109 protein-coding genes, 2 tRNA genes, 2 pseudogenes and 1 riboswitch (1 of these 114 cut by a window edge) are annotated in these 108,682 nt (G+C 68.7%); of the genes and pseudogenes, 45 read left to right on the top strand and 68 right to left on the bottom strand.

All coding sequences use genetic code 11. From position 1 onward, the window contains the following. Positions 1 to 268, bottom strand: a pseudogene (locus AVJ23_RS00005) (hypothetical protein); the annotation flags it as partial. Between the two features lie 783 nt (positions 269 to 1,051). Between AVJ23_RS00005 and AVJ23_RS00010 the strand changes: the two are divergent. After that, positions 1,052 to 2,437: a calcium-binding protein gene (locus AVJ23_RS00010; protein WP_058860111.1), complete on the top strand. Its 1,386-nt coding sequence runs from the start codon at positions 1,052 to 1,054 to the stop codon at positions 2,435 to 2,437. 160 nt (positions 2,438 to 2,597) lie between these two features. Beyond that, positions 2,598 to 3,617: a phosphotransferase family protein gene (locus tag AVJ23_RS00015; protein ID WP_058860112.1), complete on the top strand. Its 1,020-nt coding sequence runs from the start codon at positions 2,598 to 2,600 to the stop codon at positions 3,615 to 3,617. A gap of 634 nt (positions 3,618 to 4,251) precedes the next feature. Here AVJ23_RS00015 and AVJ23_RS00020 read toward each other — a convergent pair. From AVJ23_RS00020 to AVJ23_RS00060, 10 genes and pseudogenes are all read right to left on the bottom strand, one after another. Then, positions 4,252 to 4,341: transfer RNA gene (locus AVJ23_RS00020), tRNA-Ser, on the bottom strand. Between the two features lie 776 nt (positions 4,342 to 5,117). Then, positions 5,118 to 5,360 (bottom strand): annotated as a pseudogene (locus AVJ23_RS23625) (transposase); the annotation flags it as partial. A 234-nt stretch (positions 5,361 to 5,594) separates the two neighbouring features. After that, positions 5,595 to 5,852, bottom strand: a complete 258-nt coding sequence (locus tag AVJ23_RS23535) for a transposase (RefSeq protein ID WP_084794162.1) — start codon at positions 5,850 to 5,852, stop codon at positions 5,595 to 5,597. Positions 5,853 to 6,105: 253 nt separating this feature from the next. Further along, positions 6,106 to 6,180 (bottom strand) — tRNA-Gln (locus tag AVJ23_RS00030). Between the two features lie 63 nt (positions 6,181 to 6,243). After that, a complete protein-coding gene (locus tag AVJ23_RS00035; protein ID WP_058860114.1) occupies positions 6,244 to 7,251 on the bottom strand; it encodes a GGDEF domain-containing protein in 1,008 nt (335 codons plus the stop codon). Then, positions 7,248 to 7,847, bottom strand: coding sequence for a heme NO-binding domain-containing protein (locus tag AVJ23_RS00040; protein ID WP_058860115.1), 600 nt, complete (start codon positions 7,845 to 7,847; stop codon positions 7,248 to 7,250). Before AVJ23_RS00040 ends, AVJ23_RS00035 begins: the two co-directional genes overlap by 4 nt. Positions 7,848 to 7,911: 64 nt before the next feature. Continuing rightward, entirely contained in the window at positions 7,912 to 9,642 is a 1,731-nt protein-coding gene (locus AVJ23_RS00045; RefSeq protein ID WP_058860116.1) for a DUF4153 domain-containing protein, read from the bottom strand. Positions 9,643 to 9,717: 75 nt separating this feature from the next. Further along, positions 9,718 to 11,289: a trimethylamine methyltransferase family protein gene (locus tag AVJ23_RS00050; protein WP_058860117.1), complete on the bottom strand. Its 1,572-nt coding sequence runs from the start codon at positions 11,287 to 11,289 to the stop codon at positions 9,718 to 9,720. 75 nt (positions 11,290 to 11,364) lie between these two features. Then, entirely contained in the window at positions 11,365 to 12,078 is a 714-nt protein-coding gene (locus AVJ23_RS00055; RefSeq protein ID WP_058860118.1) for an HAD family hydrolase, read from the bottom strand. Beyond that, positions 12,075 to 12,359, bottom strand: a complete 285-nt coding sequence (locus AVJ23_RS00060; protein WP_058860119.1) for a DUF3572 domain-containing protein — start codon at positions 12,357 to 12,359, stop codon at positions 12,075 to 12,077. The genes AVJ23_RS00055 and AVJ23_RS00060 overlap by 4 nt, the downstream gene beginning before the upstream one ends. Before the next feature lie 121 nt (positions 12,360 to 12,480). Between AVJ23_RS00060 and AVJ23_RS00065 the strand changes: the two genes are divergently transcribed. Continuing rightward, positions 12,481 to 13,929: a diguanylate cyclase gene (locus AVJ23_RS00065; protein WP_084794164.1), complete on the top strand. Its 1,449-nt coding sequence runs from the start codon at positions 12,481 to 12,483 to the stop codon at positions 13,927 to 13,929. Positions 13,930 to 13,936: 7 nt separating this feature from the next. On the opposite strand, the gene AVJ23_RS00070 is transcribed toward AVJ23_RS00065, so the two are convergent. From AVJ23_RS00070 to AVJ23_RS00085, 4 genes are all read right to left on the bottom strand, one after another. Continuing rightward, positions 13,937 to 14,443, bottom strand: a complete 507-nt coding sequence (locus AVJ23_RS00070; protein ID WP_058860120.1) for a periplasmic heavy metal sensor — start codon at positions 14,441 to 14,443, stop codon at positions 13,937 to 13,939. 3 nt (positions 14,444 to 14,446) lie between these two features. Further along, positions 14,447 to 14,794 carry a hypothetical protein gene (locus AVJ23_RS00075; RefSeq protein ID WP_058860121.1) on the bottom strand — a complete coding sequence of 116 codons (348 nt, stop codon included), beginning with the start codon at positions 14,792 to 14,794 and terminating at the stop codon, positions 14,447 to 14,449. Further along, the gene (locus AVJ23_RS00080; RefSeq protein WP_205626822.1) at positions 14,787 to 15,377 is read right to left on the bottom strand and encodes an RNA polymerase sigma factor; all 591 of its coding nucleotides are present in this window, start codon (positions 15,375 to 15,377) and stop codon (positions 14,787 to 14,789) included. Before AVJ23_RS00080 ends, AVJ23_RS00075 begins: the two co-directional genes overlap by 8 nt. Positions 15,378 to 15,465: 88 nt before the next feature. Next, positions 15,466 to 16,029 (bottom strand): EF-hand domain-containing protein, encoded by a 564-nt coding sequence (locus AVJ23_RS00085; RefSeq protein WP_058860123.1) that lies wholly within the window; start codon positions 16,027 to 16,029, stop codon positions 15,466 to 15,468. A 218-nt stretch (positions 16,030 to 16,247) separates the two neighbouring features. Between AVJ23_RS00085 and AVJ23_RS00090 the strand changes: the two genes are divergently transcribed. Both AVJ23_RS00090 and AVJ23_RS00095 read left to right on the top strand, forming a co-directional pair. Next, entirely contained in the window at positions 16,248 to 16,637 is a 390-nt protein-coding gene (locus tag AVJ23_RS00090; protein WP_058860124.1) for a DUF983 domain-containing protein, read from the top strand. A 26-nt stretch (positions 16,638 to 16,663) separates the two neighbouring features. Further along, positions 16,664 to 17,383: an NUDIX hydrolase gene (locus tag AVJ23_RS00095; RefSeq protein ID WP_058860125.1), complete on the top strand. Its 720-nt coding sequence runs from the start codon at positions 16,664 to 16,666 to the stop codon at positions 17,381 to 17,383. A 6-nt stretch (positions 17,384 to 17,389) separates the two neighbouring features. Here the strand turns inward: AVJ23_RS00095 and AVJ23_RS23435 are convergent, their stop codons facing one another. Beyond that, complete coding sequence (locus tag AVJ23_RS23435; RefSeq protein ID WP_157772582.1) at positions 17,390 to 17,764, bottom strand: hypothetical protein; 375 nt, start codon at positions 17,762 to 17,764, stop codon at positions 17,390 to 17,392. 113 nt (positions 17,765 to 17,877) lie between these two features. On the opposite strand from AVJ23_RS23435, the gene AVJ23_RS00105 reads away from it, so the two are divergent. Further along, entirely contained in the window at positions 17,878 to 18,651 is a 774-nt protein-coding gene (locus AVJ23_RS00105) for an alpha/beta fold hydrolase (protein ID WP_058860127.1), read from the top strand. 138 nt (positions 18,652 to 18,789) lie between these two features. On the opposite strand, the gene AVJ23_RS00110 is transcribed toward AVJ23_RS00105, so the two are convergent. After that, positions 18,790 to 19,755, bottom strand: a complete 966-nt coding sequence (locus AVJ23_RS00110) for a LysR family transcriptional regulator (protein ID WP_058860128.1) — start codon at positions 19,753 to 19,755, stop codon at positions 18,790 to 18,792. 83 nt (positions 19,756 to 19,838) lie between these two features. On the opposite strand from AVJ23_RS00110, the gene hisD reads away from it, so the two are divergent. Genes hisD through cuyB form a run of 3 tightly spaced genes read left to right on the top strand, consistent with a single transcriptional unit; the run spans position 19,839 to position 22,826 of the window. Continuing rightward, complete coding sequence (gene hisD / locus AVJ23_RS00115) at positions 19,839 to 21,143, top strand: histidinol dehydrogenase (RefSeq protein ID WP_058860129.1); 1,305 nt, start codon at positions 19,839 to 19,841, stop codon at positions 21,141 to 21,143. Position 21,144: 1 nt separating this feature from the next. Further along, the gene (cuyA, locus tag AVJ23_RS00120) at positions 21,145 to 22,155 is read left to right on the top strand and encodes a D-cysteate sulfo-lyase (protein WP_058860130.1); all 1,011 of its coding nucleotides are present in this window, start codon (positions 21,145 to 21,147) and stop codon (positions 22,153 to 22,155) included. Between the two features lie 5 nt (positions 22,156 to 22,160). Beyond that, positions 22,161 to 22,826: a cysteate racemase gene (cuyB, locus tag AVJ23_RS00125; protein ID WP_058860131.1), complete on the top strand. Its 666-nt coding sequence runs from the start codon at positions 22,161 to 22,163 to the stop codon at positions 22,824 to 22,826. Here the strand turns inward: cuyB and AVJ23_RS00130 are convergent. From AVJ23_RS00130 to AVJ23_RS22680, 3 genes are all read right to left on the bottom strand, one after another. Further along, complete coding sequence (locus AVJ23_RS00130) at positions 22,820 to 23,137, bottom strand: arginine transporter (RefSeq protein WP_240484468.1); 318 nt, start codon at positions 23,135 to 23,137, stop codon at positions 22,820 to 22,822. The two genes, cuyB and AVJ23_RS00130, sit on opposite strands and share 7 nt — an antisense overlap. Positions 23,138 to 23,263: 126 nt before the next feature. Beyond that, positions 23,264 to 25,045: a tetratricopeptide repeat-containing sulfotransferase family protein gene (locus AVJ23_RS00135; protein ID WP_058860133.1), complete on the bottom strand. Its 1,782-nt coding sequence runs from the start codon at positions 25,043 to 25,045 to the stop codon at positions 23,264 to 23,266. 64 nt (positions 25,046 to 25,109) lie between these two features. Beyond that, entirely contained in the window at positions 25,110 to 25,274 is a 165-nt protein-coding gene (locus tag AVJ23_RS22680) for a hypothetical protein (protein WP_157772583.1), read from the bottom strand. A gap of 121 nt (positions 25,275 to 25,395) precedes the next feature. Here AVJ23_RS22680 and lepA point away from each other — a divergent pair, with 121 nt between their 5' ends. Beyond that, positions 25,396 to 27,201, top strand: coding sequence for a translation elongation factor 4 (lepA, locus tag AVJ23_RS00140; protein ID WP_058860134.1), 1,806 nt, complete (start codon positions 25,396 to 25,398; stop codon positions 27,199 to 27,201). A 37-nt stretch (positions 27,202 to 27,238) separates the two neighbouring features. Here lepA and AVJ23_RS00145 read toward each other — a convergent pair whose 3' ends face one another. Together AVJ23_RS00145 and AVJ23_RS00150 are read right to left on the bottom strand one after the other, a co-directional pair. Beyond that, positions 27,239 to 27,520, bottom strand: a complete 282-nt coding sequence (locus AVJ23_RS00145) for a hypothetical protein (RefSeq protein ID WP_058860135.1) — start codon at positions 27,518 to 27,520, stop codon at positions 27,239 to 27,241. Between the two features lie 94 nt (positions 27,521 to 27,614). Continuing rightward, positions 27,615 to 28,610, bottom strand: a complete 996-nt coding sequence (locus tag AVJ23_RS00150; RefSeq protein ID WP_058860136.1) for a DUF1353 domain-containing protein — start codon at positions 28,608 to 28,610, stop codon at positions 27,615 to 27,617. A 166-nt stretch (positions 28,611 to 28,776) separates the two neighbouring features. Here AVJ23_RS00150 and AVJ23_RS00155 point away from each other — a divergent pair, with 166 nt between their 5' ends. Then, a complete protein-coding gene (locus tag AVJ23_RS00155) occupies positions 28,777 to 28,956 on the top strand; it encodes a hypothetical protein (RefSeq protein WP_058860768.1) in 180 nt (59 codons plus the stop codon). On the opposite strand, the gene AVJ23_RS00160 is transcribed toward AVJ23_RS00155, so the two are convergent. Then, entirely contained in the window at positions 28,947 to 29,396 is a 450-nt protein-coding gene (locus AVJ23_RS00160; protein ID WP_058860137.1) for a low molecular weight protein-tyrosine-phosphatase, read from the bottom strand. The genes AVJ23_RS00155 and AVJ23_RS00160 overlap by 10 nt on opposite strands. Before the next feature lie 45 nt (positions 29,397 to 29,441). Here AVJ23_RS00160 and AVJ23_RS00165 point away from each other — a divergent pair, with 45 nt between their 5' ends. Beyond that, a complete protein-coding gene (locus AVJ23_RS00165; RefSeq protein WP_058860138.1) occupies positions 29,442 to 30,143 on the top strand; it encodes an NAD-dependent deacylase in 702 nt (233 codons plus the stop codon). Between the two features lie 40 nt (positions 30,144 to 30,183). Here AVJ23_RS00165 and AVJ23_RS00170 read toward each other — a convergent pair whose 3' ends face one another. The 4 genes from AVJ23_RS00170 to meaB form a co-directional block, all read right to left on the bottom strand. Continuing rightward, entirely contained in the window at positions 30,184 to 30,645 is a 462-nt protein-coding gene (locus tag AVJ23_RS00170) for a copper chaperone PCu(A)C (RefSeq protein WP_058860139.1), read from the bottom strand. 32 nt (positions 30,646 to 30,677) lie between these two features. Then, positions 30,678 to 31,034: a hypothetical protein gene (locus tag AVJ23_RS00175; protein WP_058860140.1), complete on the bottom strand. Its 357-nt coding sequence runs from the start codon at positions 31,032 to 31,034 to the stop codon at positions 30,678 to 30,680. 101 nt (positions 31,035 to 31,135) lie between these two features. Next, positions 31,136 to 31,423, bottom strand: a complete 288-nt coding sequence (gene rpmB, locus AVJ23_RS00180; protein WP_058860141.1) for a 50S ribosomal protein L28 — start codon at positions 31,421 to 31,423, stop codon at positions 31,136 to 31,138. Positions 31,424 to 31,701: 278 nt separating this feature from the next. Then, positions 31,702 to 32,682, bottom strand: a complete 981-nt coding sequence (gene meaB / locus AVJ23_RS00185; protein ID WP_058860142.1) for a methylmalonyl Co-A mutase-associated GTPase MeaB — start codon at positions 32,680 to 32,682, stop codon at positions 31,702 to 31,704. 153 nt (positions 32,683 to 32,835) lie between these two features. Between meaB and hrpB the strand changes: the two genes are divergently transcribed. Beyond that, positions 32,836 to 35,277 (top strand): ATP-dependent helicase HrpB, encoded by a 2,442-nt coding sequence (gene hrpB, locus AVJ23_RS00190; RefSeq protein WP_058860143.1) that lies wholly within the window; start codon positions 32,836 to 32,838, stop codon positions 35,275 to 35,277. Positions 35,278 to 35,280: 3 nt separating this feature from the next. Here hrpB and argF read toward each other — a convergent pair whose 3' ends face one another. Both argF and AVJ23_RS00200 read right to left on the bottom strand, forming a co-directional pair. Further along, entirely contained in the window at positions 35,281 to 36,207 is a 927-nt protein-coding gene (argF, locus tag AVJ23_RS00195; protein ID WP_058860144.1) for an ornithine carbamoyltransferase, read from the bottom strand. A gap of 75 nt (positions 36,208 to 36,282) precedes the next feature. Beyond that, positions 36,283 to 37,464: an aspartate aminotransferase family protein gene (locus AVJ23_RS00200; RefSeq protein WP_058860145.1), complete on the bottom strand. Its 1,182-nt coding sequence runs from the start codon at positions 37,462 to 37,464 to the stop codon at positions 36,283 to 36,285. Between the two features lie 230 nt (positions 37,465 to 37,694). Here AVJ23_RS00200 and AVJ23_RS00205 point away from each other — a divergent pair, with 230 nt between their 5' ends. Next, entirely contained in the window at positions 37,695 to 38,657 is a 963-nt protein-coding gene (locus tag AVJ23_RS00205; RefSeq protein ID WP_058860146.1) for a membrane dipeptidase, read from the top strand. 24 nt (positions 38,658 to 38,681) lie between these two features. Here AVJ23_RS00205 and AVJ23_RS00210 read toward each other — a convergent pair whose 3' ends face one another. Further along, positions 38,682 to 39,485, bottom strand: a complete 804-nt coding sequence (locus AVJ23_RS00210; protein ID WP_058860147.1) for a methyltransferase domain-containing protein — start codon at positions 39,483 to 39,485, stop codon at positions 38,682 to 38,684. A gap of 122 nt (positions 39,486 to 39,607) precedes the next feature. On the opposite strand from AVJ23_RS00210, the gene AVJ23_RS00215 reads away from it, so the two are divergent. Beyond that, positions 39,608 to 41,260, top strand: a complete 1,653-nt coding sequence (locus tag AVJ23_RS00215; protein WP_058860769.1) for a hypothetical protein — start codon at positions 39,608 to 39,610, stop codon at positions 41,258 to 41,260. Next, positions 41,257 to 41,778: a hypothetical protein gene (locus tag AVJ23_RS00220; RefSeq protein ID WP_058860148.1), complete on the top strand. Its 522-nt coding sequence runs from the start codon at positions 41,257 to 41,259 to the stop codon at positions 41,776 to 41,778. The genes AVJ23_RS00215 and AVJ23_RS00220 overlap by 4 nt, the downstream gene beginning before the upstream one ends. A gap of 6 nt (positions 41,779 to 41,784) precedes the next feature. Here the strand turns inward: AVJ23_RS00220 and truA are convergent, their stop codons facing one another. Beyond that, positions 41,785 to 42,558, bottom strand: a complete 774-nt coding sequence (truA, locus tag AVJ23_RS00225; RefSeq protein WP_058860149.1) for a tRNA pseudouridine(38-40) synthase TruA — start codon at positions 42,556 to 42,558, stop codon at positions 41,785 to 41,787. Between the two features lie 206 nt (positions 42,559 to 42,764). Between truA and AVJ23_RS00230 the strand changes: the two genes are divergently transcribed. The 6 genes from AVJ23_RS00230 to AVJ23_RS00255 all read left to right on the top strand — a co-directional run bounded on the left by AVJ23_RS00230 (position 42,765) and on the right by AVJ23_RS00255 (position 49,935). Next, positions 42,765 to 44,192, top strand: a complete 1,428-nt coding sequence (locus AVJ23_RS00230; RefSeq protein WP_058860150.1) for a YcjX family GTP-binding protein — start codon at positions 42,765 to 42,767, stop codon at positions 44,190 to 44,192. Next, entirely contained in the window at positions 44,189 to 44,803 is a 615-nt protein-coding gene (locus AVJ23_RS23540; protein ID WP_367576911.1) for a GNAT family N-acetyltransferase, read from the top strand. Before AVJ23_RS00230 ends, AVJ23_RS23540 begins: the two co-directional genes overlap by 4 nt. Beyond that, positions 44,800 to 45,810, top strand: a complete 1,011-nt coding sequence (locus AVJ23_RS00240) for a YcjF family protein (RefSeq protein WP_058860151.1) — start codon at positions 44,800 to 44,802, stop codon at positions 45,808 to 45,810. Before AVJ23_RS23540 ends, AVJ23_RS00240 begins: the two co-directional genes overlap by 4 nt. A gap of 195 nt (positions 45,811 to 46,005) precedes the next feature. Next, a complete protein-coding gene (locus AVJ23_RS00245; protein WP_058860152.1) occupies positions 46,006 to 48,717 on the top strand; it encodes a DUF2339 domain-containing protein in 2,712 nt (903 codons plus the stop codon). A gap of 58 nt (positions 48,718 to 48,775) precedes the next feature. Next, complete coding sequence (locus AVJ23_RS00250) at positions 48,776 to 49,495, top strand: VIT1/CCC1 transporter family protein (RefSeq protein WP_058860153.1); 720 nt, start codon at positions 48,776 to 48,778, stop codon at positions 49,493 to 49,495. A gap of 95 nt (positions 49,496 to 49,590) precedes the next feature. After that, complete coding sequence (locus tag AVJ23_RS00255) at positions 49,591 to 49,935, top strand: CBU_0592 family membrane protein (protein ID WP_058860154.1); 345 nt, start codon at positions 49,591 to 49,593, stop codon at positions 49,933 to 49,935. Here the strand turns inward: AVJ23_RS00255 and AVJ23_RS00260 are convergent. Further along, on the bottom strand, positions 49,883 to 51,064 hold the full coding sequence (locus AVJ23_RS00260) for an FAD-dependent oxidoreductase (protein WP_058860155.1): 1,182 nt from the start codon (positions 51,062 to 51,064) through the stop codon (positions 49,883 to 49,885). The genes AVJ23_RS00255 and AVJ23_RS00260 overlap by 53 nt on opposite strands. A 147-nt stretch (positions 51,065 to 51,211) precedes the next feature. Next, the gene (locus AVJ23_RS00265) at positions 51,212 to 51,619 is read right to left on the bottom strand and encodes a hypothetical protein (protein WP_058860156.1); all 408 of its coding nucleotides are present in this window, start codon (positions 51,617 to 51,619) and stop codon (positions 51,212 to 51,214) included. A gap of 432 nt (positions 51,620 to 52,051) precedes the next feature. On the opposite strand from AVJ23_RS00265, the gene ileS reads away from it, so the two are divergent. Continuing rightward, on the top strand, positions 52,052 to 55,021 hold the full coding sequence (ileS, locus tag AVJ23_RS00270) for an isoleucine--tRNA ligase (RefSeq protein ID WP_058860157.1): 2,970 nt from the start codon (positions 52,052 to 52,054) through the stop codon (positions 55,019 to 55,021). A 247-nt stretch (positions 55,022 to 55,268) separates the two neighbouring features. Beyond that, entirely contained in the window at positions 55,269 to 55,757 is a 489-nt protein-coding gene (locus tag AVJ23_RS00275; RefSeq protein WP_058860158.1) for a histidine phosphatase family protein, read from the top strand. Between the two features lie 12 nt (positions 55,758 to 55,769). Here the strand turns inward: AVJ23_RS00275 and AVJ23_RS00280 are convergent, their stop codons facing one another. From AVJ23_RS00280 to metZ, 4 genes are all read right to left on the bottom strand, one after another. Next, positions 55,770 to 56,675 (bottom strand): AEC family transporter, encoded by a 906-nt coding sequence (locus AVJ23_RS00280; RefSeq protein ID WP_058860159.1) that lies wholly within the window; start codon positions 56,673 to 56,675, stop codon positions 55,770 to 55,772. Between the two features lie 88 nt (positions 56,676 to 56,763). Then, positions 56,764 to 56,991 carry a hypothetical protein gene (locus AVJ23_RS00285; protein ID WP_058860160.1) on the bottom strand — a complete coding sequence of 76 codons (228 nt, stop codon included), beginning with the start codon at positions 56,989 to 56,991 and terminating at the stop codon, positions 56,764 to 56,766. Between the two features lie 172 nt (positions 56,992 to 57,163). Then, positions 57,164 to 58,264 (bottom strand): GTP cyclohydrolase FolE2, encoded by a 1,101-nt coding sequence (gene folE2, locus AVJ23_RS00290; RefSeq protein WP_058860161.1) that lies wholly within the window; start codon positions 58,262 to 58,264, stop codon positions 57,164 to 57,166. Positions 58,265 to 58,393: 129 nt separating this feature from the next. Beyond that, positions 58,394 to 59,584 (bottom strand): O-succinylhomoserine sulfhydrylase, encoded by a 1,191-nt coding sequence (gene metZ, locus AVJ23_RS00295; protein WP_058860162.1) that lies wholly within the window; start codon positions 59,582 to 59,584, stop codon positions 58,394 to 58,396. Between the two features lie 48 nt (positions 59,585 to 59,632). Continuing rightward, positions 59,633 to 59,711: riboswitch (SAM riboswitch) on the bottom strand. Between the two features lie 113 nt (positions 59,712 to 59,824). Here metZ and AVJ23_RS00300 point away from each other — a divergent pair. Both AVJ23_RS00300 and AVJ23_RS00305 read left to right on the top strand, forming a co-directional pair. Then, positions 59,825 to 60,751 (top strand): alpha/beta fold hydrolase, encoded by a 927-nt coding sequence (locus AVJ23_RS00300; protein ID WP_058860163.1) that lies wholly within the window; start codon positions 59,825 to 59,827, stop codon positions 60,749 to 60,751. Positions 60,752 to 60,871: 120 nt separating this feature from the next. Beyond that, positions 60,872 to 62,749: a cation:proton antiporter domain-containing protein gene (locus AVJ23_RS00305; protein ID WP_058860164.1), complete on the top strand. Its 1,878-nt coding sequence runs from the start codon at positions 60,872 to 60,874 to the stop codon at positions 62,747 to 62,749. Positions 62,750 to 62,839: 90 nt separating this feature from the next. Here the strand turns inward: AVJ23_RS00305 and AVJ23_RS00310 are convergent, their stop codons facing one another. The 5 genes from AVJ23_RS00310 to AVJ23_RS00330 form a co-directional block, all read right to left on the bottom strand. Continuing rightward, positions 62,840 to 63,346, bottom strand: a complete 507-nt coding sequence (locus AVJ23_RS00310) for a CarD family transcriptional regulator (RefSeq protein WP_058860165.1) — start codon at positions 63,344 to 63,346, stop codon at positions 62,840 to 62,842. Between the two features lie 273 nt (positions 63,347 to 63,619). Next, positions 63,620 to 63,958, bottom strand: coding sequence for a ferredoxin FdxA (gene fdxA / locus AVJ23_RS00315; RefSeq protein ID WP_058860166.1), 339 nt, complete (start codon positions 63,956 to 63,958; stop codon positions 63,620 to 63,622). A gap of 46 nt (positions 63,959 to 64,004) precedes the next feature. Continuing rightward, positions 64,005 to 64,391 (bottom strand): RNA-binding S4 domain-containing protein, encoded by a 387-nt coding sequence (locus tag AVJ23_RS00320; protein WP_058860167.1) that lies wholly within the window; start codon positions 64,389 to 64,391, stop codon positions 64,005 to 64,007. Beyond that, complete coding sequence (locus tag AVJ23_RS00325) at positions 64,392 to 67,346, bottom strand: helicase-related protein (RefSeq protein ID WP_058860168.1); 2,955 nt, start codon at positions 67,344 to 67,346, stop codon at positions 64,392 to 64,394. Positions 67,347 to 67,374: 28 nt separating this feature from the next. Beyond that, positions 67,375 to 67,884 carry a tetratricopeptide repeat protein gene (locus tag AVJ23_RS00330; RefSeq protein ID WP_058860770.1) on the bottom strand — a complete coding sequence of 170 codons (510 nt, stop codon included), beginning with the start codon at positions 67,882 to 67,884 and terminating at the stop codon, positions 67,375 to 67,377. 141 nt (positions 67,885 to 68,025) lie between these two features. Between AVJ23_RS00330 and AVJ23_RS00335 the strand changes: the two genes are divergently transcribed. From AVJ23_RS00335 to AVJ23_RS22690, 10 genes are all read left to right on the top strand, one after another. Continuing rightward, a complete protein-coding gene (locus AVJ23_RS00335) occupies positions 68,026 to 68,316 on the top strand; it encodes an SCP2 sterol-binding domain-containing protein (protein WP_058860169.1) in 291 nt (96 codons plus the stop codon). Further along, positions 68,316 to 69,287 (top strand): alpha/beta hydrolase, encoded by a 972-nt coding sequence (locus tag AVJ23_RS00340; protein WP_058860170.1) that lies wholly within the window; start codon positions 68,316 to 68,318, stop codon positions 69,285 to 69,287. The genes AVJ23_RS00335 and AVJ23_RS00340 overlap by 1 nt, the downstream gene beginning before the upstream one ends. A gap of 102 nt (positions 69,288 to 69,389) precedes the next feature. Beyond that, positions 69,390 to 69,899, top strand: a complete 510-nt coding sequence (locus AVJ23_RS00345) for a methanogen output domain 1-containing protein (protein WP_058860171.1) — start codon at positions 69,390 to 69,392, stop codon at positions 69,897 to 69,899. Continuing rightward, positions 69,877 to 71,016 (top strand): sensor histidine kinase, encoded by a 1,140-nt coding sequence (locus AVJ23_RS00350; protein ID WP_058860172.1) that lies wholly within the window; start codon positions 69,877 to 69,879, stop codon positions 71,014 to 71,016. Before AVJ23_RS00345 ends, AVJ23_RS00350 begins: the two co-directional genes overlap by 23 nt. 41 nt (positions 71,017 to 71,057) lie before the next feature. Next, positions 71,058 to 72,074 carry a ligase-associated DNA damage response exonuclease gene (locus AVJ23_RS00355; RefSeq protein ID WP_205626823.1) on the top strand — a complete coding sequence of 339 codons (1,017 nt, stop codon included), beginning with the start codon at positions 71,058 to 71,060 and terminating at the stop codon, positions 72,072 to 72,074. Further along, positions 72,071 to 73,663, top strand: coding sequence for an ATP-dependent DNA ligase (locus AVJ23_RS00360; RefSeq protein ID WP_058860174.1), 1,593 nt, complete (start codon positions 72,071 to 72,073; stop codon positions 73,661 to 73,663). Before AVJ23_RS00355 ends, AVJ23_RS00360 begins: the two co-directional genes overlap by 4 nt. Before the next feature lie 87 nt (positions 73,664 to 73,750). Further along, entirely contained in the window at positions 73,751 to 74,623 is an 873-nt protein-coding gene (locus AVJ23_RS00365) for a hypothetical protein (protein WP_058860175.1), read from the top strand. A 72-nt stretch (positions 74,624 to 74,695) separates the two neighbouring features. Next, positions 74,696 to 76,510 (top strand): M3 family oligoendopeptidase, encoded by a 1,815-nt coding sequence (locus AVJ23_RS00370; protein WP_058860176.1) that lies wholly within the window; start codon positions 74,696 to 74,698, stop codon positions 76,508 to 76,510. Between the two features lie 427 nt (positions 76,511 to 76,937). After that, positions 76,938 to 77,348: a hypothetical protein gene (locus AVJ23_RS22685; protein ID WP_169795918.1), complete on the top strand. Its 411-nt coding sequence runs from the start codon at positions 76,938 to 76,940 to the stop codon at positions 77,346 to 77,348. Continuing rightward, positions 77,329 to 77,664 (top strand): hypothetical protein, encoded by a 336-nt coding sequence (locus AVJ23_RS22690; RefSeq protein ID WP_157772585.1) that lies wholly within the window; start codon positions 77,329 to 77,331, stop codon positions 77,662 to 77,664. The genes AVJ23_RS22685 and AVJ23_RS22690 overlap by 20 nt, the downstream gene beginning before the upstream one ends. Positions 77,665 to 77,769: 105 nt before the next feature. On the opposite strand, the gene AVJ23_RS00375 is transcribed toward AVJ23_RS22690, so the two are convergent. Then, positions 77,770 to 78,039: a DksA/TraR family C4-type zinc finger protein gene (locus AVJ23_RS00375; RefSeq protein ID WP_058860177.1), complete on the bottom strand. Its 270-nt coding sequence runs from the start codon at positions 78,037 to 78,039 to the stop codon at positions 77,770 to 77,772. Positions 78,040 to 78,059: 20 nt separating this feature from the next. Continuing rightward, on the bottom strand, positions 78,060 to 78,362 hold the full coding sequence (locus AVJ23_RS00380; RefSeq protein ID WP_058860178.1) for a DUF4389 domain-containing protein: 303 nt from the start codon (positions 78,360 to 78,362) through the stop codon (positions 78,060 to 78,062). A gap of 114 nt (positions 78,363 to 78,476) precedes the next feature. Between AVJ23_RS00380 and AVJ23_RS00385 the strand changes: the two genes are divergently transcribed. Then, a complete protein-coding gene (locus AVJ23_RS00385; protein ID WP_058860179.1) occupies positions 78,477 to 78,989 on the top strand; it encodes a glutathione peroxidase in 513 nt (170 codons plus the stop codon). Positions 78,990 to 79,028: 39 nt separating this feature from the next. On the opposite strand, the gene AVJ23_RS00390 is transcribed toward AVJ23_RS00385, so the two are convergent. The 8 genes from AVJ23_RS00390 to AVJ23_RS00425 all read right to left on the bottom strand — a co-directional run bounded on the left by AVJ23_RS00390 (position 79,029) and on the right by AVJ23_RS00425 (position 86,157). Then, entirely contained in the window at positions 79,029 to 79,265 is a 237-nt protein-coding gene (locus tag AVJ23_RS00390) for an HP1242/YdcH family protein (protein ID WP_058860180.1), read from the bottom strand. 117 nt (positions 79,266 to 79,382) lie between these two features. Then, positions 79,383 to 80,063, bottom strand: coding sequence for a thermonuclease family protein (locus tag AVJ23_RS00395; protein ID WP_058860181.1), 681 nt, complete (start codon positions 80,061 to 80,063; stop codon positions 79,383 to 79,385). A gap of 67 nt (positions 80,064 to 80,130) precedes the next feature. Then, positions 80,131 to 81,783: a choline dehydrogenase gene (betA, locus tag AVJ23_RS00400; RefSeq protein WP_058860182.1), complete on the bottom strand. Its 1,653-nt coding sequence runs from the start codon at positions 81,781 to 81,783 to the stop codon at positions 80,131 to 80,133. 19 nt (positions 81,784 to 81,802) lie between these two features. Then, the gene (gene betC, locus AVJ23_RS00405) at positions 81,803 to 83,308 is read right to left on the bottom strand and encodes a choline-sulfatase (protein WP_058860183.1); all 1,506 of its coding nucleotides are present in this window, start codon (positions 83,306 to 83,308) and stop codon (positions 81,803 to 81,805) included. After that, positions 83,305 to 83,874 (bottom strand): choline-binding transcriptional repressor BetI, encoded by a 570-nt coding sequence (gene betI / locus AVJ23_RS00410; protein WP_058860184.1) that lies wholly within the window; start codon positions 83,872 to 83,874, stop codon positions 83,305 to 83,307. The genes betC and betI overlap by 4 nt, the downstream gene beginning before the upstream one ends. Positions 83,875 to 84,284: 410 nt before the next feature. Continuing rightward, positions 84,285 to 84,452 (bottom strand): hypothetical protein, encoded by a 168-nt coding sequence (locus tag AVJ23_RS00415; RefSeq protein ID WP_437176742.1) that lies wholly within the window; start codon positions 84,450 to 84,452, stop codon positions 84,285 to 84,287. Positions 84,453 to 84,595: 143 nt separating this feature from the next. Next, positions 84,596 to 85,498, bottom strand: a complete 903-nt coding sequence (locus tag AVJ23_RS00420) for a DMT family transporter (protein ID WP_058860186.1) — start codon at positions 85,496 to 85,498, stop codon at positions 84,596 to 84,598. 50 nt (positions 85,499 to 85,548) lie between these two features. Then, complete coding sequence (locus tag AVJ23_RS00425; RefSeq protein ID WP_058860187.1) at positions 85,549 to 86,157, bottom strand: LysE/ArgO family amino acid transporter; 609 nt, start codon at positions 86,155 to 86,157, stop codon at positions 85,549 to 85,551. 177 nt (positions 86,158 to 86,334) lie between these two features. On the opposite strand from AVJ23_RS00425, the gene AVJ23_RS00430 reads away from it, so the two are divergent. Then, positions 86,335 to 87,801, top strand: coding sequence for an alanine/glycine:cation symporter family protein (locus AVJ23_RS00430; RefSeq protein ID WP_058860188.1), 1,467 nt, complete (start codon positions 86,335 to 86,337; stop codon positions 87,799 to 87,801). A gap of 69 nt (positions 87,802 to 87,870) precedes the next feature. On the opposite strand, the gene AVJ23_RS00435 is transcribed toward AVJ23_RS00430, so the two are convergent. Continuing rightward, complete coding sequence (locus AVJ23_RS00435) at positions 87,871 to 88,620, bottom strand: YebC/PmpR family DNA-binding transcriptional regulator (RefSeq protein WP_058860189.1); 750 nt, start codon at positions 88,618 to 88,620, stop codon at positions 87,871 to 87,873. A gap of 122 nt (positions 88,621 to 88,742) precedes the next feature. Between AVJ23_RS00435 and AVJ23_RS00440 the strand changes: the two genes are divergently transcribed. Next, on the top strand, positions 88,743 to 89,477 hold the full coding sequence (locus AVJ23_RS00440) for a glutamine amidotransferase (protein WP_058860190.1): 735 nt from the start codon (positions 88,743 to 88,745) through the stop codon (positions 89,475 to 89,477). Positions 89,478 to 89,708: 231 nt separating this feature from the next. On the opposite strand, the gene AVJ23_RS00445 is transcribed toward AVJ23_RS00440, so the two are convergent. The 5 genes from AVJ23_RS00445 to AVJ23_RS00465 all read right to left on the bottom strand — a co-directional run bounded on the left by AVJ23_RS00445 (position 89,709) and on the right by AVJ23_RS00465 (position 94,537). Next, complete coding sequence (locus AVJ23_RS00445) at positions 89,709 to 91,487, bottom strand: SLC13 family permease (protein ID WP_058860191.1); 1,779 nt, start codon at positions 91,485 to 91,487, stop codon at positions 89,709 to 89,711. A gap of 127 nt (positions 91,488 to 91,614) precedes the next feature. Then, positions 91,615 to 92,526 (bottom strand): DMT family transporter, encoded by a 912-nt coding sequence (locus AVJ23_RS00450; RefSeq protein WP_058860192.1) that lies wholly within the window; start codon positions 92,524 to 92,526, stop codon positions 91,615 to 91,617. Further along, complete coding sequence (locus AVJ23_RS00455; RefSeq protein WP_058860193.1) at positions 92,523 to 93,329, bottom strand: TIGR00282 family metallophosphoesterase; 807 nt, start codon at positions 93,327 to 93,329, stop codon at positions 92,523 to 92,525. Before AVJ23_RS00455 ends, AVJ23_RS00450 begins: the two co-directional genes overlap by 4 nt. Positions 93,330 to 93,440: 111 nt before the next feature. Beyond that, on the bottom strand, positions 93,441 to 94,163 hold the full coding sequence (locus tag AVJ23_RS00460; RefSeq protein WP_058860771.1) for an FG-GAP repeat domain-containing protein: 723 nt from the start codon (positions 94,161 to 94,163) through the stop codon (positions 93,441 to 93,443). 50 nt (positions 94,164 to 94,213) lie between these two features. Then, positions 94,214 to 94,537, bottom strand: a complete 324-nt coding sequence (locus AVJ23_RS00465; RefSeq protein ID WP_058860194.1) for a 2Fe-2S iron-sulfur cluster-binding protein — start codon at positions 94,535 to 94,537, stop codon at positions 94,214 to 94,216. Positions 94,538 to 94,680: 143 nt separating this feature from the next. Here AVJ23_RS00465 and AVJ23_RS00470 point away from each other — a divergent pair, with 143 nt between their 5' ends. The 3 genes from AVJ23_RS00470 (at position 94,681) to AVJ23_RS00480 (ending at position 96,495) form a co-directional block, all read left to right on the top strand. Continuing rightward, positions 94,681 to 95,028: an OB-fold nucleic acid binding domain-containing protein gene (locus AVJ23_RS00470; RefSeq protein WP_058860195.1), complete on the top strand. Its 348-nt coding sequence runs from the start codon at positions 94,681 to 94,683 to the stop codon at positions 95,026 to 95,028. Between the two features lie 107 nt (positions 95,029 to 95,135). Then, positions 95,136 to 95,666, top strand: a complete 531-nt coding sequence (locus tag AVJ23_RS00475; RefSeq protein WP_058860196.1) for a peptidoglycan-binding domain-containing protein — start codon at positions 95,136 to 95,138, stop codon at positions 95,664 to 95,666. A gap of 25 nt (positions 95,667 to 95,691) precedes the next feature. Continuing rightward, the gene (locus AVJ23_RS00480; RefSeq protein WP_058860197.1) at positions 95,692 to 96,495 is read left to right on the top strand and encodes a pyrroline-5-carboxylate reductase family protein; all 804 of its coding nucleotides are present in this window, start codon (positions 95,692 to 95,694) and stop codon (positions 96,493 to 96,495) included. 82 nt (positions 96,496 to 96,577) lie between these two features. On the opposite strand, the gene AVJ23_RS00485 is transcribed toward AVJ23_RS00480, so the two are convergent. From AVJ23_RS00485 to AVJ23_RS00525, 9 genes are all read right to left on the bottom strand, one after another. Further along, positions 96,578 to 97,969: a DegQ family serine endoprotease gene (locus AVJ23_RS00485; protein ID WP_437176743.1), complete on the bottom strand. Its 1,392-nt coding sequence runs from the start codon at positions 97,967 to 97,969 to the stop codon at positions 96,578 to 96,580. Positions 97,970 to 98,396: 427 nt separating this feature from the next. Next, positions 98,397 to 98,588 carry a DUF2065 domain-containing protein gene (locus tag AVJ23_RS00490; RefSeq protein WP_058860198.1) on the bottom strand — a complete coding sequence of 64 codons (192 nt, stop codon included), beginning with the start codon at positions 98,586 to 98,588 and terminating at the stop codon, positions 98,397 to 98,399. Then, a complete protein-coding gene (hflC, locus tag AVJ23_RS00495) occupies positions 98,585 to 99,682 on the bottom strand; it encodes a protease modulator HflC (RefSeq protein ID WP_058860199.1) in 1,098 nt (365 codons plus the stop codon). The genes AVJ23_RS00490 and hflC overlap by 4 nt, the downstream gene beginning before the upstream one ends. 1 nt (position 99,683) lies before the next feature. Then, positions 99,684 to 100,835, bottom strand: coding sequence for an FtsH protease activity modulator HflK (hflK, locus tag AVJ23_RS00500; protein WP_058860200.1), 1,152 nt, complete (start codon positions 100,833 to 100,835; stop codon positions 99,684 to 99,686). A 71-nt stretch (positions 100,836 to 100,906) separates the two neighbouring features. Beyond that, positions 100,907 to 102,352, bottom strand: coding sequence for an FAD-dependent oxidoreductase (locus tag AVJ23_RS00505; protein ID WP_058860201.1), 1,446 nt, complete (start codon positions 102,350 to 102,352; stop codon positions 100,907 to 100,909). A 98-nt stretch (positions 102,353 to 102,450) separates the two neighbouring features. Next, on the bottom strand, positions 102,451 to 103,086 hold the full coding sequence (locus tag AVJ23_RS00510) for a M15 family metallopeptidase (RefSeq protein ID WP_058860202.1): 636 nt from the start codon (positions 103,084 to 103,086) through the stop codon (positions 102,451 to 102,453). Between the two features lie 92 nt (positions 103,087 to 103,178). After that, positions 103,179 to 103,961, bottom strand: coding sequence for a ribose-5-phosphate isomerase RpiA (gene rpiA, locus AVJ23_RS00515; protein WP_058860203.1), 783 nt, complete (start codon positions 103,959 to 103,961; stop codon positions 103,179 to 103,181). Between the two features lie 205 nt (positions 103,962 to 104,166). Then, on the bottom strand, positions 104,167 to 104,862 hold the full coding sequence (locus tag AVJ23_RS00520) for an anti-sigma factor (RefSeq protein ID WP_058860204.1): 696 nt from the start codon (positions 104,860 to 104,862) through the stop codon (positions 104,167 to 104,169). After that, positions 104,859 to 105,410 (bottom strand): sigma-70 family RNA polymerase sigma factor, encoded by a 552-nt coding sequence (locus AVJ23_RS00525; RefSeq protein WP_058860205.1) that lies wholly within the window; start codon positions 105,408 to 105,410, stop codon positions 104,859 to 104,861. The genes AVJ23_RS00520 and AVJ23_RS00525 overlap by 4 nt, the downstream gene beginning before the upstream one ends. A gap of 93 nt (positions 105,411 to 105,503) precedes the next feature. Here AVJ23_RS00525 and cobS point away from each other — a divergent pair, with 93 nt between their 5' ends. Next, positions 105,504 to 106,490: a cobaltochelatase subunit CobS gene (gene cobS, locus AVJ23_RS00530; protein ID WP_058860206.1), complete on the top strand. Its 987-nt coding sequence runs from the start codon at positions 105,504 to 105,506 to the stop codon at positions 106,488 to 106,490. Positions 106,491 to 106,702: 212 nt separating this feature from the next. Continuing rightward, entirely contained in the window at positions 106,703 to 107,107 is a 405-nt protein-coding gene (locus AVJ23_RS00535) for a hypothetical protein (protein ID WP_058860207.1), read from the top strand. Positions 107,108 to 107,110: 3 nt separating this feature from the next. On the opposite strand, the gene AVJ23_RS00540 is transcribed toward AVJ23_RS00535, so the two are convergent. Further along, positions 107,111 to 108,166 carry a hypothetical protein gene (locus AVJ23_RS00540; RefSeq protein WP_058860208.1) on the bottom strand — a complete coding sequence of 352 codons (1,056 nt, stop codon included), beginning with the start codon at positions 108,164 to 108,166 and terminating at the stop codon, positions 107,111 to 107,113. Between the two features lie 116 nt (positions 108,167 to 108,282). Between AVJ23_RS00540 and cobT the strand changes: the two genes are divergently transcribed. Then, a protein-coding gene (gene cobT, locus AVJ23_RS00545) for a cobaltochelatase subunit CobT (protein WP_058860209.1) crosses the window boundary here: on the top strand, positions 108,283 to 108,682 show its beginning. It continues 1,478 nt past the right edge of the window; the window shows 400 of its 1,878 coding nt (coding positions 1–400); the start codon lies at positions 108,283 to 108,285; its stop codon lies beyond the right edge, outside the window.

Consider the following 108,682-nt stretch of genomic DNA (forward strand, 5'->3'; position numbering starts at 1 on the left):
TGCCCGCGCCGCCGCCGCCGAAGCCCGACAGCTGCAGCGCCTGGTTGGCGTTCTCGTTGACGATCTCGTCCGTGCCGTCGCCGCCGTCGAGCGTGTCCTGAAGAAGTTCGTTCTTCTGGCCTTCAACGACGTCATTCCCGTCGCCCGCATCTACGGTGTCCACGCCGCCCTTGGGCCGGATGATGTCGTCGCCGCTTGTGGTGGTGAAATCGCCGCCGCCAGTCGTGTCGAAAGTTTCGTTCGCGTTGGTTCCATTCAGCACAGCCATGGTCCGTCCCCCAAGTAAAATATCGCGCGGAACGGAGGGAATGACTTTGCTCAGGCCAGGCACAAACGGTAAACCATCACACCGGCGTCACAAAATTGCCGGAATCACCCCTCCAATCTATGGTTCATTCTCCCGAATCGTGCCTTTTTGTCAATATTGGGGCGCCCTGAGGAAGTCTTGATAAAATGGTATTGCAAAGAGAAATACAGCTTTGGGTAGTAAATTTGGGTGTCGGGGATAAAGGCGACAGGAGGCATTTTTTCACCGTCTTCGGGCAGCATGCCCCACTTTTTCGGGTAAGTCATTGAAATTGAAAAGACTCGGCGCATAGAGTGCGTATGGGGTTTTCCGACTGGGCTTCGACAAAGATATCCTGAACGCAGAATGGGTATTAAAGTTGACGTAACGTAAAGTAAATCAGGAAATTCCACCGAAGGGCCCGCCGCAGTGTCGATGGCGTTACGCGAGGCGTTCAAGTATGCCGCGACGAATTGAAAAAACCATACTGCGAATCGCCAAGCCTGAACAACTGTCATCCGCGGCAGAACAGTGGCCCGAGACGACAAGGATTGTACGAAAGATTTGGTCTAGTCTTTTCAAATTGCGCTGCGTTACCTTTTGGGTTGCGACACACGCTGGAGCGGAGGCACCATAAATCTACCATGTCGTGACGACAGCCCAGGGCAATGGGGGACTACGTCTGTAGATACGCGTTGGCCATCGCACCCGTCGCTTCCGTGTCGGAACTGCTTGTAGTAAATTGAAGTGGGATAGGAGGGGGCCATGGCCAAACTCAAGGGAGATCGGTTCGACAATGTGATCGACGGCACACTGTTCGATGACATCATCAAGGGGAAAGCCGGCAACGACATTTTAAGCGGACTAGCTGGCAACGATATTATCAACGGCGGCAAAGACGATGATCGTCTCTTCGGAAATGACGGCGACGATTTCCTCATCGGCAAGAAGGGCAAGGATTATCTCGACGGCGGTGCCGGCAAAGATGTGCTCGATGGCGGCAGGGGCGAGGACGAGCTTCGCGGCGGAAGCGAGGACGACGTCCTGATCGGGGGTGCAGCCGGCGATACCCTGTTTGGCGACGATGGAAACGACATTCTGATAGGTGACAAGGGCCTGGTTACGGCGAGCGGAGCGATCAAGCACTTAGGCGGCGGCTCTGACGAGTCCGGCGGGTCGGGTTTCGGTCTGTCCGGTGGCTCGCGAGGTTCTGACGGATCCGATGGCTCTGGTGGCTCTGGTGCATCCGGAGAGCATGGCGGATCCGACTACCTGAACGGCGGGATCGGCGATGACATTCTGATTGGCGGCGCCGCCGGCGACGCGTTGATGGGCGGCGAAGGCGCCGACATTCTCATCGGTGATAATGGTGAGGTCACCTCTGCCGGCGCAGTCTTGGCCGATCCTTTTGTCGGAAAGAAGTCGGACAACGACGTTCTCGACGGCGGCGAGGGTGACGACCTGATCTTTGGCCAGAACGGCGACGACACCATTCTCGGCGGCACCGATGACGGTTCGATTGAGGTTGGCGGGCTGTATTACCCGGCCGGCTTCAACAACGATCCGGTCGATCTGGCCGATATCGCGAACCCGGGCGACTTTGCGTCAGTCGAAGTGATCTCCGGCAACGACCGGATTGGCAAACTCACGACGCTCGGTGATCTGCCCGACGGCGACAACGTGTTCCGGATCGACAATTTCGGCCCCAACAGCGTCGAGACGACATACATCGTCGATCTCGTTGGCGGCGGCGAATTCGAAATCACCGTTCCGGCCAATTCGCGTACCGTCATCAATACCGGCAGCGCCAATCTCACTGTGCGGCTGCTCGACGAGGATCGGAACCTGCTTCAGACAAAGGCGGCGAATGACAATCCGATCAGCTTCGATCCGGTCATCACGATCGAGGTCGGCGACGTCCTGACCGGCGGCGACGGGGCCGACGAGTTCGTCTACAATGTGGGCGATGGCGTCGACGAGATCACCGACTTCGAACTAGGCATCGACAACATCACGCTTGCGGGCCGGACGGCGGCCGACGTGTCGATCAGCGTAGAGGATGGAAACTCGCTGATCACCTTCTCGGACGATCCAAATGGCGCAATCCTGGTCGACAACGTCGCCCTGACCGTCGACGACCTCAGCTTCTGAGGCCCGCGCGAATGGCCGGATGACCGCATCGTCGGGCGCTCGGCCCCACAAAAAGGCGATCTGCCGCCCCGCGCCAGGGGCGGCAGGCACCGGCGGTGGACCGCCGGACGTGTGCGGCAGGCCGATGCCCTGCACGTGATGAAAAGGCGCCTGCCACCGGATGCGCACGGATCGAGTTCAGGAAATCGTCGAAGCCGTACGGACGGCGAGCGAACGGTTGCTCGGTGCGGCGCCCGATCGCATATTCGCGCCCGGCGGATCGCTGCGGGATTCGATACGGATCCAGATCGGGGACCGCGACGTCATCCTGACCCGTCGCGCGTCGCCGGGGCGGGCACGGCTCGAGGCCGAATGCCTTACCCGTCTACACGCCGCCGGCGCGCCCGTGCCGGCTGTCCTGGCGTTCGACGGCACGTGGCTCGCCCAGGCCTATGTCGCCGGAACACGGCTGAGCCGCGCGCTCGCCCACGGCACGGAAGCCGAACGTAGGCGGGTCTCGGCGAGGGCCGTGCAAAGCCTGTTGGCGATCCACGATGCAGCGCAAGGCACCGGCTTGCGCGACATCGCCCCGAAGATCGGGCACGCGCATGACTGGATCGAACGCGTCGCCAGGCGGCCATGGCGGCTGTCCGAGCGGCTCGACCTCGCGCCGCCGACGTGCGCCGTCGAGCGGATTTGCGAAGAACTCGCGGTCCGCCAGACCCGTTTTGTGAAATGGGACGCTCGGCCCGGGAACGCCATCATGACGCCCGCGGGCAAGGTCTGCTGGATCGACTGGGAGCATGCCGGCTGCCGGGAAGGCTTTGAGGATTTCACATGGCTCTCCGCCGACGAGTACTTCTTTGCCGGGGTCCAGCCGGTCGTCGACGCGGTGCGCGAAAGATATGCCACCGGACCGGGTTTTGGCCCCCCCTTGGTTGCGATGGCCACGTTCGCCTGCCTGCACGCAACGGTCCGTCTGGAACTCATCCTGAATGCCATTCAGGAGAAAGGATGGGGGAAACTCGACGATCTGTCCCGCCGGGACGCCATCGGCACAAGTGCCGAGAATCTTTGCCAGCTCCTCGAGAACGGACAGGTCTGGGCCGGGCAGACCGAGTTCACGACACCGTTCGCGGACTGGTTCTCGTCGGTCCAGGCAGCCTTGCCTATGAGGGCCCTGCCGGAGCCGCCCGCGTAAGGGTCCGGGTAGGTTTGGGACGTTCTGTCCGCGCTTGCGTCAGGGGCTTGTCTTCGCAGTATCGCCGGTAGGTCTTACCCGGACTGCCTCGCCTTTGGGTCGAGGCATCAGCCCTTTTCAACGCCATGAATGCCGTGGATCCGGCGAACGACGGCAAGACAAGGGGATATGTGAGCGTCAGCCGTTGACCCGACCGAGGAGCAGGCTGCGGAGCCAAGTCGTCTCCAACATATCTGTCTTTGCGTCAATCTTGATCTGACTGGCGGAAGCCCAGCTCATACGCGAGCACCCCGATGCCGGATTGGCTTGATGGCAGCTTCGTCCGCAACTCGGTCATCGGGACGGGCCGAAGCGAACGGCCGCAATGGCGAACGTTCGATTTCTGTTCCATCGTTGAGCGCGACCGGCGTCAAAGTGTTCAAGTCGATGCCGAAGAAAACCGCTGCACACCAATAGCTTACAAGCTATTCACCAAAATGGCGCAGTCATGAGGTCCGGAGAATATCGACCCTGAGAGACCGCTTCCGGGCCTTGTGGCGGCTGGCCCAGTGCTCAGCCCCACCCACATAACCCTCGAAAACAACGCAAAAATCCGGCCGCGGCCGGATCGGGAGAACGCTTTCGCAAGGGCAAGTGGCGGAGACGAAGGGATTCGAACCCTCGAGACGGTTTCCCGCCTACTCCCTTAGCAGGGGAGCGCCTTCGACCACTCGGCCACGTCTCCGTTGACGCGTATAGCCAAGGAAACAAAGGGATTACAAGGCGAAACTGCCCTCATCGTCAAAAAACTCCCTTCCGTCAATAACCGCTTCAAGTGGCACTGAGAGGCACCGAGTTTGGGCAAGATCTGGTCAATTTCCCTCACAGCGAAAGCGCCCTCGAACGCGTCAAGCGTTTTGTGAGGCCGCGCAGGCCGAACGCGCCCTTGAATCTGCCAAGGTCGTTTCCGGCCGGGTCTGCACGATCCGATCTCCTTTCCAGAAGGAGGTTGGGACATGAAGACCAACGGCAAGGACCCGGTTCGGCGAGCGCCGAAGAGCTCGCTACGTATTGGAGACTGCCCTCGGCCAGGGCTGCCCGGGAGCTCGCGCGAGCGGTCGGCGTTCGTCATGTCGGCGGCCGCTATCCGTGGTCTTCCATTTGGGCAGCCGAGGGGCTCGCGCCGCCTCCGCGATCACGCTGGGACGAACTGAAGCTGCCACACTGCACGTTGGACGACATCGCAGGCATCCTGGGGGAGTCGCCCCGTTCCGCCCGGCGGCGCGGCTTGGCGAAGCCCGATGCGAGTTTTCCAGACCCAATCCCGCTAAGGAAAAAGCCGATGCTCTGGCGAAGGGCGCAGCTACGCGCCTGGCAGGCAGGGTTGCCGGTTCCTCACTATAAGCGCGCCGCGACGACAGCACCGTGCTCGCTGAAAACCCCTAAGCCCCGTCAGCAGAAACCTGTTTGCAACTCATTTGATCCTTGGGCTGCTGCACGATCTGCGGCCACCGAGAACGATTAAATTACACCCCCGACGAAGAACGGAAAAGACGACAACCACCCGGCAAGATTGTTGCTGTGGTTCACTGAAAGGTGGGCATAATCTATCCCGAGGCCCTTGTAGGAGAGATGTTCGTCGGTCATGACGATTTGACCGGCGTTCACATTCTTGCGCTTCACGGCCTGCACGGTACGGGCCGTCGTGACTTTGACGACCTCAGCACGAAGCTCGCCATCGCGCTTCAAGACCCAGGACACGACAGCCTTGCTTGCGCCACCCTGAGAACCGGGAATGCGCTTGTCGGCGTGTTTGTTCTTCACCCCTGCCGCCCACAAAGTTTTCGTCGGTGTCCACGGGACCGTCCAGAGTGGCGTTAAACGACTGAGTGCGGGCGGCATGGCGGAGGCGGTGCAGCACATGCCATGCGCTTTTCTGCGTGATGCGCAGATCGCGCGCCAACGTGGTCGAAGCGACCCCCTTCTTGTGGTTGGTGATCAGCCTGATCGCCATGAACCACTTGCGCAGCGGTAGTATTGTGTCGTGGGAAATCGTTCCGACCTTGAGAGAGAACAGCTTCCGGCAGTCACCACACTTGAAGGTCTTGCCGTCTGAGTAGTGATAGATGCGCTGCCGTCACAATGGGGGCAAAACTCGCCGTCGCGCCAGCGGATCGCGCGCAGGTGGTCGAGGCACGACTGCTCATCCGGGAAGGCTTCAAACAGATCGTAGAGGCTTTCAAACTTACCGAGCATGGCGTCACTCCTTCTATGACACCAAAATAGTCTCAGGTCAGCTTTTGGTTAAGCAGGCATATCGGTCCCTAAAACTTCGGCCGATTCGCCAAACGACCCAGTGCGTCGGGCCATCAAGTGCGCTCACAGCACTACCGCCAGCCGAAAAGGCTCTCTACCGTCGATCTGCTCCACATGGGACACCCACAAAACTGCTACACAAAGGTGCCACACAGACCCGCGCAAGTCATTGAATTCAAAGGGAGATTTAAACTGGCTGGGGTGGCAGGATTCGAACCTGCGGTACGCGGTACCAAAAACCGTTGCCTTACCACTTGGCTACACCCCAACCGTGGCGGCGTATCTACGACGGAGGTTCGGGGGGTTCAAGAGGTTCTTTTCAAAAAATGCATCACGCCCGGGCCGCGGGCAGCGCGGGAGTGTCGGAGGTCTCCAGCATGTCGGGCGAGAAGAAGCGGAACCGGGCGCGGCCGGCCCGTTTGGCGGCGTAGAGCGCGATATCGGCGGTCTCGAGCATCTGGGCCGCGTCCGGTTGTTCGCTCTCGCTGATGGCGATTCCGATGCTGGCGGAGATCCGGCAGCTGCGGTCGTCATGGGCCACCGGCTCCTCGATTCGGGCGATCATGCGGGCGGCGAGGTCGCGCAGGCGGGTGCGACTGGTCAGGGCGTCGAACACGATGACGAACTCGTCGCCCCCCACCCGGGCGGCGATGTCATCCTTGCGGGTTTCTTCGGCCATGATGCGCGCCGCGGTGCGCAGCACCTGGTCGCCCGCGGCATGGCCCATCGTGTCATTGACCTGCTTGAAGAAATCGAGGTCGATATGCATCAGCGCGAAAGGTTGACCGGCGCGGCACAGCCGGTCGAGCGCCACGTCCAGCGCACGGCGATTGCGCAGGCCGGTCAGCGTGTCGGTATAGGCGCGTTCCTCGGCGGCGACCATGGCGCCCTGGAGCCGGGTGTTCAGGCTGCGCGAGGCATCCATGGCGGCGGATTTCGCCTCGACAAGGTAGAGCATTTCCACCGCGAGGTCGGTGGGGGCGAAATCGGTGCTGGTCAGGGCATAGTCGCGCACGGCATCGACGACGGCGATGCCGAAGGATAGGTTGATGACTGCCCCGCCCTGCCCGTCCGAGACGAGGATGCCCTTGAGCGGTGTGCGGATCCCGCCGCGCAGGCGCAGGTGCAGCTTGCGCCCCTCGGTCTGGAGGAGCTGGGCCATGCTGTCCACGGCGCGCGGGCGGTAGACGTCGAAGATCTCGAGGAAGCGCGCACCCGCAAGCGGGGTCGGCGCGATCTTGTGCAGGGTCGGTCCGGCCTGTCGGATATGGCCGGTCGGGGTCAGCACCGCGTGCATCGGGCAGATCTGGTGCAGCATCCGGTCGGGAAAACAGCTCATGCCTGCCCCCCGGCCGGGGCGGCGGCAAGCTCGAAATCGCGCCCCTCGGCATAGGCGGCCTCGACGATGGTGATCTCGATCACCTGCCCGTCGCGCCCGGCCTCCTGCAGGTCGAGCAGCGCGAGCGCGCCGTAATCATCGGCCATGGCCTGAAGCAATCCGACCAGCGCAAAGCCGAAGCCCGGCAGCTGCCCCGTGATTCGCAGGTGAAAGCGGTTCTGCGCGAGGTCGCGCAGTTCGAGATCGGGCAGCACCAGATCGGCCACGACCAGTCGCGCTCGGTCGGGCAGGTCGTCCAGCGAATGCAGGAACTCGATGAAATCCACACCGCCGAAGCGCAGCAGGCGGCGCAGCCCCTCGCTGTTGGGATGGGAGACCAGATAGGTTCCCACATCCTCCAGAATGGCCTCGCGCGGCTTGTTCAGCACGGCGCCGGCCGCGTCGAGCACGCGAAAGAACACCTCTTCCGGATAGTTCAGCATCGCCTCGAACCCCGGCGCCGTCAGGTCGGCCGCCGCCGCGATGCGGGCCCAGATCTCGGTCCCGTATGTGTCCTGAAGGAAGACCTGAAGCGTCTTCAGGATCAGTCCGTGCATGGCGCCATCCCTCGTGTCATCGGGGCGAGGATGGCGCGCGGATCTTAAATTTCGCGTAATGATTTCAATTGTGTGCAAAAAGGCTGCGGTCGCCCAGCCGCAACACCTGCAGCTCGCGCGGCTCCAGCACGGCCTCGCCGCGGTGCAATGCTGCCAGATGGGCGTCCCGAAGCCGCCAGGCCGGGCCCGGCTCGCCACCCAGCCCCGCCACGGTACCGCCCGACAACAGCCGGCCGTTGCGCAGCGTCACGGCGCCGACCTCGACCTGGTCGGGGGCGACGCGCCGGAAGACAAGGCCGCGCGCCTGCGGGTCGCCGGGCAGGAAGCGCGCGAAGTAGAGGGCGCAGCCCGGCCCCTCGGACAGGCGATTGTCGCAGGCGCGCAGCAGGTTGGCGATCTGCACGTCGCCCAACTCGCGCAGCGCGTCACCGCCCAGTGTCATGTCGCCGGGATAGACCGGCAGGATGGCCAGCAGGCGGGCGCGCTGAGAAGATGACGGGGCGGGCGCGGCGCTGCCGCGGGCCAGGCGGCGCGTCTCGGGATCGGCCAGCTCGGGCCGGGCCGCGGCGATGCGCTCCTGCGCCGCCTGTCCCGCAAGGCCCCAGTCGCCGGCAAGCTCGTCCAGCGCCAGCGCGCGCGCGGGCAGGCCCGCCAGCGCGCGCTGCGCCTGGTCCTCGGCCGAGATGCGCTCGGGCACGAAAAGCGGGGTCAGCCAGATCACGCAAACCGCCAGCGTGGCCAGCGCCATCCAGATATTGACCTCGCGGATGCGCGCCATCCAGCCCGCGCGCAGGACCAGCGCGGCGACATAGCCGATGCCGTAGACCACCAGCACTGCCGCCACGGTGAAGGCCATCAGCCGCGCCGGGGTCCAGCCATAGGCGCTCACGCGCATCCAGATCGCCCAGACCGCCAGCGCGGCCAGCACCAGCACCAGCGCCGCCAGCCCCACGGTCGCCCAGCGCATCAGCGGCGCCTGTACGGCCTCTTGCCGATTGCGGTCCACCGCCACGGTGACCAGCACCACCGCCGCGATGCCGAAGGCCATCAACGTCGCTGCCGGAGAGAAGCCGCGCACCAGCCCGTCCCAACCCTGCACCGGCAGCGCCACGAGAAAGACCGCGACGACCAGCAGCACGACCGGCACGAAAAGTCGCAAGAGCCGCAGCACGAGATCGGGTGCGAGATAGGCGGCCATCTCGTGCACCGCGGCGAGGGCCAGGCCGAACACCGCTCCGGTCAGCGCCCAGGTCACCGGCGGGTGCCGCGTCACCATCTCCATCAGGGGCAGGCCCACGATCTGCAGCAGCGCATCTGACAGCGACAGCAGCCCCCAGAACAGTGCCGTGAACAGCGCACCGGCTAAAAAGCGCACGGCGATCTGCCAGCTTTGCGCAAAAAGCACCGGGTAGCTGCGCCAGCCCTCGGGATCGCTCAGCAGCGACAGAAGAAAGGGCGTGACGATCACCAGCGCCATGCCGAAACAGAGCAGCGGGTAGCCGAGATCGAGGAAATCCGAGACATCCGCGTGGCGCCCCGCGGCCCACCACAGAAGCCCCGCCAGCACCACACCGCAGCCCAGCGCCGGCAACGCCACGCGGCGCAGGCGCAGAGGGCCGGTCAGGGCAAGGCCGATGCCGAAGGATGCCGCGGCAAAGCCCGTCAGGAAGAGCATGCGCCGTTCGCCCAGCACCCCGTCGCGCCAGCCCTCGCCGAGCGCCCAACCGCTCAGCCCGGCGAGCGCGCCAAGCACGACGAGGGTCAGGGCAAGCTTGCCGGGGGAGCGGGCGGTCATCGGCACGGTCCTTTCCCGCCCAGTCTTGCCCCCCGCCCGGCACTGGCGCAAGCCGCGTCTGGGCGGCCTGCCGGCTCAGAAATCGGTGGGCGCGCCCCCTTCCCGCTTGCGGCGCTCCACGAAGGCGGCCAGTTCCTCGCGAATGGCCGGGTCCATGGGCGGGGCCTCGAACTCGTTCACGATCAGCTTGAACTGGGCATGGGCGCGCTCGGCCGTCCAGACCGCGCCGGCGGATTGCCAGGCCTCGAAATTCTTCCAGTCCGACAGGAAGGGCTGGTAGAAGGCGGTCTCGTAGCGGGCCTGCGTGTGATCGGTGCCGAAGAAATGCCCGCGCGGGCCGACCTCGGCGATCACGTCCAGCGCCAGCGCCGCGTCCGAGGTGTCGCAGATCTCGGGCTCCATGTAGCGCTGCAACTGCTGGAGCACCTCGCAATCCATGATGAACTTCTCGGGGCAAGCGATCAGCCCGCCTTCCAGCCAGCCGGCCGCGTGATAGACGATGTTGGTGCCCGACTGGATCGCGGCCCAGAGGCTGTGCTCGGTCTCCCACATGGCCTGACCGTCCGGCACGTTCGAGGTGCACACCCCCGAGGCCCGCATGGGCAGCCCGTAGAACCGCGCCATCTGCCCGGTCATCTGCGTGGCGCGCATGTATTCGGGCGTGCCGAAGGCGGGCGCGCCGGTCTTCATGTCCACGTTCGAGGTGAAAGTGCCGATCACGCAAGGCGCGCCCGGGCTGATGATCTGCGCCAGCACGACCGCGGCCAGCGCCTCGGCCAGGCTCTGCACCACCGCGCCGGTCATGGTCACCGGCGCCATGGCACCTGCCAGCGTGAAGGGCGTGACCACCAGCGCCTGCCGCCGCCGGGCCAGCCGCATCCAGCCATCCAGCATGGCCCAGTCATGTTTCAGCGGCGAGGTGGAGTTGATGTTGGTATAGAGCCGCGGCGTCTGCGCGAACTCCTCGTGGCTGTGGCCGCCCGCGATGCGCACCATCTCGACCACGTCCTCGACCCGCTCGGGGCCCAGGCTGTAGGCATGCACCACCTTGTCGGTCAGGGTCAGCTTGTCGAAGAGCACGTCGAGATGCCGGGTCGAGGCATGCAGGTCGACAGGCTCCACCGGGTAGCCATTGGCCATGTGGATACAGTTGAAATACTGCGCCAGCTTGATGAGGTTGCGGCATTGCGCGCGGGTGCCGGGCACCTTGTGGCCGATCTCGAGATCCATGTAGTTGGGCGGCGAGGCGACATTGCCGAACAGGATATGCCCGTCCCCGACCGTGATCTGCCGGTCGGGGTTGCGTGGGGTCAGGGTGAAGCTGGCCGGCGCCTGTGCGATGACCTCCATCACTATGTCGCGGCCCATGCGCACGTTCTCGCCCGCGACGGTGCAACCCGCCTTGCGCAGGATCTCCAGCGCCTCGGGGTGCAGGAACTCGATCCCGATCTCTTCCAGCACGCGCATCACCGCGTCATGCACCCGTGCCACCTGTTCAGGGCCCAGCGGCTCGGTCGGGCGGTCGATATTGCGCGGCAGGCGCCACGGGGTCTGCTTGATGACCGGGCCGCTGCGGCGGGTGTTGCCGGCGCGGCCGCCATGGCGGCGGCGTTTCGCGGCGATCGCGGGCTGGGCAGTGTCGGGCATGGCGTCCTCCGAAGCGCGGGATGCCCTTCATGACACACCCGGCCGGGGCCGCTTTCGTGTCGGATCGCGACGGAATCAGTCGTTTTCGACAGGCGCGCCCTGCAGCCAGGCCGGCAGGTGGCCGATATGGGGCAGCACCACGTCGGCGAAGGGGGACAGCGCCTCGGCCGTGGCCAGCCCGGTCAGCACCCCCACGCACCACATGCCAGCGGCGCGCCCGGCGCGCAGGTCATGCGTGCTGTCGCCCACCATGACCACCCGGTCGGGCGCGTGCCCGGTCGCCCGCGCGAAGGCCCAGAGCGGCTCGGGCGCGGGTTTGGCGCCATAGCCGCTGTCGGCGCCGGCGATGAAATCGAAGACCCGCAGGATGCCGGCGGTCGTCAGATGGGCGCGCGCCACCGATTCGCTGTCATTGGTCACCACACCCAGGCTCAGGTCCATCGCGGCCAGCTCGGCCAATAGCGGCACCAGCGGTACCGGCTCGGCCAGGGGCGCATCGGCGGCTGCCTCGACGAGGAACTGCTCGATCTCCTCGACACGCCAGCCCGGCAGCTCGGTGGCGAGACAGGCCGCCGCCTCGGCATTGGTGCCGGCGATGACCGGGCTGTCGGGAAAATAGCGCCCGGCGGCAAGATCGTAGCGCGCCGCCGCCGCCAGACGCGCCGCCAGCCCGTGATCGCCGCCCGACAGCGCCGCCACCACTTGGCCCGCCCAGACATTCCACGTGGCCTCGAAGTCGAACAGGGTGCCGTCCTTGTCGAACAGCACGGCGTCGACCCGGGGCCTCATGTCCAGTGCACCTGCTCGCCTCCGGGCAGCGCGGCGCGCGCCTGCGCCGGCGTCTCGGGCGACAGCCCGGCAGAGAGGCAGAACTCCTGCACCCAGGCATCGTCCATCAGGATGAAATCCAGCACCGAGCCCTGGAAGCCGGGATCCTCGAGGCCTGAGCGGAAATCCGCCTCCGACGCCCCGGTGGATCCGGTAAACACCTGCAACAACTCGTCATTCGCCGCCAGCCAGGCCACCGCCTGAAGCCCGACCGTCTCGGCCTTGTCCCGTGATAGCGCCACTTCGCCTCAATCCCGAAAGGGTTTCTTAACCAATCTTCACCAAATTCCACCTCGAGGACAAATGCAAGCAGTTGGCCGGACCGAACCGGGAACGGCAGGGTCGATGGCATGAGGATGAGCAATGGCAGGTCGGATACTTGTGGTCGATGCGGTGCCGACGAACCGCATCGTGCTGCGCGTCAAGCTGTCGGCGGCCTTCTACGAGGTCGTGCAGGCGGGCTCGGGGCGCGCCGCGCTGGAGCTGATGCGCAAGATGCGGCCCGACCTCGTGATCGCCGCGGCCGAGCTGCCGGACATGACCGGCCGCGCGCTCTGTGCCGAACTGCGCCGCGGCGCGGGCGAGCGGCGCCTGCCGGTGGTCATCATGCATGGCGAGGATGATCCCGGCGAGCGGCTGGCCACACTGGCGGCGGGCGCCGATGACGTTCTGGCCCGGCCGATCGACGACCTGGTGATGCTGGCACGGCTGCGGTCCTTGCTGCGGGCCTGCGATGCCGAGGCCGAGCTGCAGCTGCGCGACGACACGCGCCGCGCGCTGGGGCTGGCCGAACAGGGCGCTTCCTATGCGCCGCCGGCGCTGGTGGCGCTGGTCCCCACCGGGCGCGACGCAGTGCCGCCCGCGCTGGTCGAGGGCTTGCGCGCCCGGATCGAGGACCGGGTCACCGTGATCGAGCCCGACAGCGCCCTGCGCGAGAGCGGCGCGGTGCCGGATGTCTTTGTCATCGCCGAGGGCCCGGGCGGCCAGGGCGAGGGGCTGGCCCTGCTGCCGCAGCTGCGTGCCAGCCGGCGCACGCGCCATGCCGCGCTGATCTACGTGGCCCGGCCGCACCAGCGCCGTGCCGCGGCCGCCGCGCTGGACATGGGCGCCAGCGACCTGCTCGCCGCCGGGCCCGACCCCGAGGAGCTGGCGATCCGGCTGCGCACCCAGATCGACCGGAAGCGCACCGCCGACCGGCTGCGCGCCAACATGCGCGACGGGCTGCGCGCCGCGGTCTGCGACCCGCTGACCGGGCTCTACAACCGCCGGTACGCGCTGCCGCACCTGTCACGGCTGGCCGAACGCGCCGGCCAGCAGCGCCGCCCCTACGCGCTGCTGCTGGCCGATCTCGACCATTTCAAGGCGGTGAACGATGTCTATGGCCATGCCGCCGGCGACGCGGTGCTGACCGTGCTGGCGCAGCGGCTGCGCGACAACCTGCGCGCCGCCGACCTGATTTCGCGCTGGGGCGGCGAGGAGTTCCTTGTCGCCATGCCCGATACGGACCGCGGCGCGGCGCAACGCACGGCGGACCGGCTCTGCCGCGTCATGGCCGAGGCGCCGGTGCCACTGCCCGACGGGCGCTTGCTGACCGTGACGCTGAGCATCGGGGTGGCCTGCGGGCCGGCCGGGGGCGATGCCCAGCCGCTGGAGCTGATCGACAGCGCGGACCAGGCGCTCTATGCCGCCAAGGACACGGGCCGCAACACGGTGGTCATGGCCGACACGGTGACCACCCTGCCCCGCCGCCCGGCCGCGCCCGAACTGCCGGCCGCGGCGGCCGCGCCCCGGCGCGAGGCGCGGCGCAGCTGAGCCCGGCTCAGTCGCGCGGTCGCTTGTCGCGGCGGCGCGCGTCCAGCCGGGCCAGGTGATCCTCCAGCCGGTCGGCATAGGCGCGCCGGTCCTCGGGGCTCATCCCTTCGAGCATCGCGAGAAAGACCTCCTGCCCGCGCAGACGGCGCGCTTCGGCCCGCGCGACCTGCGCTTCGACCAGCGCCTGCATGGCCTGCGCATCGAAGGGCTCGGCGCGCAGGACCTCAAGCGCCGCGCGGTAATCGTCCAGCAGATCGCGGCGCACCCCGTCCCAGTCCTCGCGGAAGGCCTGCCGCAGGTTGTCGCGCAGCGCGCGGCCCTGCGCCTCGTCAAAGGCGCGCGTGTAGGGAAAGATCGCGTCACCCGGTTTGTGCCGCCCGTCAGGCGGGCGCGGGCCACCGCTCAGCAGCATCCCCGCGACCAGCCCCGCCACGGCGAGGTTCAGCGCCAGCGAGGCAAAAAGCACGATGCGCAGCCAGGGTTTCGGCGCGCCGCGCCGCGGCAGTTCGGCCATGGCCTATCCTTCCATCATCGCAAGGTCGAAACCGCTCAGCGGATCGACACCCAGCGTGTCGATCGCGGCTTCCTGCAGGGGCCAGACGGTGCTCAGCCCCTCGGGCGGGCTGACACCCAGCCAGATCCCCGCCGCGCAGGCCGTGGCCAGCCCCGCCACGCCCGGCCAGCCCCCGATCGCGGCACGCAGCTGGCGCCACAGCGCCAGTGGCCCGCCCGTTGCCGGGCGCGGCCGTTCGGCCAGCGCCTCGGCCTCCAGCCGCGCCATGAAATCGCCCGAGGGCTGCGGGTCGGTCTCGCGGGCGGCGGCGAAGAATGCCTCCAGCCCCGTCTCGTCCTTGCGCTCAGTCATCGTCCCGGTACCCCAATTCATCCCGGCGCCCCAGCAGGCGCGCCTCCAATGCCCGTTTGCCGCGCGCTGTCAGACTTTCCACGGCGCGCGGGCCGATGTCCATGATCTGCGCGATCTCGGGATTCGACAGCCCCTCGATATGGCGCAGGATGACGGCCTGGCGCTGGCGGTCGGGCAGATCGTCCAGCGCCGCCTGCAATGCCTCGGCCCGCGCCGCCTGCTGCATCTCCGCTGCTGCCGAGGGCCTGTCATCCTCGGGCTCGGGGATCGCGTCCAGCGCCGGGCCGGCCCGGCGCAGCCCGCGCATCCGGTCGATGCACAGGTTCGCCGTCACCCGGTAGAGCCAGGTGGTCACCTTCGCCTCGCCATGTCGCCAGCCGGGCGCCGCGCGCCAGAGCCGCAACAGCGCCTCCTGCGCCACGTCCTCGGCCTCGGCCCGGTCGCCGCCCAGCATGCGCATGGCATGGGCGAAGACGCGCGGCCCCAGCCGCCCGGTCAGCGCCCGCGCCGCGGCGGCATCGCCCTCGGCATAGGCGGCCAGAAGCTCTTCGTCCTCGCAGTCGTTCATCGCGTCATACGGCATCCCGATCCCGTCCCTGCGCTAGCGGCACCCGCGCCCGGGCGCAACGCCGGCCTGGGGGCCGGGCCTGGGGCCCGACCCCGCCCGCGCATCAGTGGCGCTGCATCCAGCGCGGCATGCCGCCGCCGCGGTGCTCGTGATCGCCGCGGTCGTGGAACCGCCCGCCCCGGTCGCGCCGGTCGTGCATCTGCGCCTGCGCGGTCTCGATCTCCTCGCGCGAGATGGCGCCGTCCTCATCGGCATCAAGCCGTTGCAGCATGCGGTCGAAGCCGGTCGCCGCGGGTCCGCGCTTGGCGGCCTCTTGCGGGCTCAGCTTGCCGTCGCCATCGGTGTCCAGCCGCTCCAGCATCGCCTCGGCCCGGGCCGCGCGGCGCTTCTCCATGCGCTCGGCGCGCCGCTGCTCGGCCTGGGCCGCGACCTCGTCGGCCGAGAGGAACCCGTCCCCATCCGTATCGGCCGCGGCAAACCGCTGGGCCCCGGCTTCCTCGATCTCGGCCGCGGTCACCTTGCCGTCGCCATCGAGGTCGAAGCTTTCGAACATGGCGTCGATGCGCGCACCGCGCCCCTCGCCGCCCTTGCCCTGTGCCATTGCCATGCCGGTCGTGGCCATCAGGAGCACCAATGCGCCGCTCATCCAGTATGCCTGCTTTTTCATGTGCAAGGTCCTTCCTCTTGCTCGTGTCTGTCTGTTCGAGCGCCCTTCCCGGGGCGTCTCTGCAGGCTTTCACGGGCCGGCCGGCGGCTTCCGTCGCAGAAAATGCGGCCCGCCCATCACGCCCGCGTGAGATGTGACATGCCGCCGCAAGGACACCATGCGCCCTTCCGAAGCGCCGCGCCGCCCCCCATCCTCTGCGCGGAACGAGCGAGGACATCATGAGTGAGACCAAGGACGACCCGTCTGAACGCGACCTGTGGATGACGCTGTGGAAGGGCTGGCGCCGGCGCTGCCCGCAATGCGGCTCCGGCCCGATGCTCACGGGCTACCTGAAGGTGCGCGATCATTGCCCGGTCTGCCGCGAGGAACTGCATCACCACCGCGCCGATGACGGGCCGGCCTACCTGACGATCCTGATCGTGGGCCATGTCATGGCGCCGCTGCTGCTGGTCGTGTTCACCACCTGGCGGCCCGAGCCGCTGACCCTGTTCACGATCTTTGCGGTTGGCTGCGTCGCGCTGTCGCTTTACCTTCTGCCCCGGCTGAAGGGGGTGATCGTGGCTTTCCAGTGGATTCGCGGAATGCACGGGTTCACGCGCCCCGGCTGAGACAGGCATTTGGGGCAGAGCGCTGCATGACGACGACATCCCGGCCACCGATCGACAAGACCGCGATCCGCCACGCCGCCACGGTCATCGCCGTGCGCGACCGTCATGCGCGGCCGCGCGTGTTGATGGGCCAGCGCGGTGCCAAGGCAGCCTTCTTTCCCAACAAGTTCGTCTTTCCCGGCGGCGCGGTGGACGAGACCGACGCCAAGGTGCCGCTGGCCCGGCCGCTGCCGCCGCTCTGCGCCGCGCGGCTGGCCGAGGACAGCCCCCCCGGCCTGCCCCGCGCGCTGGCCACCGCCGCCGTGCGCGAGCTCTGGGAAGAGACCGGCCAGATCCTCGGCGTGCCCGCGCCCTGGCCCGGGGGCGTGCCGGATGACTGGCTGGGCTTTGCCGGCACCGGCCATCGCCCCGCGGCGGACGCCCTGCAATTCGTGTTCCGCGCGATCACGCCGCCGGGCCGGCCCCGGCGCTTCGATGCGCGGTTCTTCCTGCTCGATGCCGAGGCGCTGATGTCGGATCCCGACGATTTCTCGGCCGCCTCGGACGAGCTGTCGCACCTGCAATGGATCGCGCTGGACGAGGTGCGGAATTTCGACCTGCCCTTCATCACCGAGGTGGTGCTGGCCGAGGTCGCGGCACGGGTGCAGGATGACAGCCCGCCCGACTCGGTGCCCTTCTTCCGCAATGACGATGAAGAGAGCCTGTTCTTGCGCCTGCGCGGGGCCCAGCCCGCCGACCAGACGTAAAGCGCTCTAGAGAAACCCCCGCCAGAGCAGCAGCCCCGCAACACCGGCCGCCACCAGCGCAAGCCGGCCCAGAAGCGCGCCAAGCGCGCGGCTGTGCAGGATGCGACGGCGCTCGCGCGGGCCGGGCCCGGTCAAATGCGCCACGGCGCGGTCATGGGCGCGGCGCACGGCGCGGCGGTCGATCTGCGGCGCGATCCTGGGATGCCCGGCCAGATGCGCGGCTTCTGCCACGTCCAACAGGTCGCGCCGCACCTCTGCCGGCAGCAGGCGGCGCGCCTGCTCGGCCCGCTCGGCCAGATGGCCCCGGGTCAGGCCCAGCCGCCGGGCCATCAGCCGCTCCAGCCGGTCCACCCGGCGTGCCAGTTCGCGATCAACCCCCATGGGGTCACGCTAGGCCGGGCGACCCCGGCGGCTCAAGCACCAAGCCGTGGCCTCTGCGTTGCGGGGCGCGAAACAATCTGGCATCGGCGCGGCGGGCGGGCTATCACGCGGCCATGCTGAACACATTGACCCATGGCCAACCCGGCGACGCGCCGCCGCTTCTCATCGTTCACGGGCTCTATGGCTCGGGGCGCAACTGGGGCGTGATCGGCAAGCGGCTCTCGGCGGACCGCTTCGTGCTGACCCCCGACATGCGCAACCACGGCGACAGCCCCTGGTTCGACAGCCACGGCTACGAGGACATGGCCGAGGACCTGGCCGAGCTGGTCGCGGCGCATGGCGGACAGGCCGATATCGTGGGCCATTCCATGGGCGGCAAGGCGGCGATGATGCTGGCCCTGACCCGGCCACAGATGGTCCGCTCGCTGCTGGTGGCCGATATCGCGCCGGTCCCCTACAGCCACAGCCAGATCCAGTTCATCGAGGCGATGCGCGCCGTCGACCTGTCGCAGGTCGAGAAGCGCAGCGATGCCAGCGCGCAGCTGGCCACCCATGTCGCGGACAAGACGCTGCAATCCTTCTTCACGCAATCGCTGGACGTGGCCGGCAAGCGGTGGAAGCTGAACCTCGACACGCTGGCGCGCGAGATGCCGCGCATCCTGGGCTTTCCCGAGACCGAGGGGCGCTTCGAGGGGCCGACCCTGTTCCTGTCGGGTGGCGCGTCGGATTACGTGCTGCCCGAGCATCGGACGCGGATCCGCGCGCTGTTTCCCAATGCGCGTTTCGCCAAGCTGCCCGGCGCCGGCCACTGGCTGCATGCCGAGAAGCCGCGCGAGTTCGAAGCCTCGATCCGCGCCTTCCTGGGGCTGGGGGGCTCGGCCGGCTGAACCACCCGCAGTTTCGGGATTTCCGAAACTGTGCCCTCCTCTTTGCAAATGCGCCGCAGCGGGCTTTCGACGGGCTGCGAAGCCGCCCATTCTGCGCGCATGCGAGCACAGCCACATCACGTCGACGGGCCCGACCGGTCAGCCGTCCAGCACGCGCAGATCGTCCCGCAGCCAGGGCAGTTTCTGCAGCGCCTGCGCGATGACCATCTCGCTCACCAGCATGCGCATGGTGCGCGCCACGTCGCGCGGCACGCGGTCGGCCCAGTCCGTCCCGGCAAAGAGCGAGATGGTGCGCGAGAAGGGCTTGAACGGCAGCGGGTGCGCCTCCATCCGGTCGTGAAACCGGCCCGCCCGCATGAAGCCCAGCGGCGTGGTGATCGCCCAGCCCATGCCGCGCGCCACCAGCGTCATCAGCGACAGGTGTGCGCCGATCTCGAACCGCTCGGCAAAGTCCAGCTTGAGCCGCGCCAGATGCGCCTCGATCTGCCGCCCGATCAGCTGGTCGCGGTCATAGCGAAGGATAGGCAGGGCCTGCATCAGCGGCTCGATCCCGCCGGCCTCGGCCACCGCGCCCTTGGCGCAGACAAAGATATAGGGGTCGCGCACAAGGGGATATTCGACCACGCCCTCGATCACCTCGCCGCTGGAGGCGGCAATCGCCAGGTGCAACCGGCGGGCCTGCATCTCGGCCGAGATCTCGTGGCTGGGCGCGGTGATCAGCTTGAACCGGCAGCGCGTCATGCTCTCGGCCAGGATGGTCACCAGCCGCGGCGTCAGGTCATTGTCGAAATCGTCGATCACGCCCAGGTTCAGCGTGCTGAGATGGGTCAGGTCCATCACCGTCAACTCGTTCTGGGCCAGCCGCAACTGCCCCAGCACCGTCTTGGCGCGCACCAGGAAGGACCGCCCCGCCGGCGTCAGCATCATCGGCCGGCGTCCGTGGTCGATCAGGTCGGTGCCCAGCGCGGTTTCCAGGTTGCGCATCTGCTGGCTGACCGCGGGCTGGCTGAGCCCGGTGATCCGCGCCGCGCCTGCCACCGTGCCCTCGGCGGCCAGTGCTTCGAACACCTCGAGACCGCGCAGCGTCACGCCCTTCATCAACATCCGCCGTCCCTTTCGTCCCGCGCCAGTTTCAGCTTTTGCGAAACTGCCCCGCCCCGGTCAAGAAAAACCGAAGAGGTCCCGCCATGCCCGTCCGCCCCGTGAAGACCGCCCCCGGCCTGGCGCCCGACAGCGCCGCCGACATCCGCGACACCGTGCAGATCATGCTGGCGCGGCTGCGGGCCGAGGGGGCGCCGGCGGCGCTGGACTATGCCGCGCGGCTGGATCGCTGGACCGCGCCGGTGGTGGTCCCGCCCGAGGCGGTGGCACGCGCCGCCGCCACCGTGCCCGAGGATCTGAAGGCCGCGCTGGACTATGCGCATGACAATATCCGCGCCTTCGCCACCGCCCAGCGCGCCAGCCTGCAGGACATGGAGGTGGAGTTGCGCCCCGGCCTGCTGGCCGGGCAGCGCTGCCTGCCGGTGCAGGCGGCGGGCTGCTACGTGCCGGGCGGGCGTTACGCGCATATCGCCTCGGCGCTGATGACCATCGCCACCGCCCGCGCCGCCGGCGTGGACCATGTCACCGCCTGCGCCCCGCCGCGCGACGCGGGTGGCATCCACCCGGCGACGCTCTATGCCATGCAGCTGGCCGGTGCCGACACGATCCTGTGCCTCGGCGGCGTGCAGGGCGTGGCCGCGATGGCCTTCGGCCTCTTCCACACGCCGCCGGCGGATGTGCTGGCCGGGCCCGGCAATGCCTATGTGGCCGAGGCCAAGCGGCAGCTCTTCGGGCCGCTCGGCATCGACATGTTCGCCGGCCCCACCGACGTGCTGATCCTCGCCGATGCTTCGGCCGATCCCGAACTGGTGTCGCTGGACCTCGTGGGCCAGGCCGAGCATGGCGCGAACTCGCCCTGCTGGCTGGTCACCGATCATGCCCCCCTGGCCGAGGCCGTGGCCCGCCGCGTGCCCGAGCTGGCCGCCACCCTGCCGGCCGAGAACGCCGCCGCCGCCCGCGCCGCCTGGGACGCGCTGGGCGAGATCCTGCTCTGCGACACGCGCGACGAGATGCGCGCCACCGCCGACCGCTACGCGCCCGAGCACCTGCAGGTCATGTGCCGCGATCTCGACTGGTGGCGCGACAGCCTGTGCAATTACGGCTCGCTGTTCCTCGGGCCGCAGACGACGGTGGCCTTCGGCGACAAGGCCTCGGGGCCCAACCACGTGCTTCCCACCTCGGGCGCGGCACGCTACACGGGGGGCCTGTCGGTGCACAAGTTTCTCAAGACCGTGACCTGGCAGCGGGCAAGTGACGCCGCCCTGCCCGAGCTGGCGCAGGCCAGCGCCGTGATCTCGCGGGCAGAGGGCATGGTCGGCCATGCGCTGACCGCCGAAGCCCGCCTGTTCCAGGCGACTCCGCGCGCGCGCGCGGCCAATGACAGGAGCTGACATGAACCTTGCCCGTTTCCCCCGCGTGCGCCTTGCGCATCTGCCCACGCCGATCGAGCCGCTGCCGCGCCTCTCCGAGGCGCTGGGGGGCCCCGAGATCTGGATCAAGCGCGACGATTGCACGGGGCTGTCCACCGGCGGCAACAAGACCCGCAAGCTGGAGTTCCTGATGGCCGAGGCGGTGGACCAGGGCGCCGAGGTGGTGCTGACCCAGGGCGCGACTCAGTCCAACCACGCCCGCCAGACCGCGGCCGCCGCGGCGAAACTGGGCATGGAGTGCCACATCCTGCTCGAGGACCGCACCGGCTACGAACACGAGAATTATCGCTACAACGGCAACGTGCTGCTGGACGTGCTGCACGGCGCCACGATCGAGCATCGCGGCCCCGGGCTCGACATGAATGCCGAGATGGAGGCCGTGGCCGAGGCGATGCGCGCCAAGGGCCGCAAGGCCTATGCCATCCCGGGCGGCGGCTCGAACGCGACCGGCGCGCTGGGCTACGTGAACTGCGCGCTCGAGACGCTGGCGCAGCTGACCGAGATGGGGCTGCGCGTCGATCACATGGTGCATGCAACGGGCTCGGCCGGGACGCAGGCGGGGCTGGTCACCGGCTTTCAGGCGCTGAACGCGCAGATCCCCGTGCTGGGCATCGGCGTGCGCGCGCCCAAGGACAAGCAGGAGGCCAATGTTTTCGCGCTGGCCGAGAAGACCGCCGACAAGCTGGGCTGTCCCGGGGTCGTCGCGCGCGGCGACGTGGTGGCCAATACCGATTACGTGGGCGAGGGCTATGGCCTGCCCGCCGAGAGCACGCTGGAGGCGATCGACCTGTTCGCCCGGCTCGAGGCGATCCTGCTCGACCCGGTCTACTCGGCCAAGGGCGCGGCGGGGCTGATCGACCTCGTCCGCAAGGGCCATTTCGACAGCAGCGACCGGGTGCTTTTCCTGCACACCGGCGGCGCGATAGGTCTGACCGGCTACACGCATGTGTTCGACGTGGCCGGCCGGGCGTGACGGTCATGCGGCCCGTGGGCATCCTGGGCGGCATGGGGCCGCAGGCCACCGTGCTGCTGATGCAGAAACTGATCGACGCGGTGCCCGCGCGCGACGATGCCGACCACGTGCCGCTGATCGTGCACCAGAACCCGGCCGTGCCCTCGCGCATCGCGGCGCTGATCGAGGGCACGGGGCCCAGCCCGCTGCCCGCGCTGGTCACCATGGCCGGAGAGCTGGAGCGCGCCGGTGCGACGGCGCTTGCCATGCCCTGCAACACCGCGCATCACTATGCGCCCGAGCTTGCGGCGGCGACGCCGCTGCCCTTGCTCGACATGCTGGAGGCGACGGCGCGGGCGCTGGCGGGCAAGGGGCGCATCGGCATCCTCGCCTCGCCGGCGACCCGGCTGACCGGCGTGTTCGACCGCTACCTGACCGATCACGTGGCGCCGGACGACGATGCGCCGCTGCTGGAGATGATTCGCGCGGTGAAGGCCGGCACGCCGGCCGACCGCATCGCCGCGCCCCTGGCCGAGACGGCCCACGCCCTGCTGCGCGAGAGCGATCACATCCTGATCGCCTGCACCGAGCTGTCTCTGGCCGCGCCGCTCCTGCCCGGGCATCTCGCCTGGACCGACAGTCTCGACTGTCTCACCGGCGCGATCCTGGCCCATGCGAGGGCGGCTCAGTAGCCGCGGCACACACGCTCGGCATTGGCGGCGAAGGCTTTGTATTTCCGCCAGAATACCTCGTGCCCGGGGTTGTCCGACTGGCGGATTTCCTGCGCGCGATGCGGATCGGCAAAGAAACTGGCCGCCATGCGCTGTTCGGAGCCGTCGAAGGCGCGGTTCGCCACGCCTTGCACGCAATTGCAAAGCCGCCCGCTGGCCGCCTTGCGCCCCGCCCTCAGGCAGGCCTTGGAGATCGGCCCCGAGGCGAAGCTGACCGCCATCGCCCCCTGTGCCCGGTCCACGCGGTTGCCACCACCGCAGGCCGCTAGCATCAGTGCGGCCACTAGACAAAATCCGGCTGTCCTCATTCCACCTGTCTCTTGTCACGCCGCCGCGGGTTGTCCCGTCTGTGGCGGCCACTGCCCTCGGACGCATCATGCGCGATCCGGGCGGCAGGATCAAGAAACTCCACCCCCGGGCAGCGCATCGAAGGCGAACCCGATGAGGCTCGCATAGCGCTGCCAGTCGCGCGAGCTGCCGGCATAGACCGGCTTGCGCACCTGCGCCATCGAGGCGGTCAGCACATGGCGGGCATTGTCCTGCGGCGCCAGGCAGGCCGGATGCCAGCCCAGGCCCAGATGGGTCAGCAGGGCGCGGGTCTGTGTCTCGGGCGCGCGGGTCAGCGCCTCGTAATCCACGCGATGCGCGCAGCCCGGGTCGCGCGCCTGCCAGTCCGCCATCAGCGCGCGGTAGAGCGCGTGATAGGACACGAGGTCGTCCAGGTCATTGGCATAGCCCAGCCCGGCGCCCGAGAAGAAGGTGCGGAACTGCGACCAGCAACAGGCGCGCGGGTCGCGGACCACGTGCAAGATCCGCGCCTCGGGCAGGGCCGCGCGGATCAGCGGGATGTAGCGGAAGTTCTGCGGCATCTTGTCGGTGACGAAGGGCGCCCCGTCCGAAAGACCGCGCAGCTGGTCGAGATAGGCGTCCCGCAGCGCGCCATGCGATTGTGCCGTTGGTTTTTTCGCCCCCGACAGGAACGGCGCCACCAGCCGGTTCATCACCTCCAGCTCACCGCCGGCGGCCACGTCGGGATGGCAGGTCAGGATCTGCTCGACCAGCGTGGTGCCCGAGCGCGGCAACCCCAGGATGAAGATCGGCACGGGTGCGTCCCGGGCCGGCGGCGCCAAAGCGGATGGCAGCGCCGCCGCCAGGGCGCGCAGACTGTCGAACAGCGCCACGTCCTGCCCGATCTCGTAGCCCAGCTGCGCCTTGCGCAGCGCATTGCCCTCGACCCAGAGCGGAAAGGCCCGCGCGACCTCCCCCCGCCGGTCATGCTGCCCGGCAAGGCCAAAGCACAGGTGGCTGCGCTGTTCCGGCGTGGTGGCCGGGTCGGTGCGCAGCTGCGCCATCCGGTCCATCACCTGCGGATCGGTGGGGCCGGGACATTCGGCAAGATTGCGCCACGCCTCGGCATAGCGCGGGGCGGCGGCCACGGCCCGCGCGAAAAGGCCCCGTGCCTCGTCCGACCGCCCCAGCGCCTGCTGCACCACGCCGAAGTTGTTGAGCGCGACCGGCGCCCCGGGCGACAGGCTCAGCGCGCGGTCAAGCAAGGCCATCGCCTCCTCGAGCGCGCCATCCAGCATCCGCAGATAGGCAAGCCCGATCAGCGCCTCGACCTGCTCGGGCGCGCGGTCCAGCGCGGCGCGAAAGCTCTCCTCGGCTTCGACCAGCCGCCCCTGCCGCTGCCGCAGCGTGCCCAGATGCGCCAGCACCAGCGGATCGCCGGGGGCGAGGTCGCGCGCATGGTCCAGCGCCGTTTCGGCCGCCGCCAGCGCGCCACCGGCCAGCAGGGCAACACCATGGTTGCGCGCGGCCTCTGGCAGGTCGGGGCGCAACCGGGCGGCCTGGCCCAGTGCGCGCGAAGCCTCGGACACCCGGTCCACCGCCATCAGCGCGCCACCAAGGATCTGCCAGAGCACGAAATTCTCGGGGTAGACCTCGAGCAGGCGGGCGGCCTCCTCGGTCGCGACGGCGCTGTCACCCCGGCCATGCAGCGCGACAAGCTGGTCCAGCAGGTGCTGCGGCGGACCGACCTCCATCCCGGCCAGCAGCTGTCCGGCGCGCCGGTTGCGCGGAAAGCGCATCAGAACGTCGCGGCAAAGCGCACGGGCTTCGGCCAGCCGCCCCTGCCGTTGATGCGCCCGTGCGCGGGCCAGCGCCGTGTCGATTCCCGCCATCGCGTCCCTCCGATGCGGGAACGCTATGCCGGGCCGCGTTAAGATGCGGTTGCCACTCGGCGGATCAGCGCAGCGGGCCGGCGGTCACGGTCTTGCCCGTGCCGGAGGCGCCGTGGAACGAGTCGATCTGGGCGGTCAGCCCCTGCCCGGTCGGGCGTCCCACCCCGTCGGCCAGAACGGCCTGGGCCAGCGTGATGCAGGTGGCGGCGGTCAGTACGATGCGGATCATGGTCAAACTCCCGTGGCACACCCCGTTCCTGCCACCGATCGCGCCCCGGCCACAGTCAGGAATACCCCAAGGCGCACGCGCCACCTTGACCAGCCTTGCGTTCCGCAGCATATCGCGGTCCATGAGCACACCCTTGTCCCGCATCCGCAATTTCTCGATCGTCGCCCATATCGACCACGGGAAATCCACTCTCGCCGACCGGCTGATCCAGCTCACCGGTACCGTCGCCGAACGTGACATGAAAGAGCAGCTGCTCGACGCGATGGATATCGAGCGCGAGCGCGGGATCACCATCAAGGCCAACACCGTGCGCATCGACTACCCGGCGCAGGATGGCCAGACCTACGTGCTCAACCTGATCGACACGCCCGGCCACGTGGACTTTGCCTACGAGGTCAGCCGCTCGATGCGCGCGGTCGAGGGCTCGCTGCTGGTGGTGGACGCCACCCAGGGGGTCGAGGCGCAGACGCTGGCCAATGTCTATACCGCCATCGAGGCCGATCACGAGATCGTCCCGGTGCTGAACAAGGTCGACCTGCCCGCGGCCGAGCCCGAGCGCGTGGCCGAGCAGATCGAGGACGTGATCGGCATCGACGCCAGCGATGCCTGCCTGATCTCGGCCAAGACCGGCGTCGGCATTCCCGACGTGCTGGAGGCCATCGTCCAGCGCCTGCCCGCCCCCCGGGGCGGCGACCCGGACGCGCCGCTCAAGGCGATGCTGGTGGACAGCAAGTACGACCAGTATCTCGGCGTGATCTGTATCGTGCGGATCGTCGACGGCACGCTGAAAAAGGGCGACCGCATCCGCATGATGAAGACCGGCGGCACCTATGACGTGGACGATGTGGGCGTCTACCGCCCCGCCATGACCGCGGTCGACCGGCTGGGCCCGGGCGAGATCGGCTATCTCAACGCCTCGATCAAGCAGGTCCGCGACACGCGCGTGGGCGACACGATCACCCATGAGAAGAAGCAATGCGCCGAGCCGCTGCCCGGCTTCAAACCCTCGGTCCCGGTGGTGTTCTGCGGCCTCTTCCCGGTCGACACCTCGGAATTCGAGGATCTGCGCGACGCGATCGAGAAGCTGGCGCTGAACGACGCCTCCTTCTCCTTCGAGATGGAGACCTCGGCCGCTCTGGGGTTCGGCTTCCGCTGCGGTTTCCTCGGGCTGCTGCATCTCGAGGTGATCCGCGACCGGATCGAGCGCGAGTACAATATCGAGCTGATCACCACCGCGCCCAGCGTGATCTACCACATCTTCATGAAGGACGGCGAGCGCATCGACCTGCACAACCCCGCCGACATGCCCGATCCTTCCAAGATCGGCCACGTGGAAGAGCCGCGCATCAAGGCGACGATCCTCGTGCCCGATGACTACCTCGGCGACGTGCTCAAGCTCTGCCAGGATCGCCGCGGCATCCAGTTGGACCTGACCTATGCCGGCTCACGCGCCATGGCGGTCTATGACCTGCCGTTGAACGAGGTGGTGTTCGACTTCTACGACCGGCTGAAATCGGTCACCAAGGGCTATGCCAGCTTCGATTACGAGATGATCGGCTACCGCGAGGACAACCTCGTCAAGATGCAGGTGCTGGTGAACGACGAACCGGTGGACGCGCTGGCCATGATGGTGCATCGCGACCGCGCCGAGATGCGCGGCCGGGCGATGTGCGAAAAGCTCAAGGACCTGATCCCGCGCCACATGTTCAAGATCCCGATCCAGGCGGCCATCGGCGGCAAGGTGATCGCGCGCGAGACCCTGTCGGCGCTGCGCAAGGACGTGACCGCCAAGTGCTATGGCGGCGACGCCTCGCGCAAGAAGAAGCTCTTGGAAAAGCAGAAGGCCGGCAAGAAGAAGATGCGCCAGTTCGGCCGCGTCGAGATCCCGCAGGAAGCCTTCATCTCAGCGCTGAAGATGGACGAGTAGAGCCGTCGACGCCCCTTTCCCGGACAGCCGGCCCCGCCTAGCTGGGGCTGGCGCCGCGAACAGCCTCGGGGTGCTGGCCCAGGAAATGGTGCAGCACCTTGTAGAGCTCTTTCGCGTGGCGCACGTCATCGGCATGCAGCGCCTCGCGGATATCCTCGCAGATCATCTGCTGGACCCGCGCGGGCCCGTGATGCTGATGCATCAGGTAGTCGCCCAGTAGCGCCGCGTCGTAATCCGACAGGTGGTCATGCTCCGCCACCGCGGCCACTTCCTCTTCCGACAGGCAGGTCATGCCCACGACGTCATCGACCGAGATCATGCTGTGTCCTCCTCCTTGACGGAGGAAGACTAGCATCGGAGGGGGCCTTGCCGCGTTGATCTCGGTCAGGCGGCCCCGGCCTTGGCGCCCTGCCCTAGCCGGGGACGGCCAGTGTCTCGACGCCGATGGTGGGCGTGCCCGGCCCGTCCGGCCCGGGCGAGACGGGTTCGGTCACGTCGGGCTCCGTCACCACCGGCTCGGTCACCTCCGGTTCCGTCACCTCGGGCTCTGTCACCTCGGGTTCATAGGGTTCCTCGGGATATTCGGGCTCGTAGGGCTCTTCCTTGTAGGGCTCCTCGCGCACTTCCGGATAGGGTTCGTGCGGCGAGACGGGGAAGCGTTCCAGCAGGATGTCCTCCTGCATCCGCAGGAAGGCCAGCAGCTGCGGCAGCGTCGGGCGACTGGTCTCGATATAGCGCTTGGTGCTGCGCATGGCGTTCTGCAGCTCGCCCACCGGCACATGATCCAGACGGCGCACATAGCTGCCGCCGCCGCCGATCGGATAGGCCTCGCGCTGCCCCTGGGTCGAGACGACCATGTCCTGGTCGGAATAGGCCCAGCGCGGCCCGCCCAGCCAGACCGCGGCGAACATCAGCTTGGCCACGAACTCGTTCGTGCCGCCCTCGATCAGCCCGTCATAGAACATGATGTGCACATGTTCCCAGCGCGCCTTCTGGAAATTCGGCGCCTCCTCGTTGCCGATGCCGCAATAGGCGTCATGCACCGCGGCGGCCGAGATGAATTCCGGCGAGGTCGGATCGCCCACGATCGACACGAAGATCCGCGGGATCGAGGCCCCGTCCGTCAGCGTGCCCGCCGGGGCCACCCATGTCCGGCCGCGCGAATCGCTGAAGGTCAGCGGCTGCGCGGTGGGAAAGAACTTGTAGGGCCGGCGCGGGATGATGACCTCACGCGGGACCACCCGCACCGGGGCCTGGTCGAAATAGCATCCCGGCTGGGTCAGGCAGGAGATCTCGGGCTCGTCCACGGCATCGGTGCCGCGCAAGATGGCCACGGGATCGCAGGCCGCAAGGGCCATGAGGCTGACGGAGAGAAAGGCGAAATGACGCATGATTTGGCTTTCGGTCATAATGAATTGCGCCGATCTTCCGGCATTCCGCCGCGCCGATCAAGCCATGCACCGCATCGCGCGCGCCCTTCCGTGCGCGCCGCGCCACAGCCACATCTGACGCAGATCAAGGCCCAGACATGCGGGAATCGCTATGTGATTCGCGACACCAGACCAGGAGGACATGATGCTGCGCCTTGCCGGAATTCTCTATTCGCTCATCTCGACCACGCTGGCCGGCACGGCGATCATTGCCGTGCTGGTGGCCGGCTACGGCACGCTGACGCCGATCCTGCTGGCCGCCGCGGCGGGGTTCGTCCTCGCCCTGCCGGTCGCCTGGCTGGTCGCGCGCGAGCTCTACAGCTGATCCAGCAGCCCTTCGGCGCAGCGTTCGATCAGCGCCAGCGCCGCGGCGTATTCGCCGGTATGGTAGGGATCGGGCACATGGGTCGCCCCGGTCCCGGGCGCGTAATCGGTGAAAAGCCGCAGCTCCGCCCCGCCTTGTGCCGGACGCAGCGCCTGCAGATCGCGCAGGTTCTGCGCATCCATCGCCACGATCAGGTCGAACCGGTCGAAATCGGCAACCGAAACCTGCCGCGCGCACAGCGCCGACAGGTCGTACCCTTCCCGGGCCGCCGCGCGCTGCATCGGCCCGTGCGGCGGCGCGCCGATATGCCAGTCACCGGTGCCCGCGCTGTCCAGCTTCAGATCCAGCCCGCGCGCCTGCGCCTTGGCCCGCGTCACCGCCTCGGCCGAGGGGGAGCGGCAGATATTGCCGAGACAGACAAAGAGGATACGATGTGTCATGCCCGTGGCCTAGCGCCCGGGACCTGAAACGGCAAGGGGCAGCGCATGACCGAGAAGATCGTGATCCTGACCGGCGCGGGCCTGTCGGCCGAAAGCGGGTTGTCGACCTTTCGCGATGCGGGCGGGCTCTGGGCTCAGCACCGGATCGAGGATGTCGCCACGCCCGAGGCCTTCGCCCGCGACCCGGCCCGGGTGCAGGCCTTCTACAACATGCGCCGCGCGCAGGCCGCCGAGGCGCATCCCAACGCCGCCCATCTGGCGCTGGCACGGTTGCAGACCACGTTGAAGGGGCGTGTCATCCTCATCACCCAGAACGTGGACTGGCTGCATGAAAAGGCCGGCGGCATCGCCCTGCACATGCACGGGGTGCTGTCACAGGCGCTCTGCGCCGCCTGCGGGCATCGCTGGTACGTGCCGGACGAGATGACCCCGGACGAGCCCTGCCCCGCCTGCGGCGCGCCACGCGGGCGCCCGGACGTGGTCTGGTTCGGCGAGATGCCCTATCACCTCGACCTGATCGACAGCCACCTGTCCAGTTGCACCCTCTTCGCGGCGATCGGCACCTCGGGCCAGGTCTTCCCGGCCGCAGGCTTCGTGCGCGAGGCGCAGTTGAACGGCGCCGAGACGGTGGAGCTCAACCTCGAACGGACCGAGATCTCGGGCCAGTTCCAGCGCAACATCTTCGGCCCCGCGACCGAGACGGTGCCGCGCTGGGTCGACTCGCTTCTGGAAGACAGCCTGTACTGAGTGGCACGCCCCGAACGGGACGCGCCGGCCGTCACAAGGCTCAGCTGCCCGAGCCGTGGCCCATGCCATGCATCGGCTTGCGTTCGAGATCGACGGGGATCTCCAGCGCGACCTCGCCAGCCTGTTCGAAGACCAGCGTCACGCTGACCGTGTCGCCCTGCGCCATGGGCTGTTTCAGCCCCATGAACATGACGTGATCGCCGCCGCGGGCCAGCGCGTGGCTGCCGCCGGCCGGGATCACGAAGCCCTCCTCGACATGGGTCATGCGCATCACGCCGTCGCCCATGTCTTGGTGGGTGTGCAACTCGACCCGGTGCGCGATCTCCGAGCGCGCCTCGACCAGCCGGTCATCGGTCTCGCCGGTATTCTCGATCATCATGAAGGCGGCGCCCGCCTTGGTGTTGGCAGCACGCGCATAGGCGTCGCTGACGGTGATATCGGCAAGGGCGGGCATGGCAAGGCCAAGGGCGACGGCCCCGGCCACGAAAAAGCTGCGTGTCATCTGTAAGCTCCAGTGGTTCGAGAGAAAATCTGTCAGGTCTCGAACCGGCCGGGCGGGCCCCGCGCCACGGCCTGCGGACGCGTGCGCCCGGTGGCCAGCGTCCCGTCCGGCGCATGCAGCACCGCGCCCAGGGCGGCGGCCGGCACCGGCAGCGCCGCATTCTGCGCCACCGCCATCATCAGCGACAGCGCGCAATCGGGGCAGATATGCGCCGGCCCCGTCGGGTTGCCCTCGGCATCGACGGGCACGCTCACCGCGAAGCCGCCCGAGCAGATCACCATCTCGCCCACCGGCGCCGCCTGCCCGCGTGCCGCGGACAGGGTCAGGCTGGTGACCACCAGCATCAGGGCCAGCGCAAGGCCGGCCAGGGGGCGCAGAACCGCGGTCATGGGCGTGTCATACAGGCGAGTGCGGCAAGGGAAAGGCGACAAATGGAAACAGCCCCGCACCTGAAAAGGCCGGGGCTGTTCCCAAAGCAATGTGGCAAGGATCAGGCTTCGGCCTGGGCCTTCACGATCTCTTTCTTGACCTTCAGCGCCCGCTCGCTCAGCTCGGCATCTTTCGCCTTGGCCAGGAACTTGTCCAGCCCGCCGCGGTGATCGACCGAGCGCAGCGCCGAGGCCGAGATGCGCAGCTTGATGCCACGGCCCAGCGCTTCGGACTGCAGCGTCACGTCGTTCAGGTTCGGCAGGTAGCGCCGCTTGGTCTTGTTGTTGGCATGGCTGACATTGTTGCCAACCATCGGGCCTTTTCCGGTCAGTTCGCAAACACGCGACATGGATTCGTCCTCGTTGTCTCGGGGCCGGGCCAAACCCCACCCGCCAATATCAAAGGGCGCCGCCCGAGTTGGATATGCGGGGGGCGCCCGGAATCTGGTCTGCCGGTCTTTAGGCGCAAGCGCCCGGAGCGTCAAGACCCTGTCACGCAACAACTGCACTGCCCGGCCCCGCGACGCTGCCCCTTGCCAGTCGAGGCCATGATCCCTCGCGAAAACACGCCCCGAAGGTCGCACAATTCGCCCGTTCCGCCCTCAGCACGGCAAAGCCGAATCGCCCCTCAGGACATCATCAGATGCGTGCTCAGCAGCTCCTCCGCCGCGGCAGACGGCGTGAGTTCGCCATCCTCCACCTGCCCCGCCAGCGCGCGCATCGCGCCCTTCACCGGCTCGCGCGACAGCCGCGCCAGCAGCCGCTCGCGCACCTCGGCTTCGAACCAGAACCGCGCCTGCGCGGCGCGGCGGGCGTCGAAATGACCTTCCGCGCGCCGCCAGTCGGTCAGCCCGCACATCTCGTCCCAGACATTGGCCAGCCCTGCCTCCTCCAGCGCCGAGACGGTCAGCGCCTTGGGAAAGCCCTGCGGATCCTGCGGCCGCTTGCGCAGCAGGCGCAGGGCCCCCGCGTAATCGGCACAGGTGCGCACCGCCGTCGCCTTGAGATCACCATCGGCCTTGTTGACCAGCAGGATGTCGGCCATCTCCATGATGCCACGCTTGACCCCCTGCAGCTCGTCGCCGCCCGCCGGCGCCAGCAGCAGCACGAAAAGATCCGACATCTCGGCCACCATGGTCTCGGACTGCCCAACCCCCACGGTCTCGATCAGGATCACGTCGAACCCCGCCGCCTCGCACAAATCGATCGCCTCGCGCGTGCGCCGCGCCACCCCGCCCAGCTGCGATTGCGAGGGCGAGGGCCGGATGAAGGCCCCCGGATCCCGCGACAGCCGTTCCATCCGCGTCTTGTCGCCCAGGATCGAGCCCCCCGACCGGGCCGAGCTGGGATCCACCGCCAGTACCGCCACGCGCAGCCCGCGCCCCGTCAGCATGCAGCCGAAAGCCTCGATGAAGGTCGACTTGCCCACCCCCGGCGTGCCCGACAGTCCGACGCGCAGCGCCTGCCGGCCATGGCCCTTCACCGCCTCCAGCAGGGCCAGCGCCTGCGCCCGGTGATCGACCCGGCCGCTTTCGACCAGCGTGATGGCCCGCGCCAGCGCGCGACGCTCGCCGGCCAGGATCCGGGTTTTAAGATCGTCGATATCCATGGCGATGTCTTCCCGCGCCACGCGGCAAAAGTCCAGCCCGGCGACAGGCTTCTTCTCTTGCCAAATACTCCAGGGGGGGCTCCGCAGGAGCGGGGGACAGCGTCCCCCTCCGCCACTGGCCAAACCGCGCCGCAGCGGGCTATAGCGGCCCGCATGACCCGCCTGCCCATCGACGACGTCCTGCCCGAGCTGATCGAGACCCTGCGCCGCCAAGGCCGCGCCGTGCTGCAGGCCCCGCCCGGCGCGGGCAAGACCACCCGCGTGCCGCTGGCGCTGCTGGAGGCCGGGCTGCCCCCCGGGCGCATCGTCATGCTCGAGCCGCGCCGGCTGGCCGCGCGCGCCGCCGCCGCCCGGCTGGCCGAGCAGCTGGGCGAGGCGCCGGGCCGCACCGTGGGCTACCGCATGCGCGGCGAGACGAAGGTCTCGCGCGAGACGCGCATCGAGGTGGTGACCGAGGGCATCCTGACCCGGATGATCCAGTCCGATCCGGGGCTCGACGGCATCGGCGCGGTGCTGTTCGACGAGTTCCACGAACGCTCGCTCAATGCCGATCTCGGCCTCGCGCTCTGCCTCGAGATCGCGGGCGCGCTGCGCGACGACCTGATCCTGCTGCCCATGTCGGCCACGCTCGACGCCGGGCCCGTGGCCACGCTGTTGGACGCGCCCGTCGTCACCTCCGAGGGGCGTGCCTTTCCGGTCGACATCCGCTGGCGCGCCGCACCCCTGCCCAAGGGCACGCGGCTGGAACAGGCCATGGCCGCGCAGATCGAGACTGCGCTGGCCGAGACCGAGGGCGGCCTTTTGGCCTTCCTGCCCGGCGAGGGCGAGATCCGCCGCACCGAGGCGCTGCTGCGCCCGCGGCTCGGCCCTGACATCCAGCTGCGCCCGCTCTTCGGGGCGATGGAGCTTTCCGCCCAGCGCGCCGCGATCCGCCCCGAAAGCACGGGCCGCAAGCTGGTCCTGGCCACCGCCATTGCCGAAACCTCGCTGACGATCGAGGATATCCGCGTCGTCGTCGATGGCGGGCGCGCGCGCCGGGCGCGGTTCGATCCCGGCTCGGGCATGTCGCGGCTGGTGACCGAGCGTGTGACCCGCGCCGAGGCCACCCAGCGCGCCGGCCGCGCCGGCCGTGTCGCGCCGGGCACCGCCTACCGGATCTGGACCAGGGGAGAGGAAGGGGCGCTCAGCCCCTTCCCGCCGGCCGAGATCGAGGCCGCCGACCTCGCGTCGCTGGCGCTCGATCTCGCGCTCTGGGGCGCCGAGCCCGACCAGCTGCCCTTCCTGACGCCGCCGCCCGCCGGCGCCTTTGCCGAGGCGCGCGCGCTGTTGCGGATGCTGGGCGCGCTGGATGCGCAGGGCCGCATCACCGCGCATGGGCGCGCGCTGGCGGCGCTGCCGCTGCATCCACGGCTCGCCCACATGCTGCACGTGGCCGGCCCCCCGGCCGCGGGGCTCGCCGCGCTGCTCGCCGAACGAGACATCCTGGCCGAGCGCACGACCGACCTGTCGCTGCGGCTGGCCGCCCTGCGCGACCCTGCGCGCTTTGCCCGCGAACGCGGTAATGCGCTGAACCGCGCCGCGCTTGACCGCGTGAAAAAAGAGGCGCAACGGCTTGGCAAGGCCGTGAAAACACCCGACAGCGGCAAGTCCCCCGCCGAGATGGCCGCGCTGGCCTATCCCGACCGGATCGGCCTGCGCCGCAAGGGCGATGCGCCGCGCTTCCAGCTTTCGGGCGGCAAGGGCGCGGTGATGGACGCGGGTGACCCGCTGGCGGGCAGCCGGCTGATCGTGGTCACCGATACCGACGGCAACCCGCGCGAAGCGCGGATCCGGCAGGCCATCGCGATCCCCGAAAGCGCGCTGCGATCGCTTTTTTCCGAGCAGATCGAATGGGTTGAAAGCTGTTCTTGGAGCAGGCGCGAGCGCAGGGTCGTGGCGCGCCGGCAGGAACTTCTTGGCGCCATCGCGCTGGATGACCGGGCCTGGAAAGACGCGCCGGCCGAGGCGCTCTCGCGCGCCATGCTGGAGGGCGTGCGCGAGCTGGGCCTGCCGCTGTCGGATGCGGCGCGACGCTTCTGCGCGCGCGTGGCGCTGGGGCGGGAGGCCGGGCTGGACCTGCCCGACATGTCCGAAGCCGCGCTGATGGAGACGCTGGAGGACTGGCTGCTGCCCTTCCTTGACGGGGTGCGCAGCGCCGAGGAGTGGAAGCGTTTCGACCTGCTGCCCGCGCTGCGCGCACGGCTCGACTGGGGACAGATGCAGGCGCTGGACGACGCGGTGCCGGCGCATTTCACCACGCCGCTGGGCCACCGGATCCCGATCGACTATTCAGGCGACGCGCCCGAGATTTCCCTGCGCCTGCAAGAGCTTTTCGGCCAGAGCTCACACCCGACGGTGGGCAACACGCCGCTGAAGGTCACGCTGCTGAGCCCGGCCCGGCGCCCGGTGCAGACCACGATGGACCTGCCGGGCTTCTGGGCCGGCTCCTACGCCGATGTGCGCAAGGACATGCGCGCGCAATATCCCAAGCACCCCTGGCCCGAGGATCCGACCACGGCCGACCCGACGCTGCGGGCCAAGCCGCGCAAGCGCTGAGCCTCAGCCCTCGAGGCACCAGCGCATGATGGCCTTCTGCGCGTGCAGGCGGTTCTCGGCCTCGTCCCAGATCACCGATTGGGGGCCGTCCATGACCTCGGAGGTCACCTCCTCGCCACGATGGGCGGGCAGGCAATGCATGAAGAGCGCGTCCTTGCCCGCGGCCTGCATCAGGCGGTCGTTCACCTGGTAGGGGCGCAGCATGTTGTGGCGCCGCTCCTTGGCCGATTGGGCGTCATGCATCGACACCCAGGTATCGGCCACCACCAGGTCGGCCCCCTCGACCGCCTTGAACGGGTCTCGCTCGATCGTGACGGTGCGCCCGGCATTGCGCGCGAAGCCCACGAATTCCATCTCGGGGTCCAGCTGCACCGGGCCGGTGAAGGTCAGGTCGAAGCCGAACTGCCCGGCAGCATGCAGGAAGGAGGCGCAGACATTGTTGCCGTCGCCACACCAGACCACCTTGCGGTCGGCAATGGCGCCGCGATGTTCCTCGAAGGTCAGCACGTCGGCCATGATCTGGCAGGGATGCGAGCGGTCGGTCAGCCCGTTGATCACCGGCACGGTGGCGTGCTCGGACATCTCTTCCAGCACGGCCTCGTCGAAGGTGCGGATCATGATCATGTCGACATAGCGCGACAGCACGCGGGCGGTGTCGGCGATGGTCTCGCCATGGCCAAGCTGCATGTCCGAGCCCGAGAGCACCATGGTCTGCCCGCCCATCTGGCGCACGCCCACGTCGAAGGAAACGCGGGTCCGGGTCGAGGGTTTCTCGAAGATCAGCGCGACCATGCGGTCCTTGAGCGGCAACTCGTCGTCGGGCGCCGCCTTGGGACGGCCTGCGCGCGCGGTCTTGATCGCCTTGGCGTCGTCGATGATGCCCCGCAGGGCGGATTTGTCGGTCTTGTGGATGTCGAGAAAATGGTTCATCGGGTCCGTCTTTGATCGGCGGGACTCCCGGGGGCCAGCCCCCGGACCCCCGGAGTATTTGTGGAAAGATGAAAGTCAGGCGGGTTCCGGCGCGAGCGTGGCGGCGGCGGCGTCGAGCCGGCGCAGCGCCTCGTCGGCCTCGGCCGCGCTCAGGGTCAGGGGCGGCAGCAGGCGCACGATATTGTCGGCCGCGGGCACCGTGATCAGCCCCTGGTCATAGCCGGCGCGCACCATGTCGGCGGGGGCGCAGCGCGTGCGGATGCCCAGCATCAGGCCCAGGCCGCGCACGCTGTCGAAGACATGCGGGTGGGCGGTGACCAGCGCCTGCAGCCCGTCGCGCAGCTGCGCGCCGCGCGCCGTCACGTTGTCGAGGAAACTCGGGTCGGCCACGTGGTCGAGCACCGCCAGCCCCACGGCGCAGCCCAGCGGGTTGCCGCCATAGGTGGAGCCATGGGTGCCCGCGACCATGCCGCTGGCGGCGGCCTCGGTGGCCAGAACCGCACCCAGCGGGAAGCCGCCGCCGATGCCCTTGGCCACCATCATGATGTCCGGGGTCACGCCGGCCCGTTCATGGGCGAAGAGCCGGCCGGTCCGGCCCATGCCGCATTGCACCTCGTCAAGGATCAGCAGGATCCCCTTCTCGTCGCAGAGCGCGCGCAGGCCCTTCAGGCATTGCTCCGGCAGGACGCGGATCCCGCCCTCGCCCTGGACGGGTTCGATCAGGATGGCGGCGGTCGTGTCGGTGATGGCGGCATGCAGCGCGTCATGGTCGCCCCAGGGCAGATGGGTGAAGCCGGGCAGCACCGGGCCGAACCCGTCCACCATCTTGGGCGCGCCGGAGGCGGCGATGGCGGCCGAGGAGCGGCCGTGGAAGCAGCCGTCGAAGGTCAGGATCTCGGTCTTCTGCGGCTGGCCGGCATCGTGCCAGCGCTTGCGCGCCATCTTGACGGCCAGTTCGCAGGATTCGGTGCCCGAATTTGTGAAGAAGACCGTGTCGGCAAAGGTCGTCTCGACCAGCCTTGCGGCCAGCGCCTCCTGCTGGGGGATCTCGTAGAGGTTGGAAACATGCCAGAGCCGGCCCGCCTGTTCGGTCAGCGCCGCAACCAGATCGGGATGGGCATGGCCCAGCGCGTTCACCGCGATGCCTGATCCCATGTCGAGAAAGCGTCGACCATCCGCCTCGATCAGCCAGCTGCCTTCGCCCTTGACGAAATGCAGGGGCGCGCGTGCATAGGTGGGCAGGACGGGAGCGATCATCGCTTTCTCCTCGGGAATGTGAGGCCTTGATTGGTGGCAAGCCACCGCGGCCAAGTCAAGCTGTACGGGGGAAGGGACACGAGGGGCGGGCCCGCCGAGGCGGGAGAGCATTCAGGCTCGTCGGATACCGGTCGCATGTGTCATGCAGCTCGCTTAGGCAGGCCGTCTTCGAAAAGCAAGCGTGAATTTCCGCGTTGCCTGCGCAGCACGCGCTGTTCTAGCCTTGGGCCATGCAGGCGCCCGTGATCGACAATCTGCAATATTGCAACTTCTCGGAGCGGATCTTCCGCCATCTGCGCGAGGGCGGCGTGGACGCGATCCATGTCACCGTGGCCTATCACGAGGATTTCCGCGAGACGGTCGCCAATCTCGCCCGGTGGAACCGGCTGTTCGAGCGCCACCCCGGGCTGATCCTGCGCGGCACCGAGGCGGCCCACGTGGCGCAGGCGCAGGCCAGCGGGCGCACCGCGGTGTTCTTCGGGCTGCAGACGCCGCATCCGCTGGGCGACGATATCGGCATGGTCGAGATCCTGCACCAGCTGGGGATCCGCTTCATGCAGCTGAGCTACAACACCCAGTCGCTGCTGGCGGCGGGGTATCTCGAGGACGAGGATACGGGCCTGACCCGGATGGGCCGCGAGGTGGTGGCCGAGATGAACCGCGTCGGGCTGGTCGTGGACATGAGCCATTCGGGCGAACGCTCGACGCTGGAGGCGATCGAGGCCGCGACCCGCCCTATCGCCATCACCCATGCCAATCCCGACTGGTGGCACCCGGTGGCGCGCAACAAGTCCGACACGGTGCTCAAGGAGCTGACCAATGCGGGCGGGATGCTGGGCCTCTCGCTCTACCCCCACCACCTGAAGGACGGGCCGGACTGCACGCTGGCGGCGTTCTGCGAGATGGTGGCCGAGGCGGCCGAGCGCTACGGCGCGGACAATCTCGGGATCGGCAGCGATCTCTGCCAGGACCAGCCCGACAGCGTGGTGCGCTGGATGCGCGCCGGGCGCTGGACGCGGGCGCAGGATGACAGCGCGCGCTTTCCGCCACAGCCCGAATGGTTCCGCGACAACCGCGACTGGGACACGCTGCGCGACGGGTTGCGCGGCGTGGGCTTCTCGCGCGGCGAGGCGGACGGCATCCTGGGCGCGAACTGGCTGCGCTTCTACGAGACGAGCTTCGGCCCGGCCTGAAACCCGGCCTGAACGGGGCCCGGCTCAGCCGGGTTTGCGCGCGGTCAGGCAGAGGAACAGGATCGCGCCGTAGAACCGCCCCGCCGCGATGCGGTCGCGGCATTCGGCGACGAAGCCCTCGGCCAGCGCCGGGCCCATCTCGCCGGCGCGCCGCGCGGCGTCGACGCCGCGCCCGATCAGGGTCTCCAGATAGGTGGCCGGCGCGGTCTGGACATAGCCGAAGGGCTCGGTCGTCACGGAAGTGAAGCCCTGCGCCATGGCCGCCTGCGGCAGGGCGCGCATGACATAGGGCGCGTGGATCAGGTTGCGCATCACCGCCTGCATGGCGGCCTGCAGCGGATCGCCCTCGAACAGCGCCACGGTGTTGGTGGCGTAATCCCCGTCGAACACGGCCAGCGTGCCGCCCGGGCGCAGGACGCGCCACGCCTCGGTCAGCGCGGCCCCGGTGTCGGGGATGTGGGAATAGACCGTATGCGCCACGACCACGTCGACGCTGGCCGCTGGCAGCGCGCTTTGCGTGACATCGCCGGTGCGGAAGCTGACCGGGCCGCCCTCGTCGAAACGCGCCCGCGCGCGCGCCAGCAGCGCGGCCGAGGGGTCCACGCCCACCAGCCGCGAAGGCGCCATGTGCCGGGCCAGCTGCGCCGTGCTGGCGCCATTGCCGCAGCCCAGTTCCAGCACCTCGGCCCCCGGTCCGGGCAGGCCGCCCATGTAGCGCGCGCAGATGGCCTGCATCTGCGGCTCGGCCGCGCGCGCATCCATGGAGGCGGCGATGGCGTCGATCACGCCCTCGGGCTGGTCGGCGATCTGCAGGTAGATGTCCGGCATGCGCGTTCCCCCGGCGGCATGGCCTTCAGTGTGACGCAAGGGCAGGCAAAAGGCAAAACCCGTCTGCGTCTGGCGCCCTGCAGGCTTTTCAGACGGGGGCCGCCATGGCACTCTGCCATCTCATGAAGGACCTACTGGACCCGCCGCCGCCCCAGACGGACCTGCGCCATCCCGCGCAGGTCATGCGGCCGGAGCGGCTGGGCGCGATGATGCCGACGCGGCTCTCCTTCCTGCGGGTGCTGACCCGCCAGCTGTCGGCCGAGGGCGCGCGCCTGACCCGCCCGGTCTGGCAGATCGACGCGCAGGGACATGGCCACGCGGTCTACACGATCCCGCTGGGCGGGCGACCCTACAGCCTCGTGGCCGTGTCTTGCCACCTGCCCGACGCGATGCGCACCGACCGGGTGATCGCCACTGCATGGGATGCGGGGTTCGTGCTCTATGACGGGGTGCCGGATGCGGCCGAGATCGCGCGCCTCTGCGCCGCCGCGCCCCGGCAGGAGGCCGCCCGCTTCACCGAGCGTGACCTCGTGCTGTCGCGCGCCAACAAGTCGGTGCGGCTCTTCACCCATGTGGTCGACCGCCTGCGCGCCGGGGCGCAGCCCGATCCCGCCCGCATCGCCGAGGTCGGCTACCTGATGCGCACCACCGCGGTCTATGGAAATGGCAAGTTCGGCATCGCCGATCGCGGCGTGATCGCCGGGCGGCCCGGCATCGGCGGGGCCTTCGCGGCCGAGATGCTGACCGTCTGGCTGATCCGCTGCTTCACACATGACCTTGTCGAGCATCTGGGCGGCGCGGCGCTGGAGCCCGCGCTCAAGCGGCATCTCGGCATCGGCAATGCCACGGGGCTGGGCATGGCGCCCTTCCTCGTCTCGCACCCGGTGCTGCTCAACAACTGGATGCTGGCGCGCGAGACGGCGCTGGCCCGGGTGCGCGCCATCGGCAGCCTGTCAGAGACCGAGCGCGACCGCCTGCGCGCGCTGGCACGGCGCGCGGCGCAGCACCTGGAGGCCTGGCAGGTGCCCGACCCGGACGCCGCCGCGCGCATCGCCCGGCTGCGCGCCGACTGGCCGCAGGTGCTGGACTGGCTGGACGCCCTGCCCGAGCGCCGCCCGCTCGACACGTTGGTCCGGCGCGGCGAACACCACTCGCCCGACCTGCAGGAGCTGCTGGTCGCGCTGGTCCTGGAACCCTTCGGCGCGCTGGTCGACCCGCTGGCCGCGCAGATGGTCGAGCCACCCGGCGCGCAACCGGCCCTGTTCGGCGATGCGGTCGAGCTGCGCCAGGCCATTGCCGAGCAGTTCGGCTGGGCGGTCGAGATCGATTTCGACGCGCCCGGGGCGCAGCAGCTCTTCTGGTACGTCTCCGAGGAAAAGCGCGAACCCCGGCTGGGCCTGCGCGATACCGAGCCGGGGGCCGAGCGCGAAAGCCCGCTGGACATCGCCCGCCGGGTCAAGGCGCTCTGGCAGGCGCTGGACGGGGTGCAGGATCTGGCGGCGTTCCGGCAGGCCCACCCGCACCACGAACTGGCGATCCGGCGCGTGCAGATGGCGGTGTTCCACCCTTTCTCCGAGATCCGCGGCAACCTGATCGGCGCCGGCTGCCGCCCCGTCGACATGCTGCGCTGCAAGCTGGCCCTGTTCGGCGCCACCGGCTTCGATCCCAAGTCCGACCGCTGGACCCGCGTGACCCTGGCCCAGGGCGCGCCCCTGCCCGAAGAGCTGGGCAGCCCGCGCGCCGATGACTGGTGGCTGGAGGTGCTGCAGGCGTGACCCGCTCGGCCAGCGAAATCGCGGCGCTGGCCCGGGAGGCGGCCCGCGGCGCCGGCTTCCCCCCCGCGCAGGCCGACAGTTTCGGGCGCGCCGCCGTGCTGCACCTGGCCCGCGGCGGAGACGAGGCCACCCTGCGCGCCGCGCTGGCCGATCCCGCCGACAGCCCCATCCTGCGCCTGCCGCTCCTGGCCGAGGACATCCTGCGCGCCCTGACGCTGGCCGGGCCCCAGGTCGAGATGACGCTGCATCCCGGCGACGCGGCATTGGCCCCGGCCTATATCGCGCTGCTCGACATCGCGATCGAGACGCTGGAAATCGTGCCCGGATCCGACGGGGCGCAGCGCCTGCGTGTGCACGCCGACGCCGAGCGCGTCGCGGCAACCGCCCTGCCCGCCCGGCTGGCAGTGAGCGAGAGCCTGGCGGCCGAGCTGGGCGCGCTGGCCGACCGCACGCTCGTGCCCGCCTCCGAGCAGTCGCGCAGCGCGGGCGCCGGGGCGGGCGATATCGACAATGACTGAGCGCGCTCAGGCGGGCGCGAAGGGATCCTGCGGATAGCCGACGCCCGCGAGGTAGAGCCCGTGCGGCGGGCAGACCGGCCCGCAGGCCGCGCGGTCGCGCGCCTCCAGCGCCGCGCGCACATCCTCGGGCGCCCAGGCCCCGGACCCGACCCGCTCCAGCGTGCCCACGATCGAGCGGACCTGGTTGTGCAGGAAGGAGCGTGCGCGCAGCCGGAACTGCAGCTCGGGTCCCGCCGGCCCCTCCAGCGCGTCGATCTCCAGCGAATCCAGCGTCTTGACCGGTGATTTCGCCTGGCAGATGGTTGAGCGGAAGGTGGTGAAATCGTGCTGCCCCACCAGCAGCGCGGCCGCCGCGCGCATGGGGCCGACCTCCAGCTCGTGCTTGACCTGCCAGACCTGCCCGGCCTCCAGCGTCGCCGGCGCGCGGCGCATCAGCAGCCGGAACAGGTAGCGCCGCTCGATGGCCGAAAAGCGCGCATGCCAGTCCTCCGCCACGCGCGCGACCTGCCGGATCGCCACCGGCGCGGGCTTGAGATGGAAGTTCAGCGCCTCGCCCAGCCGGAACGGCGCCCAGTCCCGCGCCATGTCGCACTGCGCCACCTGCCCGCGCGCATGCACCCCCGCATCGGTGCGCCCGGCCGCGGCGATGGTATGGGCGCGCGGCTCGAGCTGGGCCAGGGCCGCCTCGATGGCGCCCTGGACCGAGGGCTGGTCCGCCTGCCGCTGCCAGCCCGCGAAGGGCCGTCCGTCATATTCCACCAAAAGCGCATATCTGGGCATGGCGCGCCTCTTACCCCGCCACCGCGCCGACCGCAAACCGGCCGGGCCCGCCCGTACCACGCGCCGCGGCGGCGGGCGGGGGTGGGCGGGCGGGACGCCTGCCGCCGCGGCGCCCTGCCCGCCTGCGCGCGATTTCCGCCGCGCGCCCACTGGCCCCGCATCGCATCAGCCCTTAAGTTGCGGGCGAACAGCCCGAAAGGCGCACCATGGTCATAGGCACGATCGCCGACACGCTCACCCGCGGGATGGAGAACATCACCGGCACGGTCTCGGAAACCTTCCTGGAACCCACCATCCGGCTGGGGGTGACCGGGCTGGCGCGGGCCGGCAAGACTGTCTTCATCACCTCGCTGGTCGCCAACATGATGGACCGCGCCCGCATGACCGGGCTGGTGGCGCAATCCGAGGGGCGGATCCTGTCGGCTTTCCTGCAGCCCCAGCCCGACGACACGCTGCCGCGCTTCGACTACGAGGATCACCTCGCCGCGCTCACCGCGCGCACCCCGCGCTGGCCGGACAGCACCCGCTCGGTCTCGGAGCTGCGCCTGTCGCTGCGGATCCGGCCCAACGGGCTGCTGGCCGGGCTGCAGGGGCCGCGCACGCTGCATCTCGACATCGTGGACTATCCCGGTGAATGGCTGCTCGATCTCGGCCTGCTCGACCGCTCCTACGCCGAATGGTCCGAGACCATGCTGGCGCGCATGGAAAACCGCCCAGGCGGCGACGCCTTCCTGCAGATGGCCACGACCGAGGCCGCGGCGCAGAAACTCGACGAGACCGCCGCCCGCCGGCTCTCGGATGCCTACACGCAGGCGCTGCGCAGCGCGCGGGAGGCCGGGTTCTCGGATTGCTCGCCGGGCCGTTTCCTGCTGCCGGGCGAACTCGAGGGCTCGCCGGTGCTGACCTTCGCGCCGCTGCCGCCGCAGGACCGGCCCGACCGCCGCAGCCTCTGGCGCGAGTTCGAGCGCCGCTACGACGCCTACAAGGCGCGCGTGGTCAAACCCTTCTTCCGCGACCATTTCAGCCGCATCGACCGGCAGATCGTGCTGGTCGACGCGCTGGGGGCGATCCATGCCGGCCCGCGCGCCATGGAGGACCTGCGCCAGACGCTGGCCGACATCCTGACCGCCTTCCGCCCCGGCGCCAATGCCTTCCTCAGCCAGCTGCTGTTGGGCAAGCGGGTCGAGAAGATCCTCTTTGCCGCGACCAAGGCCGACCACCTGCACCACACCCAGCATGCCCAGCTGACCGCCATCATGGAGGCGTTGACCCGCGAGGCCCGCGACCGCGCCCGCTTTGCCGGGGCCGAGACGCAGGCCCTGTCGCTGGCCGCGCTGCGCGCCACGACCGAGCAGATGGTGCCGCATGACGGGCGCGAGCTGCCCTGCGTGCGCGGCACGCTGCTGGAGCCCGATGGCAGACGCGGCCGCCACGCCGCCTTCTATCCCGGCGCCCTGCCCGAGGATCCCGGCGCCCTGCTGGGGCCGGCGCGTTCGGGCGCCGAGGCCTGGCTCGACGCGGATTACCAGGTCATGAGCTTTGCGCCGGCGTCGCTCACCCTGAAACCGGGCGAGGGCCCGCCGCATATCCGGCTCGACCGGGCCACGCAGTTCCTGATCGGAGACCGGCTGTGATCGCCCTGCGCCCCGCCCGCAGCACCGATGCCGGCAAGCTGGGCGAGATGATCACCCGCGCCGTGGCGGCGCATGACTGGAAGCCCGTGCTGCATACCGGGGCCGAGGACATCGCCCATGCCGGCCGGCTGATCGATCGCGGCTGGGTGACCGTGGCGGTGGACGCCGATGACCGCGTGGCCGGCTTCCTTGCCCGCGAAGGCGGCTATATCCACGCGCTCTTCGTCGCCCCGCAGGCCCAGGGCAAGGGGGCGGGAACGGCGCTGATCGCGCAGGCCAAGCGCGACTGCGACCGGCTCGAGCTCTGGACCTTCCAGGCCAATCGCGGCGCGCGCCGCTTCTACGAGCGCGAGGGCTTTGCCGAGGCCGAGCGCAGCGACGGCGCCCGGAACGAGGAAGGCCTGCCCGATATCCGCTTCACATGGGCGGCCGGACAGGACGCGGTGCGGGACACGGCGCCCGGGGAAGCGGGGGCTGGCAACGCCGCGGCCGGGCCGGACGCGGCGCCCTCCGACCCCGCTGGAGATCCGGCCGACCGCGCGCCGACACCCGCAGCCTCAAGCGCAACCGCCCCGTCCGGACCGGCCGGCGCCACGGAGACACCAGAATGACCGACCGCCAGGGCCCCGTATTGATCGAACTCGACGGTGACACCGCGGCGCCCGGCCCGGCCGAGGCGCCGCCCGTGCCCGAACCCGACGCCCCGGTGCCGCCGCGCGGGCAGGCCATGGCCACGGTCGCGGCGCTCTCGTCGCGCCCGCCCTCGCGGCTGGCGCGCTGGTTCTGGCGGCTGCTGGCGGTGCTGGTGACCACGCTGGTCTCGATCGCGGCCTGGTCGCTGGCCACCTCGCTCATCGCGTCGAACCCGCTGCTGGGCTGGGCCGTGGCCGCGCTGATGGCCGCCTTCGTGCTGGTCTGCGTGCTGATCGCGATCAAGGAGATCGCGGCCTTCTCGCGCCTGTCGCGGATCGACGCGCTGCACCATGCCGCCGAGACGGTGCTGGCCGATGACGACCTGGCGGGGGCGCGCAAGCTGGTGGTGCAGCTCGACGCGCTCTATGCCGGGCGCGAGGACACGCGCTGGGGCCGCGAGAAACTGGCCGAGCGGCGCGACGAGATCTTCGATGCGGCGGGGCTTCTGGGCCATGCCGAGACGGCGCTGCTGGCGCCGCTCGACCGCGCCGCGCAGGCCGAAGTCGAAGCCGCCGCCCGGCAGGTCGCCACGGTGACCGCGCTGGTGCCGCTGGCGCTGGCCGACGTGGCCGCGGCCTTCAGCGCCAACCTGCGCATGATCCGCCGGATTGCCGAGATCTATGGCGGGCGCTCCGGCACGCTGGGCAACTGGCGGCTGACGCGGGCGGTGATGTCGCACCTGGTGGCCACCGGCGCGGTGGCGGTGGGTGACGACATGCTGGAGCCCGTGCTGGGCGGCGGCATCCTGGCCAAGCTGTCGCGCCGCTTCGGCGAGGGGATGGTGAACGGCGCGCTGACCGCGCGGGTCGGGGTCGCGGCCATGGAGGTCTGCCGCCCGCTGCCCTTCGGCACCAAGAAGCGTCCCTCGGTGCGGGCGATCATCCGCAGCGCGCTCAGCGGGCTTGTCCTCTCCGACCGCGACTGACGGCGGGAACGCCCTTCGAAGGGCGTTCCGTCAACGCGTTTGCAAACGCGTTGGGACGCGGTTTCGAAACCGCGTAGGCAAGCCGCTTCGAAGCGGCTTCCCCCGGCCCGGGCGGCTCCGGCAGGTCCGGAATGCCGGACCTGCCGGCACGCTGCGATCGGGTCTACCCTCGCGCCGAGGTCATGAGGTCCCCTGATGGAAGCTCTTTTCGTACTGCTCGGTGTCGTGCTGCTGGCCACCCCCGTCGCGGTGGTGGTCCTGGTCATCGCCCATCTGCGCCTGCGCAGGGCCCTGCGCGACATGCAGGCCCGGCTGGCCTCCTTGGAGGGGTGGGACGCGGCCGCCGCAACGCCAGACCCGGCCCCCGTTTCCGCTGCAACGCCCGACTCTGCGCCCGCCGCGGCGGAGCCCGTCGCTCCCAAACCGCCCATGCCGCAAGCTAATGCCGCGCCCGCTGCGGCCAAGGCCCCGACTGGCGCGGTGGTGCTCCGTGCCGACCGGTTGGACGCGCTGGGGCGCTGGCTGCGCGAGAACTGGTTCTACGCCGCCGCGGCCCTGTCGTTGGCGCTGGCGGGGATCTTCCTCGTGCAATACGGGGTCGAGACGGGCCTGCTGACCCCGCCGGCGCGGGTCGCCGCGGCGCTGGGATTCGGCGCGCTGCTGATCGCGGGGGGCGAGGTGATTCGCCGGCGCGGCGGCGACGGGCCCGACAGCGCCACGGCCTACCTGCCCTCGGTCCTCTCCGGGGCGGGGCTGGTGTCGCTGATGGGCGGCGTTCTGGCCGCGCGGCTGCTCTATGACCTCGTGGCCCCGGGCCCGGCGCTGGCGGCGCTGTTTGCCATCGCGCTGGCGGGGCTGGTGCTGGGCTGGCGGCACGGGCCGCTTCTGGCCGCGATCGGGCTGGGTGGTGGCATGGCCGCGCCCTTCCTCGTGGGCGGGCAGACCGACCGTCCGGAATGGCTGCTGCTTTATTTCGCGCTGCTCACCGCGCTGGGGCTGGGGATCGACACGCTGCGCCGCTGGGCCTGGATCTCGGCGCTGGCGCTGGTGCTGGGCTTCGCCGCCGGCTGGCTGCTGGTGCTCGGCGGCGCAGATAGCGCGCTGCGGGCGGGCTTTGCCGTCTATGCCGCGGCGCTGGTGCTGATGGCGACGCTGATCCCGGCGCGCGCGCTGACGCCCGATCACGCCGAACCCATGGTGAGCGAGGCGCTGCTGCGCCACGAGACCGTGGGCTGGCCCATCTTTCCGCTGCGCCTGTCCATGGCGGCGCTGCTGGGGGCCTGCCTGCCGCTGCTCTACGCGGCCGCGCAGGCGCCCGTGACCTGGTGGATCGCGCTGGCGCTGGCCGCCGGGCTGGCCGCGCTCTTCGCGCTGTGGTCGGAGCGCGCGCCGGGCCTGCAGGATCACGCCCTGCCCCCGGCGCTGGTGCTGCTGGCGCTCATCGCCGCGCCCGAGCTGAACCGGCCGGTGCTGGAGGCGCTGCGCGATGGGCTGGCGGCGCTGGAGGGCCAGACCGAGACGCGCCTGCCGCGCGAGATCACGCTGGTCCTGCTGGCCGCGCTGGTGCCTGCACTGGCTGCCTTCCGCCGGGCCTTGCAGCCGGGGCGTTTCGGGCTGTTCTGGGCCGGGGCGGCGACGCTGCTGGCGCCGCTTGCCGGTCTTGCGCTGGAGCTTTCATGGCAGCCCGCCGCGCTGATCGGGGCCTGGCCCTGGGCGCTGCACGCGCTGGCGCTGGCGGCGCTGCTGTCGGGCATGGCGGGGCGCATTGCCCGAGCCGACGGCACCGACCGGACCCGCGCCGCGCTGGCAGCCGTGGCCGCGCTGGCCTCCTTGGCCTTCGCGCTGACCGTGATCCTGACCGAGGCCGCGCTGACACTGGCGCTGGCGGCGACCGTGGTGGCCGCCGCCGCGCTGGATCGGCGCTTCGACCTGCCGTTGATGACCGGCTATATCGCCGCCGGCATCGTCGCGCTGGGGGTGCGGCTGGTGGCCGATCCCGGGCTGGGCTGGGCGACATCCGCCCCGGTGCTCGAGATGCTGGCCGCCTATGGCGGCACGCTGGCGGCGCTTCTGGCGGCGCTCTGGCTGATCGGGCCGCGCCCGCGCCCGCGCGCCCGGATCTTCCTCGAAAGCGCCGCCTGGTCGGTGGGCGGCATGACGCTGAGCCTGATCCTCTACCACGTGATCGAGGCCTTTACCGGCCACGCGCCGGGAATGGCGCATTGGGTGCTGGGCCTGCATGGCGCGATCTGGGCCGCGCTGGCGCTGGCCCAGCTGGAGCGGTTGCGCCTCGGCGGCTGGCTGATCTGGCTGCGCGCCGGGCTGGCCGCGCTCTTCGGGCTGATCGCGCTGATCACGCTGGGCCTGGCGGCCAGCCTCGGCAACCCGCTGCTGGCCGCGCAGGAGATCACCGGGCCACTGATGCTGAACACGCTGGCGCCAGCCTACCTGCTGCCCGGGCTGGTGATCGGGCTGGGCGCGCTGCGCCTGTCCACCCTGCCCCGCGCGCTGCGAATCGCGCTGGCGGCCGTCGCGGGCCTGCTGGTCGTGGGCTGGGCCGGGCTGGCGCTGCGCCATGGCTGGCGCGGCAGCGAGGCGATGCTCTACACCAGCGGCACCACCCAGCCCGAGCTCTATTCCTACACGGTGGCGCTGCTGCTGGCCGGGGCCGGGCTGTTCTGGCAGGCGCTGGCGCGCCGCTCGGCCCCGCTGCGCCGCGCGGGCGTTCTGGTGATCGGGCTGGCCGTGGCCAAGGTGTTCCTGGTCGACATCGCGGGGCTGGCCGGGCTGGTGCGGGTCTTCTCCTTCCTGCTGCTGGGCCTGTCGCTGGCCGGGCTGGCCTGGCTGAACCGCTGGGCGCAGGGCGCGGGGCCGGAGGCTGACCCGGCGTCGCGCGACCCAGTTTGATCCAGCGCATGGCGCATCGGCCACGACCCCGCTTGAGTGGCGCAAAGGGAGCCACGCCATGCAGGATCTGCCCGAGCACGGCCACAGCCAGGCCGAGATCGACGACCGCCTGTCCCGCCCGCCGGGGCGGGGCGATTTGCGCGACGTGGTCTATGGCGCCATCGACGGGGCGGTGACCACCTTTGCCATCGTCGCGGGCGTGGCGGGCGCCGGGCTGTCGCCCTTTGTCATCGTGGCGCTGGGGCTGGCCAACGTGCTGGCCGACGGCTTTTCCATGGCCGCGGGCAACTACTCGGCCACCAAGGCCGAGCTGGACGACATCAGCCGGCTGCGCGCCGTCGAGGAACGGCATATCCGGCTGGACCCCGAAGGCGAGCGGCGCGAGCTGCGCACGATCCTGGCCAACAAGGGGCTGTCGGGCCCGACGCTGGAGGCGGCGGTGGACCAGATCGCCGCGCGGCGCGACTCGTGGATCGCCGAGATGATGCAGGGGGAATACGGGCTGGGCCCCACCGACCCGCACCCGCTGCGCGCCGCGCTGGTGACCTTTGCCGCCTTCCTCGTGGCGGGGATGATCCCGCTTCTGCCCTTCGTACTGGGCATCGGCGAGGCCTTCTTCCTGTCTTCGGCCCTGACGCTGGCGGCCTTCTTCGCCATCGGCACGCTCAAGAGCCACTGGTCGCTGTCGCCCTGGTGGCGCTCGGGGGCCGAGACGCTGGCCATCGGCGGCGCGGCGGCGGGAATCGCTTACGGGGTGGGCACGCTCTTCACGGTCTGAGCCGGCGACAGGCGGGTATTCCGGACTGCGCGGGCGGCCGCGGCCGGGATAGCGTGACGGGACAGATCCCACGCATTTTTCCCGGAGCCCGTTTCATGATCACCTATTTTCCCGACGCGCTTGGCGCCGACCTGCTGCGCCTTCTGGGCGTGCTCGGCTTCCTGCTCTACGTGCTGCTCTACACCTCGCTGTCGCTGCGCTGGCTGCACTCGGACAGCATCCTGTATTTCTGCGGCAATATCTGCGCCGCCTCGATGGTGCTGATGAGCCTGACGCTGGATTTCAACCTCGCCGCCGCGCTGATCCAGATGTTCTGGATCGCCATGGGCATCCCCGCGATCCTGCTGCGGCTGGGGCGGATGCGCTCGGACCGCCGCGCCGACCGGCTCAGCGCAGCGACCCGGTGGGCGGCAACAGGTCGCCACACACCAGCCGAGTGAGCGTCCGCGGCAGCGGCGGCACGGTCGAGAGCGGGAACAGCACGCGGTCGCGCAGCCACGGCAGAACCGTGCTGTCCGACTGGTATTGCGGCGTGAAGAGCCGGCTCATCAGCTGGTAGGTGCGCACGTGCCAGCGCCGCGCCCGGGCATAGCCCAGTGCGGCCACCTGCGTGTCGCCCTGCGCCAGCCGCAGCGCCTGCGCCAGCGCCCAGGCGTCCAGCAACGCCATGTTCGCGCCCTGCCCCAGCTGAGGGCTGGCGCGGTGGGCCGCGTCGCCGATGAAGATCACCCCGTCGCGCATCGGCCGGCGCAGCGTGCCGTGGCTGTAGCGCGCCATGGTCATCTGGTCATGGTCGGTGATCTGCGCGACGAAGGGGGCGAAATCGGGCCAGAGCCGGCAGGCCTCGTCCCGCCAGTCCTGCAGCGGGCGGGCCTGCCAGTCGGCATGGGCCTCGGCCGGCAGCGACCAGAAGATCGCCGCCTTGCGGCCGTCCTGCCCCGGCAGGCGGCCGACGGGCAGCACGCCCAGCATCCGGCAGGCGCGGCGATAGCGCTGGCGCAGCTCGTTGCGCGGCAGCCCGGCCTCGGGGCGCCAGTCCACCGTGGCCCAGAGCGCGCCATAGCCCAGCGGCCGCGCGCGCAGCGGCGACAGGCAGGAGCCCGCGCCGCTGGCATCGACGATCAGGTCGAAGGGCCCGGCCTCACCGCCGCCGGCAAAGCGCAAGCGCCGCTCGGTCGCGCCGATCACACGGTGCGCGGGCACGATCCGGGCCCCGGCCTGCACAGCCACGTCATGCAGCGCCTGGAACAGCGCGGCGCGGTGGATGGCCAGGCCGAAACGCGGATCGCCGGGCGCGTCATAGGCCACGTCGAGCACGGGTCGGCCGGTCTCGGCCTCGTGGCCCAGCATCCGGTGGATCGGGTTGCCCAGTGCGCGGGCCGTGGCCCCGGCGCCAAGCGCGTCCAGCACCTCGAGCCCCACGGGCTGTACCACCAGCCCCGAGCCCACCGGCGCGGGCGCGTCGAACTGGTCGAACAGGTGCACGTTGTGGCCGTCCTGCCGCAGCGCGGCCGCCAGGGCCAGACCGCCGATCCCGGCCCCCGCGATGGCGATCTCGAGCGTCTTCATGCCTGTCTCCTTTGGCGACAGAGAACCCGCGCGGGCGCATCAGTGCAAGAGACGCGCTGCCGCAGGCGCGATGGCCGGGCGCCCGGAGCGGTCATGAAAAAGGCCGGGGCAGATCGCCCCGGCCTCTTCCCGGATTGCCGTGCCGGCTCATTGATTGGCCGGTGCGGTCTCCTCTGCCGTGTCGCCGGCCGGAGCGGTCTCGTCCGCCGGTGCGGTCTGCTGCGCCGGTGCCGTCTGCTGGGCGGGGGCCGTCTGCTCTGCCGGCGCGGTGCCGTCCGCCGGGGCGGTCTGCTGCGCGGGCGCGGCCGGGTCCGCCGGGGTCGCGGGGTTGGTTGCGGCGCCCTCGGTGGCCGGGGTGATCGTCGTCTCCACCTCGGAGCCGCGCGGCGACAGCGCCACGGCGACGATGATCACCACCAGCACCACCGCGGCCAGCACGCCCAGCATGGTGCCGGCGCCCCCGCGCGAACTGGGCAGGGGGCGGCCGCCGCGGGTCCGCGGGTCGGTCTCGTGCGGGATCTCGGTCAGTCGGGGATCGCGGGTCTCGTAGGCCATGATCGTGCTCCTCTTCGGGTCTGGATGGACCCGGACCAGCCAGCGGGGCCGGCCCGGCGTCACGCATCCGACAAACGCCTGCACTGCCCGCCGCGGTTTCCCCCTGCGCCGCGCCCTGCCCCGCCTCGGCCAGCTCTTGCCGGAACCGGGCCCGCGGGCGCGCGGGTTTCAGCGCATACCGTCGCATACGGCAGACACCGGCGATGGCTGGCCGATCCCTGTGCGGCGCCCGGGCGGGAACATGCCGACATGGGCTCTCTGGACGGGCGAGCGCCATGCGCCTATAAGGCCGGCATGTGGACCCGTTTCGCGATCATCCTGCGAATTACATGCCCGGCGCTCTGACTGACCGAGCCGCCGGGACAAGGCGTATGACCCTCCGCGCCGCCCTCACCCAGATCCTTCCGAACGACGACCCGAGGACGCAATTCCATGTGCGCCGACACGCCTGAGTACAAAGACACCCTGAATCTGCCCAAGACCGGCTTTCCCATGCGGGCCGGCCTGCCCAAGCGCGAGCCCGGCTGGCTGGAGCGCTGGGAGCGCATCGGCATCTATGACCGCCTGCGCGAGACCGCCGAAGGCCGCCCGCCCTTCATCCTGCATGACGGCCCGCCCTATGCGAACGGCAACCTGCATATCGGCCACGCGCTGAACAAGGTGCTGAAGGATTTCATCGTGCGCAGCCAGCAGATGCTGGGCCGCGACGCGCGCTACGTGCCCGGCTGGGACTGCCACGGCCTGCCGATCGAGTGGAAGATCGAGCAGCGCTACCGCGAGAAGGGCCGGAACAAGGACGAGGTCGACGTGGTCGACTTCCGCCAGGAATGCCGCCGCTTCGCCGAGGGCTGGGTCGACATCCAGCGCAAGGAGTTCCAGCGTCTGGGCGTGACCGGCAACTGGCCCGAGCCTTACCTGACCATGGATTTCCATGCCGAGCGGGTGATCGCGGAAGAGTTCCAGACCTTCCTGATGAACGGCACGCTCTACCAGGGCTCCAAGCCGGTCATGTGGTCGCCGGTCGAGAAGACCGCGCTGGCCGAGGCCGAGGTCGAGTATCACGACCACAAGAGCCACACGATCTGGGTGCCCTTCCGCATCGTCTCGGGCGGTGATGCGCCCATGCCCGCGGGCGAGGATGACGATTACGCCGGCGCCGACCAGGCGCTGCTGGCCTCCGACCTGCAAGGGGCCAAGGTGGTGATCTGGACGACCACGCCCTGGACGATCCCGTCCAACAAGGCCGTGGCCTACAATCCCGAGATCTCCTACGGGCTCTACGAGGTCACCGGCCGGCCCGAGGAATGCTGGGCCCGGATCGGCGACCGCTACCTGCTGGCCGACAGCCTCGCCGAGGAGGTGTTGGGCAAGGCCCGCCTGCAGGACGGCATGTGGCGGCGGCTGCGCGGCGTCACCGCGCAGGAGCTGTCGACCATGACGCTGGCCCACCCGTTCCGCGGGCTGGACGGGGCCGAGGGGTTCTGGGATTACGACGTGCCGATGATCGATGGCGACCACGTCACCGACGAGGCGGGCACCGGCTTCGTGCACACCGCGCCCAGCCACGGGCAGGAGGATTACGACTGTTTCGTGGCCCGCAACTGGCTGGACCGGATGACCCACAACGTGGGCGAGGCGGGCGAGTTCCTGTCCCATGTGCCCGTCTTCGCGGGGCTCGAGATCATCACCGCCAAGGGCAAGGAGGGCAAGGCCAACACAGCCGTGATCGACAAGCTGGTCGAGGCCGGCGGGCTGCTGGCGCGCGGGCGGATGACGCACAGCTACCCGCATTCCTGGCGCTCCAAGGCGCCGGTCATCTACCGCAACACGCCGCAATGGTTCGCCGCCATCGACCGCCCCGTCGGTGACGGGCAGGACACGCATGGCACCACGATCCGCGAGCGCGCGCTGACCTCGATCGACGAGCTGGTCACCTGGACCCCGCGCACCGGGCGCAACCGCCTCTATTCGATGATCGAGGCGCGGCCCGACTGGGTGCTGTCGCGGCAGCGCGCCTGGGGCGTGCCGCTGACCTGCTTCACCCGCAAGGGGGCGCTGCCCACCGATCCCGACTTCCTGCTGCGCGACCCGGCGGTGAATGCGCGCATCAACGAAGCCTTCGAAACCGAGGGGGCGGACGCCTGGTACAAGCCGGGCGCCAAGGCGCGGTTCCTGGGCGCCGACTATGACCCCGAGGAGTGGGAGCAGGTCTTCGACATCCTCGACGTGTGGTTCGATTCCGGCTCCACCCATGCCTTCGTGCTGCGCGACCGCGCCGACGGGGCGCCGGACGGGATCGCCGATCTCTACCTCGAGGGCACCGACCAGCATCGCGGCTGGTTCCACTCGTCCATGCTGCAGGCCTGCGGCACGAAGGGCCGCGCGCCCTATCGCGGCGTGCTGACCCACGGGTTCACGCTGGACGAGAAGGGCAACAAGATGTCCAAGTCGCTCGGCAACACGATCGTGCCCGAGGAGGTCGTCAAGCAGTACGGCGCCGACATCCTGCGGCTCTGGGTGGCGCAGACCGACTATACCGCCGACCAGCGCATCGGGCCCGAGATCCTGAAGGGGGTGGCCGACAGCTATCGCCGGCTGCGCAACACGATGCGTTACCTGCTGGGGGCCGTGGCCTATTACGACCCGGCCGAGCGGGTGGTGCCGGCCGAGATGCCCGAGCTGGAGCGCTACATCCTGCACAGGCTGGCGGAACTGGATCACGCGGTGCGCAAGGGCTATGCCGAGTACGATTTCCAGGGCGTGTTCCAGCAGCTGTTCAACTTCTGCACGGTGGAGCTGTCGGCCTTCTATTTCGACATCCGCAAGGACGCGCTCTATTGCGATGGCGACACGGCCCGGCGGCGCGCGGCGCGCACGGTGATGGACATCCTGTTCCACCGGCTGACCACCTGGCTGGCGCCGGTGCTGGTCTTCACCATGGAAGAGGTCTGGCTGGAACGCTTCCCGGGCGAGGACAGCTCGGTCCACCTGCAGGACATCCCCGAGACGCCGGCGGACTGGCTGGACGAGCCGCTGGCCGCCAAATGGGCGCAGGTGCGGCGCGCGCGGCGCGTGGTGACCGCCGCGCTCGAGGTGCAGCGCTCCGAGAAGGTGATCGGGGCCTCGCTGGAGGCCGCGCCGGTTGTGCATGTGCGCGATTCCGAGATGCTGGCGGCGCTGCGCGAGGTGGCGTTCGAGGATGTCTGCATCACCTCCGACATCATGCTGACCGGTGACCCGCTGCCCACCGAGGCCTTCCGCATGCCCGAGATCGAGGGCGTGGGCGTGGTGTTCGAGAAGGCCGAGGGCCAGAAATGCCAGCGCTGCTGGAAGATCCTGCCCGATGTTGGCCAGCACGCCCATCCCGCGACCTGCAAACGCTGCAGCGCAGCATTGGGGTAAGGCGGACGCGCGTTCGAACGCGCGTCTCCCGCCCGCCCGGGCCGGTGCCGTTCCGCGCCGACCCGGGTTGGGTCAGGGCGCCCCGTTCGGGCCGGGCGCGCGGCAAGCGCGTTGCAACGCGCTTCGAAGCCGCTTCGAAGCGGCTTCCGCCCCGCTCCAGCATCAGAGCGGCCGGGCATCTCGGCGATTGCCCGACCGTGGCCTGGCGCGCTAGGCTGAAAGCGTCCCGCCAGATACGAGCCCTGCCATGCATCGCCGCGCCCTTCTCCTCTCTACCCTCGCCCTCATTTCTGCCTGTGCCACCGTTCCCGGCGAACAGGCGCTGGCGCCGAACAGCACGCTGATCGTCACGCGCCATGGCGACCGCGACGGCGAGGACCTCTCGCGCACCGGGCGCGCCCGCGCCGAGGCCCTGGTCGCCGCGCTGGACGGCATGGCACTGGATGGCATCTTCTCCCCCGGCATCGCGCGCAATCTCGACACGGCGGCGCCGCTCTCTCGTGCGCGCGATCTGCCGGTGCAGCGGCTCGCGCAGGAAGACCCGGTGCCCGAGTTGGTCACGCAGGGCGCCGGCAAGACGGTGCTCTGGGTCGGCAACAAGGGCAATATCGCGCGGATCTGGACGCAGTTGCGCCTGGGTGGCGAGATGCCGTTGACCTATGGCGACCTGCACATCATCCGCGCCGACGGGATGGGCCGGGTGACGATCGAGCGGCGCCGCTACGGCCCGCAGTGACAGTGGCCCCGCTCAGCCGGCCAGCAGGGCCAGCACCAGCGGGATGGTAACCACCGCCGCCAAAGTCTGCGCGGTGACCAACCCAGCCATGAAGGTGCCGTCGCCGCCCAGCTGTCGGGTCAGCACGTAGGCGGTGGGCGCCGTGGGGATGGCGCAGAAGATCACCAGCACCAGCGCCTCCTGCGTTCCCAGCCCCAGTCCCAGCGCCATGCCCGCCGCGAGCATAGGCATGGCCAGCAGGCGCGCCGCGCCCACAAGGGCCAGCGCCACGCCGTCCTGTCGCAGCGCCGCGGGACGCAGCGCCGCGCCGACGCAGAGCAGGCCCAGCGGCAGGCTGCCCTGCCCCAGCAGTGCAAAGACCCGGTCGGTCCCGAAGGGCAGGCTTTGCCCGCTCAGCGCAAGCCCGCCGCCGGCGAGGCAGGCGAGGATCAGCGGGTTGCGCAGCATCGTGCGCAGCAGGCGCAGCGGCTGGCCCAGCGCGCTGCCCTCGGTCAGGGCCATGATCGACAGCACGTTGACGAGCGGCACTGCGACCGCCAGCACCACCGCGGCCCGTTCCACACCGCCCGGTCCCGCCACGGCGGCGGTGACCGCGAGGCCCAGATAGGTGTTGAAGCGCACCACCCCCTGCAGGGCCGGGCCGAACCGCGCCGCCGGCACCGGGCGCAGCCGGCGCAGCCCGACCAGGATCAGCGCCGCAAGGCAGACCACGGCAACCGTCGCGCCGCCCAGCCGCAGGATCGCGGGGTCGCGCACCGGGGCATCCACCAGCGAGGCGACCAGCAGGGCCGGGAAAAGCACGAAATAGTTGATGCGCTCGGCCGCGGGCCAGAAGCCGGGATCGGGAAAGCCCGCGCGCATCAGGACGAAGCCCGTGCAGATCAGCGCGAAAAGCGGCCAGATCGTGAAGATGAGCACGGCAGGTCTCCGAAGCGCGACAATCCTGCGCGCCTCCTAGCACCTTCGCCGCGGCAATCGCCAGTCGGTTGCCGCCAGGGCCGATCGCTCAGGCGGCCAGCAGGTCCCGGAAAACATGCGGCAGGATCTGGTCGCGGGTCAGGCCCATCCGGGCCAGTTCGGCATCGCTGCGCGATTCCAGCACGATGATCTCGCGCAGGCGCGCACGGCGCAGCCCATTGGCGTTGAAGCCGAGCCCCCGCTCGGCGAAATACCAGTCGATCTTCTGTCCAAGGGGCGTGTGCCCGACACCGATCTGTACATTGTCACGTGGCATGTCCGGAAACCTTTCCTGCTCTGGCCGGTTTCCTCCCGCGTCACAGACTGGCACGGCGGGGCGACACGGCCTGCTCACCTGCGCGTGAGAGCGGCCCCTGCGCCCACCGGCTGCACAAAAAATGCGCCCGGATTTCCCCGGACGCATCGTGAGCGGTCAGTTGTCACCCCGATCAGCCCACATGGTAGAGGCTGGCGAAGAGCCGCGGGTCGAGGCTGTCCTGCTCGAACAGCGTGCCCTCGGTAAGGACCGAGACCGCGTCATGGCTGTGCAGGCTTTCCTGGTGGCTGGCCACCACGCGGAAATCCCCGACGCGCTGGTCGGCCAGCAGGCGCTCGGCAAAGAGCCGCGCGGCATCCTCGACGAAGATCGGGTTGGCGGCGTTCAGCTCGGCAAAGGCCTGCTCGTCCTCGCGCTTGACCATGACCTGCGTCTCGGTCGGTACCGCGGCGCGGCACATCTCGATCAGGTCCTCGAACCACAGGCAGTTGCCCTCTTCTACCTCGACCGAGATCCGCGCGACAGAGCGCTGCGAATGCGGCGTGGCCAGTTGCCCGCGCTCGCGCCGCGCGTGTTCGCTCAGCTCCAGCGAGCAGGGGCAGGTCGAGGAATAGACATAGTCCAGATGCATGATCTTGCGGCGCACGCCGGCGGTCTCGACCAGTTCCAGCGCGATGTCGTAATACTGGTAGCCCGACAGGCCGGACCGCAGGCTGTCGACCTTGACCGGAAAGGAGAAGCGCATGTTGATCCGCGCGTCGAAGCTTTCGAGGTCCGACTTGTAATCGTCCAGCGCCGCCTCGATCACGCCGAAGCTGAAGGTCTTTTCGGCATGGGCATAGAAGGAGCGCATGATGCGGCTCATGTTGATGCCCTTCTTGTCCGCCTCAAGGCTGACCGTGCCGGTGACCGAGGTCTCGAGCATCAGGTCGCCATTGTCGCGCGTGTGGTAGCGGATCGGTAGCCGGAAATTCGAGATGCCGACATGCTGGATCGCGCGCGGCACGCCGCGGATCAGCGAGGACGGCCCGTTCTGCAGGTCGGGCAGGCCCGCCTTGTAATCGGTGTCGACCGAGAATTCATGCGGGTAGGCGCGGCTGAGATCGGGATAGGCGCCCGCCACCGCCCCCGGCACGAGCCGGGCGAGCGCCGGGTCGAGCGCCGCCACCTCGTCCTGCTGTGCGCCGCCGGCCCAGCGGCGCAGCAGGGCCAGCGCCTCCTCGGCGTCTTCACGGCTCGGTGTCCGGTCAAGTTCAGGCGTGTGGATGTTCATCAGGGAGCACTCCCAACCCGTATCTGTGTCAGTCTAACGTAGGAATTGCACAGGCAATTTCCATTCATGACATTGTATACGCCGTATGCGACCGGTCGGATGACAATTAGTTCCCTTGCGGCCTCGCGGTCACGCCGCCGCCTCCAATGCCACATCCAGCGCCGCGGAGAGATCGGCCACCAGGTCCTCGGGATCCTCGATGCCCACCGACAGGCGCACCAGCCCGTCGCCGATGCCCAGCTGGGCGCGGATCTCGGGGCTGAGCCGCTGGTGGGTCGTGGTCGCGGGATGGGTGATGATCGAGCGCGCATCGCCGAGGTTGTTCGAGATCAGCACGATCTGCAGCGCATTGAGAAAGCGGAAGGCCGCCGGCTTGCCGCCCTCGAGATCGAGCGCCAGCATGGTGCCGCCCGCGCCCAGCTGACGCATCGCCAGCGCGTGCTGCGGATGGCTGTCGAGGCCGGGATAGATCACGCGGCGCAGCGCGGGATGGCCGGACAGGGCCGTGGCGATGGCCTCGGCCCCCTCGGTCTGGGCGCGCACGCGCAGCTCCAGCGTCTCGAGCCCCTTGAGCATGACCCACGCGTTGAACGGGCTCATCGAGCCACCCGTGTGCTTCATGTAGGGTTCCACCACGCCGCGGATATGCTCGCGCGGGCCAAGGATCACGCCGCCGAGGCAGCGGCCCTGCCCGTCCACATGCTTGGTCGTGGAATAAACGACGAGGTCCGCGCCCTGTGCGATGGCCCTGGAGTAGACCGGCGTCGAGAAGACATTGTCGACGATCACCTTGGCGCCCACGCCATGGGCCAGCTCGGCCACCGCCGCGATGTCGACCAGCTCCAGCGTCGGGTTGGCCATGGATTCGAAGAACACCGCCTTGGTGTCTGGCCGCAGCGCCGCGCGCCACTGGTCCAGATCGGTGCCGTCGACAAAGGTCACCTCGACCCCGTAGCGGGTCAGCACCTCTTCGAGCACGTAAAGACAGGAGCCGAACAACGCCCGGGCCGAGACCACGTGATCGCCCGCCCTCAGCATCGAGGTCAGCGCGCCGTTCACCGCCGCCATGCCCGAGGCGCAGGCAAACCCGTCCTCGGCGCCTTCCAGCATGGCCATCCGTTCCTCGAACATGGCCACGGTGGGGTTGCCGTAGCGGGCATAGATGAACTCGCCCGGTTCCGCCTTGAGAAAGCGCGCCTCGGCCGCCTCGGCACTGTCATAGACAAAGCCCTGCGTGAGGTAGATCGCCTCGCTCACCTCGCCCCATTGGCTGCGGCGGGTTCCGCCATGCACCAGGTTCGTGCGCCGTTTCCGTTCCATCCCGTGTCGTCTCCAACAAAAAAAGACCCCGATCGCGGCCAAGCGAAAGGAGCCTTTCGTCTGACCTCTTTAGCGGCATGTTTAACGTGGCCCGCAATCCGGTAAACAAATCGCCACGCTCAACGGATTAGAGGCCTTAAGGTCACATTTCAAGGGCGTCACGCAGGTGTAACCGCTCTTTCACGAATCCGTTGCAGCCTTGGCGTACCGGCCACCTACAAGATGTAGTGGATCGCTGCCATGCCCATGCTACGCATCACTGTGACGGACCAGGGCCCGCATCTCGACGGTGCGGCGGGCCCGCTGCACCCCGCGCTGGCCCGGGCGCTGGCGGCGGATGGTGGGCCGGTGACCATCATGATCCACGGGTTCAAGTACCTGCCCGGCCACAGCCGGCATTGCCCGCACCGCTCGCTGCAATCGGACGCGGCCCATCACGCCGATGCGCGCATCGTCAGCTGGCCCCGGCACCTTGGCCTGCGCGGGCAGCGGGGCGAGGGGCTGGGCATCTCCTTCGGCTGGCCGGCGCGCGGCTCGATCTGGCAGGCGCATCGGCGGGCCGCGCAGGCGGGGGATGCGCTGGCCGGGCTGGTGGCGCAGATCCGGCAGCTGGCCCCGCAGCGCCCGGTCCACGTGGTGGCGCATTCGCTGGGCGCGCGCGTGGCGCTGCAGGCGCTGCGTCAGGGCCGGCCCGGTGCCGTCGACCGCGCCATCCTGATGGCCGCGGCCGAGTTCACCGACACCGCGCGCGCGGCGCTGACCTCACCCGGCGGGCGGGCCTGCGAGGTGCTCAACGTCACCAGCCGCGAGAATGACCTGTTCGACTTCCTCATGGAGCGGCTGGTCGCGCCGCCGCGCCCGGGCGACCGGATGCTGGGGCTGGGCGCGCTGCGGCTGCCCAATCTCGTGACGCTGCAGCTGGACGATGCCGAGAGCCTGCACCGGCTGCGCGCCGCCGGCTTTGCCGTCGCCCCGCCCATGCGCCGGATCTGCCACTGGTCGCCCTATCTGCGCCCCGGGGTGTTTCCGCTCTACCGCGCGGTGCTGTCGGGCGCGCTGCCCCTGCCCCGGCTGCGCGCCCTGCTGCCGGACGCGCCGCAGCCGCGCTGGTCGCGGCTGGTGCCGGTGCTGGCCCGCCCGGCCACCCGGGCCATCGCAGCAGAATAGCGGTGGAAACGGCTTTTTGACGCGCCTGTCCTAATATTTGCGTGTGCCGCATGCCGGTCGTCTTGCACGCCTTGGACATGCGCCGCATGATGAGGCGCAAATGCAGGCGGGACACTAGATATGGAGTCATTTCTCACGCAAGCGGCCATTTTCCTGGGCGCCGCGGTGATCGGTGTGCCGATCGCGGCGCGGCTGGGGCTGGGCTCGGTTCTGGGCTACCTGATGGCTGGCCTGGCCATCGGCCCGGGCCTTGGTCTGGTGGTCGGGACCGAGGACATCCAGCATTTTGCCGAGTTCGGCGTGGTGATGATGCTCTTCCTGATCGGGCTGGAGCTGGAGCCCCGCGCGCTGTGGGACATGCGCCACCGGCTGGTCGGCCTGGGCGGCCTGCAGATCCTGATGACCATGGCCGCGGTCATGGTGGGCGCCATGGCGCTGGGGCTGGCCTGGCAGACGGCGCTGGCCGTGGGCATGACGCTGGCGCTGTCCTCGACCGCGATCGTACTGCAGACCCTGTCGGAAAAGGGGCTGATGCAGACCAATGGCGGGCGCTCGACCTTCTCGGTGCTGCTGACGCAGGACATCGCCGTCATCCCCATGCTGATCGCCCTGCCCCTGCTGGCCGTGGCGCCCGGCGTGTCGCTGAACCCCGACGGCTCGATCAGCCGCGGCGGCGACGCCCATGACGAGGTGCACCATGCCGTGTCGCTGGTCGAGGGACTGCCGGGCTGGGGCGTGGCGCTGGTCACGCTGGCGGTGATCGCCGGGATCATCCTGGCGGGCATCTACGGCGCGCGGCCGCTCTTTCGCTACATCCACGCCGCCCACCTGCCCGAGATGTTCACCGCCACCGCCCTGCTGATCGTGATCGGCATCGGCGTGCTGATGATCTCGGTCGGCCTGTCGCCGGCGCTTGGCACCTTCCTGGCCGGGGTGGTGCTGGCCAACTCGGAGTTCCGGCACGAGCTGGAGAGCCATATCGCGCCCTTCAAGGGGCTGTTGCTGGGGCTGTTCTTCATCACCGTGGGCGCGGGCATCGACGTGGAGCGTCTGCTGCAGGAACCCGTCATCATCCTCGGCCTCGCGCTGTCGCTGATCGCGGTCAAGGGTGCGGTGCTCTACGTGCTGGGCCGCGTCTTCGGGCTGCGCAAGCGGGGGCTGTGGCTCTTCACGCTGGGGCTGGCACAGGCGGGCGAGTTCGGCTTCGTGCTGATCTCCTTCGGGCTGCAGCAGCGCGTCATGCCGGACGCGCTGGCCGACCGGCTGCTGCTGGTGATCGCGCTGTCCATGCTGATCACGCCGCTTCTGTTCCTGCTCTTCGACTACCTCGCCAAGAAATTCCAGGAAACCGCGCCCAAGGTCGAGGCCGACGTAATCGACACGGCGGGGCCGGTGATCATCGCGGGGATCGGGCGCTTTGGTCAGGTCGTAAACCGGTTGGTGCAGAGCTCGGGCTATCGCACCGTGGTGCTGGACCACGACATGAAGACGATCCAGCTGATGCGGCGCTTCGGGTTCAAGGGGTTCTTCGGCGATCCCACCCGGCCCGAGCTGCTGCATGCCGCGGGGATCGAGACGGCCCGCGTGCTGGTGGCCGCGCTGGACGACCCCAAGGCCACGACAAAGCTGGTGGCCTATGCGCGGCGCCAGCGGCCCGACCTGCACATCGTGGCCCGCGCCCGCGACCGCACGCATGTCTACGCGCTCTACCAGGCCGGCGCCGACGATATCGTGCGCGAGATGTTCGACAGCTCGCTGCGCGCCGGGCGCTACGTGCTGGAGAATGTGGGGATGAGCGAATACGAGGCCGCCATCGCCGAGGAGACCTTCTACCACCACGACCGCAAGACGGTGCGCGAGCTGGCCAAGCTCTGGGATCCCTCGGTCCCGGCGATGGAGAACCACGCCTATATCGCGCGTGCGCAGGAGCTTGAGAAGGATCTGGAGACGGCGCTTTTCACCGCGCTGGAGGCACGCGCCAAGCAGGACGTCGCCTGAGGCGGCGCTTCTTACAGGCCATTTCGCAGGACATGAAATAGCCGCGCGCCCAAGGGGACGCGCGGCTTGAACTGTCGGACGGTCGGCCGGTTACGCGGCGCGCAGGCCCAGAACCTCGTCGACCTGGCGCGCGGCGGCGACCTCGTCGCCCGAGACGGCGGCGATCTCACGGGTCAGACGCTCCAGTGCGGCTTCATAGAGCTGACGCTCGGAATAGGACTGCTCGCGCTGGTCGTCGGCGCGATGCAGGTCGCGCACAACCTCGGCAATCGCGATCAGGTCACCGGAATTGATCTTCTGTTCGTATTCCTGCGCGCGACGCGACCACATGGCGCGCTTGACCTTGGCCTTGCCCTTCAGCGTCTTCATCGCGGCATCCACCACATCCGGAGAGCTGAGCGAGCGCATGCCGACTTCCGTGGCCTTGTGGGTGGGCACCCGCAAGGTCATCTTGTCCTTCTCGAAGGAAATCACGAACAGCTCGAGGCTGAGCCCGGCGATTTCCTGCTCCTCGATCGAGACGATCTGCCCCACGCCATGCGCGGGATACACGACGTAATCGTTGGGACGGAATTCGGCTTTTTTCGCTTTGGTCATATAGTCGCTTCCTTGCAGCTCACCCGTCACACAGGCGACAAAAAAAGACGACGGGGACCCCTAAGATTCCCGGTCATCTCGGAATATGGCGTTGTTCAGGCCCCCAGAGGCAGCACGGCCACGTGCCCTGTGCGTGATGTCATCATGTGAAGTGAGGGTATACCACAGCCCAAGCGCCAAGGCGAGTCCCTCGGCAAGCGCCGAAAGCTAGTGCGCGGCCAAGGGCTTGGCCAGCGCTCTTCACGCAAATCAACGGGATGTGATCCCGAATCGTCAGCCGCCCTCGCCGGGCTTTTCCGAGAAGTACTTGTTGAGCTTGTCGGGCTCGCCGTCGCGGGCGTCGGCCTCGGGCAGCGGGTCCTTCTTGGTGATGATGACCGGCCACATCTCGGAATACTTGCGGTTGAACTCGACCCACTTTTCCATGTCCGGTTCGGTGTCCGGGCGGATCGCGTCAGCGGGGCATTCCGGCTCGCAGACGCCGCAATCGATACATTCGTCGGGATGGATCACCAGCATGTTCTCGCCCTCGTAGAAACAATCCACGGGGCAGACCTCGACGCAGTCGGTGTATTTGCAGGCGATGCAATTATCGTTGACGATGTAGGTCATGGGCTCTCTCGGCTCTTCTACCGCCTAGCTAATTCAGGGGCCCGGATCATTCAAGCGTCCGGGACCGATCTTGGTCCAGTTTCCGGCGGTCGCGCTTGGTGGGGCGGGCATTGCCCTCCAGCCGCTGCACCGGGGCGGGTTCGGCCGGGTCGCGCGGCTTGGGCGGATCAAGATCCTCGTAGAGCGCCTGCGCCTCGGGCGCGGGGCCGCGGCGCGTACCGATCGCCTTGATGCGGATCACGCGCACGTCGCGCCCCTGGGCAAAGGTCAGCACGTCGCCCGGCCCAACCGCGACCGAAGCCTTCGAGATCGGGCGCGCATTGACCCGCGCATGGCCGCCGGCCGCCACCTTGGCGGCCAGCGAGCGGGTCTTGAAGAACCGCGCGTGCCAGAGCCACTTGTCGATGCGGATCCGTTCGACCGGTTCGGTCACTCAGGTCTTGTCCTTCAGCCCCATGAGCGCGGCGGCAAAGGGGTTGTCGGGGTCGATCTGCTTTTCCTTGCGCGGCGGGCGGGACTGGTAGGTCTTGGCGCCGGCATCGGGTTTGCCGCCCTTGCCCTTGCCTTTCGGCCCCTTGCCCTTGCCACGAGGCCGGTCGCCGCCGGACCGGTCGTCGCGCCGCTTGCCGCCCTCGGGGCGGTCGCCGCCGCGCGCCTCGCGCCGGGGCTTGCCGCCGCGGCGATTGCCACCGCGATTGCCGCCCCACGTGAAGGTGTAGAACACCTCCATCTCGGGGCCGGCGATGGCCTCGTCCGGGGCCTGACCGGGCAGCACCTCTTCCTCGGGCGTGTCGGGGACCGGGGTCTCGGCCACGGGTTCGGCCGGTTCGGCCGAAACGGGCGCCTCGCCCTGGTCTTCCAGCTGCGCCACAGGCTCGGCCACATCGGCCGGCGGCGGCGTCTCGCCCGCATCGGGCAGCACCCCGTCGGGCGCCTGCCGGGCGGCATCCATCACCGGCGTGTCCTCGGCCGAGGCGCCGGTCTCGGCCGAGATCACGGCATCGGCCGGCTTGGCCTTGGCGCGCTCGCCCTTCTCGGCCTTGTAGCCCAGCCCCTGCATCAGGTCGGCGAACTGCTCCAGCGTCATGCCGGTGATCGACAGCATGTCGGGCTTGGCCTCGAAGCCGCCGCGGCTGTCCTCGGCCCGGATCATGTCGGCCAGCCGTTCCAGCATGTCGATGCGGATCGCGCGGGCCCCGGCCTTGCGATAGCCGGCAAGGTCGTAATGCTGCGCCGGCACCTCGTCCATGTTGGGCACGGTCACCAGACCCGGCGGCGGCGCCTCGGGGAATTCGTCCAGCCCGTTGCCGAGGCTCCACAGCACCAGCCGCAGGCGGGTCGGCGCGGGCTTCAGCAGCAGCGGCATGAAGATCGTGTACTGGCCGAAGCGCACGCCGTGCTTGCGCAGGCTGCCGCGCGCATCCTGATCGAGCGCCTTGACCTCGTCGGCGACCTCGGCCCGGGGCAGCACGCCCATCGCCTCGACCAGGCGGAAGGCAAAGCCGCGGGCCAGCCCGCTCAGCGCCTCGTCGCCCTGCATCTTGACCAGCGGCTCGAACAGCGCGGCGATCTTGCGGTCCATGAAATGCTGCAGGCGGCGTTCCACTTTCTGCGCCACGTCGGGCCCGGCCTCGTCATCGACAAAGGCCACCACGCGCGGCTTGAGCGGATCGTCGCCCTTGGCCAGCTTGCCCACGGCCTGGTCGCCCCACATCAGGCCGCCCTGCTCGGTGAAGTCGATCTCGGTGTCGGGTGCGTTGTAGAACCGGTCGGCCCGCAGATGGAATTGCGGCGTCAGCGCCTGCAGGCTGGCCTGGCGCAGCGTCTTGGCCTCCTGTCCGGTGGCCTCCTTGTCCTGGCGGAACCGGAACCCTTCGAGCCGCCCGACGAGATGCCCTTCGACGGTGACCTCACCCTTATCGTTCACTTCGGCCAAGAGGGCCTCCTTCTGTTTCAACCGGCGAAGCAGGACGCTGGTCCGCCGGTCTACAAATCTTTGCGTCAGCCGCGCGTGCAGCGCATCCGACAGGCTGTCTTCTACCGCGCGGGTCGCGCCGCGCCAATGGTCTTCATCGCGCACCCAGCCGCGCCGCTGCGCGACATAGGTCCATGTGCGGATATACGCCAACCGTTTCGACAATGTGTCAATGTCGCCATCGGTCCGGTCGATCCGGTTGACCTGCCGCGCAAGGAAATCGTCGGGAACGCTGCCTTTCTCGTGCAGATGCCCGAAAATAACGCCAAGCAGGCCCGCATGTTCCGCCGGGCTGATTCCGCGGAAATCAGGGATCCGGCACACGTCCCACAGAAGCTGCACCGATTTCGGGTCCGACGCGCGGGCGCGCACCTCGGCCTCGCCGGCCAGCGTGCGCAGCGCGCGCAGGTCGTCGGCCTCGCGCGCCTTGACCAGGTGCTCGTGATCGGGCGCCACGTCCAGACTGCGCTCCAGCGCGTCGATGGAGCCGAAGCGCAGCTCGGCGCTGCGCCAGTTGAGCTTCTTCAGCGGCGTGAACTGGTGGTTGCAGATGGCCTGCGCCCATTCCTCGGGAATGGGCCCCGCCTCGCCGGTGACGCCGAAGGTGCCGTTGGTCATGCCGCGCCCCGCTCGGCCGGCGATCTGGGCCAGCTCGTTGGGCTGCAGAGGGCGCATGCGGCGGCCGTCGAACTTGGTCAGCGACGAGAACGCCACGTGGTTGATGTCGAGGTTCAGCCCCATGCCGATCGCGTCAGTCGCGACCAGGTAGTCGACCTCGCCGTTCTGGTAGAGATCCACCTGCGCGTTGCGCGTGCGCGGTGACAGCGCCCCCATCACCACGGCCGCCCCGCCTTTCTGGCGCTTGAGCAGCTCGGCGATGGCATAGACATTGTCGACCGAGAAACCGACGATGGCGCTGCGCGCGGGCAGCCGGCTGATCTTCTTCGATCCCGAATAGGCCAGCTGGCTCATCCGTTCGCGGCGCATGTATTCCACGCCGGGCACCAGCGCCGCGATCGGGCCGCGCATCGTGTCCGAGCCCAGGAACAGCGTCTCGTGCGTGCCGCGCATGCGCAGCAGCCTGTCGGTGAAGACATGGCCGCGCTCGGGATCGGCGCAAAGCTGGATCTCGTCCACGGCGACGAAATCGGCGCCCATCCCCTCGGGCATGGCCTCGACGGTGCAGACCCAATACTGGGTGCGCGGCGGGACGATCCGCTCTTCGCCCGTGACCAGCGCCACGACCGAGGGCCCGCGGATGGCCACGATCTTGTCATAGACCTCGCGCGCGAGCAGCCGCAACGGCAGGCCGATGATGCCGGAACGGTAGCCCAGCATGCGCTCGATCGCGTAATGGGTCTTGCCTGTATTGGTCGGGCCGAGGACGGCCGCGATCCGGGCTCTCTGGGCCATTGGCCCGCCTTCCTTGCTCAGGCGCGCGCTAGAGGCGGATGCCCTTCACGGCGCGTTCCAGCCGGCCCAGTGCCTGTTCGACATCCGAGTCATGCGGCCTGAGTTCAAGTACCCGCTCATATGCCTGATACGCAAGGGCACGGTTGCCGATCTGTTCATGGATCGCCCCCACCCCGCGCAGCGCGCCGAAATGCTGCGGGTTGAGCTCCAGCGCCCGGCCCAGCGCATCCATGGCCGGCCCGAAGCGCTCGGACTGGTAATAGGCCAGCGCCAGCCCGTGCCAGCCCTCGGCAAAGCCGGGCGCGTGGTCGGTCAGGGCGCGGAAATGCTCGATCGCGGCGCCGACCTCGTCAACCTCCAGCGCGTCACGACCGCGCTTGAGCAGCAGGTCCATCGCCGGCGAGCCCGATTTCGACCATTCCGACATCAGCTGTCTCTCCAGCCGCCGCGCCGCCGCCTCGGTCTCGGCTTGGGCCAACTCGTCCAGCAGTTCCGCCGTCCGCTCCTGCGCCAGCGCGGCGGGAGGTAGGGAAAACATGACTAGGGTGGCGATTGCCGCGAAGGTAGATTTGAATTCCATGTAGCCCGTGCTCATAACGTGACTTGGAGTTTAGCGTCCCGGCCGTCATTTGCCAGCGCACGATTCCGAGAGCGCCGAATGGGAGTGTAAGGAGATACCATGAGCGACACTGTGAGCGCGGCCGTCGCGGCCCTCAACGAGAAAATGGACGGACAGGGGTTCGAGGGAACCGCCAAGTTCGTGATCGAGGACGAGGGCAGCCTGATCATCGACGAATCCGGCGCCCGCGCCGGCGATGACGAGGCAGAGGTCACCCTGAGCGCCGACCAGGACACCTTCCAGTCGATCCTGTCGGGCGAGACCGATCCCACCAGCGCCTTCATGTCGGGCAAGCTGACGGTGGATGGCGACATGCAGGCTGCGATGCGCCTGGCCCAGGCGCTCGCCTGATGGATCTCGTCCCCGCGCCCTTTCACGCCGACCTCTCCGAAGGCCCCGACCATGCCCGCGCCTACTGGGTCACGGCCTCTGACGGGCTTCGGCTGCGGGTCGCGCATTTCCCCTCCGACGGGGCGCGGGGCACGGTGCTGCTCTTTCCCGGCCGCACCGAGTATGTCGAGAAATACGGCCGCACCGCGGCCGATCTGGCCGCCGCGGGCTATGGCACGCTGGCCATCGACTGGCGCGGACAGGGGCTGGCCGACCGGATGCTGGATGAGCGCCGCACCGGCCACGTGGCGGTGTTCGAGGATTACCAGCGCGACGTGCAGGCCATGCTGGCCTTGGCCGACACGCTGGAGGTGCCCGGCCCCCGCCACCTGATCGCGCATTCCATGGGCGGCTGCATCGGGCTGCGCGCCATGATGGACGGGCTCGACGTGGCGTCGAGCGTGTTCACCGGGCCGATGTGGGGCATCCGCATCTCGAACCCGGTCCGCCCCGCCGCCTGGGCGATCAGCCGCATGTCCAAGTCGCTGGGCGCCAGCCATCTTTTTGTCCCCGGCACCGGGGCCGACAGCTATGTCGCCTCGGCCGATTTCGAGGACAACCTGCTGACCACCGATCCCGAGATGTTCGACTACATGCGCCGGCAGGTGCTGGCGATCCCCGACCTGCAGCTGGGCGGCCCCTCGCTGAACTGGCTGCACGAGGCGCTGGCCGAGACCCGACGGCTGGCGCGACGCGCCTCGCCCACCCAGCCCTGCCTCTGCCTGACAGGCACGAACGAGCGCATCGTCGATCTCGACCGCATCCGCGCGCGCATGGCGCGCTGGCCGGGCGGACGGCTGGAATGGGTCGAGCGCGGCGAACACGAGGTGCTGATGGAGGCGCCCAAAACGCGCGCACGCCTGATGGCCGAAATCACCGCGCTGTTCGACACGGCAGGCGACAGCCGCGCCGGTGCCAAGGCCCGCGCCTGATTGGACGGGATCCAGACAATTGACACCTTTTGACCGGGGCCCGTTAAACCGGGCTTAACCGGCGCGTGCTGTCCTGTTCCTGCCCCGAACGGGAGAGCGTCGATGACCCAGCACTGCCCCGCCTTTGCCCGGATGCACAGCGACCGCGACCGCGACAGGTTCGTGCGCGAATTGCTGCACGAACTGACCGGCCTACTTGAGGAAACGGTGGGCCTGGAAGAGGCCGAGGGGTTCATCGCCCTCGTCGGCAACCGCATCGGCAATGCCATGAATGCCGAGTATCGCGCCGCCGCCGGCACGCCGCAGCTGAGCCGGGACCAGGTGGCCGAGGCGTTGGTCGATCTCAAGCGTCGAATACGCGGCGGCTTTGCCATCGACAGCATCGACCCCGACCGGATCGTGCTGACCAACACCGCCTGCCCCTTCGGCCGCTACGTCGCCGGGCGCCGTTCGCTCTGCATGATGACATCGAATGTCTTCGGCCGCATCGCCGCGGCGAACCTGGGCTATGCCCGTGTCACGCTGGACCAGACCATCGCCGAGGGACATGACGGGTGCCGCGTCGTCGTGCATTTCAACGAGGGCGAGGATGGACGCGCGTATTTCGGTTGAGGCGGACCGCGCCGGGCCGCGCTGCGACCTGGCCTTTCACGCCCTGCCCCGTCCCGCCCTGATCGTGTCGCGCGCGGGGTTGGTTCTGGGCTGCAATGCCGCGTTGCGGCAGCGGATCGACCCGCCGGCCCGCCCCGACCCGGGCGCGCCCTGCCTGCTCGAGGCGCTGTTTCGTGGCCGCTCGGACCGGTTGCTGGACGACATCAAGGCCGCGGCCACAGGCAACCGGCTGACGCTGACGCCCCGCCACCCCTGCGAGGGCGCCAAGCGCCTGCAAAGCTTCGAGGTCTGCCCGCTGCGCGACGGCACCGTCATCGCGCCGCAATTCCTGCTGGTCGAGGCGCCCGGATCGACGCTCGACACCGTCTTCACCAGCCTCAACCTGCGCCTGCGCGAGGCCAATGAACGCGCCGCCCGCGCCCGCGAGCTGAACCGGCGCCTGAAGGAGAAACATGCCGAGCTCGAACGCTTCAGCCATGCCGCCGCCCATGACCTGAAGGCACCGCTGCGCAGCATCGCCAACTGTCTCTCCTTCCTCGAGGAGGACCTGGGCCATGACCTGCCCGAGGACAGCCGCGAGGACCTGGCCATCGCCTCCCGTGCCGCCGGCCGGCTGGAGCGCCTGATCTCGGACCTGCTGCAACTGGCCCGCACCGATACGGTCGAACTGGCGCGCGAACCGGTTGCCGTGGCCGATGCCATGGCCGAGGTGCAGGAACTGCTGGCCGCGCAGGTGACCGAGACCGGCGCCACGATCCGCATCGAGGGCGACCCCGGCATGGTCGAGGCCGAGCCGGTGCTCTTCCGCCAACTGCTCCAGAACCTCGTCTCGAACGCCCTGAAATACCGCGCGCCCGACCGCGCCCCCGAAATCCTGCTGCGCCGCGTTCCGGGCGCGCCCGACCGGCTGCAGCTGCAAGACAACGGCACCGGGTTCGAGAACGAGCGCAAGGAGCGGATCTTTGCGCCGTTTCAACGGCTTGTCCCGCATGGCCAGATCGAGGGCAGCGGGCTGGGACTGGCCACCTGCCAGGCGATCTGCCGGCGCCATGGCTGGCAGATGGACGCCACGGGCGATCCCGGCCGCGGCGCGATGTTCGAGATCATCGGTGTCTGAGCGCGGTGGTCAGCGGCGCCGCGGCGCCTATAGTGGGGCTCATGACAGAGCCGGTCCTCACCTTCACCGATCGCGGCATCTATTGCCCCGCGGGCGACTTCTTCATCGACCCGTGGCGCCCGGTGGATCGCGCCCTGATCACCCATGGCCATGCCGACCATGCCCGTCCGGGCCATACCCACTACCTCGCCACCGATGCCGCGCTGCCCGTCATGCGCCACCGACTGGGCGAGATCACCGCCCAGGGCATCGCCTATGGCGAGACGCGGCAGATCGGCGGCGCGCAGGTCTCGTTCCACCCCGCCGGGCACATCCCCGGTTCAGCCCAGATCCGGGTCGAGGTGGCGGGCGAGGTCTGGGTCGTCTCGGGCGATTACAAGACCACGCCCGACGGGCTGTGCGAGCCGTTCGAGCCGGTGCGCTGCCACAGCTTCATCTCGGAATGCACCTTCGGGCTGCCGGTGTTCAAATGGCACGACCAGCGCAGTGTCGCGTCCGAGATCAACGCCTGGTGGGCGGCCAACCGCGCGGCGGGGCGCTTCTCCCTGCTGGGCGCCTATTCGCTGGGCAAGGCGCAGCGCCTGCTGAGCCTGCTGGAGCCGCAGGGCCCGATCCTGACCCATGGCGCGGTCGAGGCCACGAATGCCATCCTGCGCGACCAGGGCTACACCCTGCCGGACACGACCCATGTCACCCCGGCGCTGAACCCCAAGGAGGTGCCCGGCGCGCTGGTCATCGCGCCGCCCTCGGCGCTGGGGTCGCAATGGGCGCGGCGGTTCCGGCCGGCCTCGACCGGGTTCGCCTCGGGCTGGATGCGGTTGCGGGGCATCCGGCGGCGGCGCGCCATGGATCGCGGCTTTGTCATCTCGGACCATGCCGACTGGGACGGGCTGCACGCGGCGATCCGCGACACGGGCGCAGAAAACATATATGTCACGCATGGTTACACAGACATCTTCGCGCGATGGCTGAACGAGCGGGGCTGGAACGCGCAGGTCGTGCCGACCGAGTTCGGCGGCGAGGAAGAGGACAGCGCCCCGGCGGAGGCCGCGGAATGAAGGACTTCGCGGCGCTCTTCTCGGCCATCGACCAGACCACGCGGACCACCGCCAAGACCAAGGCGCTGGCCGAGTATTTCGGCCACGCCAGCGATGACGACAAGCTGTGGACCATCGCGCTCTTTTCCGGGCGGCGCCCGCGGCGCGCGGTCACGACGACAGATCTGCGCGCCTGGGCGGCCGAGGAGGCGGGCATTCCGCTCTGGCTGCTCGAGGATTGCTATCCCATCGTGGGCGATCTGGCCGAGACGATCGCGCTGCTGTTGCCACCGCCCGAGACGGTCTCGGATCTCAGCCTCAGCCACTGGATCGGCGAGCTGCGCGCCCTGCATGACATCGCCCCCGAGGATCGACCGGCCCGGATCCGCGCGGCCTGGGCCCAGCTGGACGAGACCGAGCGCTTCCTGTTCAACAAGCTGATCACCGGCGGCTTTCGCATCGGGGTCAGCCGCAAGCTGATGACCCGCGCGCTGGCCGAGGCGACGGGCCAGGACGAGGCGGTATTGGCGCACAAGCTGATGGGATCCTGGACGCCCGACAGGACGAGCTATCACGCGCTGATCGAGGCCGAGGACCCCGCCGCCGATCAGAGCCGCCCCTACCCGTTCTATCTGGCCTACCAGCTGGACGACCCTGCGGCCGAGCTGGGCAGCCCGCAGGACTGGCAGGCGGAATGGAAATGGGACGGCATCCGCGGACAGGTCATCCTGCGCGGCGGCGAGACGCATGTCTGGTCGCGTGGCGAGGAACTGATGACCGATCGTTTCCCCGAATTGACGCGTGCGGCGGATTTCCTGCCCATGGGCACTGTGTTCGACGGCGAGATCGTGACATGGGACGGCACGCAGCCCATGCCCTTCAACAGCCTGCAGCAGCGGATCGGGCGCAAGACCGTGCCGAAGAAGCTGCTGAAGGAGGCGCCGGTCATCCTGCTGGCCTATGACCTGCTCGAGGATCAGGGGCAGGACCTGCGCGACACACCCCTCCGCGACCGCCGCGCCCGGCTGGAGGCGCTGTTGGCCGACCTGCCGCCCGAGGCGCCGCTACGCGCCTCGCCGGTGATCGGCTTCGACAGCTGGGACGGGCTGGCGCAAACCCGGGCAGAGGCGCGCGCGCATCGGGCCGAGGGCGTGATGCTCAAGCGGCGTGACAGCCCCTATCTCTCGGGGCGCAAGAAGGGCGACTGGTGGAAATGGAAGCTCGAACCGCTGACGGTCGACGCGGTGATGATCTACGCGCAGCAGGGCTCAGGCCGGCGGGCGAACCTGTTCACCGATTTCACCTTTGCCGTCTGGAAGGGCAACGAGCTGGTCCCGTTCACCAAGGCCTATTCCGGCCTGACCGATGCCGAGTTCGACCGCATCACCACATGGGTGCGTCGCAACACGCAAGCGCGCTTCGGCCCGGTGCGGCAGGTCACGCCCGAGCATGTGTTCGAGATCGCCTTCGAGGGCATCCACGAAAGCCCGCGCCACAAATCCGGCATCGCGCTGCGCTTTCCACGCATGGCGCGCTGGCGCCAGGACAAGCCCATCGACGAGGCGAACACGCTGGAGGATTTGCGCGACATGCTGTCCACATACGGCTAAGATCCTGCACAGCGGGCAGAATTCGCACTTCTAAACCGGTCGGTTCGGTGACAGGCTGCGCGCAATCCCGTTCAGACCAAAGATCGCATGACCCGCATTCTATTTCTTGTACTGGCCCTGTGCGGCCCGGCCCAACTTGCCTCTGCCCAGTCCTCCACCCTGTCGGGACGCGTCGCGCTGGGTTATACCGACGACCTGTCCGGCACCGCGATCGGGGCGGTCGACCTGACATGGTCGCTTGCCGTGACCCGGCGCCAGCCGCTGCGCTTCGAGATCGGCACCTACCTCTTCGCGCTCGACGGCAAGCGCCCGCATGAGACCTATGCCGCCTTCGCCTGGAATGACAGCTGGCGGCTGGGCGTGGTGCGCCCGGCCTATGACGGCGTGCTGCCCTCGGGGTTCGAGCGGCTGGCCCCCTACCACGCCTATGAGCGCGCCGAATATGCCCGCGCCTTCACCACTGTCGAGGCCATGCGCCGCACCGCCGTGCCTTGGGGCGCCTCCTACGAGGGGGTGTCGGGCCCGCTCAGCTTTGCGATCTCGGTGCATGACGCGGTCAAGGGCTCTTTCCGCTCGGGCACGGTGGCGGTGGAATATGCCGGGGCCGGCTGGAGCCTTGCCGCCGCGGTCGAGGGCGCGCGCAGCCGCGGGGGCCAGCATCGCGATACCAATTCCAAGATCGGCGCACGGTTCGACGTGGCGGGCGGCGCGGTCGGCATCGCCTACCTGCATCCCGAGCTGAACAACCGCGACAACGCGCTGGCCCTCGACATGACCCTGCCGCTGGGCGACCGGCTGACCCTGATGGGCGCCGCCGAGCTTACCGAGCTGCACCGCGATGACGCCTACGCGCTGGGGATGGATGTCCGGCTGCGCGACACGCTGTCGGTGCTGGTCTCGGGTTCGGACACCACGGCGCGGGGCAGCGCCGCGCATCTGACGCTCGAGACGCGCTTCTGACCCGCCGGCCCTTGAACCTGCGGGCCCCGAGCGCTTAGCTGTCAGGCAACGCACATTTCAGGAGACCCGCACATGCGCATCCAGCCACTCCACGACGCCAATGCCAGCGCCGGAGGCAAGGACCTGGGCAAACTGCCGGAATGGGATCTCACCGATCTCTATGCCAGCCCGGACGCCCCAGAACTGAAACGCGACCTGGACTGGCTGGAACAGGCCTGCCGCGACTTCGCCGAGACATTCGAGGGCAAGCTGGCCGATCTGGACGCCGCCGGCATGCTGGAGGCCGTGGAGCGTCAGGAGAAGATCTCGGCCGTCTCGGGGCGCATCATGTCCTATGCGGGCCTGCACTACTACCAGCTGACCACCGACGCCGAACGCACCAAGTTCCTGTCGGATTGCCAGGAAAAGCTGACCACCTACACCACCCCGCTGGTCTTCTTCTCGCTCGAGCTGAACCGGCTGGAGGACGAGTTCCTCAACGGGCTCTTCGCGCAGAACGACGCGCTGGCGCGCTACAAACCTGCCTTCGACCGCATCCGCGCCATGAAACCCTACCAGCTATCGGACGAGCTGGAGAAGTTCCTGCACGATCTGGGCGTGGTGGGCGACGCGTGGGAGCGGCTCTTCGACGAGACGATCGCCGGGCTGAGCTTTACCGTGAACGGCGAAGAGCTGACCATCGAGGGCACGCTCAACCTGCTGACCGATCCCGACCGCCCCACTCGCGAGGCCGCCGCCCGCGAACTGGCGCGCGTCTTTGCCCAGAACCTGCGCACCTTTGCCCGCGTGCACAACACTCAGACCAAGGAGAAGGAAATCCTCGACCGCTGGCGCGGCATGCCGACCCCGCAGACCGGCCGGCACCTCGCCAATGACGTGGAGCCCGAGGTGGTCGAGGCGCTGCGCAACGCGGTGGTCAACGCCTATCCGCGCCTGTCGCACCGCTATTACGAGCTCAAGCGCAAATGGCTGGGGCTGGACCGGATGCAGGTCTGGGACCGCAATGCGCCGCTGCCGCTCGAGGACCCGCGCACCGTGACCTGGGACGAGGCGCGCGAGACGGTGATGAACGCCTACAACGCCTTCGACCCGCGCATGGGCGAAATCGCGACCCCCTTCTTCGAGAAGGGCTGGATCGACGCCGCGGTGAAGCCGGGCAAGGCGCCGGGCGCCTTCGCGCATCCCACCGTCACCGACGTGCACCCTTACGTGATGCTCAACTACCTGGGCAAGCCGCGTGACGTGATGACCCTGGCGCATGAGCTGGGCCACGGCGTGCACCAGGTGCTGGCCGCCGGCCAGGGCGAGATGCTGTCCTCCACCCCGCTGACCCTGGCCGAGACCGCCAGCGTCTTCGGCGAGATGCTGACCTTCCAGCGCATGCTGGACAACGCCGCCACCGATGCCGAGCGCAAGGTGCTGCTGGCCGGCAAGGTCGAGGACATGATCAACACGGTCGTGCGCCAGATCGCCTTCTACGATTTCGAGTGCAAGCTGCACGAGGCGCGCCGCGGCGGCGAGCTGACCCCGGACGACATCAACGCGCTTTGGATGAGCGTGCAGTCCGAGAGCCTCGGGCCGGCCTTCGACTTCATGGAAGGCTACGAGAGCTTCTGGTGCTACGTGCCGCATTTCGTGCACTCGCCCTTCTATGTCTACGCCTATGCCTTCGGCGACGGGCTGGTGAACGCGCTCTACGCCGCCTACCAAGAGGCGCCCGAGGGCTTCCAGGACAAGTATTTCGACATGCTGCGCGCCGGCGGCTCCAAGCACCACAAGGCGCTGCTGGAACCCTTCGGCCTCGACGCCACCGACCCCACCTTCTGGGACAAGGGTCTGGGCATGATCGAAAGCTTCATCGACCAGCTAGAAGCGATGGAGGGCTGAGGACCGGTCCGGGCCGCAAGGCCCGGCGAACCGTCCGGGGGACGGTTTGAGGTCCGAACCGACGGAGCCCCGGGAGAGCAGCGGTCCGGGCCTTACGGCCCAGCAAACCGCTGGTTCGACGTTTTGGCGCGGGATTGGGCGGAGCCCCGGCGCAAACGTCTCAGAACGCGCGTGGTTTCACCGTAGGGTTCTGACCGGGGCAACAAGTTGATTTTCCTCGGTGCCGCTTGAGGTGACAAAAACGACCGTTTTTGCCCAGAAGAGCTTGGCATCGACTTATTGCATCATTAACATATCAGGTACTATCACTATGTTCGCGTCGCAACTTGTAAAGGAAGGAGAGAGAGTATTGGCTAATCGATCCTACTTGTTGTGCCCTTACCCGACGCTTTGAAACCATGAGATAAAATTTATTGCCTGAAATGTAATGGATAAGCATTTAGAGATATTCCGATACAAGCCAACCTCCACAATAGAAAGCACGTGTCTCTTTCTCGTTCTTATCATTGTAAGTGACTTCCACAGTCAGCTTCATTCGGACTCATCGATATTCGAAGCAAAGTTTGTGGAGTACGTTCTTCAAAATTTTCCGGGCATTTTTTTGGTATTTTTTGGATCCATTTTTGTGCTTTTGCCCACTGTCGTCGGTATTTTTATGCTTGTCGTTGCGGTTATTTCCCTTTTCAGAGATACTTTATTTTCTACAATAAAAATTTTGGGTATTTTAAAGGCTCACCATACTACTCTTGCCCGTCGTAAGATTCGAAAATACCTACTTGAAAATGACATGAAGATCGGCCTCAAAGGCTTTCAGTGGGATGACAAAAAAAGAAAGTGAGCGAGTTGAGAACTATAAGTGGGCTATGCTACTTTCCTTTCTTATTCTTCTCGAAGCTTTAAAGGCTTCGAATTCTCCTCGATCAACCTTGCACTCATTTTCCGAGAGCATAGGGAAAACAATCACATATCAATCATTTTTGAATGAAGGCTATTTCTTTATTATTTTCATCTTGGCGGAGATTTGCGTTGTGACAATTCTTTCAGCGGCCTTTCGATTCATCGAGGAGGAATCAACATACGTTGTGTTTCCTAACAAAGACGCTGAAAATATTTCAGAAGAACTATTTGAAATTGAGAAGAAAATGCTCGCCTGAATGCTTCATGTCTGAGGTGCGGGTGTTGATCTCAATGCTCTTCGAGAGTTTTTTCGGCCAGAGCCCATATCTCTGTGTCTCCAACAAAAACCACCCTTTTCGCCCTCACTTCAACTGGCTGTCCTTCGAGCCGCGGCGGTTGATGCCTGCGCGCTGCCGCGCCTGACCGTCGCGCTCGGCGGCACAGTCGACGCAGAGCTTGACGCCCGGGATCGCAAGGCGGCGTTTCTCGGGGATCTCCTCGCCGCATTCGGCGCAATCGCGCAGGCTCTCGCCCTGCGGGCCGCGGCGGGCCTTCATGCGTTCCAGCTCTTCGGCGATCGACGCCTCGATCTGTTCGCTCACTGCGCCATCCCGGCTCCAGCCCCCTGCCATGTCGATCCCTTTCCGCGTCTTCAGTCCAAGTCGGTCCAGGGCCAGGGTTTCACCTCGGAGGCGCCGGTCTGGTAGCGCGCGGCCTTGGCCATCCAGATGCCGAGATCGGTGCCGAATTCGGCCAGCCGCTCGTTCGGCTGGTGATTGTTGAGCAGCATGATGACGAACTGCACCACGGTGCACAGGGTCAGCACCGTCTGCGCAAGGCTCAGCATCAGCCAGATCAGCACCATCGAGACCAGCCGCAGGCCCATGTTCTCGGCCTCGGCCGCGGGTTGCTCGCCATGCAGGCGCCCCTGGATCTTGTCTTCGTCGCTGGACATGCGTGCCCCCGGTCTGCTTTCGCGCAGCCTAGCGCATCGCACCGCGCGCGCAAAGGGGATGGCTTGACCCGGTGTCCGCCGGGCTATCTTGCCAGCCATACAGGAGGGTCCGGAATGAAACTGCTTGCAAGTCTTGTCTTCGGCCTGATGGCCAGCGCCGCCGCAGCGGCCGAGTTCGTCTTCGACAGCATCGATGGCGGCACGCTGTCGCTCGACAAATGGCGCGGCCAGCCGGTGCTGGTGGTCAACACCGCGTCGCGTTGCGGCTTCACCGGGCAATATGACGGGTTGCAGGCGCTTTATGACCGCTATCGCGACCGCGGGCTGGTGGTGCTGGCGGTGCCGTCTGATGATTTCCGGCAAGAGCTCTCCAGCGCCGAAGCGGTCAAGGAATTCTGCGAGGTGAATTTCGGCCTCGACCTTCCGATGACCGATATCACGCCGGTGCGCGGGCGGGATGCGCACCCCTTCTACCGCTGGCTGCAAACCGAGGCGGGTTTCGAGCCCAGCTGGAATTTCAACAAGGTGCTGATCGGGCCGGAGGGCGAGTTCGTCGCGGGCTACGGATCGCCGGTCAAGCCGCTGTCGCGCCGCATCACCGGCGCCATCGAGCCGCTGCTCGACTAGGGGAAAGACCCCGGCCAACGGGCCGGGGCCGGGCCGCGCTCAGGCGCGCAGCATGCCGTAGATCTGGTCCTTGAGGACGGCGCGCTGCTTGCGCAGGTCCTCTTCCGCCAGCTGCTCCATGGGCTCGACATTGGTTTCGGCCCGGTGCACCTTGCGGTTGATCTCGTGATATTCCTCGGCCAGCTTGGCAAAATGCGCGTCGCTCTGCTTGAGCGCGCTCATCTTCTCGGCATATTCCGGGAATTCTTCGTGCAGTTCGTGGGGTGTGTGCGACATACGCGCCTCCTCTTCATGTCATGTCCGAAGGACAGGTTTGCACGCCCCTGTGACCAAAGACTTTGACGAAGATCAACCACCTGCGCCGACCTGAAAAAAGTCGTGCGACCGCGGGCGTCAGCGCCGCGCGCGACGCCAGCCGGCGGCGACCGCCTCGGCCTCGGAGCAGAACCAGCGCTCGCCCTTCTCGGGCGAGATCCGCGTGCGCCCGTACCAGGACTGGCCCGGCAGATGATAGATCCGCGCGCGCCCGCCCTGCGAGATATTGCCCTTGATGAGGCAGCCCTCGGGCGCATCGGCGCGCCGGCGCGCGGCTCGGACCTCGCGTTTCGCAGCGCGGTAGGCCTCGGGCGATTGCGCCCCGGTGCCATGCAGCGCCACGCCCTCGGCGCGGGCGGCGCGTTCGGCGGGCACGTACTCCTCGGAATAGCGGCGATAGGCGAAAGCCAGGCCGGCGCGCACCAGCGCGCGGCCCACATCGGTGCCGAAATCGGTGCAGCGCGCGACCGAGCGACCATAGGCATCATGCGCCAGCACCGTGCAGTCGAGCACCCGGCCCTCGTAGCGGGCCCGGATCTCGCCCGTGGCCCAGGCGCCGCAGGACCATGTGGGCGCGTCACGGCCACCGCAGACCTGCCCCACTTCCAGCGCGTCGACACCGTAGAGCCGTACCGTTGTGCCGGCCACTTCGAACGTGTCACCGTCAATGACCCGGGCCGGGCCGCTCAGGCGCTGCGTGTCGGCCAGGCCGGGCAGCGCGGCGCACAGAAGAACAAGGGCTGAACAAACTCTTAACATGTCGTTAAGATCGGCGGCCCGCGCCGGAGATTCAACCGTGTTTGTTAACTCTGGTTAACAAGACGCCTCAGCGTTGTGCCACCTGCCACGCCGGGTTCTGCCAAGGGGTGGCATTCTCGGGCGGAAGGGCGCGGCCGAGAACGTGATCGGCCGTCTTCTCGCCCACCATGATCGCAGGGGCGTTCAGGTTGCCATTGGTGATGCGCGGAAAGACCGAGGCATCGGCCACGCGCAGCCCCGCCACGCCGATCACCCGGCCCTGCGGATCGACCACCGTGTCGGTATCGTCCACAGCACCCATGCGGCAGGTGCCGCAAGGATGATAGGCGCTTTCAACGTGATCGCGGATGACATCGTCCAGCGCGGCATCAGAGACAGCGTCGGCCCCGGGCTGGATCTCGGCCCCGCGGAACGGGGCAAAGGCCTCCTGTCCGAAGATCTCGCGCGTGAGCCGGATGCAGGTCCGGAAATCCGCCCAGTCCTCGGGCGCGCTCATGTAGTTGAAGCGGATGCGCGGCGGTGCCGCGGGATCGGCCGAGCGCAACCGGACCTGCCCGCGCGAGGGCGAGCGCATCGGTCCCACATGCGCCTGGAACCCGTGCCCCGCGGCCGCGACCTTGCCGTCGTAGCGCACCGCGATGGGCAGGAAATGGAACTGGATGTCAGGATAGGGCACGCCCGCGCGCGACCGGATGAAGCCCGCGCTTTCGAACTGGTTCGAGGCGCCCGGCCCGGTCCGCGTCAGCGCCCAGCGCAGCCCCACATAGGCCTTGCCCAGCGGATTCCAGTACCGCGCGAGCGAGACGGGTTTGGTCGCCGCCATCTGGATGTAGAGCTCCAGGTGGTCCTGCAGGTTGCCGCCGACCCCGGGCAGATCGACACGCGGCGCAATCCCCAGCGCCGCCAGATCGCGCGCGGGGCCGATCCCCGACAGCATCAGCAGCTTGGGCGAGTTGATGGCCCCGGCGCTCAGGATGACCTCGCGCGTGGCCTCCACGGTCTCGATGTGTCCGCGCCGGGTCAGCTCCACCCCCGTGGCGCGCCCCTCGGTGAACAGGATCCGGCCGGCCAGCCCGCGCAGGACCCGCGCGCCCAGCGCCTGCGCCGGGCGCAGATAGGCCTTGGCCGCCGACCAGCGCGCGCCCTTGTGCACGGTCATGTCATAGGGGCCGAACCCTTCCTGCTGCGCGCCGTTGTAATCCTCGGTCACCGGGTAGCCCGCCTGCTGTCCGGCCTGCACGAAGGCGCGCACCAGCGGGTTGTCGCGCGGCCCGCGCGTGACGTGCAGCGGCCCGTCGGTGCCGCGCCAGGACGGATCACCCCCCTGCCCGGCCGGATCCCAGCACTCCATGCGCCGGAAATAGGGCAGCACGTCGGCATGGCCCCAGCCCATCGCGCCGCTGTCGCGCCAATGGTCGAAATCGAGCGCATGGCCGCGCACGTAGATCATGCCGTTGATCGAGGAGGAGCCACCCAGCACCTTGCCGCGCGGGCACGCCAGCCGCCGCCCGCCCAGATGCGGCTCGGGCTCGGTGGCATAGCCCCAGTCATAGCGCGCCATGTTCATCGGGTAGCTGAGCGCGCCGGGCATGTTGATGAACGGGCCCCGGTCGCTGCCGCCATGCTCGATCACGATGACCGAGTGGCCCGCCTCGGCCAGCCGGTACGCCATGGCGCACCCGGCCGACCCCGCGCCGACGATGACATAGTCTGCCCTCATGCGTCGGCGCGCCTTCGCATCATTCCCCCCGCGGAAAGCGCTGGGTGTCTTCCAGCACGTTCAGGTCCATGTGGTTGCGCATGTAGCGGTCCGAGGCATCGCGCAGCGGCTGGTAATCCCACGGGTAATAGCCGCCCTGGCGCAGCGCCTCGTAGACCACGTGCCGGCGCGCCTGGCTCTGGCGCACGCTGGCATCGAACCATTCCAGATCCCAGCGCTCGGCCGCGAGCACGCGGAACCGCTCCAGCACCGCGGCCTGGGCCGGGTCATCGGCCAGGTTGACGCGTTCCTGCGGATCGGCGGACAGGTCGAACAATTGCTCGGGATCGCGCGCGCAATTGGTGTATTTCCAGGGCCCCGCCCGCAGCGCCACCAGGGGCGAGATCGAGCCCTCGGCCGCGTATTCCATGGCCACCGGGTTCAGCCGCGCCGCCCCGTCCATCACCGGCAGCAGGCTCTCGCCCTCGGTCCAAGGCATCACCTCCTCCATGCTGACCCCAGCCAGCGCGCAGAGCGTCGGGCAGAGATCGATGGTCGAGACCGGCTCCTCGACCAGCCCGCCGGCCTGCCCCGGCACCGAGATCATCATCGGCACCCGGGCCGAGCCCTCGTAGAAGGACATCTTGAACCACAGCCCGCGCTCGCCCAGCATGTCGCCGTGATCGCTGACGAAGACCACGATCGCCTCCTGCCGGGTGTCCTCGAGCACCTTGAGCAGCGCGCCGATCTTGTCGTCGAGATAGGAGATATTGGCGAAATAGGCGCGCCGGGCCCGGCGGATATGCTCCTCGGTGATGTCGAAGGACCGCCAGTCATTGGCGTCGAAGATGCGCTGGCTGTGCGGGTCGTGCTCGTCATAAGGCAGCGCCGCGGTCTCGGGCAGCAGGTGCTCGCAATCCTCGTAGAGATCCCAGTACTTGCGCCGCGCCACGTAAGGGTCGTGCGGATGGGTGAAGCTGACCGTCAGGCACCAAGGCCGCGCATCCTGCCCGCGGGCGAGGTCATAGAGCTTCTGCTCGGCATGAAAGGCGACGGCATCGTCATATTCCATCTGGTTCGAGATCTCGGCCACGCCGGCGCCGGTGACCGACCCGAGGTTGTGATACCACCAGTCGATGCGCTCGCCCGGCTTGCGGTAATCCGGCGTCCAGCCGAAATCGGCGGGGTAGATGTCGGTGGTCAGCCGTTCCTCGAACCCGTGCAGCTGGTCGGGGCCCACGAAATGCATCTTGCCGCTGAGGCAGGTCTGGTAGCCCGCCCGCCGCAGGTGATGCGCGTAGGTCGGGATGTCCGAGGCAAATTCCGCCGCGTTGTCATAGACCTGCGTCACGCTGGGCAGTTGGCCGGACATGAAGCCCGCGCGGCCTGGGGCGCAGAGCGGGCTGGCGGTATAGGCATTGCGGAAGCGGGTCGACCGCTCGGCCAGGGCGCGTAGGTTGGGCGTGTGCAGCCAATCGGCGGGACCGTCGGGGAACAGGGTTCCGTTCAGCTGGTCGACCATGAGGATCAGGATGTTCGGGCTCATTGCGGCTCTTTCGTCAGGGCCCGGGCCACATCGAGCACGCGGGCGGTTGCGCCCGCGATGCTGCCATCTGACAGGGCCGCCCGCAAATAGACACCGTCGATCAGCGCGGCCAGCGTGTCGGCCACCTCCTCCGGCTGTTCGCAGCGGGCGCGCAGCGCGTGGACCAGGTTCGACCTTAGCCGCGCCCGGTAGATCCGCAAGAGCCGCGCCGCCTGCGGGTCGCGCTGGGCCATCACGTAGAAGTTCAGCCAGGCCGAGATCGTGGCCGGGGCAAAGCAGCTGGGGTCGAAATTGGCGGCGACGATGGCCTCAAGCCGTCGGTCTGGCGGCGCCTCACGCAGGGCATCCCGGACCAGCGCGCCGTAATCTGCAAGGATCTGGCGCATCGCCGCGAGGAAGATCTGCGCCTTGCCGCCGAAATAGTGATGCGCCAGCGCGCTGGACATGCCGGCCCGGCGCGCGATCTGCCCCACGGTCACGTCAAGCGAGCCGGCGGCGCCGATCTCTTCGACCGTGGCGGCCACCAGCGCGGCGCGGCGTATCGGTTCCTGTCCAAGCTTCGGCATGGGCGCTGTTGTGGTTTTTCTTGACTGACGAGTCAATCAAAAAAACGCCCGCGGCTGAAGATCGGGCGCCGCGCGGCAAGGCGCGGGTTTCGTTGGGATCGGAGTCTGGAGGTCTGTTGCGAAAGGCGCCCGCACCGCTTTGGAGATCGGGCGAGTTCAGACGGCGAAGGTCGGGGAAAATAGAAGGGCGCTCTGGCGGCACCAGCGCAGCCTGCACGATCGGCAGGCCATCAACGGTCTCAAGCCCCCCTCGTCAAGGAGGCGAGACGCTGTCGTTAGGTCAGGGTCGTCCGGTCAGATCAGGTGACGGGGCCGGGCCATGGTCCCGGGCGGGCCGTCAAGGCAGGCCACACGCATCGCAGCCCGGGCCGCACGCGTGGGGCGTCTGTGTTGTCGCGCGGGCGACCGGCTCAAATGGCCAGGGTTCCCAGCACGGTATTCTGCGGCAGGCGGGCCACCTCGACCCCGCGATCGGTGCGGCGCAGGTTGTAGCCATAGCCCCGCATGCGGAACCGCCACTCGGATTCCGACAGGACCTTGTCCCGTTCCCGCAGCAGGAACGCTTCGATTTCGGTCATATCCTCGGTCAACTTGTTCTCCGCAAACATATCTCGCTTCCTTTCAAATATAGTGCGCGATACGTGGAAATCTCGTTAATCAATGCGGCGCGAATGCGCCCGAGGCAGGGATTTTTCGCGATGCGGACACAATCGCGTGAGGGTCAGTGCTTCGTTTCCGATACAACCGGAGTGACACGTCGCTTGAGCACGGCCTCGCGCCACGTGATGAAGATCACCGCCCCCATGATCAGCGACCCGCCCCCGATCACCCAGGGGTCGGCCGGCTCTCCGAAGAAGGCCATGCCCAACAGCACCGACCAGACCAGTTGCAGGAAGGTGACCGGCTGGGTCACGGTGACCGGCGCCGCGGCAAAGGCCAGCGTCATCGCGTAATGCCCCGCCGTGGCGAAACAGGCCACGCCGAACAGCACCAGCAACTCCCACGCGCTGGGCCAGACCCAGGCCGCCAGCGCGAAGGGCGCCAGCCCGATGGTCACGGTGACCGACAGCAGCGCCACCACGACGCTGGCGCTGACCTCGCCCGACATGATCTTGGCCAGCAGGTAGGACCCGGCAAAGAACAACGCCGTGCCCAGCATGGCGATGTGGCCGGGATCGAGCGCCCGGAACCCCGGCCGCAGGATCAGCAGCGCGCCCGCCAGCGCCGCCACAATCGCCAATATGCGCCGCAGCGCCAGCCGCTCGCCGAGGAAAAACACCGCCAGGACGGTGACATAGACCGGGTTGAGGTAATTCATCGCCGTGACCTCCGCCAGCGGGATCCGCGTCATGGCATAGAACCACAGGATCACGCCCAGGCTGTGCAGCAGGCCGCGCAGGCCGAACAATTGCCATTGCCGCCCGGTCAGGCGCAGCTGCGACAGGCTGCGCCACATCGGCACGAGAAAGACCAGCCCCAGCAGGTAGCGCAGGAAGGCGGCTTCGGCGGCGGGCACCCGTTCGCCCAGCGTCTTGACCAGGGCCGTGACCGCGACAAAGCAGAACCCCGTCACCACCATCCAGAAAATGCCCCGCGCCGGGCTTTGCGTCGCTGCTGCTTCCATGGCCGCAGGCTTAAAGGTTCTGCCGCCGGTGTCCAGCCGCCGGCCCGGGTTCACGCGCCCAGGATCAGCCCCGCCGCGATGGCCAGCATGGTCAGCCCCACGCCCAGGTCCAGCACCCGCCAGGCGGTGGGCCGCGCAAAGACCGGCGCCAGCGCCCGCGCCCCGTAGCCCAGCGAGAAGAAGAAAGCGAAAGAGGCGCTCATCGCCCCCAGCGCAAAGCTCAGCCGGTCGTCATACTGCGCCGAGATCGAGCCCAGGAGCACCACCGTGTCGAGATAGACATGCGGGTTCAGCCAGGTCAGCGCAAGGCAGGTCAGTACCGCCCGGCGGAGCGAGCCTGCCCCCGCGCCCGCATCCATCGCCGCCCCGCCGCGCCAGGCCGCGCGCAGGCTGCGCAGCCCGTACCATGTCAGGAAGAGCGCCCCGAAGATCCGCATGGCCAGGGCCAGCCACGGCACCGCCTCGGCCGCGGCGCCGAAGCCCGCCACCCCGGCCCCGATCAGCACCGCATCCGAGATCGCACAGACCAGCACCACCGGCAGCACATGCGCCCGCCGCAACCCCTGGCGCAGGACAAAGGCGTTCTGCGCCCCGATGGCGAGGATCAGCGAGAGGCCCAGCGCGAAGCCGGCGGCGGCAGAAGAGAAAGCGACATCCATCCGCCCGCCCTTAACCGCTTTTCCCGGCAGCGCAAGCCGACGGCGCCGCTTTTCCCGCCAGCGGCAGACACGACGCGCGACACGCGAAAAAATGCCTTTCGGATACAGCTTGAACGGTGCCAGTGTGACCGGCACGCCCCCGTGCGGCGGCGCAGATGCGAAGAACAAGGAAACGCTATGGCTTTACTCGAATCGCTTTTCGGATTGATCGGCGACCTGACATGGGGCTTTGCCCTGATCCCCCTGCTGGTCGTCTTCGGCATTTTCATCTCGGCCCTGACCGGTTTCGTCCAGTTCCGCTTCTTCAAGCGCATGTTCCGCGTTCTGACCGGTGACAACGAGGCGGCCGACCCCAACGCGATCTCCGCCCGCCAGGCGCTGCTGATCTCGGTCGGCGGCCGCGTCGGCGGCGGCAACATCGCCGGTGTCGCGGTGGCGATCACGCTGGGCGGGCCCGGCGCGGTGTTCTGGATGTGGGCCATCGCGCTGATCGGCATGGCCACGAGCCTTGTCGAATGCTCGCTGGCCCAGCTGTTCAAGCGGCGCCAGCCCGACGGCGATTTCCGCGGCGGCCCGGCCCGGTCGATCATCCACGGGCTGGGCGCCGATTACCGCTGGCTGGCCATCCTCTACGCGGTCTGCCTGATCGCCTCCTTCGCGCTGGGGTTCAACGCCTTCCAGGGCAACACGGTGGCCGGCGCCGTGCAGGACAGCATGGGCGTGCCGCGGCTCTATACCGGGATCCTGCTGGCGGTGATCTCGGCCGTGATCGTGTTTGGCGGCATCCACCGGATCGCGCAGGTGGCCGACGTGGTGGTGCCTGTCATGGCCAGCCTCTACATCCTGATGGCGCTGCTGATCATCGTGATGAACATCTTCGCGCTGCCCGGCGTGCTCTGGACCATCGTCAGCAACGCCTTCGGCCTCGAAGAGGCGGTCTCGGGCGGCATGGGCGCGGCCATCGCGCAGGGCCTGCGGCGCGGGCTCTTCTCGAACGAGGCCGGCCTCGGCTCGGCGCCCAACGTGGCGGCTACGGCCGATGTGCGCCACCCGGTCAGCCAGGGCATCACGCAGTCGCTTTCGGTCTTCATCGACACGATCTTCATCTGCTCCTGCACCGCCTTCGTGATCCTGCTGGGCGATGTCTACCAGCCCGGCGCCGAGGGCGTGGACGGCGTGGTGCTGACCCAGCAATCGCTGGTCTCGCATCTGGGCGCCTGGACGCAGTATTTCCTGTCGGGGATGATCCTGCTCTTCGCCTTCTCGTCGATCATCTACAACTACTACCTGGGCGAGAACGCGCTGACCGTGATCACCAAGACCCCGGCGGCCGTGATGGTCCTGCGCGTGGTGGTGATCGCGATCGTCTTCCTCGGCGCCACCGCGCCGGGCGCCACGGCGGTGTTCTTCTTCTCCGACCCGATGATGGGCATCCTCGCGGTGGTCAACCTCGTGGCGCTGATGATGCTGCTGCCGATCGCCATCCGGATGCTGCGCGACTTCCGCGCACAGCTGGCCGCGGGCGTCCAGCGCCCGGTGCTGGACCCCGACGATTATGCCGATCTCGACATTGACCGCACGGCCTGGACCAAGCCGGCCCCCAGCGCCGCCGCGCCCGGGGCCAGCCCCGCCCCGGCCGAGTAACCATGAAAAAGCCCCCGGCGCTGTGCATGCGCCGGGGGCCCCTTGAGTTTCGCGGCAAGGCTGACCGGCTCAGGCGTTCTCGAGCTGCGCCATGACCTCGTCGGAGGCTTCGAAATTGGTGGTGACGCGCTGCACGTCGTCATCATCCTCCAGCGCCTCGACCAGCTTCATCAGCGACTGCATCTGGTCGAAATCCAGCTCGGTCGTGGTGGTGGGCTTCCAGATCAGCTTGGTCGACTCGGATTCGCCCAGCTCGGCCTCGAGCGCGGTCGACACCTCGTTGAGATCGGTATCGGCGCAGTAGACCACGTGCCCCTCCTCCGAGCTCTCGACATCCTCGGCCCCCGCCTCGATCGCGGCCATCATCACCGTGTCGGCATCGCCGGCGCCGGCCGGGTAGACGATCTCGCCCTTGCGCTCGAACATGAACGCGACCGAGCCGGTCTCGCCCATGTTGCCGCCATTCTTGGTGAAGGTCGAGCGCACGTTCGAGGCGGTGCGGTTGCGGTTGTCGGTCATCGCCTCGACGATCAGCGCGACGCCGTTCGGGCCGTAGCCCTCGTAGCGGATCTCCTCGTAATCGTCGCCCTCGCCGCCGGTGGCCTTCTTGATGGCGCGCTCGATATTGTCCTTGGGCATGGACTGGCCCTTGGCCTCCTTCACGGCCAGGCGCAGGCGCGGGTTCTTCTCCGGATCGGGGTCGCCCATCTTGGCGGCGACGGTGATCTCCTTGGAAAGCTTCGAGAACAGCTTGGCGCGCACCGCGTCCTGACGGCCCTTGCGGTGCTGGATATTCGCCCATTTCGAGTGGCCAGCCATGGCACGCTCCCTCTTCGGTCCTGTCGGTTTGCGCGCCTCTATAGGCCATGCGCCGGCCCCTTGCCAAGCCGCCACGCAAACGGGCCTTCCGCTTCGGCCCCGCTTGGGGTAGCGCAAGGGGCATGAGCCGTTTTCTGCTGCTGCAACTTCGCCCCGAGACCGAGGCGAGCGACGACGAATACCGCGCGATCCTCGACAAGGGCGGGCTGGACGAGGCGCGCGTGCACCGCATCCGCCTCGACCGCGAGGACCTGCCCGCGAACTTGGACCCGGCCGACTATGCCGGCACGATCGTGGGCGGCGGCCCGGGCTGCGTCAGCGACCCGCCCGCGGCCAAGTCGCCGGTCGAGGCGCGGATCGAGACAGCCTGCCTGTCGCTGATGCCCGCCATCACCGGGGGCGACCTGCCCTTCATGGGCTGCTGCTACGGCATCGGCATCCTCGCCCATCATTTGGGCGCCGAGGTCTCCAAGGCGCGCTACGGCGAGCCGGTGGGCCCCTCGACCTGCCACAAGACAGCCGAGGGCGCGCAGGACCCGCTGCTCTCGGACCTGCCCGACAGGTTCGACGCCTTTGTCGGCCACAAGGAGGCGGTGCAGCACCTGCCGCGGGGGGCGGCACACCTGCTGGCCTCGGCGCCCTGCCCCTTCCAGATGATCCGCCACGGGCGGAACGTCTATGCCACCCAGTTCCACCCCGAGGCCGACGCGGCCGGTTTTGAAACCCGCATCCGCATCTACCGCAACCGCGGCTATTTCCCACCCGAGACGGCCGATGACCTGATCGAGATGTGCCGAGCCGCCGACGTCACCTGGCCCGAACGCCTGCTCGAGGGATTCGTCCGCCGCTACGGCTGAAACACGCGCCTGAGGGTCGCGATCATCCCCTCCCAAGGCCGTGCGCGGCGTGGCGAGCATAGCATTCGAGTATTTTCGGAAAGATGAAAGAGATCGGGACTCGAGGCGTCTTTCATCTTTCTCCAAATACTCATGTACACCAGCCGCCGCCCCACGCCGCGCCATCCATGCCTGGCGAAGTGTAAAGGGTGTCCCCCGCGCCCGCGCTGGTCAGGGAAATGGCATCGCGGGTCACAAGGGCCAGATGACCGGGATCAGCAGCGCGGCGAGGAGCCCGACGCTCAGGTTCAGCGGCAGCCCCACTTTGAGGAAATCCGAGAACCGGTAGCCGCCCGGCCCGTAGACCAGCGTGTTGGTCTGGTAGCCGATCGGGGTGGCGAAGCTGCAGGAGGCGGCGACCATGACAGCCACCACCAGCGGGCGCGGATCGACACCGATCGCCGCGGCGAGGCTGACCGCGATCGGCGTGACGACGACTGCCACCGCGTTGTTGCTGACCGTCTCGGTCAGAAGGCTGGTCATCAGGTAGACCGCCCAGACCAGCACGGCCGGCGGCAGCCCCGCCATCCACGGCGCGAGGCCCGAGACGATCAGTTCCACCGCGCCTGAGGCTTCGAGCGCCGCGCCGATGGCCAGCATCGCGAAGATCAGCGCCAGAAGGCGCCCCTCGACATAGGAGAAGGCCTCGTCCGCGTCGATGCAGCGTGACAGCAGCACCACCGCCACGGCGATCACGGCCAGCGGCAGGATCGGCGCCACGCCGAGCGCAGAAAGCAGTACGATCGCCGCCAGCGCGCCCAGGGCCACCGGCGCGTGGCCGCGGCGGAACGCCTTGGCCGAGGGGTGCGATACATCGACGAGGTTCATCTCCTCGGCGAGGCGCTGGATGTCGTCGGGGCTGCCCTCGAGCAGCAGCGTGTCGCCCACGCGCACCACCAGCTCGTCCAGCTGGCGGCCGATATTCTGGTTCCGCCGGTGCACCGCCAGCGGGTAGACGCCGAAGCGCCGCCGCAGCCTGAGCGCGCCCAGCGACCGGCCCACCATCTTGCAGCCCGGCGAGATCAGCACCTCGACGGTGGTGGTCTCGCGCGCCGAGACCTGGTCGACCCGTTTCAGCGACTTGTTGCGCTGCAGCGAGAGCAGTTCGGTCATGCGCGTGCGCAGCACCACGCGGTCACCCACCTGCAGCACCACGTCCTTGAGGTTGCGGCGCAGGGATTCGTCGCCCCGGATCACGTCGATCAGGCGCACACCCTCGCGCTTGAAAAGCTGCACGCTCAGCACCTCGCGCCCGATCAGGTTGCTGTCGGGGGGGATCACGGCCTCGGTGAAGAACTTCATGCGCGAACGGTCCGAGAGCATGCCGGCCATCGAGCTGCGCTCGGGCAGCAGGAAGCGCCCCACGAGGAAGAGATACAGCATCCCCCAGGCGACCAGCACCACCGCCAGCGGCGTGACCTCGAAGATGGTGAAGGGCTCCAGCCCCTGCGTGCGCGCCACCCCGTCGACCAGCAGGTTGGTCGAGGTGCCGATCAGCGTGGTCGTGCCGCCCAGGATCGCGGCATAGCTGAGCGGGATCAGCAGCTTGGAGGGCGCCACGCCAAGCGCCTTGGCGATCTGCACGAAGACCGGCAGCATGACCACGACCACGGGCGTGTTGTTCATGAAGGCCGAGGCCACGATGACCACGGCAAGGATCGCGGCCATGGCCACGCGCGGCCGGCGCATCACCTCGGATTGGGCGTAGCGGGTGAAGGCGTCCAGCGCGCCGGTGCGCACCAGCGCCCCCATGACGAGGAACATCGCGGCGATGGTCCAGGGCGCGGGGTTCGACAGCACCTGCAACGCGGCGTCATACGGCAGCACGCCCAGCAGCAGCAGCGCGGCGACGCCGCCGATCGCCGTCACCTCGGTCGGATAGGTCTCGCGGATGAAGAGCGCGAACATGGCGATGACGACGGCGATGGCCGCCGCCGCCTGGCCGGTCTGGCTCAGTTCGATCCAATGCATCAGGTCTGGTGTCCGCTCGTTTTCAACCCGCCGCAGTCTGACCGAGCCGCGCGCCGGGGACAAGCGCACCCGGATGCCGGCGCGCCGCTGTGACGCAAATGCTGCAACGCCGCAAAGCCGGGCCGGGTCAGGCCCGGCCCCGCGCGCGGGGCAGCGGCAGGCCCGGCGGGCGCGGCTGCACCAGCGCCACGCCGCACATCATGACGGCAAGCGCGCTCCAGAACCAGCCGCTATAGGCCTCGCCCAGGAACAGCATGGCCCAGCAGACCCCGAACAGCGTCACCAGATAGCTGACCTGCGCGGCAAAGACCGACCCGGCGCGCGAGACCAGCCAGACATAGCCCGTGTACGCCCCGGCATGCAGCAGCGCGCTGGCCAGCACCGCGGCATCGGGGGCCCCCCAGGGCGGGCGCGGATCGATGAATTGCCCCGAGACCAGCGCCAGCGGCAGGCTCAGCGCCATGCCCACCACCGAGGCGCCGGCCAGCACCTGCACCGGGTCCAGCCCCTGGGTGCCCCAGCGCGCCACCACGTTGCCCTCGAGCGCGTAGCAGGCCGAGGCGATCAGCGCGACGAAGATCCAGAACGTGTCGGTGCCGCGCGGCAGCCCGGCCTCGGGCAGCACCAGAAGCCCCACCCCGGCAAAGCCCAGCGCCAGCCCGGCCAGCCGGGCCAGGCCGAACCGGTCCATCCCCAGAAACAGCGCGATGGGCAGCGCAAAGAGCGGCACCGAGCTCAGCAGCATCGACAGCACGCCCGAGGGCAGGAATACCGCCGCCTGGTAGCCCGCGATTCCCGGCAGGACCGAGCCGATCACCGCGATCACGAAATAGAGCCGCAGGCACGGGCCCCGCCAAGGCAGCCCCCGCCCGCGCAGCAGCAGGACGGCGCCGAGGATCGCGCCGACCAGCGCGGTCTGCCAGAAGATCAGCCCGAAATGGCGATACCCGTCCGAGACGGCGATCTTGGCCAGCGGCTGGGTGCCGCCCCAGGCGGCGCCGATCACGACCAGCGCCAGGAACGGCACGACGCGGATCACGGGCCGGACTGCGCCAGCCGCCCGCCCTCGCGGATCATGGTGATCGCCTTTGCCTTGCCCGTGGCGTCATCGGTCTCGACCAGTACGCCCGACAGGGTCGCCGCGCCCAGGGCCGGCTGGAAGCGGGTCTTGGACATGCCGGTGACGAAACGGCGCATGGGCTCGGCCTTGTCCATGCCGATGACCGAATCGTAATCGCCGCACATGCCCGCATCGCTCAGGTAGCCCGTGCCGCCCGGCAGGATCTGCGCATCGGCGGTGGGCACATGGGTATGGGTGCCCACGACAAGGCTCGCCCGACCGTCGCAGAAATGGCCCATGCCCATCTTCTCGCTGGTCGCCTCGCAATGCATGTCCACCAGCACCGCCTGCGCCTGACCGGCCAGCCGCCGCAGGCTGTCATCGATGGCCGAGAACGGATCGTCGAAGGCGCGCTTCATGAAGACCTGCCCCAGCACCTGGGCCACCAGCACCTTGCGGCCGCGGCGGTCCTTGAACAGCGCGGCGCCCCGGCCCGGCGCCTGCTTGGCAAAGTTCAGCGGCCGCAGGATGCGCGGCTCGGACTCTATGAAGCTCAGCATCTCCTTCTGGTCGAAGGCATGATCGCCCAGCGTCACCACGTCGGCGCCGCTGTCCAGCAGCAGCCGGGCGTGATCGCCGGTCAGCCCCGCACCGTTCGACGCGTTCTCGCCATTCACCACGGCCAGGTCCACCGACCAGCGTTCGCGCAAGCCGGGCAGCCGCTCCGCGATGGCCTGCCGGCCGGCCCGGCCCATCACGTCACCAAGAAAGAGAAGTCGCATGAGGAGCACCGTTAATTTGCGGTGGGACAAAAGCAAAGCCCGAATCGGGCTGCGGGCCGCGGGACGGCGGGCGGGGCGATCTGCGCCAGCAGGAGCGCCGTCCCGGCGGCCTCACCGGCACGCCATGGCGCGGGCGATGGCGTCAGGGCTGTAGCGCCCCAGGCGCCGTGCCGTCAGCCCGTTCTCGGCCAGCCGCAGCGCGTACAGGTCGCGCCAGTCGCCGCCGGCCAGCACCATCTCGGGCCCGGTCCCGCAGGCGCGGATGCCACCCTCGATGTAATCCCAGCCGATCCGGTGGTTGGAATAGCCCGGCGCGGCGGCGACCTCGTCCAGCCGCGCCGCGCCCGGGCCCTCGGGCAGGTAGCGCCAGACACGCAAGGTCCGGGCCAGGTGCGGGCGGTCGACATAGGCCAGCTCCGCCCGCCCGTCCCCGTCCAGGTCGGCGGCGCCCAGCGGGGCCAGCCAGCGGAAGCGCGTGCCGATCCAGGGCGTCGCCGTGATCGGGCGCAGATCGTCCCCGACCAGCCCCCAGATGGCCAGCCGCGCGCCCCGCGCGGCATGGCTCTCGACAACGACCACCTCGGGCGCACCATCGCCATCGAGATCCGCCAGCCGCGGCGCGAGGTCTTCAAAGACGCGCTCTTCCCCGAGCCGCGCCGACAGTACGCGCCCATCCGTCAACCGCACCACCAGCTGCGCCCATTCCACATCGTCGCCCAGCACGCCATGCGGGTAGCGCGTGGTCGGCCCATCATAGCGCGCGGTGTCGATCTGCTGGGCCGCGGCAGCCCCGGCCAGCCACAGGCCCGCCAGCAGCCCCGCGCCGCGGGCCATCCGTCGCCAGAGGCGCGCGGGCCGTCGCGGCGCCGCGACGCCGCCGGGCATCAGATCTGCTTTTCGGGCATCTGAACAACCAGCCCGTCCAGCGCGTCCGAGACCTTGAGCTGGCAGGTCAGGCGCGAGCGGGCCGGATCGGGCTCGTAGGCGAAATCCAGCATGTCCTCTTCCATGTCTTCCTTGGCGGGCAGTTTCTCCACCCAGTCGGGATGCACGTAGACATGGCAGGTGGAGCAGGCGCAGGCGCCGCCGCAATCCGCCTCGATGCCGGGAATACCGTTGTCCCGCGCGCCTTCCATCACGGTCAGCCCGTTGGCCACGTCGACCACGTGTTCGGTGCCGTTATGCTCGATATAGGTGATCTTCGCCATGCTCTCCGCTCTCCGTTCGATGACGCGCGTATACCTAGTGGTCCCGTCCCCGGCGCGCCACCCATTTCCGACAGCGATGCGACAGGCAGGCCCCGGCCCGCGGGGGCTTGGCCGAACAGACATTATGTTCTACATATGTTCCTATGCGACACCCGCCCGTCTGGCCCCGCCCGCCTGCCGCCCTGACCGCCGAACAGCTGGCCCGCCCTCCCTCTGGCGCGCGGGTGACCGTGGCCGGGCTGGTGATCCTGCGCCAGCGCCCCGGCACGGCCAAGGGGGTGATCTTCCTCACGCTCGAGGACGAGACCGGCGTGGTCAACGTGATCGTCTGGCGCAAGCTCTACGAACGCTTCCGCCGCGCCGTGATCGCCGGGCGGATGCTGCGCGTGACCGGCCGGGTGCAGCGCGAAAGCGGCGTCACCCACGTGATCTCGGAAGAGATCGAGGACATCTCGCACCTGCTCGACACGCTGCTCGCCCCGGCGGATTGAGCCTGCCGGGCCACGCCCGGCAGCGCCCCGCCGCAGCGGACCTTTCCACAGGCGCGAAAAACCGCTATATTGCCTGCAACGAAGGCACGAAAGAGGCCCGAGCAGTCATGTCCCGTTTCCCAGCCCTGCTCTGCGCAGCGGCGATCGTCGGCGCCTGTGGCGCGCGCGCTCCCATGCCGGACGCGCCGGCCAGCCGTGCCGCGTTCCAACCCGGTCCGCCGCCGCTCTCCGAGCCCACCGCCGACGGCACCTGCCGCGCGCGCGAGGCCACGCCGGCCGTCTACGAACATGTCATGGGCGAGGTGCAGGTCGTGCAGGCCGAGATCGCCGAGGACGGCACCGTGCTGCGCGCCCCGGTCTACCGCCGCGCGCCCGTGCCGCGCATCGTGCGCCCCCGCGGCGAATTCACCTTCGAGGCCCCCTGCCCCGAGGTGATGACGCAGGAATTCATCGCCTCGGTACAGCGCGCATTGGCGGCCCGCGGCTATTTCGCCGGCAACGTGAACGGGCAGCTCGACGCCCCCACCGCGACGGCCATCGGAAAGTACCAGACCGAGCGCGGGCTCGAGAGCGACCAGCTCAGCCTCGAGACGGCGCGCGCGCTGGGGCTGATCGCGGTGGAACTGCCCCAAGGCTGAGCGCCCGGGCACAAGGGAGACGGCCATGGCAGGGTCAGGCATCGGCATCATCGGCGGCACCGGCCAGCTTGGCCGGGCCATCGCCGCGTCCTGGCTCAACAGCGGCGCGGTCCAGCCCGAAGAGCTTTGGCTGGTCAATCGTAGCGGCACCGCGCCGGGCTTCGAACATTACCCCGAGATCAACGTCACCACCGACCGCGACGCCATGCTGGCCGCCTGCGACACGGTGCTGCTCTGCCTGCCGCCCGACGCCGCGCGCGGCATGAAGGCCATCGCCCCCGACCGGCTGGTCCTGTCGGTCATGGCGGGCATCGGGCGCGACGAGCTGACCAGGCTCTCTGCCAGCCCGCGCGTGGTGCGCGCCATGTCCAGCCCCGCCGCCGAGCGTCACCTTGCCTATTCGCCCTGGATCGCGACCGCTGCGGTGACCGAGGCGGACCGCGCCTGCGTGACCCGGCTACTCGGCGCCTGCGGCCTGACCGACGAGATCGAGGACGAGGACCAGATCGACCATTTCACCGCGATGACCGGGCCCGTGCCGGGCTTCGTCGCCTTCTTTGCCGCCGCCATGACCGATCACGCGATCCGCATGGGCATCGCCCCCGAGATCGCCGACCGTGCCATGCGCCAGCTCTTCCTCGGCAGCGGCCAGATGCTGTCCCGCGACACGCGCTCTGCGCAGGAGCACGTGGACGAGATGATCGCCTATGCCGGCACCACGGCCGAGGGGCTGCGCAGCCTTCAGGGCTCGCCCTTGGCCGAGGCACTCTCGACCGCGCTTGGCGCCGCTGCCGCCAAGGCCGCCCGGATCGGCCGGAACGAGGGCTGAACCCCTTACCTCCCGAAGAACCCCCGCAAACGAAAAAGGGCGACGCCGCAGCGCCGCCCCTCTCCGGTCCTGTCGAAACCGATCAGCCTTCGTCGAGGCTCAGCGCCACGAAGCGCGGGTCGCCACCACGGCGCACCAGCAGCAGCAGCGACTTGCGGCCCTCCTCACGCGCCTCGGCCACGCGGGTCTCGAGATCCTCGACACTGCGCACCGGGCTCTGGCCCGCCTCGGTGATCACGTCACCGGCGCGCATACCCTTCTCATAGGCTTCCGAGACCGGGTCCACATCCATCACGGCAAGGCCTTCCATGCCCTCGGGCAGGTCCAGCTCGCCGCGGATCTCGTCGGTCAGCGGGTTCAGGGTCAGCCCGAGCTGGTCGAACTGCGAGGGCGCGTCCTCGGGGCCGGTGGCGGCGGCCGGCACGGCGGTCTCGTTCTCTTCGCGACGGCCCAGCGTCACGCGCAGCGTCTCGCGCGTGCCGTCCCGGTTGACCACGACGCGCACGGTCTTGCCCACGGGCGCATTGCCCACGATGCGCACCAGCTGGCGCGTGTCCTCGACCGCGACGCCGTCAAAGCTGACGATCACGTCACCCGCCAGCATGCCGGCATCCTTGGCCGGACCATCCGGCACGTCCGAGACCAGCGCGCCCTCGGCGGAGTCGAGCCCCAGCGCCTCGGCCACGTCATCGGTCACGTCCTGGATGCGCACGCCCAGCCAGCCGCGGCGAGTCTCGCCGAATTCCTTCAGCTGGTCGACCACCTTGGTCACGACATTGGACGCCATCGAGAAGCCGATGCCGATCGAGCCGCCATTGGGCGACAGGATCGCGGTGTTCACGCCGATCACCTCGCCGTTCATGTTGAACAGCGGGCCGCCCGAGTTGCCGCGGTTGATCGCCGCGTCGGTCTGGATGTAGTCGTCATAGGTGCCCGAGAGCGCCCGGTTACGGGCCGAGACGATACCGGCCGAGACCGAGAAGCCCTGCCCCAGCGGGTTGCCCATGGCCATCACCCAGTCGCCCACGCGGGCGGTGTCGCTGTCGCCGAAGGGCACGAAGGCCAGCGGCTCGTCCGCATCGACCTTGAGCAGCGCGATATCGGTGTTGGGATCGGTGCCCACCAGCTCGGCCGGCAGCTCGAAGCCCTCGAAGAACTCGACCAGGATCTCGTCGGCGCCCTCGATCACGTGGTTGTTGGTGACCACGTAGCCATCCTCGGAGATCACGAAGCCCGAGCCCAGCGCCGAGGAGCGGCGCGGACGGTTGGGCTGGCCGCGATCCTGGAATTCACGGAAGAAATCCTCGAAGGGCGAGCCTTCGGGAACGATGCCGCGCGGCCCGCCCCGGCCGGCGACGGTGGTCGAGGTGGTGATGTTCACCACCGAGGGGCTGATGCGCTCGGCCAGCTCGGCAAAGCTCTCCGGCGCGCCGCGCGCCTGCGCCATCAGCGATTGCGATACGATCAGGACCATGGACAACGTCGTCAGCCAGAAAAGGCGCAACGGCGAAGCCTGATCCCGTGTCAGAGCGAGGGATTGCGGTTTCAATTGGATCTCCTTGTCTCTGCCAGCCAGCAGCCCGAAATGCGGGCTGCCGCCTGCCTCCTGCTGTCTGTCAGTGTGTCAAACATAGGTGCGCGCGCGCAACACCAAAGGCGGCAATTCTGCTTCTCACGGGACCGTGACTGGATTGACCGGAACTTTCTTGAACCGTGCGCGGCTGTCCGCCGACACCGCCAGCGGCGCCGTCCGATTCCGAGTATTTTCGGAAAGATGAAAGGCTGGTCGCACCCTCACTTTCATCTTTCCACAAATACTCAATGCTCTCTTGCCGCCTGAGAAAGGCGCGGGGCACGGCGCGCGACCGCCCCGCTCGCCGGTTCCCACGGTTCTGGCCAGCTCACGCCTTGGCGAACCAATGCAGGATCAGCCCGGTGACCAATGTGAGCAGGCCGAGATTGCGACGCATCTCGATGGGCATGGCGCGAAGCGCCTCGAGCAGGCGCTCCACAAGCGAAGGGGCCAGTGCATAGACCAGCCCCTCGATGACGAGGACCAATGCAATCCCCGTCAGTATCTCCGACCCGGTCAATTGTCCGCGGGCGCGGTGTCGTCGGCGTCGGGCGTCGTGGCGTCCTGATCCACCGTGTCAGCGCCGGGATCGGTCGCCTCGGGGGCGGGCTCGATCACCGCGTCGGGCACGGTATCCTCGGGCGCCGTCACCTCGGCCTCGGTCTCCTGCGCCGATTGCGCATCGGGCAGGTCCACCGGCGGCAGCTGGCCGGCGGCGACATTGCCGGCGAAGGTGCCCTCGGGCGCGGTCTCGGACTTGAAGTACTCGAAGAACTGGCTGTCCGGCGTCATCACCATGGTCGAGTTGCCGCCGCGGAGCGATTGCTCGTAGGCTTGCAGCGACCGGTAGAAGGCGAAGAACTCCGGATCCGCCCCGTAGGCGCGCGCGAAGATGTTGTTGCGCTCGGCATCGGCCTCGCCTCGGATCACGTTGGCTTCGCGGTCGGCCTCGGAGAGGGTCTCGACCACGGTCCGGTCGGCCAGGGCGCGCACCCGCTGGGCGGCCTCGTTACCGCGGGCGATCTCGTCGGCGGCCTCGCGTTCACGCTCGGCCCGCATCCGGGCAAAGGTCGCCTCGAGGTTCTGGGCCGGCAGGTTGGTCTGTTTCAGCCGCACGTCGACCACGTCGAGCCCCAGCGACTGGGCCTCTTCGCGGGCGCTGTCGCGGATGCGGATCATCAGGTCGCGGCGATCCTCCGACAGGATGCGGTCCGAGGTCACCTGGTCGGCACCCAGCACTTCGCGGATCTGGGCGTTCAGGATGCCCGAGAGCCGGTCCTCGGCGACGCGGATGCCACCCACGCCCACGGCCTGCCGGAACTGCACCACGTCGGCGATGCGGTAGCGGGCGAAGGCGTCGACCACCAGGCGGCGGTCATCGGAGGGCGTGACCTCGATGGTCTCGGTGTCCAGCGACAGGATGCGGTCGTCGTAGCGGACCACTTCCTGGATGAGCGGGATCTTGAAGGCGAGCCCGGGCTCTTCCTCGACGGCCCGGATCTGGCCGAATTGCAGCACCAGCGCCTTCTCGCGCTCGTCCACGACGAAGATCGAGGAGAGCAGCACGACGATGGCCACCACGAAGACCGGCAGAAGGTAAGTCGTCTTGCGCATATCAGTTGTCTCCCGTGCGCCGCAGTTCGTTCAGCGGCAGGTATGGCACGACGCCGCCCTGTCCGCCGCTCGACAGCGACTGGTCGAGGATCATCTTGTCGACATCGCCCAGCACGTTCTCCATCGTCTCGAGGTAGAGACGGCGGCGTGTCACTTCGGGGGCCAGCGCGTATTCGGTCTGGACCGAGGTGAAGCGGGCGGCCTCACCCAGCGCCTCGTTGACCACCTGGGCGCGGTAGCCCTCGGCCTCTTCCAGCGTCTGCGCGGCCTGACCGCGGGCCTCGGCCACGACGCGGTTGGCATAGGCGTCGGCCTGGCGTTCCAGCCGGTCACGCTCCTGCTCGGCGGCCTGCACCTCGCGGAAGGCGTCGATCACCTCGCGCGGCGGGTCGGCCGTGTCGAGGTTGATCCGCACCACGCGGATGCCGCTTTCATACTCGTCCAGCGTCGCCTGGATCTGCTCGCGCGCGCTGTCGGCGATCACGCCACGGTCGCGGTTGAGGATCGGGGCGAGGTTCGAGGCGGCGATGATCTCGCGCATCACCGATTCCGAGACCGCCTGGACGGTCAGCTGCGGGTCGCGCACGTTGAACAGCAGCCGCGCCGGGTCGGCGATGTTCCAGACCACCTGGAACTCGATATCCACGATATTGGCGTCGGTGGTCAGCATCAGCCCGTCGCCGGTCGTGCCGCGCCCGGTGCCGATGGTCTCGGTCCGCTCCGAGGTCACGTTGACCACCTCGTAGGTGACGAAGGGCCATGGCGCGAAGTTCAGACCCGGGCTGCCGGTCGAGGAATACTCGCCCAGGAACAGCTCCACCGACTGCTCTTCGGGGCGCACCGTGTAGAAGCTGCTGAAGGCCCAGAGCGCCACGAGGCCGAGCGCCCCCAGCACCACGGTGCCCCGGGTGAAGCCCGGGCCGCCCGATCCGCCGCCGCTGCCATTGTTCATGCCGCCGCCATTGCCGCGGCCACCCATGAGCACGCGCAGGCGTTCCTGGCCCTTCTTCATCAACTCGTCGATTTCGGGGATCTGGTTGTCCTCCGGCCGGCGTCCGCCACCGCCGCCGCCCTGCGGGCCGCGGCCGTCACCATTGCCGCCGTTGTTGCTGCCACCGCCGCCCCCCCAGGGGCCGCCGCTGTGTCCTGCCATGAAGTCGGTTCCTTCCTTGGTCTTCCTCTGTCAAGGCCTCGCAGCCTTACCTGTGCGCCTCCGCGCCGAAATCAAGCCGTCCGGGCGGGTTTGCGCATCGTCACGATCTCTTCCGACATGGTCGGATGCACCGCCACGGTGCGGTCGAAATCCTCCTTGGTCGCGCCCATCTTGACCGCGATGCCGACCATCTGGATCAGCTCGCCGGCATGGGGCGCGACGATATGACAACCCAGGATCCGGCGGCTTTCCTTCGACACGATCAGCTTGAACAGCACCCGGTCGGGGTGATCGGCGAAGGCGGTGTTCATCGGCCGGAACGAGGCGCAGTAGACCTCGATCTCTTCCTGCTCGGCGGCGGCCTCCTCGGTCATGCCGATGGTGCCCAGCTCGGGCTGGGTGAAGACGGCCGAGGGGATCAGCTCGTGATCGACCGGGGTGGGGTTGCCGTGGAACACGGTCTCGACAAAGGCCATGCCCTCGCGGATCGCCACCGGTGTCAGGTTCACCCGGTCGGTCACGTCGCCGATGGCGTAGATCGAGGGGACCGAGCTCTGGCTGTATTCGTCCACCGCGATCTCGCCCTTGCGGCCGAGTTTCACGCCGGCCTCCTCGAGGCCCATATCCTCGGTATTGGGCGTGCGGCCGGTGGCGAAGAGCACCGCGTCGAAGACCCGTTCGGTGCCGTTCGTCGCCTTGACGCGGATCGGGCGGTCGATCTCCTCGACCGCGTCGACGCTGTCATTGCCGCCGTATTGCGTGGCCTCGACCGGCGGTGTCAGCCCTTCGTCATAGCCGTCATCGCAGGCCATCTCGACGATGTCGGTGCCGATATGCAGGTCGACCCCGCGCTGCTGCATCGCTTCGGCGATCAGGCCGCGGGCTTCCTCGTCAAAGCCCCGCAGCACCTGCGCGCCGCGATAGTACTGGGTGACCTCGACGCCCAGACCCGCAAGGATGCAGGCGAATTCGCAGGCAATGTAGCCGCCGCCGATGATCAGCACCGATTTGGGCAGGTCTTCCAGCAGGAAGATGTCGTCCGAGACCATGCCCAGATGCGCGTTGGGCAGGTCGGGGCGCACCGGGCGCCCGCCGGTGGCGATCAGGATGTGCTTGGCGGTCTTCACCTCGCCGGTGGACAGCTCGACCGTGTGGGCGTCCTTCAGCCGGGCGCGCGCGTCGAAGGTCTCGACCCCCGAGCCCGACAGCAGCTTGCGGTAGACGCCTTCCAGCCGGTCCAGCTCGCCCCGCAGATGGGTGTGGAAGGTGGGCCAGTCGAACTGGCCGTCCTCGATCTGCCAGCCATAGCCGCGCGCCTGCTCGGGCAGGTCGGCGAATTCGCTGGCGAAGACCATCAGCTTCTTGGGCACGCAGCCCCGGATCACGCAGGTGCCGCCGTACCGGTCCTCCTCGGCCAGTGCCACGCGGGCCCCGGCCTCGCCCGCGGCCACCCGTGCGGCGCGCACGCCGCCGGACCCGCCGCCGATGACAAAGAGATCGTAGTCGAACGCGCTCATGGCTCTTCCTCTGCTTGCCCGGGGCGAGGTATTTCACATGGTCACGGCGATGGCCAGACGCAAGCGGCGCGGGCGTCCCGGCCTGAGGCAGCCGGGGGTCACCGGCCCGAGACGGAGAAATGCTGGTAATCCTTGAGCGAGCGCCAGTCGCCGCCCCAGCCCCAGCCGCGGGCCTTGAAGGCGGTGATCATCGCATCGCCCGGCACCAGAACGCCCATCTGCCCCGCCGCGCGTTCCTCGGCGCTGTCATAGGCGGCGCCGGCCTCGGGCAGCGTCTTGGTGCGGGTCACGAAGGGGTTCTGCACCGGGTTGATGTCGATCGCCGTGCCGAAGGCATGATCGGACAGGCGCGATCCCGAGGTGGTCAGGCGGCAGTTGAAGGCGCTGGTATTGTTGGCCTGCATGGACAGGTCGTCCTTGCCGAAGAACATGTGCACCGGCTGCATGCGCGCGATGCGGAACCCGCCGGCGCGGGCCTCGGCAAAGATCTCCAGCACCTCCTCGGCATGGCTGGCGGCGACGATCATCTGCCCGCTCTGCGCGACCCCGGCGAAATCGGTATAGGGGATGTCCAGCAGGCGCAGCGCCTCGCGCGCGGGACAGTCCAGGTCGGCATGCCAGGACACGCCCTCCATCCGCGCCCACATCGCATCGGGGATCTCCGAGACGGTGCCGGTCTCGCCGGCCGGGGCAAGCCCGGGCCAGGCCAGGCAGAGAAACAGGAACGCGCGCATGACAGGGCCTCTCGGGCGGGATCGGGAGATCGGGACAGCCCCATCGGGCCGCGCCCCGCCCGCCCTGTCAAGCGCCGCGCGCGGATCGCCGCTCAGATGTCGCGGAAGAGGTTGTTATCCTCGACGAAGTCCAGCCGCTCCTCCGAGACCGTGCCTTCATTGATGTCGCGCGTCTCGACCCGTCCGTCGGAATAGCCGATCACCACCTGGTCGCAGATGTCGATGAAGAGCCCGTTCTCGACCACGCCGGGGATCTGGTTCAGCACCATGGCCAGTTGCCGCGGGTTGCCGATACGGCCGAGATGCAGGTCGAGAATGTGGTTGCCCTCGTCGGTGACATAGGGCCGCTCGCCGTTCATGCGCAGCGTGGCGCTGCGGCCCATCACGTCCATCGAGACCAGCGTCTCCTCGACCAGCGCCTGGCTGGTGGGCCAGCCGAAGGGGATCACCTCGACCGGCAGCGGGAAGGCGCCCAGCGTCTCGACCTCTTTGGCGGCATCGGCGATCACCACCATCTGGTCCGAGGCCGTGGCGACGATCTTCTCCTGCAGCAGCGCCCCGCCGCCGCCCTTGATCAGGCTGAGATTGGCGTCGAACTCGTCGGCCCCGTCGATGGTCAGGTCGAGCCAGCGCGCCTCGTCGAGCGAGATCACCTCGATGCCCACCTCGCGGGCGAGGTCGGCGGTGCGCGCCGAGGTCGGCACGCCGCGGAAGCGCAGCCCCTCCTCGCGCACCCGCTCGCCCAGGCAGCGCACCAGCCAGGCGGCGGTCGAGCCGGTGCCCAACCCCACCCGCATGCCCGATTCGACGAATTCCGCGGCGCGCTTGGCGGCCACGAACTTGGCCTTGTCGATGGGCGACAATTCTCCGGACATCGGCTTTCCCTCTTTGCCAGTTTGCGCCCTTATAGGCCGACAGCGCCCGGCGGTGCGAGGGCCAAATGCCGGGGTGGCGCGCGACGGCCGGATCCGGGCGGGGAAGATTTTTGCGAAAAATCTTGCAAATTTCTTGCAAGAAATTTGGGCGCCCGGTCGGACGGGTTCACCCGGGGCGGAAGTGTGGCGCGGGGGACCCGACCGCTCAGAGCGGCACCGGCTCGCCTGCCGCCTGCACCCGGCCCGTGGGCTGCCCCGTGGGCGAGCCGCCCGGCGGTTCGTCCGAGACGGCCAGCGTAGCGCCCGGCACCCGCTCGGCCAAGAGATCGGGCAGCACCACGACGAGGTTGCCGGCCTCGGACATCACGCCCAGCGAGATCGGGTTGGCATCCTGCGGGATCAGCCAGAGCTCCAGCACGCGGTCCTCGGGGATCGTACCCGAGACGTAATCCACCGCCATCGTGTGGGTCGGCGGGTCGATGCGCACCGCGAAGACAAGGTCACCCTGCGCCGGCTCCAGCTCGGCCCGGATCTCGGCCACGCCGGTCTCGAGCACGCCCGAGACGAAGACCGCCCAGGCCATGGCCGCGCCGGCCACCGCGCCGGCGAGATAGGGCAGCACCTGGCGCCAGAGCGGTGTCGGCGGCGGGCCGAAGGCTTCGGCCTCGATGCGGCGCAGCAGCGCGGGCGGCGGGGTCTCCTCGGCGATCTGGTCGGTGAAGGTGGTGAAATACTCGGTCCAGGCAGCGACATCCTGGCGCAGGTCCGGATCCTGCGCGAGCCGCGCCTCGAAATCCTGCCGCTCCGCGCCCTCGAGCAGGCCCAGCGCATATTCGGCCGCCGCCGCCTGCCAGCCCCCCGGCAGGCCCTCGTCGAGGTCGGTGTCGTCCTGATCGCTCATTGGCTCAGACACTCCCTCAGCTGCATCAGGCTGCGGCGCAGCCAGGTGCGGATCGTGTTCAGCTTGGCGCCGGCCGCCTCGGCGATCTCGGCATAGGTGTGCCCCTGCAGGTAGGCGCGGCGCACCATCTCGGCGCGGTCGGCGGGCAGTTCGCCGAGACAGGCCTGCAGCGCGCGCGCCTCGTCGCGCATCACGCTCTGGCTCTCGGGCCCGGGCTGCGGGTCGTAGAGCCGCTCGGCGATCTCGACCGGTTCGACCGCGACGCCGGCGGCGCGCGCCTTGCGCAGCCGGTCGATCGCGGCGTTGCGCGTGATGGTGATGAGCCATGTCATCGGCGAATACCCGTTCACTCGGTACTGCCCGGCCCGGTTCCAGATCCTGATATAGACCTCTTGCAGGACCTCCTCGGCCGGGCCTTGCTCCTTCAAGACACGCAGCGCGATGCCGAAGAGTTTCGCCGATGTGCGATCATAGAGGGTGCGAAAGGCTTTTCTGTCGCCCATGGCGACGCGGGCGATCAGCGCCTCGATCTCTTCCTGAGCTGACATGACCCGGCCGTTGTCCCGCTTCCCCTTGCCCCTCTCCGAGATATGTTGCACGTAACGCGAAGCATTCGAGCTCGGCAAGAGGACAAGGGCACCATGGCGGACGGCACGATCGATATCAACGCGAAACCGACCGAAGAGATCGATGTCCGTGAAGTGTTCGGGATCGATACCGACATGGTCGTGCACGGCTTTCCGGAACGCACGGAACGCGTGCCCGACCGCGACTCCACCTACAAGTTCGACCCCGACACCACGCTGGCGATCCTTGCAGGGTTCCGCAACAACCGCCGCGTGATGATCCAGGGCTATCACGGCACCGGCAAGTCGACCCATATCGAACAGGTCGCGGCGCGGCTGAACTGGCCCACGGTGCGCGTCAACCTCGACAGCCATATCAGCCGCATCGACCTGATCGGCAAGGACGCCATCAAGCTGCGCGACGGCAAGCAGGTGACCGAGTTCCAGGAAGGCATCCTGCCTTGGGCGCTGCGCAACCCCGCCGCCATCGTCTTCGACGAGTACGATGCGGGCCGTGCCGACGTGATGTTCGTGATCCAGCGCGTGCTGGAGGCCGATGGCAAGCTGACCCTGCTGGACCAGAACGAGGTCATCCACCCGCACAAGTATTTCCGCATCTTCGCCACCGCGAACACGGTGGGCCTTGGCGACACGACGGGGCTTTACCACGGCACCCAGCAGATCAACCAGGGCCAGATGGACCGCTGGTCGCTGGTGGCGACGCTGAATTACCTGTCGATCGACGCCGAGACCTCGATCGTCCTGTCCAAGGCGCCGCATTACAACACCGAGAAGGGCCGCAAGACCGTGCGCCAGATGGTCACCGTCGCCGATTTCACGCGTCGCGCCTTCATGAATGGCGAGCTGTCCACCGTGATGAGCCCGCGCACCGTGATCGCCTGGGCCCAGAACGCCGAGATCTTCCGCAACGTGGGCTACGCCTTCCGCGTCTCCTTCCTGAACAAGTGCGACGAGCTGGAGCGCCAGACCGTGGCCGAGTTCTACCAGCGCTGCTTCGACGAGGAACTGCCCGAAAGCGCGGCGAGCGTCAGCCTCGGCTGAGGCATCGATTCTTCGGATTGCTGATAAAGGCCGGCCGCTGCGCCGGCCTTTTTCGTGTCAGGGCGCCGGCATGGATGCGTGGCGAAAAGCGCGCCCCTGGCCCGCGCCCCGGGATCTGCGGGGCGGTCTGTGCGTTGCATCGACGCACATAACGGCAGATTTTTTCATTTTGCGTAACTGGCGGGCAGGACATTTCGTGTACTGTTTGATTCATGGGCATCTTGAGAACGATACGCCTGCTGAGCCTCTCCCTGATCCTCACCGCCTCGTCCGCGGCGGCGATGCCGGAGAAGACGACCGATCTCGCACAGGCCTTCGCCTCCTGCCTCGGCCGCTTCAGCGCCTTGCAGGAACATCGCTGGATGACCGGCGAAAGCGATGCGCAGGCGGCGGCACGGCGCGCCCGGTTCCGGGAGCTTCTGGAGGCGGTCCGCGCCGATGCGGCGCAAGGCGGGCTGAGCGGGGCCGCGCTGATCAACACCCAGCTGGGGGCCAAGATGGCACAGGCCCGGCTGCTCTATGCTGCCACCTATGACGCAGATGAACGGATGCGCCGCAGGGCGGCGGCCATGGCGCGGCGGCAGCTGGGCGCCTGCGAGACGCTGGTCTTCGGCTAGGCCTCACTCGTCGGGCCAGGGGCAGATCTCGTCGATCCGGCCGACCACTTGCAGGCCCAGCCGCGCCTGCGGATCGCTTTTGGCCAGCGCGATCTTGCGCTCGGCCAGTTCGATATACTGATCGCGCAGCGCGGCCCGTGTCTCCGTGTCGCGCGCAAGGCGGCGCGCCTCGCGCAGCGCGGCCTCCTCGGCCTCCAGCGCCACCATCTGCCGCGCCATCTGCAAGAGCGCCGTGACCTCGTCCACGGCCAACACATCGAAGAGCGGCCCCTGCCCCTCGCTCAGCTGGTGGGCGAGGCAGTCGAAATTGCGCGCCTGGCTGATCTCCAGCGCCGCGACCAGCGCCAGCGCATCGCGCGCCGCCCCGGGCGCCACGCGCGTATAGGTGGTTACGTTCTGCGAGAAACTGTTGGTGCGCGGATCGCGGTGGCGGCTTTCCAGCACCAGCGTGTCATCCGCCCGGCGCAGGGTGATCTCGAACTCGAAATGGTTGATCCGGGTCTTGGTCCAGAGATCGCTGGCGCGCGAGTATTCCAGCTGCCGCCCGTCATAGCGCAGGGTCGGCTCAAAGGGATCATCGCTCCATTGGCCGGCGTCGTCGCGCGTCAGGCGCCCCTGCGCCACGCGGCCCCGGTAGCGCCCCTCGGTCGACCAGAGCGGGCCGGTCCAGAAGGGCACCGCCGCCTTCAGCCAGTATTGCGTCAGCGTGACGACCCCCGGCGTCTCGTCCGGGCCGAAGACCAGCAGCTCCTGCCCCGGGGTGCGCCGCCCCTCGACATAGTCCAGCACGTCATCGCCCAGCCAGTATCCGTGCAACTGGCGCGCCTCGGTCACCGGCCACGCATCGGCCACTGCGTTGGCATTGACCCGCAGCATCTGCAACTCGACCAGCGTGCAGCCGAAAGCCCCCTTGCGCGCCAGCGGCGAGGCCAGCGCGGGGGGCTCGGCCCGGAACATCTCCAGAAGCGTGTCGCAGCGCGCATCTGCCGCGGCCTCGCGCGGGGCCGCCCAGAGGCTGGCGAGCAGGGTGGCAAGGATCGTCAGGCTGGCGCGGCGCATCGCTTCCTCCCGGGACGGACGGCTCTCGACATCGTCAGTCTACCCGCCCCGGGGCGTGCCGCCAATCGCCCATCCGCCCCCTTGCGGCGCAGGTCCAATCGGCGGATAACGGGCCCATGAACAAGCCCAGCGACAACCCCGCCGATCCGTTCAAGAAGGCCCTTGCCGAGGCCACCAAGGTGATGGCCGACGACCCCGAGCTGTCGGTCAGCTACAGCGTCGATCCGGCGGGCATGTCGGGCGACGCGATGCGCCTGCCGCAGATCTCGCGCCGCATGACCCGCGACGAGGTGCTGCTGGCGCGCGGCACGGCGGATGCGCTGGCACTCTACCACCGCTACCACGATGCCGGCACCCATGCGCGCTATGCCCCGCCGGGCGACATGGCGCGCGAGCTCTACGAGGCGATGGAGACGGCCCGCTGCGAGGCGATGGGCGCCCGCGACATGCCCGGCACGGCCGGCAACGTGGATGCCAAGATCGGCGCCGAGGCCGCGCGCCGCGGCTATGGCCAGA

Origin of the sequence: Pseudoponticoccus marisrubri (genome assembly GCF_001482405.1) — a bacterium.
GTDB lineage: Bacteria > Pseudomonadota > Alphaproteobacteria > Rhodobacterales > Rhodobacteraceae > Pseudoponticoccus > Pseudoponticoccus marisrubri.

What these genes read in the sequence shown, in the direction of transcription:
- AVJ23_RS00010 (WP_058860111.1), top strand. Translation starts at nt 1,052, where the DNA reads ATGGCCAAACTCAAGGGAGATCGGTTCGACAATGTGATCGACGGCACA.
- AVJ23_RS00015 (WP_058860112.1), top strand. Translation starts at nt 2,598, where the DNA reads ATGCGCACGGATCGAGTTCAGGAAATCGTCGAAGCCGTACGGACGGCG.
- AVJ23_RS23535 (WP_084794162.1), bottom strand. Translation starts at nt 5,852, where the DNA reads ATGCTCGGTAAGTTTGAAAGCCTCTACGATCTGTTTGAAGCCTTCCCG.
- AVJ23_RS00035 (WP_058860114.1), bottom strand. Translation starts at nt 7,251, where the DNA reads ATGAGCTGTTTTCCCGACCGGATGCTGCACCAGATCTGCCCGATGCAC.
- AVJ23_RS00040 (WP_058860115.1), bottom strand. Translation starts at nt 7,847, where the DNA reads ATGCACGGACTGATCCTGAAGACGCTTCAGGTCTTCCTTCAGGACACA.
- AVJ23_RS00045 (WP_058860116.1), bottom strand. Translation starts at nt 9,642, where the DNA reads ATGACCGCCCGCTCCCCCGGCAAGCTTGCCCTGACCCTCGTCGTGCTT.
- AVJ23_RS00050 (WP_058860117.1), bottom strand. Translation starts at nt 11,289, where the DNA reads ATGCCCGACACTGCCCAGCCCGCGATCGCCGCGAAACGCCGCCGCCAT.
- AVJ23_RS00055 (WP_058860118.1), bottom strand. Translation starts at nt 12,078, where the DNA reads ATGAGGCCCCGGGTCGACGCCGTGCTGTTCGACAAGGACGGCACCCTG.
- AVJ23_RS00065 (WP_084794164.1), top strand. Translation starts at nt 12,481, where the DNA reads ATGGCAGGTCGGATACTTGTGGTCGATGCGGTGCCGACGAACCGCATC.
- AVJ23_RS00070 (WP_058860120.1), bottom strand. Translation starts at nt 14,443, where the DNA reads ATGGCCGAACTGCCGCGGCGCGGCGCGCCGAAACCCTGGCTGCGCATC.
- AVJ23_RS00075 (WP_058860121.1), bottom strand. Translation starts at nt 14,794, where the DNA reads ATGACTGAGCGCAAGGACGAGACGGGGCTGGAGGCATTCTTCGCCGCC.
- AVJ23_RS00080 (WP_205626822.1), bottom strand. Translation starts at nt 15,377, where the DNA reads ATGCCGTATGACGCGATGAACGACTGCGAGGACGAAGAGCTTCTGGCC.
- AVJ23_RS00085 (WP_058860123.1), bottom strand. Translation starts at nt 16,029, where the DNA reads ATGAAAAAGCAGGCATACTGGATGAGCGGCGCATTGGTGCTCCTGATG.
- AVJ23_RS00090 (WP_058860124.1), top strand. Translation starts at nt 16,248, where the DNA reads ATGAGTGAGACCAAGGACGACCCGTCTGAACGCGACCTGTGGATGACG.
- AVJ23_RS00095 (WP_058860125.1), top strand. Translation starts at nt 16,664, where the DNA reads ATGACGACGACATCCCGGCCACCGATCGACAAGACCGCGATCCGCCAC.
- AVJ23_RS23435 (WP_157772582.1), bottom strand. Translation starts at nt 17,764, where the DNA reads ATGGGGGTTGATCGCGAACTGGCACGCCGGGTGGACCGGCTGGAGCGG.
- AVJ23_RS00105 (WP_058860127.1), top strand. Translation starts at nt 17,878, where the DNA reads ATGCTGAACACATTGACCCATGGCCAACCCGGCGACGCGCCGCCGCTT.
- AVJ23_RS00110 (WP_058860128.1), bottom strand. Translation starts at nt 19,755, where the DNA reads ATGTTGATGAAGGGCGTGACGCTGCGCGGTCTCGAGGTGTTCGAAGCA.
- hisD (WP_058860129.1), top strand. Translation starts at nt 19,839, where the DNA reads ATGCCCGTCCGCCCCGTGAAGACCGCCCCCGGCCTGGCGCCCGACAGC.
- cuyA (WP_058860130.1), top strand. Translation starts at nt 21,145, where the DNA reads ATGAACCTTGCCCGTTTCCCCCGCGTGCGCCTTGCGCATCTGCCCACG.
- cuyB (WP_058860131.1), top strand. Translation starts at nt 22,161, where the DNA reads ATGCGGCCCGTGGGCATCCTGGGCGGCATGGGGCCGCAGGCCACCGTG.
- AVJ23_RS00130 (WP_240484468.1), bottom strand. Translation starts at nt 23,137, where the DNA reads ATGCTAGCGGCCTGCGGTGGTGGCAACCGCGTGGACCGGGCACAGGGG.
- AVJ23_RS00135 (WP_058860133.1), bottom strand. Translation starts at nt 25,045, where the DNA reads ATGGCGGGAATCGACACGGCGCTGGCCCGCGCACGGGCGCATCAACGG.
- AVJ23_RS22680 (WP_157772583.1), bottom strand. Translation starts at nt 25,274, where the DNA reads ATGATCCGCATCGTACTGACCGCCGCCACCTGCATCACGCTGGCCCAG.
- lepA (WP_058860134.1), top strand. Translation starts at nt 25,396, where the DNA reads ATGAGCACACCCTTGTCCCGCATCCGCAATTTCTCGATCGTCGCCCAT.
- AVJ23_RS00145 (WP_058860135.1), bottom strand. Translation starts at nt 27,520, where the DNA reads ATGATCTCGGTCGATGACGTCGTGGGCATGACCTGCCTGTCGGAAGAG.
- AVJ23_RS00150 (WP_058860136.1), bottom strand. Translation starts at nt 28,610, where the DNA reads ATGACCGAAAGCCAAATCATGCGTCATTTCGCCTTTCTCTCCGTCAGC.
- AVJ23_RS00155 (WP_058860768.1), top strand. Translation starts at nt 28,777, where the DNA reads ATGCTGCGCCTTGCCGGAATTCTCTATTCGCTCATCTCGACCACGCTG.
- AVJ23_RS00160 (WP_058860137.1), bottom strand. Translation starts at nt 29,396, where the DNA reads ATGACACATCGTATCCTCTTTGTCTGTCTCGGCAATATCTGCCGCTCC.
- AVJ23_RS00165 (WP_058860138.1), top strand. Translation starts at nt 29,442, where the DNA reads ATGACCGAGAAGATCGTGATCCTGACCGGCGCGGGCCTGTCGGCCGAA.
- AVJ23_RS00170 (WP_058860139.1), bottom strand. Translation starts at nt 30,645, where the DNA reads ATGACACGCAGCTTTTTCGTGGCCGGGGCCGTCGCCCTTGGCCTTGCC.
- AVJ23_RS00175 (WP_058860140.1), bottom strand. Translation starts at nt 31,034, where the DNA reads ATGACCGCGGTTCTGCGCCCCCTGGCCGGCCTTGCGCTGGCCCTGATG.
- rpmB (WP_058860141.1), bottom strand. Translation starts at nt 31,423, where the DNA reads ATGTCGCGTGTTTGCGAACTGACCGGAAAAGGCCCGATGGTTGGCAAC.
- meaB (WP_058860142.1), bottom strand. Translation starts at nt 32,682, where the DNA reads ATGGATATCGACGATCTTAAAACCCGGATCCTGGCCGGCGAGCGTCGC.
- hrpB (WP_058860143.1), top strand. Translation starts at nt 32,836, where the DNA reads ATGACCCGCCTGCCCATCGACGACGTCCTGCCCGAGCTGATCGAGACC.
- argF (WP_058860144.1), bottom strand. Translation starts at nt 36,207, where the DNA reads ATGAACCATTTTCTCGACATCCACAAGACCGACAAATCCGCCCTGCGG.
- AVJ23_RS00200 (WP_058860145.1), bottom strand. Translation starts at nt 37,464, where the DNA reads ATGATCGCTCCCGTCCTGCCCACCTATGCACGCGCGCCCCTGCATTTC.
- AVJ23_RS00205 (WP_058860146.1), top strand. Translation starts at nt 37,695, where the DNA reads ATGCAGGCGCCCGTGATCGACAATCTGCAATATTGCAACTTCTCGGAG.
- AVJ23_RS00210 (WP_058860147.1), bottom strand. Translation starts at nt 39,485, where the DNA reads ATGCCGGACATCTACCTGCAGATCGCCGACCAGCCCGAGGGCGTGATC.
- AVJ23_RS00215 (WP_058860769.1), top strand. Translation starts at nt 39,608, where the DNA reads ATGAAGGACCTACTGGACCCGCCGCCGCCCCAGACGGACCTGCGCCAT.
- truA (WP_058860149.1), bottom strand. Translation starts at nt 42,558, where the DNA reads ATGCCCAGATATGCGCTTTTGGTGGAATATGACGGACGGCCCTTCGCG.
- AVJ23_RS00230 (WP_058860150.1), top strand. Translation starts at nt 42,765, where the DNA reads ATGGTCATAGGCACGATCGCCGACACGCTCACCCGCGGGATGGAGAAC.
- AVJ23_RS00240 (WP_058860151.1), top strand. Translation starts at nt 44,800, where the DNA reads ATGACCGACCGCCAGGGCCCCGTATTGATCGAACTCGACGGTGACACC.
- AVJ23_RS00245 (WP_058860152.1), top strand. Translation starts at nt 46,006, where the DNA reads ATGGAAGCTCTTTTCGTACTGCTCGGTGTCGTGCTGCTGGCCACCCCC.
- AVJ23_RS00250 (WP_058860153.1), top strand. Translation starts at nt 48,776, where the DNA reads ATGCAGGATCTGCCCGAGCACGGCCACAGCCAGGCCGAGATCGACGAC.
- AVJ23_RS00255 (WP_058860154.1), top strand. Translation starts at nt 49,591, where the DNA reads ATGATCACCTATTTTCCCGACGCGCTTGGCGCCGACCTGCTGCGCCTT.
- AVJ23_RS00260 (WP_058860155.1), bottom strand. Translation starts at nt 51,064, where the DNA reads ATGAAGACGCTCGAGATCGCCATCGCGGGGGCCGGGATCGGCGGTCTG.
- AVJ23_RS00265 (WP_058860156.1), bottom strand. Translation starts at nt 51,619, where the DNA reads ATGGCCTACGAGACCCGCGATCCCCGACTGACCGAGATCCCGCACGAG.
- ileS (WP_058860157.1), top strand. Translation starts at nt 52,052, where the DNA reads ATGTGCGCCGACACGCCTGAGTACAAAGACACCCTGAATCTGCCCAAG.
- AVJ23_RS00275 (WP_058860158.1), top strand. Translation starts at nt 55,269, where the DNA reads ATGCATCGCCGCGCCCTTCTCCTCTCTACCCTCGCCCTCATTTCTGCC.
- AVJ23_RS00285 (WP_058860160.1), bottom strand. Translation starts at nt 56,991, where the DNA reads ATGCCACGTGACAATGTACAGATCGGTGTCGGGCACACGCCCCTTGGA.
- folE2 (WP_058860161.1), bottom strand. Translation starts at nt 58,264, where the DNA reads ATGAACATCCACACGCCTGAACTTGACCGGACACCGAGCCGTGAAGAC.
- metZ (WP_058860162.1), bottom strand. Translation starts at nt 59,584, where the DNA reads ATGGAACGGAAACGGCGCACGAACCTGGTGCATGGCGGAACCCGCCGC.
- AVJ23_RS00300 (WP_058860163.1), top strand. Translation starts at nt 59,825, where the DNA reads ATGCCCATGCTACGCATCACTGTGACGGACCAGGGCCCGCATCTCGAC.
- AVJ23_RS00305 (WP_058860164.1), top strand. Translation starts at nt 60,872, where the DNA reads ATGGAGTCATTTCTCACGCAAGCGGCCATTTTCCTGGGCGCCGCGGTG.
- AVJ23_RS00310 (WP_058860165.1), bottom strand. Translation starts at nt 63,346, where the DNA reads ATGACCAAAGCGAAAAAAGCCGAATTCCGTCCCAACGATTACGTCGTG.
- fdxA (WP_058860166.1), bottom strand. Translation starts at nt 63,958, where the DNA reads ATGACCTACATCGTCAACGATAATTGCATCGCCTGCAAATACACCGAC.
- AVJ23_RS00325 (WP_058860168.1), bottom strand. Translation starts at nt 67,346, where the DNA reads ATGGCCCAGAGAGCCCGGATCGCGGCCGTCCTCGGCCCGACCAATACA.
- AVJ23_RS00330 (WP_058860770.1), bottom strand. Translation starts at nt 67,884, where the DNA reads ATGTTTTCCCTACCTCCCGCCGCGCTGGCGCAGGAGCGGACGGCGGAA.
- AVJ23_RS00335 (WP_058860169.1), top strand. Translation starts at nt 68,026, where the DNA reads ATGAGCGACACTGTGAGCGCGGCCGTCGCGGCCCTCAACGAGAAAATG.
- AVJ23_RS00340 (WP_058860170.1), top strand. Translation starts at nt 68,316, where the DNA reads ATGGATCTCGTCCCCGCGCCCTTTCACGCCGACCTCTCCGAAGGCCCC.
- AVJ23_RS00345 (WP_058860171.1), top strand. Translation starts at nt 69,390, where the DNA reads ATGACCCAGCACTGCCCCGCCTTTGCCCGGATGCACAGCGACCGCGAC.
- AVJ23_RS00350 (WP_058860172.1), top strand. Translation starts at nt 69,877, where the DNA reads ATGGACGCGCGTATTTCGGTTGAGGCGGACCGCGCCGGGCCGCGCTGC.
- AVJ23_RS00355 (WP_205626823.1), top strand. Translation starts at nt 71,058, where the DNA reads ATGACAGAGCCGGTCCTCACCTTCACCGATCGCGGCATCTATTGCCCC.
- AVJ23_RS00360 (WP_058860174.1), top strand. Translation starts at nt 72,071, where the DNA reads ATGAAGGACTTCGCGGCGCTCTTCTCGGCCATCGACCAGACCACGCGG.
- AVJ23_RS00365 (WP_058860175.1), top strand. Translation starts at nt 73,751, where the DNA reads ATGACCCGCATTCTATTTCTTGTACTGGCCCTGTGCGGCCCGGCCCAA.
- AVJ23_RS00370 (WP_058860176.1), top strand. Translation starts at nt 74,696, where the DNA reads ATGCGCATCCAGCCACTCCACGACGCCAATGCCAGCGCCGGAGGCAAG.
- AVJ23_RS22685 (WP_169795918.1), top strand. Translation starts at nt 76,938, where the DNA reads ATGGATAAGCATTTAGAGATATTCCGATACAAGCCAACCTCCACAATA.
- AVJ23_RS22690 (WP_157772585.1), top strand. Translation starts at nt 77,329, where the DNA reads ATGACAAAAAAAGAAAGTGAGCGAGTTGAGAACTATAAGTGGGCTATG.
- AVJ23_RS00375 (WP_058860177.1), bottom strand. Translation starts at nt 78,039, where the DNA reads ATGGCAGGGGGCTGGAGCCGGGATGGCGCAGTGAGCGAACAGATCGAG.
- AVJ23_RS00380 (WP_058860178.1), bottom strand. Translation starts at nt 78,362, where the DNA reads ATGTCCAGCGACGAAGACAAGATCCAGGGGCGCCTGCATGGCGAGCAA.
- AVJ23_RS00385 (WP_058860179.1), top strand. Translation starts at nt 78,477, where the DNA reads ATGAAACTGCTTGCAAGTCTTGTCTTCGGCCTGATGGCCAGCGCCGCC.
- AVJ23_RS00390 (WP_058860180.1), bottom strand. Translation starts at nt 79,265, where the DNA reads ATGTCGCACACACCCCACGAACTGCACGAAGAATTCCCGGAATATGCC.
- AVJ23_RS00395 (WP_058860181.1), bottom strand. Translation starts at nt 80,063, where the DNA reads ATGTTAAGAGTTTGTTCAGCCCTTGTTCTTCTGTGCGCCGCGCTGCCC.
- betA (WP_058860182.1), bottom strand. Translation starts at nt 81,783, where the DNA reads ATGAGGGCAGACTATGTCATCGTCGGCGCGGGGTCGGCCGGGTGCGCC.
- betC (WP_058860183.1), bottom strand. Translation starts at nt 83,308, where the DNA reads ATGAGCCCGAACATCCTGATCCTCATGGTCGACCAGCTGAACGGAACC.
- betI (WP_058860184.1), bottom strand. Translation starts at nt 83,874, where the DNA reads ATGCCGAAGCTTGGACAGGAACCGATACGCCGCGCCGCGCTGGTGGCC.
- AVJ23_RS00415 (WP_437176742.1), bottom strand. Translation starts at nt 84,452, where the DNA reads ATGACCGAAATCGAAGCGTTCCTGCTGCGGGAACGGGACAAGGTCCTG.
- AVJ23_RS00420 (WP_058860186.1), bottom strand. Translation starts at nt 85,498, where the DNA reads ATGGAAGCAGCAGCGACGCAAAGCCCGGCGCGGGGCATTTTCTGGATG.
- AVJ23_RS00425 (WP_058860187.1), bottom strand. Translation starts at nt 86,157, where the DNA reads ATGGATGTCGCTTTCTCTTCTGCCGCCGCCGGCTTCGCGCTGGGCCTC.
- AVJ23_RS00430 (WP_058860188.1), top strand. Translation starts at nt 86,335, where the DNA reads ATGGCTTTACTCGAATCGCTTTTCGGATTGATCGGCGACCTGACATGG.
- AVJ23_RS00435 (WP_058860189.1), bottom strand. Translation starts at nt 88,620, where the DNA reads ATGGCTGGCCACTCGAAATGGGCGAATATCCAGCACCGCAAGGGCCGT.
- AVJ23_RS00440 (WP_058860190.1), top strand. Translation starts at nt 88,743, where the DNA reads ATGAGCCGTTTTCTGCTGCTGCAACTTCGCCCCGAGACCGAGGCGAGC.
- AVJ23_RS00445 (WP_058860191.1), bottom strand. Translation starts at nt 91,487, where the DNA reads ATGCATTGGATCGAACTGAGCCAGACCGGCCAGGCGGCGGCGGCCATC.
- AVJ23_RS00455 (WP_058860193.1), bottom strand. Translation starts at nt 93,329, where the DNA reads ATGCGACTTCTCTTTCTTGGTGACGTGATGGGCCGGGCCGGCCGGCAG.
- AVJ23_RS00460 (WP_058860771.1), bottom strand. Translation starts at nt 94,163, where the DNA reads ATGGCCCGCGGCGCGGGGCTGCTGGCGGGCCTGTGGCTGGCCGGGGCT.
- AVJ23_RS00465 (WP_058860194.1), bottom strand. Translation starts at nt 94,537, where the DNA reads ATGGCGAAGATCACCTATATCGAGCATAACGGCACCGAACACGTGGTC.
- AVJ23_RS00470 (WP_058860195.1), top strand. Translation starts at nt 94,681, where the DNA reads ATGCGACACCCGCCCGTCTGGCCCCGCCCGCCTGCCGCCCTGACCGCC.
- AVJ23_RS00475 (WP_058860196.1), top strand. Translation starts at nt 95,136, where the DNA reads ATGTCCCGTTTCCCAGCCCTGCTCTGCGCAGCGGCGATCGTCGGCGCC.
- AVJ23_RS00480 (WP_058860197.1), top strand. Translation starts at nt 95,692, where the DNA reads ATGGCAGGGTCAGGCATCGGCATCATCGGCGGCACCGGCCAGCTTGGC.
- AVJ23_RS00485 (WP_437176743.1), bottom strand. Translation starts at nt 97,969, where the DNA reads ATGGTCCTGATCGTATCGCAATCGCTGATGGCGCAGGCGCGCGGCGCG.
- hflC (WP_058860199.1), bottom strand. Translation starts at nt 99,682, where the DNA reads ATGCGCAAGACGACTTACCTTCTGCCGGTCTTCGTGGTGGCCATCGTC.
- hflK (WP_058860200.1), bottom strand. Translation starts at nt 100,835, where the DNA reads ATGGCAGGACACAGCGGCGGCCCCTGGGGGGGCGGCGGTGGCAGCAAC.
- AVJ23_RS00505 (WP_058860201.1), bottom strand. Translation starts at nt 102,352, where the DNA reads ATGAGCGCGTTCGACTACGATCTCTTTGTCATCGGCGGCGGGTCCGGC.
- AVJ23_RS00510 (WP_058860202.1), bottom strand. Translation starts at nt 103,086, where the DNA reads ATGCGCGCGTTCCTGTTTCTCTGCCTGGCCTGGCCCGGGCTTGCCCCG.
- rpiA (WP_058860203.1), bottom strand. Translation starts at nt 103,961, where the DNA reads ATGTCCGGAGAATTGTCGCCCATCGACAAGGCCAAGTTCGTGGCCGCC.
- AVJ23_RS00520 (WP_058860204.1), bottom strand. Translation starts at nt 104,862, where the DNA reads ATGAGCGATCAGGACGACACCGACCTCGACGAGGGCCTGCCGGGGGGC.
- AVJ23_RS00525 (WP_058860205.1), bottom strand. Translation starts at nt 105,410, where the DNA reads ATGTCAGCTCAGGAAGAGATCGAGGCGCTGATCGCCCGCGTCGCCATG.
- cobS (WP_058860206.1), top strand. Translation starts at nt 105,504, where the DNA reads ATGGCGGACGGCACGATCGATATCAACGCGAAACCGACCGAAGAGATC.
- AVJ23_RS00535 (WP_058860207.1), top strand. Translation starts at nt 106,703, where the DNA reads ATGGGCATCTTGAGAACGATACGCCTGCTGAGCCTCTCCCTGATCCTC.
- AVJ23_RS00540 (WP_058860208.1), bottom strand. Translation starts at nt 108,166, where the DNA reads ATGCGCCGCGCCAGCCTGACGATCCTTGCCACCCTGCTCGCCAGCCTC.